The sequence below is a fragment of the Rothia santali genome (assembly GCF_024199905.1).
GTDB classification, from domain to species: domain Bacteria; phylum Actinomycetota; class Actinomycetes; order Actinomycetales; family Micrococcaceae; genus Rothia; species Rothia santali.
Map to the genome: position 1 here is coordinate 1 of NZ_JANAFB010000013.1, position 85,545 is coordinate 85,545.

General features: G+C 72.7%; 71 protein-coding genes, 7 tRNA genes, 4 pseudogenes and 1 riboswitch. Of the genes and pseudogenes, 57 read left to right on the top strand and 25 right to left on the bottom strand.

What is annotated here, in order from left to right; translation table 11 throughout:
- From NBM05_RS06790 to NBM05_RS06810, 5 genes are all read right to left on the bottom strand, one after another.
- The coding region (locus tag NBM05_RS06790; protein ID WP_254166072.1) for an enoyl-CoA hydratase/isomerase family protein at window positions 1-827 on the bottom strand (827 nt) is incomplete at its 3' end.
- 59 nt (window positions 828-886) lie between these two features.
- The gene (locus tag NBM05_RS06795; RefSeq protein ID WP_254166074.1) at window positions 887-2,203 is read right to left on the bottom strand and encodes an HRDC domain-containing protein; all 1,317 of its coding nucleotides are present in this window, start codon (window positions 2,201-2,203) and stop codon (window positions 887-889) included.
- 256 nt (window positions 2,204-2,459) lie between these two features.
- Complete coding sequence (locus tag NBM05_RS06800; RefSeq protein WP_254166075.1) at window positions 2,460-3,029, bottom strand: DUF3000 domain-containing protein; 570 nt, start codon at window positions 3,027-3,029, stop codon at window positions 2,460-2,462.
- 72 nt (window positions 3,030-3,101) lie between these two features.
- Entirely contained in the window at window positions 3,102-3,548 is a 447-nt protein-coding gene (gene msrB / locus NBM05_RS06805) for a peptide-methionine (R)-S-oxide reductase MsrB (protein WP_254166076.1), read from the bottom strand.
- Window positions 3,541-4,032 carry a hypothetical protein gene (locus NBM05_RS06810; protein ID WP_254166077.1) on the bottom strand — a complete coding sequence of 164 codons (492 nt, stop codon included), beginning with the start codon at window positions 4,030-4,032 and terminating at the stop codon, window positions 3,541-3,543. Before NBM05_RS06810 ends, msrB begins: the two co-directional genes overlap by 8 nt.
- Before the next feature lie 184 nt (window positions 4,033-4,216).
- Between NBM05_RS06810 and NBM05_RS06815 the strand changes: the two genes are divergently transcribed.
- The 3 genes from NBM05_RS06815 (at window position 4,217) to NBM05_RS06825 (ending at window position 7,361) form a co-directional block, all read left to right on the top strand.
- On the top strand, window positions 4,217-5,461 hold the full coding sequence (locus NBM05_RS06815) for an alpha/beta hydrolase family protein (RefSeq protein WP_254166078.1): 1,245 nt from the start codon (window positions 4,217-4,219) through the stop codon (window positions 5,459-5,461).
- Between the two features lie 80 nt (window positions 5,462-5,541).
- Window positions 5,542-6,618, top strand: a complete 1,077-nt coding sequence (zapE, locus tag NBM05_RS06820) for a cell division protein ZapE (RefSeq protein ID WP_254166079.1) — start codon at window positions 5,542-5,544, stop codon at window positions 6,616-6,618.
- A complete protein-coding gene (locus NBM05_RS06825) occupies window positions 6,618-7,361 on the top strand; it encodes a TSUP family transporter (protein WP_254166080.1) in 744 nt (247 codons plus the stop codon). Before zapE ends, NBM05_RS06825 begins: the two co-directional genes overlap by 1 nt.
- A gap of 84 nt (window positions 7,362-7,445) precedes the next feature.
- On the opposite strand, the gene NBM05_RS06830 is transcribed toward NBM05_RS06825, so the two are convergent.
- From NBM05_RS06830 to NBM05_RS06840, 3 genes are all read right to left on the bottom strand, one after another.
- Window positions 7,446-7,517, bottom strand: a tRNA-Val gene (locus NBM05_RS06830).
- Window positions 7,518-7,547: 30 nt separating this feature from the next.
- Window positions 7,548-7,618, bottom strand: a tRNA-Cys gene (locus tag NBM05_RS06835).
- Window positions 7,619-7,672: 54 nt separating this feature from the next.
- Window positions 7,673-7,745 (bottom strand) — tRNA-Gly (locus NBM05_RS06840).
- A gap of 277 nt (window positions 7,746-8,022) precedes the next feature.
- On the opposite strand from NBM05_RS06840, the gene NBM05_RS06845 reads away from it, so the two are divergent.
- From NBM05_RS06845 to NBM05_RS06865, 5 genes and pseudogenes are all read left to right on the top strand, one after another.
- Window positions 8,023-8,094: transfer RNA gene (locus NBM05_RS06845), tRNA-Val, on the top strand.
- A gap of 140 nt (window positions 8,095-8,234) precedes the next feature.
- Window positions 8,235-9,122: a PD-(D/E)XK nuclease family protein gene (locus tag NBM05_RS06850; RefSeq protein ID WP_254166082.1), complete on the top strand. Its 888-nt coding sequence runs from the start codon at window positions 8,235-8,237 to the stop codon at window positions 9,120-9,122.
- Window positions 9,123-9,144: 22 nt separating this feature from the next.
- Window positions 9,145-9,864: a peptide deformylase gene (gene def / locus NBM05_RS06855; protein WP_309248132.1), complete on the top strand. Its 720-nt coding sequence runs from the start codon at window positions 9,145-9,147 to the stop codon at window positions 9,862-9,864.
- A pseudogene (gene fmt / locus NBM05_RS06860) lies at window positions 9,864-10,796 on the top strand (methionyl-tRNA formyltransferase). Before def ends, fmt begins: the two are co-directional and overlap by 1 nt.
- A 157-nt stretch (window positions 10,797-10,953) precedes the next feature.
- Window positions 10,954-12,597, top strand: coding sequence for a transcription antitermination factor NusB (locus NBM05_RS06865; RefSeq protein WP_254166084.1), 1,644 nt, complete (start codon window positions 10,954-10,956; stop codon window positions 12,595-12,597).
- A 123-nt stretch (window positions 12,598-12,720) separates the two neighbouring features.
- Here the strand turns inward: NBM05_RS06865 and NBM05_RS06870 are convergent, their stop codons facing one another.
- From NBM05_RS06870 to NBM05_RS06885, 4 genes are all read right to left on the bottom strand, one after another.
- Window positions 12,721-13,479, bottom strand: a complete 759-nt coding sequence (locus NBM05_RS06870) for an iron ABC transporter ATP-binding protein (RefSeq protein WP_254166086.1) — start codon at window positions 13,477-13,479, stop codon at window positions 12,721-12,723.
- Window positions 13,476-14,516 carry an iron chelate uptake ABC transporter family permease subunit gene (locus tag NBM05_RS06875; protein ID WP_254166088.1) on the bottom strand — a complete coding sequence of 347 codons (1,041 nt, stop codon included), beginning with the start codon at window positions 14,514-14,516 and terminating at the stop codon, window positions 13,476-13,478. Before NBM05_RS06875 ends, NBM05_RS06870 begins: the two co-directional genes overlap by 4 nt.
- The gene (locus NBM05_RS06880; RefSeq protein ID WP_373689305.1) at window positions 14,509-15,534 is read right to left on the bottom strand and encodes an ABC transporter permease; all 1,026 of its coding nucleotides are present in this window, start codon (window positions 15,532-15,534) and stop codon (window positions 14,509-14,511) included. Before NBM05_RS06880 ends, NBM05_RS06875 begins: the two co-directional genes overlap by 8 nt.
- A 141-nt stretch (window positions 15,535-15,675) precedes the next feature.
- On the bottom strand, window positions 15,676-16,677 hold the full coding sequence (locus tag NBM05_RS06885) for a siderophore ABC transporter substrate-binding protein (protein ID WP_254166089.1): 1,002 nt from the start codon (window positions 16,675-16,677) through the stop codon (window positions 15,676-15,678).
- Window positions 16,678-16,996: 319 nt separating this feature from the next.
- Here NBM05_RS06885 and rpe point away from each other — a divergent pair, with 319 nt between their 5' ends.
- From rpe to hisF, 11 genes and pseudogenes are all read left to right on the top strand, one after another.
- A complete protein-coding gene (gene rpe, locus NBM05_RS06890; RefSeq protein WP_254166090.1) occupies window positions 16,997-17,677 on the top strand; it encodes a ribulose-phosphate 3-epimerase in 681 nt (226 codons plus the stop codon).
- 13 nt (window positions 17,678-17,690) lie between these two features.
- Window positions 17,691-18,350, top strand: a complete 660-nt coding sequence (locus NBM05_RS06895) for a DUF1697 domain-containing protein (RefSeq protein ID WP_254166091.1) — start codon at window positions 17,691-17,693, stop codon at window positions 18,348-18,350.
- A gap of 211 nt (window positions 18,351-18,561) precedes the next feature.
- A riboswitch (FMN riboswitch) is annotated at window positions 18,562-18,707 on the top strand.
- Window positions 18,708-18,823: 116 nt separating this feature from the next.
- Window positions 18,824-19,513, top strand: a pseudogene (pnuC, locus tag NBM05_RS06900) (nicotinamide riboside transporter PnuC); the annotation flags it as partial.
- A gap of 212 nt (window positions 19,514-19,725) precedes the next feature.
- Window positions 19,726-20,759, top strand: a pseudogene (ribD, locus tag NBM05_RS06905) (bifunctional diaminohydroxyphosphoribosylaminopyrimidine deaminase/5-amino-6-(5-phosphoribosylamino)uracil reductase RibD).
- A gap of 10 nt (window positions 20,760-20,769) precedes the next feature.
- Window positions 20,770-21,756, top strand: a complete 987-nt coding sequence (locus NBM05_RS15645; protein WP_254166092.1) for a riboflavin synthase — start codon at window positions 20,770-20,772, stop codon at window positions 21,754-21,756.
- Complete coding sequence (gene ribB, locus NBM05_RS06915) at window positions 21,675-22,265, top strand: 3,4-dihydroxy-2-butanone-4-phosphate synthase (protein ID WP_254166094.1); 591 nt, start codon at window positions 21,675-21,677, stop codon at window positions 22,263-22,265. The genes NBM05_RS15645 and ribB overlap by 82 nt, the downstream gene beginning before the upstream one ends.
- Window positions 22,262-22,960 (top strand): GTP cyclohydrolase II, encoded by a 699-nt coding sequence (locus tag NBM05_RS06920; RefSeq protein ID WP_254166096.1) that lies wholly within the window; start codon window positions 22,262-22,264, stop codon window positions 22,958-22,960. Before ribB ends, NBM05_RS06920 begins: the two co-directional genes overlap by 4 nt.
- Before the next feature lie 99 nt (window positions 22,961-23,059).
- Window positions 23,060-23,533: a 6,7-dimethyl-8-ribityllumazine synthase gene (gene ribH / locus NBM05_RS06925; protein WP_254166097.1), complete on the top strand. Its 474-nt coding sequence runs from the start codon at window positions 23,060-23,062 to the stop codon at window positions 23,531-23,533.
- A 10-nt stretch (window positions 23,534-23,543) separates the two neighbouring features.
- Complete coding sequence (locus tag NBM05_RS06930) at window positions 23,544-23,807, top strand: phosphoribosyl-ATP diphosphatase (protein WP_254166098.1); 264 nt, start codon at window positions 23,544-23,546, stop codon at window positions 23,805-23,807.
- Between the two features lie 47 nt (window positions 23,808-23,854).
- Window positions 23,855-24,700 carry an ATP phosphoribosyltransferase gene (gene hisG, locus NBM05_RS06935; protein WP_254166099.1) on the top strand — a complete coding sequence of 282 codons (846 nt, stop codon included), beginning with the start codon at window positions 23,855-23,857 and terminating at the stop codon, window positions 24,698-24,700.
- A gap of 22 nt (window positions 24,701-24,722) precedes the next feature.
- Entirely contained in the window at window positions 24,723-25,487 is a 765-nt protein-coding gene (hisF, locus tag NBM05_RS06940) for an imidazole glycerol phosphate synthase subunit HisF (RefSeq protein ID WP_254166100.1), read from the top strand.
- 40 nt (window positions 25,488-25,527) lie between these two features.
- Here hisF and NBM05_RS06945 read toward each other — a convergent pair whose 3' ends face one another.
- Window positions 25,528-26,208, bottom strand: coding sequence for a maleylpyruvate isomerase family mycothiol-dependent enzyme (locus tag NBM05_RS06945; RefSeq protein WP_254166101.1), 681 nt, complete (start codon window positions 26,206-26,208; stop codon window positions 25,528-25,530).
- 65 nt (window positions 26,209-26,273) lie between these two features.
- Here NBM05_RS06945 and hisI point away from each other — a divergent pair, with 65 nt between their 5' ends.
- From hisI to NBM05_RS06995, 10 genes are all read left to right on the top strand, one after another.
- Complete coding sequence (hisI, locus tag NBM05_RS06950; RefSeq protein ID WP_254166152.1) at window positions 26,274-26,681, top strand: phosphoribosyl-AMP cyclohydrolase; 408 nt, start codon at window positions 26,274-26,276, stop codon at window positions 26,679-26,681.
- Entirely contained in the window at window positions 26,678-28,252 is a 1,575-nt protein-coding gene (locus NBM05_RS06955) for an anthranilate synthase component I (RefSeq protein WP_254166102.1), read from the top strand. The genes hisI and NBM05_RS06955 overlap by 4 nt, the downstream gene beginning before the upstream one ends.
- Window positions 28,249-28,980, top strand: coding sequence for a Trp biosynthesis-associated membrane protein (locus NBM05_RS06960; protein ID WP_254166103.1), 732 nt, complete (start codon window positions 28,249-28,251; stop codon window positions 28,978-28,980). Before NBM05_RS06955 ends, NBM05_RS06960 begins: the two co-directional genes overlap by 4 nt.
- A gap of 119 nt (window positions 28,981-29,099) precedes the next feature.
- The gene (locus tag NBM05_RS06965) at window positions 29,100-29,354 is read left to right on the top strand and encodes an HGxxPAAW family protein (RefSeq protein ID WP_254166104.1); all 255 of its coding nucleotides are present in this window, start codon (window positions 29,100-29,102) and stop codon (window positions 29,352-29,354) included.
- Window positions 29,355-29,517: 163 nt separating this feature from the next.
- Complete coding sequence (gene trpC / locus NBM05_RS06970) at window positions 29,518-30,363, top strand: indole-3-glycerol phosphate synthase TrpC (protein ID WP_254166106.1); 846 nt, start codon at window positions 29,518-29,520, stop codon at window positions 30,361-30,363.
- A complete protein-coding gene (trpB, locus tag NBM05_RS06975) occupies window positions 30,353-31,762 on the top strand; it encodes a tryptophan synthase subunit beta (RefSeq protein ID WP_254166107.1) in 1,410 nt (469 codons plus the stop codon). The genes trpC and trpB overlap by 11 nt, the downstream gene beginning before the upstream one ends.
- Before the next feature lie 2 nt (window positions 31,763-31,764).
- Complete coding sequence (gene trpA / locus NBM05_RS06980) at window positions 31,765-32,592, top strand: tryptophan synthase subunit alpha (RefSeq protein WP_254166108.1); 828 nt, start codon at window positions 31,765-31,767, stop codon at window positions 32,590-32,592.
- Window positions 32,593-32,597: 5 nt separating this feature from the next.
- Complete coding sequence (lgt, locus tag NBM05_RS06985; protein WP_254166109.1) at window positions 32,598-33,497, top strand: prolipoprotein diacylglyceryl transferase; 900 nt, start codon at window positions 32,598-32,600, stop codon at window positions 33,495-33,497.
- Between the two features lie 425 nt (window positions 33,498-33,922).
- Complete coding sequence (gltB, locus tag NBM05_RS06990) at window positions 33,923-38,563, top strand: glutamate synthase large subunit (RefSeq protein WP_254166110.1); 4,641 nt, start codon at window positions 33,923-33,925, stop codon at window positions 38,561-38,563.
- Window positions 38,556-40,016, top strand: a complete 1,461-nt coding sequence (locus NBM05_RS06995; RefSeq protein ID WP_254166111.1) for a glutamate synthase subunit beta — start codon at window positions 38,556-38,558, stop codon at window positions 40,014-40,016. The genes gltB and NBM05_RS06995 overlap by 8 nt, the downstream gene beginning before the upstream one ends.
- A gap of 79 nt (window positions 40,017-40,095) precedes the next feature.
- Here the strand turns inward: NBM05_RS06995 and NBM05_RS07000 are convergent, their stop codons facing one another.
- Window positions 40,096-40,632 (bottom strand): flavodoxin domain-containing protein, encoded by a 537-nt coding sequence (locus tag NBM05_RS07000; RefSeq protein ID WP_254166112.1) that lies wholly within the window; start codon window positions 40,630-40,632, stop codon window positions 40,096-40,098.
- A 227-nt stretch (window positions 40,633-40,859) separates the two neighbouring features.
- On the opposite strand from NBM05_RS07000, the gene pyk reads away from it, so the two are divergent.
- Both pyk and NBM05_RS07010 read left to right on the top strand, forming a co-directional pair.
- Window positions 40,860-42,332, top strand: coding sequence for a pyruvate kinase (gene pyk, locus NBM05_RS07005; RefSeq protein WP_254166113.1), 1,473 nt, complete (start codon window positions 40,860-40,862; stop codon window positions 42,330-42,332).
- Between the two features lie 157 nt (window positions 42,333-42,489).
- Window positions 42,490-42,571: transfer RNA gene (locus NBM05_RS07010), tRNA-Leu, on the top strand.
- A 478-nt stretch (window positions 42,572-43,049) separates the two neighbouring features.
- On the opposite strand, the gene NBM05_RS15870 is transcribed toward NBM05_RS07010, so the two are convergent.
- Window positions 43,050-43,316, bottom strand: coding sequence for an SIP domain-containing protein (locus NBM05_RS15870; protein ID WP_373689306.1), 267 nt, complete (start codon window positions 43,314-43,316; stop codon window positions 43,050-43,052).
- A gap of 5 nt (window positions 43,317-43,321) precedes the next feature.
- Between NBM05_RS15870 and NBM05_RS07015 the strand changes: the two genes are divergently transcribed.
- Window positions 43,322-43,882, top strand: coding sequence for an LOG family protein (locus NBM05_RS07015; RefSeq protein ID WP_254166114.1), 561 nt, complete (start codon window positions 43,322-43,324; stop codon window positions 43,880-43,882).
- Between the two features lie 15 nt (window positions 43,883-43,897).
- On the opposite strand, the gene NBM05_RS07020 is transcribed toward NBM05_RS07015, so the two are convergent.
- The gene (locus tag NBM05_RS07020) at window positions 43,898-44,548 is read right to left on the bottom strand and encodes a mismatch-specific DNA-glycosylase (protein WP_254166115.1); all 651 of its coding nucleotides are present in this window, start codon (window positions 44,546-44,548) and stop codon (window positions 43,898-43,900) included.
- A gap of 230 nt (window positions 44,549-44,778) precedes the next feature.
- The gene (locus NBM05_RS07025; protein WP_373689308.1) at window positions 44,779-45,279 is read right to left on the bottom strand and encodes an aminoacyl-tRNA deacylase; all 501 of its coding nucleotides are present in this window, start codon (window positions 45,277-45,279) and stop codon (window positions 44,779-44,781) included.
- Window positions 45,280-45,345: 66 nt separating this feature from the next.
- Between NBM05_RS07025 and NBM05_RS07030 the strand changes: the two genes are divergently transcribed.
- Together NBM05_RS07030 and NBM05_RS07035 are read left to right on the top strand one after the other, a co-directional pair.
- Entirely contained in the window at window positions 45,346-45,978 is a 633-nt protein-coding gene (locus NBM05_RS07030) for a DinB family protein (protein WP_254166118.1), read from the top strand.
- Window positions 45,979-46,286: 308 nt separating this feature from the next.
- Entirely contained in the window at window positions 46,287-47,795 is a 1,509-nt protein-coding gene (locus NBM05_RS07035; RefSeq protein WP_254166119.1) for an SLC13 family permease, read from the top strand.
- A gap of 80 nt (window positions 47,796-47,875) precedes the next feature.
- Here NBM05_RS07035 and NBM05_RS07040 read toward each other — a convergent pair whose 3' ends face one another.
- Window positions 47,876-48,496 (bottom strand): TMEM175 family protein, encoded by a 621-nt coding sequence (locus tag NBM05_RS07040; RefSeq protein ID WP_254166120.1) that lies wholly within the window; start codon window positions 48,494-48,496, stop codon window positions 47,876-47,878.
- 137 nt (window positions 48,497-48,633) lie between these two features.
- Between NBM05_RS07040 and ettA the strand changes: the two genes are divergently transcribed.
- Window positions 48,634-50,316: an energy-dependent translational throttle protein EttA gene (gene ettA, locus NBM05_RS07045; RefSeq protein ID WP_254166121.1), complete on the top strand. Its 1,683-nt coding sequence runs from the start codon at window positions 48,634-48,636 to the stop codon at window positions 50,314-50,316.
- A 258-nt stretch (window positions 50,317-50,574) separates the two neighbouring features.
- Here ettA and NBM05_RS07050 read toward each other — a convergent pair whose 3' ends face one another.
- Window positions 50,575-51,447, bottom strand: coding sequence for an acyl-CoA thioesterase (locus NBM05_RS07050; RefSeq protein WP_254166153.1), 873 nt, complete (start codon window positions 51,445-51,447; stop codon window positions 50,575-50,577).
- Between the two features lie 195 nt (window positions 51,448-51,642).
- Here NBM05_RS07050 and NBM05_RS07055 point away from each other — a divergent pair, with 195 nt between their 5' ends.
- Window positions 51,643-52,293: a DUF8185 domain-containing protein gene (locus NBM05_RS07055; RefSeq protein ID WP_254166123.1), complete on the top strand. Its 651-nt coding sequence runs from the start codon at window positions 51,643-51,645 to the stop codon at window positions 52,291-52,293.
- Window positions 52,294-52,309: 16 nt separating this feature from the next.
- On the opposite strand, the gene NBM05_RS07060 is transcribed toward NBM05_RS07055, so the two are convergent.
- Window positions 52,310-52,699 carry a globin gene (locus NBM05_RS07060; RefSeq protein WP_254166125.1) on the bottom strand — a complete coding sequence of 130 codons (390 nt, stop codon included), beginning with the start codon at window positions 52,697-52,699 and terminating at the stop codon, window positions 52,310-52,312.
- Window positions 52,696-55,248: an aminopeptidase N gene (gene pepN / locus NBM05_RS07065; RefSeq protein ID WP_254166126.1), complete on the bottom strand. Its 2,553-nt coding sequence runs from the start codon at window positions 55,246-55,248 to the stop codon at window positions 52,696-52,698. The genes NBM05_RS07060 and pepN overlap by 4 nt, the downstream gene beginning before the upstream one ends.
- 151 nt (window positions 55,249-55,399) lie before the next feature.
- Here pepN and NBM05_RS07070 point away from each other — a divergent pair, with 151 nt between their 5' ends.
- Together NBM05_RS07070 and NBM05_RS07075 are read left to right on the top strand one after the other, a co-directional pair.
- The gene (locus NBM05_RS07070) at window positions 55,400-55,897 is read left to right on the top strand and encodes a ribose-5-phosphate isomerase (RefSeq protein WP_254166127.1); all 498 of its coding nucleotides are present in this window, start codon (window positions 55,400-55,402) and stop codon (window positions 55,895-55,897) included.
- A gap of 27 nt (window positions 55,898-55,924) precedes the next feature.
- Complete coding sequence (locus NBM05_RS07075; RefSeq protein WP_254166128.1) at window positions 55,925-56,842, top strand: Fpg/Nei family DNA glycosylase; 918 nt, start codon at window positions 55,925-55,927, stop codon at window positions 56,840-56,842.
- Window positions 56,843-56,988: 146 nt separating this feature from the next.
- Here the strand turns inward: NBM05_RS07075 and NBM05_RS07080 are convergent.
- Window positions 56,989-57,059, bottom strand: a tRNA-Gly gene (locus tag NBM05_RS07080).
- A gap of 139 nt (window positions 57,060-57,198) precedes the next feature.
- On the opposite strand from NBM05_RS07080, the gene NBM05_RS07085 reads away from it, so the two are divergent.
- The 6 genes from NBM05_RS07085 to NBM05_RS07110 all read left to right on the top strand — a co-directional run bounded on the left by NBM05_RS07085 (window position 57,199) and on the right by NBM05_RS07110 (window position 62,552).
- Window positions 57,199-57,271, top strand: a tRNA-Pro gene (locus NBM05_RS07085).
- A 139-nt stretch (window positions 57,272-57,410) separates the two neighbouring features.
- On the top strand, window positions 57,411-58,733 hold the full coding sequence (gene tig, locus NBM05_RS07090) for a trigger factor (RefSeq protein WP_254166129.1): 1,323 nt from the start codon (window positions 57,411-57,413) through the stop codon (window positions 58,731-58,733).
- A 331-nt stretch (window positions 58,734-59,064) separates the two neighbouring features.
- Entirely contained in the window at window positions 59,065-59,664 is a 600-nt protein-coding gene (locus NBM05_RS07095; protein WP_254166154.1) for an ATP-dependent Clp protease proteolytic subunit, read from the top strand.
- 45 nt (window positions 59,665-59,709) lie between these two features.
- A complete protein-coding gene (locus NBM05_RS07100) occupies window positions 59,710-60,393 on the top strand; it encodes an ATP-dependent Clp protease proteolytic subunit (RefSeq protein WP_254166130.1) in 684 nt (227 codons plus the stop codon).
- A gap of 220 nt (window positions 60,394-60,613) precedes the next feature.
- On the top strand, window positions 60,614-61,909 hold the full coding sequence (gene clpX, locus NBM05_RS07105) for an ATP-dependent Clp protease ATP-binding subunit ClpX (protein ID WP_254166131.1): 1,296 nt from the start codon (window positions 60,614-60,616) through the stop codon (window positions 61,907-61,909).
- 22 nt (window positions 61,910-61,931) lie between these two features.
- A complete protein-coding gene (locus tag NBM05_RS07110; RefSeq protein WP_254166132.1) occupies window positions 61,932-62,552 on the top strand; it encodes a mycothiol-dependent nitroreductase Rv2466c family protein in 621 nt (206 codons plus the stop codon).
- Here the strand turns inward: NBM05_RS07110 and NBM05_RS07115 are convergent.
- On the bottom strand, window positions 62,549-64,054 hold the full coding sequence (locus tag NBM05_RS07115; RefSeq protein ID WP_254166134.1) for an LssY C-terminal domain-containing protein: 1,506 nt from the start codon (window positions 64,052-64,054) through the stop codon (window positions 62,549-62,551). The genes NBM05_RS07110 and NBM05_RS07115 overlap by 4 nt on opposite strands.
- Before the next feature lie 75 nt (window positions 64,055-64,129).
- Complete coding sequence (gene valS, locus NBM05_RS07120; RefSeq protein WP_254166135.1) at window positions 64,130-66,748, bottom strand: valine--tRNA ligase; 2,619 nt, start codon at window positions 66,746-66,748, stop codon at window positions 64,130-64,132.
- Between the two features lie 185 nt (window positions 66,749-66,933).
- On the opposite strand from valS, the gene NBM05_RS07125 reads away from it, so the two are divergent.
- From NBM05_RS07125 to ndk, 12 genes and pseudogenes are all read left to right on the top strand, one after another.
- Window positions 66,934-67,695, top strand: coding sequence for a sirohydrochlorin chelatase (locus NBM05_RS07125; protein WP_254166136.1), 762 nt, complete (start codon window positions 66,934-66,936; stop codon window positions 67,693-67,695).
- 175 nt (window positions 67,696-67,870) lie between these two features.
- The gene (locus tag NBM05_RS07130; protein ID WP_254166137.1) at window positions 67,871-69,649 is read left to right on the top strand and encodes a nitrite/sulfite reductase; all 1,779 of its coding nucleotides are present in this window, start codon (window positions 67,871-67,873) and stop codon (window positions 69,647-69,649) included.
- Entirely contained in the window at window positions 69,646-70,353 is a 708-nt protein-coding gene (locus NBM05_RS07135) for a phosphoadenylyl-sulfate reductase (RefSeq protein WP_254166138.1), read from the top strand. The genes NBM05_RS07130 and NBM05_RS07135 overlap by 4 nt, the downstream gene beginning before the upstream one ends.
- A 70-nt stretch (window positions 70,354-70,423) precedes the next feature.
- Window positions 70,424-71,431: a sulfate adenylyltransferase subunit CysD gene (gene cysD, locus NBM05_RS07140; RefSeq protein ID WP_373689307.1), complete on the top strand. Its 1,008-nt coding sequence runs from the start codon at window positions 70,424-70,426 to the stop codon at window positions 71,429-71,431.
- A gap of 1 nt (window position 71,432) precedes the next feature.
- Entirely contained in the window at window positions 71,433-72,830 is a 1,398-nt protein-coding gene (locus NBM05_RS07145; RefSeq protein WP_254166139.1) for a sulfate adenylyltransferase subunit 1, read from the top strand.
- 82 nt (window positions 72,831-72,912) lie between these two features.
- Window positions 72,913-73,230 (top strand): annotated as a pseudogene (locus tag NBM05_RS07150) (precorrin-2 dehydrogenase/sirohydrochlorin ferrochelatase family protein); the annotation flags it as partial.
- 137 nt (window positions 73,231-73,367) lie between these two features.
- Entirely contained in the window at window positions 73,368-74,165 is a 798-nt protein-coding gene (gene cobA / locus NBM05_RS07155; protein ID WP_254166140.1) for a uroporphyrinogen-III C-methyltransferase, read from the top strand.
- A 548-nt stretch (window positions 74,166-74,713) separates the two neighbouring features.
- Complete coding sequence (ileS, locus tag NBM05_RS07160) at window positions 74,714-78,040, top strand: isoleucine--tRNA ligase (protein ID WP_254166141.1); 3,327 nt, start codon at window positions 74,714-74,716, stop codon at window positions 78,038-78,040.
- Window positions 78,041-78,240: 200 nt separating this feature from the next.
- Window positions 78,241-79,602: a bifunctional folylpolyglutamate synthase/dihydrofolate synthase gene (locus tag NBM05_RS07165; protein WP_254166156.1), complete on the top strand. Its 1,362-nt coding sequence runs from the start codon at window positions 78,241-78,243 to the stop codon at window positions 79,600-79,602.
- A 19-nt stretch (window positions 79,603-79,621) separates the two neighbouring features.
- Window positions 79,622-80,056, top strand: a complete 435-nt coding sequence (locus NBM05_RS07170) for a DUF4233 domain-containing protein (protein ID WP_309248133.1) — start codon at window positions 79,622-79,624, stop codon at window positions 80,054-80,056.
- A 136-nt stretch (window positions 80,057-80,192) separates the two neighbouring features.
- Window positions 80,193-81,413, top strand: a complete 1,221-nt coding sequence (locus NBM05_RS07175) for a folylpolyglutamate synthase/dihydrofolate synthase family protein (protein WP_254166145.1) — start codon at window positions 80,193-80,195, stop codon at window positions 81,411-81,413.
- 62 nt (window positions 81,414-81,475) lie between these two features.
- Window positions 81,476-81,889 (top strand): nucleoside-diphosphate kinase, encoded by a 414-nt coding sequence (gene ndk / locus NBM05_RS07180; RefSeq protein WP_254166147.1) that lies wholly within the window; start codon window positions 81,476-81,478, stop codon window positions 81,887-81,889.
- Window positions 81,890-81,988: 99 nt separating this feature from the next.
- Here the strand turns inward: ndk and NBM05_RS07185 are convergent, their stop codons facing one another.
- The gene (locus NBM05_RS07185; RefSeq protein WP_254166149.1) at window positions 81,989-82,633 is read right to left on the bottom strand and encodes a vitamin K epoxide reductase family protein; all 645 of its coding nucleotides are present in this window, start codon (window positions 82,631-82,633) and stop codon (window positions 81,989-81,991) included.
- A gap of 471 nt (window positions 82,634-83,104) precedes the next feature.
- Between NBM05_RS07185 and NBM05_RS07190 the strand changes: the two genes are divergently transcribed.
- A partial coding sequence (locus NBM05_RS07190; protein ID WP_254166150.1) for an Rne/Rng family ribonuclease occupies window positions 83,105-85,545 on the top strand: 2,441 nt, incomplete at its 3' end.

The window sequence follows — 85,545 nt, forward strand, 5'->3', positions numbered from 1 at the left end:
CCCTCGTTCCCCGCGAGCCCGGAGGCGCCCGAGCCCCCGGTGGCCTCGGCGCTCCAGAGCGGGGCGTCCGGGTCCAGCGCGCCGGAGCGGTCCACCGCGACCTCCCCGCCGACGACGCCGGCGAACCACCGGATCGCCTCGGCCCGCGCCTCCGCCGTCCCGGCGCCGGACTCCGTCAGCGCGTCGACGATCCCGAGCTCGGCCGCGCGCTCCGCGGTGAGGGTGCGCCCGCCGTTGAGCGGGTCCTCGAAGATGACGCCCGCGGCGCGCTCGGGGCCGATGAGCCGGGGCAGCGCGAAGATCCCTCCCCAGCCGGGGACGAGCCCGAGCCGGACCTCGGGCAGGCCCAGCGCGGCGACCCCCGGGTGGCTGACGCGGTAGTCGGCGGCCAGCGCGAGCTCCAGGCCGCCGCCGAGCGCCGTGCCATTGACGCGCGCGCAGGTCGGCACGGGCAGGGCGCGGACGGCCTCGACGACGTCGTGCCCCATCTCGCCCAGCATCTCCAGCGGCGCGCCGGCCTCCCGCAGCCCCGCGACCAGGGAGAGGTCCGCACCGGCCGCGAAGGTCGGGTCCGTGCCCTCCAGGAGCACCGCGACGGTCTCGCCCGCCTCGGCGCGGCGGCGGGCCCGCCCCAGCGCGTTCAGCAGCGCCTCGAGCGAGCGGGGGCCCAGCGTCTCGGGCCTCTTCCCGGCGTCGTTGTGGAGGGTCAGGATCTCGAGGCCGCCCCGGCCGCCGGGGAGCTCGACGACGTCGCTGGCGACGCGCGTCACGGTCTCCTCGGGGCAGAGGTCGGTCAGGGGCGCGTACGGCGTCGCGGAGTCGGTCACGATCGTCCTCTTCGCTCGGGGATGATTGCGACCAGCTTAGCTGTAGCCGGGATCACAAACTAGTCGGTACCCGCGGTATCGGACGACGTCCTGCCGGCCATCGCCGGGACCAGCAGCGGCACCGTGTTGCGGATCTGCCACTCCCGGGCGCCCAGCTCTCGCAGCGTCTCCTCGATCTCCTCCGCGCCCGCCCCGGCGTGCTCCCAGCACAGGCGGCGCAGGTGGTCCGGGGTCAGCAGATTCTCCTGCGGCACCTCGAGGCGCTCGGCGCGGACGAGGAGCTCCTCCCGGGCGGCGGCGAGGGCGCGGGCGGCGTCGGGGCGCTTGGCGGCCCACGCCTTGACCGGGGGCGGGCCGGTGCTGGGAAGGTGCACGGGCGCGGGATCGGGGTCCGCGAGGGCCTCCTGCACGGCGCGGGTCCAGCGGACCGACTCCCGCTTGATCAGCTTGGTGTGGAAGCCCGGGATGCGCTGGAGGGCCGGGACCGAGCGCGGGAGGGCGCGGGCCGCGGCGACGAGCGCGGCGTCGCCCAGCAGGCGCTTGGGCGCGATGTCCTTGGCCTGGGCCAGGTTGTCCCGCTCCCACCACAGGTTGCGCAGGGCCGTGAGCTGCTGGGGCGAGCGCAGCGCGCGCAGCCCCTTGGTCTTGCGCCAGCGCTCCGGGTCCTGGGCCGGGTCCGGCGCGGAGCAGAGGGCTTCGAACTCCTCCTCGGCCCACGCGAGCTTGCCCTGGCCCTCGAGCATCTCGGCGATCGCGTCGCGGAGGTCGCGCAGGAGCTCGACGTCGAGCGCCGCGTAGTTCAGCCACGGCCGCGGCAGGGGGCGCTGGGACCAGTCGGCGGCCGAGTGCTCCTTGGCCAGCCGGTAGCCGAGGATCTCCTCGGTCATGGCGCCGAGGCTGACCCGGGCGAGCCCGGCGAGGCGGCCGGCGAGCTCGGTGTCGAAGAGACTGCGCGGGCGCATGCCGGTCTGGCGCAGGCTCGGCAGGTCCTGCGTCGAGGCGTGGACGATCCATTCGGCGTCGGCCAGCGCGTCGTCCAGCGGCCCGAGGTCCTCGAAGGCCTCGGGGTCCACGAGCAGGATGGGGGAGTCGCCGCGCTTGATCTGGACCAGGAACGGGCGCTGGCCGTAGCGGATGCCCGAGGCGCGCTCGGTGTCGATCGCGGCGGGGCCCTCGTGCGAGCCCAGGATCTCCGCGGCGCGGTCCAGGCCGCGCGGGGTGTCGACGACCTCGGGGATTCCCGCGAAGGGGGCGTCGAGCCGGACGACCTCCGGGATGCTGAGATCCGGGTCGAGCCCGAGCTCCTCCGCGGAGGTCAGCGAGTTCTCGCCGTAGGCGAGGGGGTCCGCCGCCGCGAGCTGCCGGTCCTCGGTCATGACTGGATCACGGGCTGGTTTCCGTCCTTCGCTTCTCGCCGTCGTGCCGGCCGTGCGGGGACGGCCAGGATCAGTTTAGGCCATCGGGACGGCGAGGGGCGTCGGTGGCGCTCCCGTCCCTGACGTGCGGGCATGGGTTCCGCCCCCGGGCGTGGGCCGCGACCCCCGGGCATGCGGCCGGCTCCCCGACTCGGACCCCGGCCTCCGGCATGCGCCCGGCTTCAGGCAAGCGGGCCCGATCCCGGTGCCGCGGCGCTCAGCGGTCGTGAGCCGCGGCGAGGCCCGCGGGAGGCAGCCCCGCGCAGGCGCACACGACGTCGCCCCACGCCTCCAGGTGCCGGCGCATGTCCGGTCCCTGGGGCGTCCAGGAGGCGCGCAGCTCCAGCTCGGTGGTCTGCGCGTCGCGGGACAGGGAGCCGAAGCCCTGGGAGAAGGAGCGCGTGGCGGTGCCGCCGGCGCCGCTGTGCCGGGCACCGCGGGCCTCGAGCGACTCGAGCAGCCATTCCCAGGCGACGTGGGAGAACATCTCCTCGGCAGCGACGTCGGGCTCGACGCCGGCCCGGAGGTAGGTCACCACGCGGAAGTCCCCGCCCCACGGCTCCGGCCGCGCCGGGTCGTGCAGCAGGATGAAGCGGCCGATGGCCAGCGGCCGGTCGGGGGAGGCGGGGTCCCCCACGCCGGCGGCGAAGCTCACCTCGTGCGGGGCCAGGCGGGCCGGCGAGTCGTGCCGGGTGAGGTGCAGGCCCGGGCGGAGCCGCGCGCGGCGCACCTGGTCCAGCGCTTCGCTGAACCGGGGCGGGGTCGCACGGGCCGGGCTGATGTCCACGCCCTCAGGCTATGCTCGGGCCCGCGACCCGACCGGTTGCCACGCCGAGGCGCGGGGCCGGGCGGGCCGGGGTCAGCCCGCGGCGGCCTCGCCGTCGGGGCGGAACTCGAGGGAGACCGAGTTCATGCAGTAGCGCAGGTCAGTGGGCGTGCCGAAGCCCTCGCCCTCGAAGACGTGGCCCAGGTGCGAGCGGCACGCGGCGCACTGCACCTCGACGCGCTCCATGCCCAGGGTCGCGTCCCGCAGGTACACCACTCGGTCCTCGGCGAGCGGGGCGAAGAACGAGGGCCAGCCGCAGCTGGCGTCGAACTTGGCCTCGGCGCTGAAGAGCTCGGCGCCGCACGCGCGGCAGTAGTAGGTGCCGGGGGAGTACTCGTCCCAGTACTCGCCCGTGAACGGCCGCTCGGTCCCGGCCTGGCGCAACACGGCGAACTGCTCCGGGGAGAGGATCTCGCGCCACTGCGCCTCAGTCCGCTCCACCGGGGCCCTGTTCTCGAAGGGATTGCTGTTCTCAGTCATCGACGTAACCCGTACCCCAGTAGAGGTGCAGCACCGGCACCCCCAGGGTCCTCTCTGCCTTGTTGGACCAGTGGATGTTGAAGGTGTCCTCGACCGGGTGCGGATCGGTGATGATGAGCACCTGCTCCGCGCCGTCGGAGACCTCCTCCTGCATGGCGGCCAGCGGGTCGCCCACGGCCGTGCGGCCCCGCACGGAGTACCCCTGGGCCCGCAGCTCCTCCACGGATGCGTCGAGGATGGCACGGGCCTCGGACTCCAGGGTCTGCGGGCCCTTCTCGGCCGAGGTGACGACGTCGACCGCCTCTCTGAAGTCCAACAGCGCGAGCTGGTCCAGAAATTCCAGCCACAGGTTCTTCTTCATCGCGGCGGGGACCATGAGGCGGATCTCGGTGGTCTCGTCCTCCTCGCGCGGGGCGAAGGCGTCGATGTTCTCGATGTCGGTCGGGCCCAGGATGGCCTCGGTCACCACAAGTACTGTGCTCATGGCCTCACCCTACCGGGCCGTCCGCGCCCGTCGGCGCGTCGCGCGCGCAACGTTCGCCCGCGGCGTCCTCCGCGGGGGAAGATGGGGGCTCGGGGGCGGGTCCGGGCCGCTGCGGGCGCGACGCGGCCCCCGGCGCGCCTCCGGCCGCGCGGGCGGCCTCCCGAGGCGAGGAGGAGAGGACGAGATGAGCGAACAGACGATGACCCGCCCGTGGCTGTCCGGGCTCCGGACGGGGCTGCTGGCGGGCGCGGGGATCGCGGGCGTCGGCGTCGGGGTCGTGGCGTCCCTGGCCGGGTACTACGCCCGGTTCGTGGTGACCCCGCCCAAGATCGGCGGCAACGAGGACCTGCCGGTGCTCGGCGTCGGCTTCGACACCGCCGCCCCGGAGGAGGGCCAGGAGCCGACCACGATCACCCTGCCCGCCAACCCCCACACGCTGGACCCCGGACGCTACCTGCTGACCTTCGACGCCGACCGCGGCAGCGCCGAGCTGGGCGAGCTGCTCAGCTACTCGCCCCGGCTGCGGACCGTGACCCGCTCGGTCGAGCGCGTGCACAGCGGGGACCTCTCCGCGGCCGTGCGCGGCCGATGGTCCGGTGCGGTCTTCCTGGACCCGCGTCACGCCGGGTACCGCTACGAGGAGGTGCCGCTCGAGCTGCCCGTGGGCCGGGCGCCCGCGTGGGTGGTCCCGGCGCCGGCCGGGTCCGACTGCGGGACCTGGGCCGTCATGGTGCACGGCCGCGGCGCCTCCCGCCGGGAGACCCTCCGCGCGCTGGGCTCGACGCAGCGCCTCGGCATGGCCAGCATCCACCCCTCCTACCGCAACGACCGCGAGGCGCCGCCCTCTGAGGACGGCCGCTACGGGCTCGGGTTCACGGAGTGGGAGGACGTGGACGTGGCGATCGAGTACGCGCTGGCCCACGGGGCGCGCGACGTCGTGCTCTTCGGCTGGTCCATGGGCGGGGCGATCGCGCTCCAGGCCGCGGACAAGTCCCGCTTCGCCGACAGGATCAGGGCGCTGGTGCTGGACGGGCCCGTGGTCGACTGGTTCGAGCTCATCCGGTACCACACCGAGTCGATGCGCCTGCCCCTGCGGATGGGGCAGCTGGTGGCGGAGATCCTCGCCGCCCCGCGCACCAAGCTCATGACCGGGTTGGACAGCCCGATCCTGCTGACGGACCTCGACTGGCTCACGCGCAGCGCCGAGCTGACGACGCCGACGCTGATCATCCACTCCGTGCACGACGACTACGTCCCGGCCGAGGCATCGGCCGAGCTGGCCGCCCGCAACCCCCTGGTCCACTACGTGCCCTTCCACCAGGGACAGCACACCAAGGAGTGGAACGTGGACCCGGCGCGCTGGGACCGGACGGTGACCGAGTGGCTGCCGCAGCACCTCGGCCGGACCGGGGACGACGACGCGGCCTAGCTCGGCCGAGGGTCTAGACTCGCAGTGGGCCGCCCGGGGCGCGCCCGCCACGTCATCCCCCAGCAGCGTCAGTGAGGAACATGGTGTCCGACTCGCCCATCCACCTGGTAGACCGCAGCCCGCGCGTCTCCGCCGAGGAGCTCCTGGCCGGGTTCCGGCCCTCCGAGCGATTCGGCGAGGTCTCCTTCGACACCTACATCCCCGACCCTGGCCAGCCCTCCCAGGAGGAGGCCCGGGAGGCCCTGCGCGGGTTCGCCGCCTCGGTCGAGGCGCCCTCGGGCGGCGGGTTCCTCGGTCGGCTATTCGGCCGCCGGCCAGCGCGAGCGGCGAAGGCCGGGATCTACCTCGACGGCGGCTTCGGCGTCGGCAAGACCCACCTGCTGGCCTCGCTGTTCCACGCGGTCTCCGGGCCGAAGGCGTTCGGCACGTTCGTGGAGTACACCAACCTCGTCGGGGCCCTCAGCTTCCGCAAGACGGTCGAGGCCCTCAGCGGCTACCGGCTCGTGTGCATCGACGAGTTCGAGCTCGACGACCCGGGCGACACGGTCCTGATGTCGCGGCTCATGCGCGAGCTCTCCGACGCGGGGGTGCGCCTCGCCGCGACCTCCAACACCCTGCCGGGGTCCCTGGGCGAGGGGCGCTTCGCCGCGCAGGACTTCAAGCGCGAGATCCAGGTGCTCTCGGACCAGTTCGAGGTGCTGCGCATCGACGGCGAGGACTACCGCCACCGCGGCCTGCCCGAGGCCCCCGAGCCGCTCGCCGCAGACGACCTCGAGGCGTCCGTGGCCGCGGCCTTCCCGGACGCCTCCCGGGTGGCCGTGGACGACTTCCCGGCCCTCGTCGACCACCTCTCCCGCGTCCACCCGAGCCGCTACCGCCAGCTGATCGAGGGCCTGCAGGGCATCGTGTGGCGCGACGTCGAGACGATCACGGAGCAGGCCGTCGCGCTGCGCTTCGTGGTGCTCGCCGACCGCCTGTACGACAAGGACCTGCCGATCGTCTCGACCGGCGTGCCCTTCGACCGGGTCTTCACCGAGGAGATGATGACCGGCGGCTACCAGAAGAAGTACTACCGCGCCGTCTCGCGCCTGACGGCCATGGGCCGCGAGGGGCTGCAGCGGGCGGCGGGCCCGGACCGGGAGGCCACCGCCCGGTGATGCTCGCGGTGATCTTCCCGGCGGTGCTGGTGGGAACGGTGCTGCAGCGGATCTGCGGCACGGGCGTGGGGCTGATCGTGGCCCCGACCTTCGCGGTGCTGCTGGGCGGAAGCCACGGAGTGCTGGTCACCAACATGACGACCTTCGTCTCCGGACTCCTGCTGACCCTCGCGCTCTGGCGGGAGGCGAACTGGCGGCAGTGGCTGGGGCTGTGCGCCGCGGGGGCGCTGGGGACGATCCCCGGTGCCCTGGCCGTGCGGTACACGCCGGGTCCGGTGCTGCAGCTGGTGGTGGGCGGCGTCGTCCTGCTGGCGATGGCCGTGATCCTGACTGGCGTCCAGGGGCGGCGACGCAGCGGCCGCGGGGTGACCGCGCTGGCCGGCGGGGCCGGTGGCCTGCTCAACGTGACGGCGGGCGTGGCCGCTCCCGCGATGGTGGTGTACTCGCGGATCACCCGCTGGGACCAGCGCGAGTACGCTGCCACGATGCAGCCGGTGTTCATGACCCTGGCCGCCCTGTCCCTCGGGGCGAAGGCGCTGGTGGGCGGGGTCGACCCCGAGCCGGCCCCCGGCCCGTGGCTGTTCGCCGGCATCGCCGCGACGGTGCTGGCGGGGATCGCCGTCGGGACGCCGCTCGCGCGCCGCGTGCCGGCCGAGAGGGCCCGGACGCTGGCGCTGGTGCTGGCCGGGCTAGGGGCGGTCGTCGCCGTCGTGCGCGGCGTCCTGGGGCTGCTGGGCGGCTGACAGGGCCGCCGGGCGACGGGATCCGAGACGGCCCCGGGAATGCACGAAGCCCCGGCTCCCATCGGGGAGCCGGGGCTTCTCTCGTGCGCGATACTGGGATCGAACCAGTGACCTCTTCCGTGTCAGGGAAGCGCGCTACCGCTGCGCCAATCGCGCTCATCACACAAGCGTACCCGTGTGCGTGCGAGGTGAGGACGGGATTCGAACCCGCGTACACGGCTTTGCAGGCCGCTGCCTAACCGCTCGACCACCTCACCATGTCCTGGTCGTGGAACTCAGGGCCATGCCTCACTTGCGTGGGGCAATCTGCGAGCGGTTGACGGGATTCGAACCCGCGACATCCACCTTGGCAAGGTGGTGCTCTACCAGCTGAGCTACAACCGCATGTCAGTCGTCTGCTTCTCACCCGGAAGTGATCGGCTCGCCGTTCCTTTCGGTCCGTCGCGCTGACAGATGAATACTCTACACACCTTCCCCGGGGATGCAAAATCGGCGGTGCAGCGGGGCGAAAACCCCGGAATTCCGGGGCGAAAGGGGGTGCTGGAAGGGGTGAAATGCCTGGTCGGGCCGGAATTGGCCGATGTGTCGTGCGTCACCACCTCGGGGGTGCCTCTCGAATTGACTCGTGGGGGAGGGTCCTCTAATGTAGTTCGAGTGCTGAGCGCGATTGGCGCAGTGGTAGCGCGCTTCGTTCACACCGAAGAGGTCACTGGTTCGAACCCAGTATCGCGCACGTAACACAGCTGTTGGACAGCTCGAAGAGGCCCCCGCCGGAAGCATCCGGACGGGGGCCTTTTTCGCTGGATCCCCGGCAGCTTCAGTCAGACGGATCGAGATCGTGCGCGGGCGCGAGGAAGAACCGGGTGATGCACCATGACCCAACCCAGGCTGGCGAGCCAGACCGAGCACGGGCGCATGTACGCCCGGTCCGTCGGCGGCGAGCTCGAGGTCCCCTCCATCACCACCGTGATCGGCCAGCAGGCGCAGGACCTGGGCGGCTGGCACGGGTACATGGCCGCCAAGGCCGCCCTGGAGGACGACCGGTCGATCCGCGCGGGACGCTCGGCGGGCCTGCGCCACGCCGTCATCCGCGACGCCGCGGGCGCGGCGGAGCGCTACCGGGACCAGGCCGCCGCCCGCGGCGACCGCGTCCACGACTACTGCGAGAACGTCGCCCTGCGCGAGCTGGGCCGGGAGCACGACGTCGAGGGCTCCCGCGAGACCCTCGCCCTGCACGCCGAGTCCGCCTGGGCCGACCGCTTCGACGAGTGGTGGGAGCTCTACCGCCCGGAGCCGATCGCCGCCGAGCTGACCGTCTGGAACCAGACCGTCGGCTACGCCGGCACCCTGGACCTCGTGGCCAGGATCGGCGGGCGGGTCTGCCTCATCGACTACAAGACCAAGGGCACCGACCGGAAGGGCCGGGTCAAGTCGCTCGACGCCAAGGTCATCATGCAGCTCGTGGCCGGCGTCAAGGCCGAGGAGTCCCTCGTGGACGCCGAGGCCGGCGGCTGGGAGCCGTGGCCCTACGCCGACGCCCCGGTCCTGCTGGGCGTCGCCCTGGGCGAGACCGAGGTCCGCGCCCAGCAGGCCAATCCGCAGCTGCTGGAGGGCAACTGGTACAAGTTCTGCGCGCTGCGCAAGGTGTGGGGGCACCAGCGCGCGCTCGAGCTGCAGTGCCAGGACCCCGCCCAGCAGCCCCTCATGGCCGTCGTGCCGCCGCCGCTCGCGGTGGACCTGCCCCGGAAGAACGCCAGCTAGCGCCGGCCCGCGAAGGAGACCCGTGACCATCCTGCCCATCCGCACCGTCGGCGACCCCGTCCTGCGGACGCCGTGCGACCCCGTGACGGCGTTCGACGCCGAGCTGTCCCGCCTCATCGACGACATGGTCGAGACGATGTTCGACGTCGGCGGCGTCGGCCTCGCCGGTCCGCAGGTCGGGGTGCCGCTGCGGCTGTTCACCTACGGGATCGAGGGTCCCGGGGGTGAGGTCGGCCACGTGGTCAACCCCGTGCTCGAGCTCGGCGAGGAGCCCCAGGAGGGCGGCGAGGGCTGCCTCTCCGTGCCGGAGCTCTCCGCCGAGTCGGTCCCGCGCCGGCTCTGGGCCCGCGTGACGGGAGTCGACCGGGAGAACCGGCCGGTCGTCGTCGAGGGCGAGGGGCTGCTGGCCCGGTGCCTGCAGCACGAGACCGACCACCTGGACGGCACGCTCTACCTCGACCGCCTCGAGGGCGAGGAGCGCCGCCGCCTTCTCCGGGCCCTGCGCGCGGCCGACTACGAGTCGCTGTCCGAGGGGGTGCGGCGCGAGCGCGGCGGGCGGACCGGCAGCGGCTTCGGCCCCGGCTCGGCGTTCGGCGCGGGCTCCTCCTTCGGGGCGCCGGCCTCCGGGCGCGGCTCCTCGTTCGGGGCGCCGGCCTCCGGGCGCGGCTCCTCGTTCGGTGCGGGCTCCGGGCGCGGCTCCTCGTTCGGTGCGGGCTCCGGCGCCGCGGGAGGGGATCGCTGATGCGCGTCCTCTACGCGGGCACCCCCGAGATCGCCGTCGCACCGCTGGACGCCCTGCTGGCGGCCGGGCACGACGTCGTCGGCGTCCTGACCCGCCCCGACGCCCCGCTGGGCCGCAAGCGGGTCCTGACGCCCTCCCCGGTGGCCGCGCGCGCCGCGGAGCTGGGGCTGCCGGTTCTCAAGGCCCACCGGTACGACGACGCCGCCCACGCCGCGGTCCTCGAGCTCGCCCCCGACGTCGCGGCGGTCGTCGCCTACGGCGCGCTGCTGCCCCGCCGGGCGCTCGACGCCGTCCCGCACGGCTGGGTCAACCTCCACTTCTCGCACCTGCCGGCCTGGCGCGGCGCGGCGCCCGTGCAGCGGGCGCTGATGGCCGGGGAGACCGAGCTGGGCGCCTGCACCTTCCTCATCGAGGAGGGCATGGACACCGGGCCCGTCTTCGGGACCCTCAGCGAGCCCGTGGGGCCGGAGGACACCGCCGGGACCATGCTGCGGCGCCTCGCGGCGTCCGGCGGCCCGCTGCTGGCCGCGACCCTGGCGGGGATCGCGGACGGCAGCGCCGGCCGCAGCCGCAGCGCGGGAGCCGACGCACGCCGCCAAGCTCGCGCTCGAGGACGGGCGCGTGGACTGGAGCCGCCCGGCGGCCGCGATCGAGGCCCAGGCCCGGGGCGCGACCCCGGAGCCCGGACCGTGGGCCACGCTGGAGGGCCAGCGGGTCAAGCTGGCCGGGTTGCGGGCCTGTCCGGCCCCGCCCGGGTCGGCCGGGGCGGGAGCCCGGCGAGGCGCGCCTCGAGGGCCGGGAGGTGCTCGGCCGCGGGCGACGGCGACGTCGCGGTGGCCAGCGTGCAGCCGGCCGGCAAGAAGATGATGGCCGCGGCCGACTGGGCCCGCGGCGCAGGACGACTCCAGCAGGGAAGCGTGAGATTCGCATGAGCCAGCAGCCACCACGATCCGGCGGCCCCGCCGCGGCGGTCCCGACGAGCGGCGCGGACGCGGCGGGGAGACGGCGCTCGCCGCCGCGACGACCGCCCCGGCGACCGGGACGACAGGCGGCGCGGCCGGGGCCGGGACGGAGGCTCCGCACGCCCCGGTGACCGCGAAGACCGTCGGGGACGCCCGGCGACCGGGACGACCGGCGCCGCGGCCCCAGGACCGCGACGCCCGCGACGGCTCGCGGCGCAACGCCAAGGGCCGCGAGCGCAACCGCGGCGGGGACCGGGACCGGCAGTACTCGACGTCGGCCCCGAGCCAGCGCCGCCGCGTGGCCGACCCCTCCCGGCTGGTCGCCTTCGAGGTGCTCCAGGCGGTCGAGACCGAGGACTCCTACGCCAACCTCGTCCTGCCCCAGCGCATCCGCCACCACCGGCTGGATCGCCGCGACGCGGCCTTCGCGACCGAGCTGACCTACGGCACCCTGCGCGAGCGCGGGACCTACGACGCCGTGCTGGCCCGCTGCGTCGACCGCCCCCTGGATCAGATCGACCAGAAGATCCTCACGACCCTGCGCCTCGGCGCCCACCAGCTGCTCGGCATGCGCACCCCCGCGCACGCGGCGATCAACCAGACCGTGGGGCTCACGCGCGGCGTCGTCGGCGCGGGCCCCTCGACCATGGTCAACGCCGTGCTGCGCCGCGTCTCGGAGAAGGACCGGGACGCGTGGGTCGCCGAGCTGACCGAGGGCGTCTCCGACGACCTGAGGCGGCTCTCGATCGAGCGCTCGCACCCGGTGTGGATCGTGCGCGCGATGCGCCAGGCCCTCGCCGCCCACGGCCGGGTCCCCACCGAGATCGACGAGCTGCTGGCCGCCGACAACCTCAGCCCGCTGGTCCACCTGGTCGCCCTGCCGGGCATCGGGAGCCTGCGCGAGGCCGAGGAGAACGGCGCCGAGCGCGGCCGCCTGGTCGAGGGCTCGGCGACCTACCGCCACGGGGACCTCGGGCGCCTGGAGTCGGTGCGCGAGGGCCGCGTGCGGGCCCAGGACGCCGGCTCCCAGATCGTGGCGCGCGCGCTCGCCGCCGCGCCCCTGGAGGGCGCCGACGAGGCGTGGCTGGACCTGTGCGCCGGCCCCGGCGGCAAGGCGGCCCTGCTGGGCGCGCTGGCCGCCCGCCGGAAGGCGTCCCTGGTGGCCAACGAGGTCTCCGAGCACCGGTCCCGGCTGGTCCGGGAGTCCCTGCGCGTGCTGCCCGAGGCGTCCTACGGCGTGATCACCGGCGACGGCCGCGAGATCGCGACGACGCTCGAGGACGCCGCCCTGCCGGAGCCGGTGGAGCTGGCCGTGGAGGCCTTCGGCGGGACCGGGGAGATCTTCGACCGGGTCATGGTCGACGCGCCCTGTTCGGGCCTGGGCGCGCTGCGCCGCCGTCCCGAGGCGCGCTGGCGCAAGTCGCCCCGCGACATCGCGGACCTCGTGCCGCTGCAGACCGAGCTGCTCCGGGCCGCCGTCGGCGTGACCCGGCCGGGCGGGATCGTGGCGTACGTGACGTGCTCGCCGCACGCCGCGGAGACGCAGAACGTGCTGCTGGACGTCCTGGAGGGCGGCGGCGTCGAGCTGATCGACACCGCCGCGGTGGTCCGCTCCGTCATGCTCGAGGCCCCGGAGCGCCAGGAGCTGGCCGGGCTCGAGATGCCGGGGGCGACGCCGGCCGAGGGCTTCGAGCGCGCGACCACGGTCCAGCTGTGGCCGCACGTGCACGGCACCGACGCGATGTTCCTGGCGCTGCTGCGCCGGGTCTGACCGGTCGGGCGCGAGCCGCCTGGCGTTGCCGCGCCGGGCCTGACGGGCCCGGCCCGCCCCGTGCCGCGGGACGCCTCGCGGCAGGCCGGGCCCGGCCCGGGCCCGCACCGGGGGAGCCCCGCCCTAGAAGTACACGCAGACGGGCCGCCCCTGCGGCCCGTCCACCACCTCCACCGGGGTGTGGAAGATCCGGCTGAGGACCTCGCCGCGCACGATCTCCTCGGGAGGTCCCGTCTCGGTGAGCCGCCCGTCGTTCATCGCCACGATCCGGTCGGCGTAGTGCGCGGCGTAGTTGATGTCGTGCAGCACGATCACGATCGTGCGCCCCAGCTCGTCCGCGGCCCGGCGCAGCTGCTTCATCATCTGCACCGAGTGCTGCATGTCCAGGTTGTTCAGCGGCTCGTCGAGCAGCACGTAGTCGGTGTCCTGGGCCAGGACCATCGCCACGTAGGCGCGCTGGCGCTGCCCGCCGGAGAGCTGGTCCAGGAAGCGGTCCTGCAGCTCGGCCAGGTCCAGGAACTCGATCGCCCGGTCGATGTGCTGCTCGTCCTCGACCGTGAGCCGCCCCCGCGAGTGCGGGTACCGGCCGAAGCCGACCAGCTGCCGCACGGTCAGCCGCGTCACGAAGTGGTTCTCCTGCCGCAGGATCGACAGCACCTTGGCGATGGTCTTGGACGGGGTGCGGGCGACGTCGTGCCCGCCCACCCGGATGGTCCCGGCGTCGGGCTCCTGGAGGCGCCCGATCATGGTCAGCACGGTCGACTTGCCCGCGCCGTTGGGTCCCACCAGCGCGGTCACCCCGCCGCGGGGGATCTCGAGGCTGATGGGGCCGATGGCGACGTCGTCGCTGTACCTCTTGAAGACGTTCTCGAGCGAGATCACAGGCGCCCCTTTCGCAGGAGGACGATGAGGAAGACGAGCCCGCCCACGAGCTCGACGATGACGGTCACGGCCCCGCCCGCGTAGAAGACGTTGCGGAGCGTGAAGTAGGCCAGCGCGAGCACCGAGTACCCGGCCAGGAAGGCCACGGGCAGGATCAGCCGGTGGTCGTAGGTATCGGTCAGCGAGTAGGCGAGCGTCGCGACCAGGAAGCCGAGGAAGGTCATGGGCCCCACCAGGGAGGTGGTCATGGCCATCATGATCGAGACGAGCAGCAGCGTCGTCATCAGCTCCCGGCGGTGGTTCAGGCCCAGGTTGTTGGTCGCGTCCCGGCCCAGGGCCATGAGGTTCATGCGCCGGGAGCGCAGCCACAGCGCGACGCCGGCCGCGAGGCACACGGGGATCACGTACGGCAGGTTCTCGGTCGAGGCGTTGGAGATGCTGCCGAGCAGCCTGGCGCTGAGGATGTCGAACTCGTTGGGCTCGAGCAGGCGCTGCATGAAGGTCGAGAGCGAGCCGAGCCCGCCCCCGATCACGACGCCGACCAGCAGCATGATGTGCAGGTTCCCGAACCGGCCCGAGAGAAGCCACGAGTACAGCAGCACCGACATCAGGACCATGAGCCCCGCCTGCAGGAAGAACCGCGCCGGCCCGTCCAGCAGCGTGACCCCGGAGATGCCCAGGAAGAACACCGCGGCGGTCTGGATCGCGACGTACATCGACTCGAAGCCCATGATGGACGGCGTGAGGATCCGGTTCTGCGTCGCGGTCTGGAAGGACACGGTCGCGAAGGACTGGCAGAACGCCACCACGAGGATCACGACGACGCTCTCCACGCGCAGCCCCGCGATGGTCACCCACTGCCGGGACATGAACTCCGCCCGGTTGCCGTATCCGAGGATCCCGTAGGTCGCCAGGAGGGCGATCACGAGCAGCACGCCGACGACGATCAGGTAGCGCCGGCGCCGCGCGGGCGTGGGGAAGGGCCCGGTCCGCCGGCCGGTGCGCGCGGATGCGGTCGCCTGGAGGGACTCAGACATGGCGGCGCCTCCTGACCAGCAGGGTCACGAAGACGACCGCGCCCACCACGCCCAGGATCAGCGAGACCGGGACCTCGAAGGGCATGATGATGGTCCGGCCGATGATGTCGCACACGGTCACGACCCAGACGCCGGTCAGGCACACCCACGGCAGGTTGGTGCGCAGGTTGTCGCCGCGGATCAGGGACACGACGTTGGGCACGATCAGCCCCAGGAAGGGCAGCGCCCCGATCACCACCGTGGTCACGCCGGTGACCAGGGCGACCATGGTCACGCCCAGGAAGACGACCAGGTTGTAGTTGAGCCCCACGTTGGTCGCGACGTCGCGGCCGAGCCCGGCCACGGTGAACTGGTCGGCCACCACGAACACCAGGACCGCCACGACCAGCACGATCCACAGCAGCTCGTAGCGCCCGCGCACGACGCCGGTGAAGCTGCCCGCGAACCAGATGCCGAGGCTCTGCAGCAGGTCGTGCTGCAGCGCGATGAACGTGGAGATCGAGCTGACCACCGCGCCCAGCATGATGCCGATGATGGGCACGATCAGCGAGGAGCGCAGCGTGACCCGCCGCAGGAAGAGGAAGAACACCATGGTCCCGACGAAGGAGAACAGCACGGCCCCGACCATGCGCTCCATGATCCCGGGGGAGGGCAGCGCGATCATGGTCACCAGCAGCCCGAGCCCGGCCCACTCGGTGGTCCCGGTGGTGGTCGGCTCGACGAAGCGGTTCTGCGTCATCTGCTGCATGACCAGGCCGGCCATGGACATGGCCGCGCCCGCCAGTACGAGCGAGACGGTGCGGGGCACCCGGGTGATCCAGAACATCTCCCAACCGCCCTCGCCGCCGGAGATGTCGTAGACGCCGACGAAGAGGGACAGGACCATGAGCGCCAGCGTCGCCGCCAGCGCGAGGAGCAGGGGCCAGGCGAGGCGCCAGCGGGCGCGGCGCGGCGCGGTGCCAGGCCGCGCGGACGGGGCGTCGCGGGGTGCGTCGGGTGGGGTGGTCGTCAGGCTCACGTGCTTTGTCTCGTGGGGGTTCGGGGTGGGGGACCGGGGGTCCGACGCCGGGTCCGCGGCGCGGCGATCCCCCCGCCCGCCGCGTGGGGCGGGGGCGGGGGGATCGGGGAGGCGCCGGGGGTCCGTCGTCGGGCCTTCGGGCTACTTGGCCTGCTCGAAGGAGTCGGCCATCGAGTTCAGGAACTCGGTGTAGAGGACGATGTCCTCGTGGAGGTAGAAGCTCTCCGGCAGGTAGACGATGTGGTCCTGCTGCACGGCGGGGACGTTGGCCATCGCCTCGGAGTTCTTGATGAGGTCAGCGGCGGGGCTGAAGCCGGCCTCGGCGTCCGAGACCGCGGCGTCGCGGTCCATGACCAGCAGCCAGTCCGGGTTGGAGCCGGCGATGGCCTCGACCGAGATGTCGTCGCCCTGGTGGTTCTCGCTGCCCTCCTGCTCGAGCGAGGGGGTCAGGCTCAGCCAGTCGAAGACCGGGCCGATCGCGCGGCCCTCGCCCGGCGCGGCGTAGTTGATGTCGCCGCCGCTGGTGATGATGCCCATGACCGACTGCTCGCCGTCGTAGGACTCGCGGGCGCGCTCGGCGGCGGCGTCGAAGTCCTCCACGAGCTTCTCGGCGTCGTCCTGGTGGCCGAAGATCTCGCCCATGAGGGTCGTGGACTTCCGCAGGTACTCGTCCAGCGGCATGTCCTCCGGCTGGTCGAGGTCGATGAAGGCGGTGTCCTCGGGCAGCAGGTTCTTGATGTCCTCGGCGTGGCTGGAGAAGCGGTAGCCGTTGACGACGACGTCGGGGTCGGCGTTGACGATGGCCTCGAGGTCCGGCTCGCGGTGGTTGCCCAGGTTGGCGACCTCGGCGTTGCCCGGGTACGAGACGACGTCCTCGGACATCAGGTCCAGCGGGGCCGCGGAGAGCTGCACGCCCCAGTCGTCCAGGATCTGGAAGGCGTGGTTGTCGGTGGCCACCACGCTCTGCGGGTCGCTGGGGACCTCGACGACGTTGCCGGCCATGTCGGTGACCTCGACCCGGTCGCTGGACGGCGAGGACTCCGCGGCGGGCTCGGAGTCGCCGCCGGAGCAGGCCGCGAGGGTCAGCGTCACGGCCGAGGCCAGGGCGAGGATCCCCAGGCGGGGTCGGGTGAAGGTGCGCATGTCGGTGTCGTGCTCCTCGGGAGGTGATCGAGTGGGAGGGGGTCGAGCCCCGCGCCTCTTAGATTAGGTAAGGCGAAGCTAAGCGCCAAATTAACTTCGGTACCCTATCGAAAGGTGCCCTGTCGAAATTCTCCGCCGCTCACTGACAGGGATCGCGAGGGACCGGGTCGGCGCACGTCGGATGCCACTTCGGACCTTTAGGTCAGGGAAATCTGTCCTCTGGCACCCGGCCGCGCGAACCGGCCCGGGTAGCCTAGGGGGGTGAGGCCGGGCACCGCCCGGCCCGTCAGCATCCGTCCGAGGCGCCGGGAGGCAGCAGTTGAGCCACGTCCGCATCCATCCGTCCATCCTCTCCGCCGACTTCGCCCGCCTGGGGGAGGAGCTCGCGGCCATCGAGACCGCCGACGCCGCCCACGTCGACGTCATGGACAACCACTTCGTGCCCAACCTGACCTGGGGCCCGGCCGTGGTCGAGCGCCTGCGGGAGGTCTCCCCGGTGCCCTTCGACGTGCACCTCATGATCGAGGACGCGGACCGCTGGGCGCCGCGCTACGCCGAGATCGGCTGCGAGTCGGTGACCTTCCACGCCGAGGCCGCGACCGCCCCGATCAAGCTGGCCCGCGAGCTGCGGTCCCAGGGCGCCCGCGCGGGCATGGCCCTGCGGCCCGCGACGCCGGTGGAGCCGTACCTGGACCTGCTCCCCGAGCTGGACCTCCTGCTGGTCATGACCGTGGAGCCCGGGTTCGGGGGCCAGGCCTTCCTCGACGTGACCCTGCCCAAGCTGCGCCGGGCCGCCGAGGCGATCCGCGGCTCCTCGGCGCGGGTCGCGCTGCAGGTCGACGGCGGGATCTCCGAGGCGACCATCGAGCGGGCGGCCGAGGCCGGCGCCGACGTGTTCGTCGCGGGATCCTCCGTCTACGGCGCGGCGGACCGCGCCGGCGCCATCGAGGGGCTGCGGGGCCGCGCGGCGGCGGCCTGCGGCCTCGGGGCGACGCGGTAGCGGGGAGGCGGTCGTGGCGGGGTCGGTCGTCCTCATCCGGGGCATCAACGTCGGCGCCCACCACCGGGTGCGGATGGCCGAGCTCGTGGCCGCCTGCGAGGCGGCGTCGCTGGGGCGGCCCCGCGCCTACCTGCAGTCGGGGAACCTGGTGTTCGACGCCCCGGCGGCCGGCGTCCCCGCGCCCGGGGGCGCGGGTGCTGAGGACCCGGCGGCCGGGGGCGGGGGCTCCGGAGACGCGGCGGCGGTCGGGACTGACCGGGCCGACGCCGTGGCCGGCATCCTGGCCGCGCGGTTCGGCGTGACCGCCCGTTGCCTGACCGTGGGGGCGGGGCGCCTGGCCGCGGCGCTTCGCTCGGTCCCCGAGGACGCCGACCCGGACGAGAAGCTGACCCACCTCGTCTTCTGGGACCCGCCCGGCGGGGACGGCGACGTCGCGCGCTTCGCCGCGGGCCGGGAGGAGCTGCTCGCGGTGGCCGAGGAGGGCGCCTTCGGCGGCGACCGGCTGGTCCTCGAGCCGGACCACGCGGTCGTCCTGTACCGCGAGTCGTCGCGGAACTCGAAGCTGGGTCTGCCCCGCCTGGAGCGGGCGCTCGGCGTCGAGGGTACTGCGAGGAACCTGCGGACGACGCGGGTGCTCGCCGAGTGGTGCGGGGGACGCGCAGACGGTACCTGAGCGGAAGGACCCTGAGCGGGCGGGACCCGAGGGGGCGGGGCCTGAGCGGGCGGGCCCCGAGGAGGCGGGACCTGAGCGGGCGAGGTCTGAGGGGTCGGCCGCCGGGGAGCGCCCCCGGGCCGGGCGGCGTCGTTCTCTGGCCGAGAACGCCGCCCCGACCTGCGCGCCGGATCCGGAGGCGTGTGCCATAATCGTGATCACGCTTATACATTTCGTGCTCCGGGGGTCGGTGAAATTCCGAACCGGCGGTATAGTCCGCGACCCGCGCGATCCGAACGGCCAGCCCGTCTCGGAAGACCGCGGCCGAACCGGTGTGATTCCGGTACCGACAGTACAGTCTGGATGAAGGTGCACGAGCTCGGCGGGCCGCCCCACGGCTCCCGGGCCCGGCGGCGAGCGACCGCCCGGGTTCGGGCACCCGTGCCGGTCCGCTGAAGTTCTCCCCGGGGCCCCGCAGACCCGGAAGGAGCGGCATGGATCTTCTGCGGTGGCTCTTCGAGGCCCAGCTGCCCGTCGGCGGCGGCTTCGTCCTCTGGCGCGAGGTCCTGGGCAACGTCTTCGGCCTGGCCTGCGCCCTCGGCGGCATGCGGCGCAAGGTGTGGGCCTGGCCCGTCGGCATCCTCGGCAACCTCCTGCTGCTGACCGTCTTCCTCGGCGCCGTCTTCGGCTCCCCGAACCCCGTCAACCTGCTCGGCCAGGCCGGTCGCCAGGTCATGTTCATCGTCGTGTCGATCTACGGCTGGTACCGCTGGAAGCGCGCCCGGGACGGCGACTCCGCACCCGTGAGCCCCCGGTGGGCGAGCGGCCGGGAGCGGCTGCTGCTCGTCGTCGCGCTGGTGGGCGGCACCGCGGCCCTCACGCCCGTCTTCAGGGCCCTCGGCTCCTACGAGCCCGTGTGGTCCGACGCGTGGATCTTCGTCGGCTCCCTGCTGGCGACCTGGGGCATGGCTCGGGGCTGGGTCGAGTTCTGGCTGATCTGGGTCGCGGTCGACGTCGTCGGCGTGCCCCTGCTGTTCTCCGCCGGGTACTACGCCTCCGGGCTGATGTACCTGTTCTACGGCGGTTTCACGCTCGTCGGCTTCTTCGTCTGGTGGCGCACGCGCAACCGGGAGGAGCGGGTCAGCGTCGAGACCCGGTTCCCCGACCCCACGGTGGGTCTCGAGCCCGCGGGCGAGGCGGCCGGCCCCGACGCGGGCCGCCGCTCCGCGCGGTCCTCCCACCCCGCGCCGTACTCCCGGCACGCGGACACCGGCTCCGGCGCGCTCCACCACGCCTCCAGCACGGCTCCCCGCCACCGGTCGGGAGGCCTCCGATGACCCCGGCCGAGGCACGGGGCCCGCCCGGCGGGCCGTGGAGCGAGCGGGACCGCGCGGCCATGCGGGCGGCGCTCGACGCCGCCCGGCTCGGCAGCCGCGGCGGCAACCCGCTGGTCGGCGCCGTCCTCACCGACGCCTCCGGGGAGATCCTGCACGTGGGGCACCACCGGGGCGCCGGCACGGCCCACGCCGAGGTCGACGTCCTGGAGCGCGCCCGCGCGGCCGGCACGGATCTGGCCGCGACGCGCATGTACGTCACGCTCGAGCCCTGCAACCACACCGGGCGCACCGGCCCCTGCAGCGCCGCGATCCTGGCCGCCGGCGTCGGCTCCGTGGTCTACGCGGACTCGGACACCACGGCCTGGGCCAGCGGCGGGGCGCGCTTCCTGGCCGAGAACGGCGTCGAGGTCCGCGGCGGGCTCATGGCCGAGCGCTCGCGGCGGCTCAACCACCGCTGGTGGCGCACCCGCGAGGAGCACCGGCCCTTCGTGACCGCCAAGATCGCCGCCTCGATGGACGGCTGCGTGGCCGCGCCCGACGGCACGAGCCAGTGGATCACCGGCCCCGAGGCCCGCGCCCACGGCCATGAGCTGCGCGGGCGGGCCGACGCCGTCCTGGTCGGCACGGGCACCGCGCTCGCCGACGACCCCGGCTGACCCGCCGCGGGACCGACGGCGTCGAGACCCGCCGGCAGCCGCTCCGCGCGGTCATGGGCCTGCGCGGGCTGCCGCCGGGGGCCCGGCTCCACGAGGGTCCGGGGCACCTGCCGCTGCGCAGCCGCGTCCCCGCCGAGGCGCTCAAGTCCCTCAAGGCAGCCTCGGTCGAGCACGTGCTCATCGAGGGCGGGCCCGGGCTGATCACCGCGTTCCTCGCCGCGGACCTCGTGGACGAGATCTACTGGTACGCGGCCCCGACCCTGCTGGGGGCGGGCACCCGGGGGATCGGCGAGCTGGGGGTCGGGACCCTCGGCGCGGCCCTCCGCTGGGAGGTCGACCCGGCCGGCGAGGAGGCGGACGCGACCCGCGAGGGACTGGGCCGCCGCGGCCCCGACCTGATGACACACCTGCAACCACGCCCCGCGACGAAAGGCTAGAGGCCACCACATGTTCACCGGAATCATCGAAAGCCTGGGCACGGTCGAGGCCCTGGAGCGCCACGCCGACTCCGCCCGGCTGGTGCTGCGCGCCGAGGGCGTGGCCGAGGACCTACCCGAGGGCGGCTCGCTCGCGGTCAACGGCGTCTGCCTGACCGCGGTGCGGCCGGTCGGCGCGGAGGGGCGCTTCGTCGCCGACGTCATGGGCGAGACCCTGCACCGGACCGGCATCGGCGCGCTCGCCCCCGGCGCCCGCGTGAACCTGGAGCGGTGTCTGCCCGCCGGCGGGCGCTTCGACGGGCACATCGTCCAGGGGCACGTGGACGGCACCGGCGCCATCCTCGCCCTCGAGGAGCACGCCGACTGGACGACCGTGCGCGTCGGCATCCCGGCCGGGCTCGCGCCGCAGCTGGCCGAGAAGGGCTCGATCGCCCTGGACGGTATCTCCCTGACCGTGACCGCCGTCAGCCCGGCGGGGGACCCGCAGCCGTGGTTCGAGGTCGGGATCATCCCCGCCACCCTGCGCGCCACGACCCTGGGCGGGGCCCGCGTGGGCGACGCCGTGAACCTCGAGACCGACGCCGTGGCCAAGTACCTGCTGCGCGCCCGGCAGTTCGAGGGCCTCCCGGCGGATCCCGGGCTCCTCGCCGACGCCGTCCCCGGTGCGGAGGGCGTAGCCGACCCGGCCGCGGCCGGCTCCATCCCGTCCGCGAGCCTCTCCGCTTCCGCCGCGATCGCCGCCGGCGCCGACCCGGCCGCCGGCGCCGACCGGCCGCGACCGCGGGCGCCCCGATCCCGGCCGACGCCGTCGCGATCCTTCCCCCCGCGCCCGCCGTCCCGCCCGCGGACCCCGCCGGCGCCCTGGACCCCGTGCATGCGGCGCTCAGCGCGATCGCCGCCGGCGGGCTCGTCGTCGTGGTCGACGACGAGGACCGCGAGAACGAGGGCGACCTCGTCGGCGCGGCCGCCCTCGCCGACCCCGAGCGCCTGGGCATGATGATCCGCTACTCCTCCGGCGTCGTCTGCGCCCCCATGACCGGGCGGCGGGCCGACGCGCTCGCGCTGCCCCCGATGGTCGCGCGCAACGAGGACCCCAAGGGCACCGCCTACACGATCACCTGCGACGCGGCGGCCGGGGTCAGCACCGGGATCAGCGCGGCCGACCGGGCCCTGACGCTGAACCTGCTCGCCGACGCGCGCACCGCGCCCGCCGACCTCACCCGCCCCGGGCACATCCTGCCGCTGCGCGCCGTCGACGGCGGCGTCGCCGAGCGCCCGGGACACACCGAGGCCTCGGTCGAGCTCGCCCGGCTGGCCGGCCTCCCGGAGGTCGGCTACATCGCCGAGCTGGTCCACGACGACGGCTCGATGATGCGCTTCGACGCCCTGCGCCGCTTCGCCACGGAGCACGGCCTGCCCATGATCTCGATCGAGGCGCTCGCGGCCTACGCCGCCGAGGACGCCGAGACCACCCAGAACCCCACCGAGGAGGAGCTGCGAGCATGACCGACACGCGCCGAGCGGACCCCGAGGAGTTCTTCCCCGAACCGGGCCGCCTCGTCCCCCGCACGGACCCCGAGCTCCTCGCCGTGACCGACCCCGTGACCGTCCCCACCCAGCACGGCTCCTTCGCGGTCCGGGCCTGGGGGTTCGCGGACGGCTCCGAGCACCTGAGCGCGACGGCGCTGGGCCCGGACGGCACCCCCGTCCTCGGCTCCGACGAGGCGCCCTACGTGCGCCTGCACTCGGAGTGCCTGACCGGCGACGTCTTCGGCTCCCGGCGCTGCGACTGCGGCCCGCAGCTGCAGGAGGGGCTGCGCATCATCGCCCGCCACGGCGGGACGCTGGTGTACCTGCGGCAGCACGAGGGCCGCGGGATCGGCCTGGTCAACAAGCTGCGCGCCTACGCGCTGCAGGACGCGGGCCTGGACACCCTGGACGCGAACCTCGAGCTCGGCCTCCCCGCCGACGCGCGGGACTACCGCCAGGCCGCCCGCATCCTGGAGGGCCTGGGCATCACGACCCTGCACCTGGTGACCAACAACCCCGCCAAGGCCGAGGCGCTCGAACAGCAGGGGCTGACCGTCCGGACGCTCGAGCCGGACGTCATCGAGCCCGTGCCCGAGAACGCCCGCTACCTCGCGACCAAGCGGGACCGGATGCGCCACCGCATCCTCCTGCAGCCGCCCGCGGGGACCTGAGGACCCGGCCGCCGGCGCCCCCTCACACCGCCCCCCGTCCGAGAACCACCCACGACCCGCGCACCGCCCGGTGCGTCCCGACCCCGAGGAGAAGAACCCATGGCAGGAACCGGAGCCCACACCCCCCAGCTCGAGGAGCTCGACGGGAGCGGCCTGCGCGTCGCCGTCGTCGCCGCCTCGTGGCACACCGTCGTGATGGACGGGCTGGTCGCCGGCGCCCGGCGCGCCCTGGAGGAGGCCGGCGTCGACGACGTCACCCTGGTCCGCGTCCCCGGCTCCTTCGAGCTGCCGGTGGCCGCCGCCCGGCTGGCCGCGGACCACGACGCCGTCGTCGCGCTCGGCGTCGTCATCCGCGGCGGCACCCCGCACTTCGACTACGTCTGCCAGGCCGCGACCGACGGCCTCGGCCGGGTGGCCCTGGACTCCGGCAAGCCCGTCGGGTTCGGCCTGCTCACCTGCGACGACGAGCAGCAGGCCCTGGACCGCGCGGGCCTGGAGGGCTCGCACGAGGACAAGGGCTACGAGGCGGCCGCCGCGGCCGTCGAGACCGCCGATGCGCTGAGCGCGTTGTAGGGTGGTCAGCGTGAAAACCTTCGATAGCCTCTTCGCCGAACTGTCCGACAAAGCCCGGGACCGCCCCGAGGGCTCCCGCACCGTCGCCGAGCTCGACTCCGGGGTCCATGGGATCGGCAAGAAGGTCATCGAGGAGGCGGGCGAGGTCTGGATCGCTGCCGAGTACCAGTCCGACGAGGAGCTGTCCGAGGAGATCTCGCAGCTGCTCTACCATCTGCAGGTGCTCATGATCTCCCGCGGGCTCAGCCCGCAGGACGTCTACCGCCACCTCTAGACCCGACCCGGACACCCCGCCCCACCACCGAAGGACCCGAACCACCCATGCTGCGCATCGCCGTGCCCAACAAGGGCGCCCTCTCCCAGGCCTCCCAGACCATGCTCATCGAGGCCGGATACCTCCAGCGCCGCGACACCCGCGAGCTGGTGATCGCCGACGAGGAGAACAACGTCGAGTTCTTCTACCTCCGCCCGCGCGACATCGCCGTCTACGTCGGCTCCGGCATCCTCGACGTCGGGATCACCGGCCGTGACCTGCTCCTGGACTCCGAGGGCGCCGCCGAGGAGGCCCTCGCCCTGGGCTTCGCGAAGTCCACCTTCCGGTTCGCCGGTCCCGCCGGGGAGTTCTCCGACGTGCGCCAGCTGGCCGGCAAGCGCGTGGCCACCAGCTACGACAAGCTGCTCCGGCAGCACCTCGCGGACGCGGGGATCGACGCCGGCGTCGTGCGGCTGGACGGGGCGATCGAGTCCTCGATCCGGCTCGGCGTGGCCGACGCGATCGCCGACGTCGTCGAGACCGGCAACACCATGCGCGCCGCAGGCCTGGAGGTCTTCGGCGAGCCGATCATGCGCTCCGAGGCCCTGCTGATCCGCCAGCAGGACGTGCAGGACACCGACGCCGTGGACATCCTCTCCCGGCGCCTGCAGGGCGTCCTGGTGGCCCGGCAGTACGTGATGATGGACTACGACATCCGCGAGGACCTGCTCGAGGCGGCCACGGCCGTGACCCCGGGCCTGGAGGCGCCGACCGTCTCCGCGCTGTCCCGCGAGGGCTGGGTGGCCGTGCGCGCGATGGTCCCCAAGGGCGGCACCAACCAGACCATGGACCGCCTGTACGAGGTCGGGGCGCGGGCCATCCTCGTCTCGCCGATCGCGGCCGCGCGCCTCTAGGGCCGCGGGGAGGAGAACGCACATGGGTGTCGCCATCCGAGTCATCCCCTGCCTGGACGTCGACGCCGGGCGGGTCGTGAAGGGCGTGAACTTCGAGGGGCTCCGGGACGCCGGGGACCCGGTCGAGCTCGCCAAGCGCTACAACGAGGCCGGGGCCGACGAGCTCACGTTCCTCGACGTCACCGCCTCCTCCGGCGAGCGGGAGACCACCTTCGACATCGTGGCCCGCACGGCCGAGCAGGTCTTCATCCCGCTCACGGTGGGCGGCGGGGTCCGCGGGGTGGACGACGTCGACCGCCTCCTGCGCGCCGGCGCCGACAAGGCCTCGATCAACACCGCGGCCATCCGCGACCCGGACGTGATCGACGCGATCGCCCAGCGCTTCGGCAACCAGGTGCTCGTGCTGTCGGTGGACGCCAAGCGGACCGGGAACACGCCGTCGGGCTTCGAGATCACCACGCACGGCGGGCGACGGCTGACCGGGATCGACGCCGTGGAGTGGGCCCGGGAGGGCGCCCGGCGCGGGGCGGGGGAGATCCTGCTGAACTCGATGGACGCCGACGGCACGCGCGAGGGCTTCGACGTCGAGATGATCCGCGCCGTGCGCGCCGCGGTGGACGTGCCGCTGATCGCCTCGGGCGGGGCCGGCAAGCCCGCGGACTTCCCGCCGGCCATCGCCGCGGGGGCCGACGCCGTGCTGGCCGCCTCGGTCTTCCACTTCGGCCCTGACCACGCGATCGCCGAGGTCAAGGACGCGATCCGCGCGGCGGGGTACGAGGTCCGCTGAGGCCGCGGGCCCGCCCGGGGTGAGCCGCCGCGCGACGGGCTCAGCCCCTGCTCACCCGCGCCGCGCCCTGCCGCCCCGAGAGGTAGAGGAGCAGGTCCACCGGCTCGCCCTCCAGGACGGTGAACGTCCCTTCCGAGGGCGCGCGGACCACGCGCTGCACCAGGCCGCCGACGCGCGACTGCGCCGCGGGACGGCGGATCGTGCGCGAGCCCAGGGCCGGGCGGCCCTCGGAGTCGGTGCCCACCAGCTCGAGCCCGTCCGGGTAGTCCTTGGCGAACATCGCCAGCGGCGGGCGCAGCTGGTCCCAGACGCGCTGCCGCTCGTCGGGGGCGAAGGGGCCGACCCCGGCCGCCCGCCGCGTGGCCTCCGCCGAGCCGCGGCGGGCGTCCTCCCGGTGGATCACGTACTCCACGAAGTTCATCGCGGCGTCCACGCGCGCCGAGCGCCGGCTCAGCGGGCTCGCCTCCCGGAACTCCGCGACGCCGCGGGCGTAGCCCTCGGGATCGGCCATGGCCTCGGCCCGCTCCTGAAGCAGCCGCTCCGTGCGGTCCTTGAGCGGGGGCAGGAAGATGCCGGCCGCGGCGTCGGGCCGGGTCTCGCGGAGGAGCAGGTGGGCCAGGAGGTGCTGGGAGTCCCACCCCTCGCAGAGCGTGGGGCTGCCGGGGCCCACCGCCTCGAGGACGTCGGCCAGGTTCTCGCGCAGGTCTGTGATGACGGTCATGCTGTCCATCCTAGGGGCCGGGGGACCCGTCCGCCCGCCGCGCCAGGCGGTACAGTGGGCCCGTGATGAATCCCCACGACGAGACCCCGGACGCCGCCGCGTCCCTGGACCCCCAGGTCGCCGAGCGGCTCAAGAAGGACACCGCCGGCCTGGTCGCCGCCATCATCCAGCAGCACGACACCGGCGAGGTGCTGATGCTCGGCTGGATGGACGAGGAGGCGCTGCGCCGCACCCTGACGAGCGGGCGGGTGACCTTCTGGTCCCGCTCGCGCGGGGAGTACTGGCGCAAGGGGGACACCTCGGGCCACGTTCAGCGGGTCGTGTCCGCGGCGCTGGACTGCGACGGCGACGCCCTGCTGATCCGCGTGGACCAGGTCGGGGCCGCGTGCCACACCGGGACCCGGACCTGCTTCGAGGGACGCACGCTGCCCACGGTCGCGGGGACGGCCGCCGCCGAGAGGAGCGCACCGTGAACCGCACCGACGGCATCCGCCCCGGCCGCGAGGAGTTCCTCGAGCTGGCGGGCAGGCACCGCGTCATCCCCGTCAGCGTCACGGTGGTCGCCGACGCCCTGACGCCCATCGGCATCTACCGCTCGCTGGTCGCCCGCGACGGCGTCCCCGCGCCCGGCTCCTTCCTGCTCGAGTCCGCCAATGAGGGGGCCACGTGGTCCCGCTACTCCTTCATCGGCGTCGACTCGCCCTCCACGCTGACCGTCCGCGACGGCGAGGCGCACTGGCAGGGCACCGTCCCCGAGGGCGCGCCCACGGGCGGGGACCCGGTCGAGGCCATCCGCCAGACCCTGCGCATGCTGCACACCGAGTCCTTCGAGGACCTGCCGCCGCTGACCTCCGGCTTGGTGGGGTACCTCGGCTGGGACACCGTCCGGCACTGGGAGCGCCTGCCCAGCCCGCCCCCGGACGACCTCGGCCTGCCCGAGTTCGCCCTGAACCTCGTGGCGGACATGGCCATCCACGACCACCGGGACGGCACGGTCACCCTGGTCGCCAACGCGATCAACTGGGACGACAGCCCGGAGCGGGCGGACCGCGCGTACGACGACGCCGTCGGGCGCCTGCGCGAGATGCTCCGCCGCCTCGCCGAGCCGATCGGCACCACCACGGTCTCGCGGTTCGCCCCCGGGGACACGCTGCGCGAGCGGATGGAGCGCGACGTCGTCGAGAGCTGGGACCGCCAGCAGTTCCTCAACCGGATCGTGGAGGGCAAGCACGCCATCTACGACGGCGACATCTTCCAGGTGGTCATCTCCCGGCGCTTCGAGACCGAGTGCGGGGCCTCCCCGCTGGACGTCTACCGCGTGCTGCGCCAGACCAACCCCTCGCCGTACATGTACCTCTACACCTTCGCCGACGCCGAGCGGCCCGAGGAGAGCTTCAGCATCGTCGGCTCCTCCCCGGAGGCCCTGGTCACGGTCCACGGGGACCGGGCGCAGACGCACCCGATCGCCGGCTCCCGCCCCCGCGGCGAGACGCGGGCCGAGGACCTCGCGCTGGCCGAGGAGCTCCTGGCGGACGAGAAGGAGCGCTCGGAGCACCTCATGCTGGTGGACCTCGCGCGCAACGACCTGTCCAAGATCGCCGAGCCGGGGACCGTGGACGTCACCCAGTTCATGGAGATCGAGCGGTTCAGCCACATCATGCACATCTCCTCGACCGTGGAGGCGAGGCTGCGCGAGGGCGCCGAGGCCTACGACGTCCTGCGGGCCACGTTCCCGGCCGGGACGCTGTCCGGGGCGCCGAAGCCGCGGGCGATGCAGCTGCTCGACGAGTACGAGCCGCACCGGCGTGGCGTGTACGGCGGCGTCGTCGGCTACTTCGACTTCGCCGGGAACATGGACATGGCGATCGCGATCCGCACCGCCCTGCTGCGCGGCGGCCGGGCCTACGTGCAGGCCGGCGCCGGCATCGTGGCGGACTCTGTCCCGGAGACCGAGGCCGCCGAGACCGTCAGCAAGTCCGCCGCGCCGCTGCGCGCGGTGCTGCTGGCCGAGTCCCTGAGGAGCCTGGGGGAGGAGACCTCATGAGCACACCGACACCCGATCCCGCCGCCCAGGGCCGCGAGCCGGCCGGGCGGGAGCCCGCGACCGGTCCCGCGGGCCCGGTCCCCACGGAACCCGCGACCGGGCCCGGGGGCCGGGGGCCCGAGCCCACGGTCCAGGCCGCCGGGGACTCCCGCCCGCGCGGCGGGGGCGCCGGCCGGGCGACCCTGCTGGGCCTGCTCGTCCCGGGGCTCGCGTTCCTGACCAGCCTGCCCACCTGGATCCACGCCGAGGCCGCCAGCGTCCTGCAGGAGCAGCGGATCGACGTCACGGGGACCCAGGCCGCGCCGGCGGTCACCGCGCTCTCGCTCGCCGCGCTGGCCGCGGTGCTGGCGCTGCGCATCTCCGGCCGCGTCCTGCGCATGATCATCAGCGTCGTGATCGCCGCCGCGGGGCTGGGCACGGGCGCCGCCGTCGTGACCGTCCTGACGGACCCGGCGCTGGCCGCCCGGACCCAGGTGAGCGAGGCGACCAACGTCACCGGCGCCGACGGCTCCTACGTCCTCACCGTGTGGCCCTGGCTGTGCCTGGTGCTCGCCGCCGCGACCGTGGTGACCGCCGTCTGGCTGCTGCTGACCAGCCGCCACTGGCGCACCAACTCCCGCCGCTTCGAGCGCTCCCCGCAGCGGGCCGGCGCGCCCGGCGCGAGCGGGCACGCCGACGACATCGACGCCTGGGACTCCCTGTCCGAGGGGCGCGACCCGACCGACTGATCGGGGCGCCGCCCGCCCCGGCCACCGCGTGCCCGCTCGGCGGGCGCCCGCAAAGTGTTCTAGAATGTAGCCCGAAGCGCGACCGGTTCGCGCACCCGCATCGCCTAGGAGGACTCCCCGTGAGCAACGAAGACCGGACCGTCCTGGTCCCCGAGGTCGTGGACGGCCATGGAAGCACCGTCGCAGCTTGGACCCTGGTGATCGTCGTGACGCTCGGCCTGATCGTCGCGACCGTCGCCTTCGACACCTTCCACACCGTCGGGATGATCATCGGCGGCGTCATCATGGCGCTCGGCATCGTCGCGAGCCTGGTCCTGAAGGGCATGGGCTTCGGCAAGGGCGGGTCCCGCACCAAGAGCCACTCGAGCCACTGATCCGGCCGATCGAGCAGCGTCCCCTGATGAACCTGTCAGTGGGGCGCTGTTCGCTTAACCGCCCGGCGGGCGCCGCAGCCGCGGTCCCGGAGGGCGCCGGGCCGGGCAGCCGGCCGGGCCGGGTCCACACACACCACCAGCAGAATCGGGAACAGAACGCCACATGACAGTCTTGGACGACATCATCGCCGGAGTCCGCGAGGACCTGCACGCCCGCCAGCGCGAGGTATCCCTCGAGGAGCTCAAGGAGCGGGTGGCCTCCGTCTCGCCGGCCCGCGACGCGCTCTCGGCCCTGCGGGGCCCCGCGGCGAGCACGGTGGAGATCATCGCCGAGGTCAAGCGCGCCAGCCCCTCCAAGGGCGACCTCTCGGACATCCCCGAGCCGGCCGCCCTGGCCCACGAGTACGAGGCCGGGGGAGCCGCCGCGATCTCGGTGCTGACCGAGGGCCGCCGCTTCAAGGGCTCGCTCGCCGACCTCGACGCCGTCCGCTCGGCCGTGTCGATCCCGCTGCTGCGCAAGGACTTCACGATCGACCCCTACATGATCTGGGAGGCCCGCGCGCACGGCGCCGACCTGATCCTGCTGATCGTCGCCGCGCTCGACGACGAGCAGCTCCGGGAGTACCTCGAGCTCACCCACCGGCTGGGCATGAACGCGATCGTCGAGACCCACACCCCGGAGGAGATCCGGCGGGCCGCCGACCTCGGCGCGAAGATCATCGGCGTCAACGTCCGCAACCTCAAGACGCTGGAGACGGACAACACCCACTTCTCGAGCCTGGTCGAGCACCTGCCGGAGGGCCCGGTCATCGTGGCCGAGTCCGGCGTCGCCGGGCCCGAGGACGTCGCGGCGTACGCGAGCTCCGGCGCGCAGGTGGTGCTGGTGGGCGAGGCGCTCGTGCGCAACCGCGACCCCCGCGAGGCCGTGGGAGACTTCAAGAACAGCGGCCGCAAGGCCCGCACCGGCTATCTCGAGACCGCACAGAACGAGGACGAGCATGCAGAGTAACCCCGAGCAGCGGGCGGACCGCGACCTGGCCGAGGGCTTCCTCGGCGTCGCCGGCGCCAGCCTCAAGGAGGCGCCCGGCCCCTACTTCGGCGAGTACGGCGGGCGCTGGATGCCCGAGTCGCTGATCCGGGCCATGGACGAGCTCGAGGACACCTTCGAGAAGGCCAAGGCCGACCCGGAGTTCCTCGAGGAGTTCCAGCGCCTGTCCCGCGAGTACTCCAACCGGCCCTCGCTCCTCACCGAGGCCCAGCGCCTCTCGGAGCGCGCCGGGGCCCGGATCTTCCTCAAGCGCGAGGACCTGAACCACACCGGCTCGCACAAGATCAACAACGTCATGGGCCAGGCCCTGATCGCCCGCCGCATGGGCAAGACCCGCCTCATCGCGGAGACCGGGGCGGGCCAGCACGGCGTCGCGACCGCCACCGCGGCCGCGTACTTCGGCATGGAGTGCGTGGTCTACATGGGCGAGGAGGACACCAGCCGCCAGGCGCTCAACGTGGCCCGGATGCAGCTGCTCGGGGCCCGCGTGATCGCGGTCCAGACCGGCTCGCGCACGCTCAAGGACGCGATCAACGAGGCGCTGCGGGACTGGGTCGCAAACGTGGACACCACCCATTACCTGCTGGGCACCGCGGCCGGGGCGCATCCGTTCCCCGCCATGGTGCGCTACTTCCACGACGCGATCGGCACGGAGGCGCGGGAGCAGCTCCTGGAGGCCACCGGCCGGCTGCCCGACGCCGTCGCGGCCTGCGTGGGCGGCGGCTCCAACGCGATCGGGATGTTCCACGCCTTCCTGGACGACCCCGACGTCGCGCTCTACGGCTTCGAGGCCGGCGGCGACGGCGTCGACAGCGGCCGGCACGCGGCCACGATCAACCTGGGCCGCCCCGGTGTGCTGCACGGCGCCCGGACCTACCTCATGCAGGACGAGGACGGGCAGACGATCGAGTCCCACTCGATCTCCGCCGGCCTCGACTACCCCGGCGTGGGCCCCGAGCACGCGTACCTCTCCGACATCGGCCGGGTCTCCTACGAGGCCGTGACCGACACCGAGGCCATGGACGCGCTGCGCCTGCTGTGCGAGACCGAGGGCATCATCCCCGCGGTCGAGTCCGCGCACGCCCTGGCCGGGGCCCTGAAGGTCGCCCGCGCCTGGGCCGAGGAGGACCCCGAGGCTGCCCGCGAGCGGATCCTGGCCGTCTGCCTGTCCGGCCGCGGCGACAAGGACATGGACACCGCCGTGAAGTGGTTCGGCCTCGGCGACGCGATCCCCAGCTCCGAGCTGCAGGCCGCGGCCGTGAAGGAGCAGACGGGCACGGTCGAGGAGGCCGACCCCGAGGCCGTGGAGGACATGGGCACGGACCAGTACGACGACCCTCGGAAGGGGACCCAGCACTAGACATGAGCGCCACCAACCCCCTGACGCAGGACTTCCCCGCCACGGACCCCGACTCCCGGCTCGCCGCGCGGCTGCGCGCGTGCCGCGAGGAGGGCCGCCCCGCGCTGATCGGCTACCTCCCCGTGGGCTACCCCACCGTCGAGGACTCGATCCGGGCGGGGATCGAGATGGGCCGCAACGGCGCCGACGTGATCGAGCTCGGGGTGCCCTACTCCGACCCGGTCATGGACGGCCCCGTCATCCAGCAGGCCACCGCGATCGCGCTCGAGAACGGCTTCCGGGTGGACGACGTCTTCCGCGCGGTCCGCGAGATCACCGAGGCGACCGACGCGGTCGTCGTCGTGATGACCTACTGGAACCCGGTCCTGCGCACCGGCGTGGACGACTTCGCCCGGCGCCTGGCCGAGGCCGGGGGAGCGGGCATCATCACCCCGGACCTCGTGCCGGACGAGGCCGGCGACTGGTTCGCCGCCAGCGCCGCGCACGGCCTGGACCGGATCTTCCTGGCCGCGCCGTCCTCGACGCCGGAGCGGCTGGCGATGATCTCCCGCGCCTCGGCCGGCTTCGTCTACGCCGTGTCCGTGATGGGCGTGACCGGCGCCCGCTCCAGCGTCTCCGACCTCGCCGAGCGGCTCGTGGCCGACCTGCGCGAGGCCGGCGCCCCGGCGGTGTGCGTCGGGCTCGGCGTCTCCCGCCGGGAGCACGTCGAGGAGATCGGCGCCTACGCCGACGGCGTGATCGTCGGCACCGCGCTGGTGCGCGCCCTGGGCGAGGGCGGGCCCGACGCCGTCGGCCACCTGACCCGCGAGCTCGCCGGCCGGGCGGTCTGAGCGCCGTGCCCGTCCCCGCCGCGGCGATCGCCGCGATCCCCTCGCCCTCCTGGTCCGCGTTCCACCTCGGGCCGCTCACCGTCCACGCCTACGCCCTGTGCATCCTGCTCGGGATCGTGGTGTGCCTGTGGCTGACCCGGCGCCGCTGGGCCGCGGCCGGGGAGGACCCGGAGACCGTGTGGGACATCGCCCTGTGGGCGATCCCGCTGGGGATCGTCGGCGCGCGGCTCTACCACGTGCTGATCACCGCGCCCGAGGACTACTTCGGTCCCGGGGCCGATCCGGTCGACGCCCTGAAGATCTGGGAGGGCGGCATCGGCATCATGGGCGCCGTGACCTTCGGCGCGCTCGGCGCGTGGATCGCGTGCCGCCGGCTGGGCCTGTCCCTGGTCCGGTTCGCCGACGCCGCGGCGCCCGGGATCCTCATCGCCCAGGGCATCGGCCGCTGGGGCAACTGGTTCAACCAGGAGCTCTTCGGCCGGCCCACCGACCTGCCGTGGGGCCTGCGCATCGACCCGCTGAGCCACAACTTCCCCGCCGGCCTCCCGGCGGACACCCTGTTCCACCCGACCTTCCTGTACGAGTCGATCTGGAACGTCCTCGGCGCCCTGCTGCTCATCTGGCTGGGCCGGCGCGGCGTGCTCAAGACCGGCCAGGTCTTCTGGGGGTACGTGGCCTACTACGGGTTCGGCCGCATGATGATCGAGCTGTTCCTGCGGATCGACCCCTCCCAGGAGCTGCTCGGGGTGCGGATCCACGTGTGGACCTCCGGCGCGCTGGTGGTGCTCGGGCTGCTGATGCTCGCGTACTGGGGAGTCCGGGCGCGTCGCGAGCGGGCATCCGTGGAGGAGGACGACGTCGCGCGCCGCGGCCTGGGCGCGGGATCCGGGGGATCCTCGGCCTAGAACGCCCCCGCCTCCGCCCGCTGAGACGCTCATCACAGATCCCCGACGGAAAAATGATGAGTGTGCTGAGCTGTGGCCCGTGGTACCTTTTAGCTGAACAACGCACAGACAAGACGCGACGTCTCGCATCACACACACGCGCAAGACACCGCCGATCAGCCCTCTCACGGACGCCACCGCGTCCGGAGGCCATCTTCGTCTCGTGATCGCTGCAAAGAGGCGGCTTCCGTTGGTCCTGATGAGGCGCCCGGACGCATGCCGGCGGGCCGGACCCGCCGGCCGCTCCCGCGCATCCTCCCGGTCCTGCTCCTCCAGGCACCGACGGCAGTGCCCGTCACGGCTGCTTCCCGGCAGCCGTTCCACCGCGCCCCAGCCCCTGTTCGCACCTGACCAGCCTGGGCCGACATGAGGAGGTGCCTTCAAGCATGACTGCCTTCGAGACAACTCAGCACGCCCGCTCGCCGTTCGAGACGTTCGCCTCGATCCCCGGGCCCCAGGGTCTCTACCACCCCGAGCACGAGAAGGACGCGTGCGGCCTCGCCATGATCGCGACCCTGACGGGAGAGGCGACCCACGACGTCGTGGACAAGGCGCTGACCGCGCTGCGCAGCCTGGAGCACCGGGGCGCCGTCGGCGCCGACGAGGGCACCGGCGACGGCGCGGGCCTGCTGACCCAGATCCCGCATCGCTTCCTGAGCGAGGAGGTCGACTTCGACCTGCCCGCCGAGGGCAAGTACGCCGTCGGCACCGCCTACCTGCCGACCGACGGCGTCAACGCCGAGGAGCTGAAGGAGGCCCTGGCCCACGTCGCGCGCCGCGAGGGCCTGGCCGTGCTCGGCTGGCGCGAGGTGCCCGTGGACGACTCCGTGGTCGGCCGCTCCTCCCGCGCCGTCATGCCCTACTTCGTCCAGATGTTCGTGGCCGAGGGCGAGACCGCCGAGACCGAGGAGGCCTTCACCGGCCACATCCCGGTGATCGACCTCGACCCCGAGCAAGAGCGCCGCCAGCTGGACCAGAAGGCCTTCCGGGTCCGCAAGCGCTCCCAGCACAAGCTGGGCGTCTACTTCCCCTCCTTCTCCTCGCGCACCATCACCTACAAGGGGATGCTGACCACCGCGCAGCTCGAGCCGTTCTACCCGGACCTCTCCGACCCCCGGTTCGTGACCAAGCTGGCGATCGTGCACTCGCGCTTCTCCACCAACACCTTCCCCTCCTGGCCGCTGGCCCAGCCGTTCCGCTCGATCGCGCACAACGGCGAGATCAACACGGTCAAGGGCAACCGCAACTGGATGCGCGCCCGGCAGTCGGGGCTGAAGTCGCCGGTGCTCGGCCGCCGCCCCGAGGAGCTGTTCCCCATCTGCTCGGTGGGCGCCTCCGACTCGCAGTCCTTCGACGAGGTCGTGGAGCTGCTTATGCTCTCGGGCCGGTCGATGCCCGAGGCGATCATGATGATGATCCCGGAGGCGTGGGAGAACCACGAGACCATGGACGAGGACCGCCGGGCCTTCTACCGGTACCACGCGACCCTCATGGAGCCGTGGGACGGCCCCGCGGCCGTGACCTTCACCGACGGCCGGCTCGTGGGCTCGGTCCTGGACCGCAACGGCCTGCGCCCCGGGCGCTATTGGGAGACCGAGGACGGGCTGGTCATCTTCGCCTCCGAGGTGGGCGTCGTCGACATCGGCACCTCCCGGGTGGTCTCCAAGGGACGGGTCTCCCCGGGCAAGATGTTCCTGGTGGACACCGAGCAGGGCCGGATCGTGCCCGACGACGAGGTCAAGCGCCAGGTCGCCGAGCGGAACCCCTGGCGGGAGTGGGCCCGGGAGAACGTCATCTCCCTGACCGAGCTGCCCGAGCGCGAGCACATGCAGTCCTCGCCGCAGTCGATCAGCATCCGCCAGCAGACCTTCGGCTACACCCACGAGGAGCTCAAGAAGATCATCGGCCCCATGGCCGAGAAGGGCGCCGAGCCCATCTACGCGATGGGCACCGACACCCCGATCGCCGTGCTCGCCGAGCGCCCCCGGCTGCTGTTCGACTACTTCGTCCAGTCCTTCGCCCAGGTGACCAATCCGCCGCTGGACTCGATCCGCGAGGAGCTGGTGACCTCCCTGCGCAGCTCGATCGGCCCCAACGCCAACCTGCTGCGCAACGGCTACGCCCCGACCCGTCAGCTCGAGCTGCCCTTCCCCGTGCTGGACAACGACGAGCTGGACAAGGTCCTCCACCTGGACGACGAGGACAGCATGGCCATCGCCCTGAAGGTGCGCGGCCTCTACAACCCCGACGGCGGCGCGGCCTCCCTGCGCGCCCGCCTCACCGAGATCTGCGAGAAGGTCTCCGCGGCGATCAACCGCGGCGTGCAGTACATCGTGCTCTCGGACCGCAACTCCTCGCCCACCTGGGCGCCGATCCCCTCGATGCTGCTGACCGCCGCGGTGCACCACCACCTGCTGCGCTCCGCGACCCGCACCAAGGTCGGCCTGCTGGTCGAGGCCGGCGACGTCCGCGAGGTCCATCACGTCGCGGCCCTGATCGGCTACGGCGCCTCCGCGGTCAACCCGTACCTGGCGATGGAGTCCGCCGAGCACCTGGTGCGCACCGAGGAGATCTCCGGGGTCACCGAGACCCAGGCGGTGAAGAACCTCATCAAGGGCCTGGGCAAGGGCCTGCAGAAGATCATGTCCAAGATGGGCATCTCCACGGTGAGCTCCTACTGCGGCGCGCAGACCTTCGAGGCGCTGGGCCTGTCCCAGGGCTTCGTGGACGAGTACTTCACCGGCACGCACTCGCAGCTGGGCGGCGTCGGGCTCGACGTCATCGCCGCCGAGGTCAAGGCCCGGCACCGCCGCGCCTACCCCAGCGACGGCGTGACCGTGCCCTACCGCTCCCTGGAGACCGGCGGCGAGTACGACTGGCGGCGCGACGGCGCCCCGCACCTGTTCAGCCCGCAGACCGTGTTCAGGCTCCAGCACGCCACGAAGACCCGGCGCTACGACATCTTCAAGACGTACACCCAGGGCGTGGACGACCAGTCCGAGAACCTCATGACGCTGCGGGGCCTCCTGGACTTCAAGGAGCGCCAGCCGGTGCCGATCGAGGAGGTCGAGCCGGTCTCCTCGATCGTCAAGCGGTTCTCCACCGGCGCGATGTCCTACGGGTCCATCTCGCAGGAGGCACACGAGACGCTCGCGATCGCGATGAACCGGCTGGGCGCGAAGTCCAACACCGGCGAGGGCGGCGAGGACCTCGAGCGCCTGCTCGACCCCGAGCGCCGCTCCGCGATCAAGCAGGTGGCCTCGGGCCGCTTCGGCGTGACCAGCCTGTACCTGACCAACGCCGACGACATCCAGATCAAGATGGCCCAGGGCGCCAAGCCGGGGGAGGGCGGGCAGCTGATGTCCGCCAAGGTCTACCCGTGGGTGGCCCGCACGCGGCACTCCACGCCCGGCGTCTCGCTGATCTCGCCGCCGCCGCACCACGACATCTACTCGATCGAGGACCTGGCGCAGCTGATCTACGACCTCAAGCGCTCCAACCCCGAGGCGCGGGTGCACGTGAAGCTGGTCTCGGAGATCGGGATCGGCACCGTGGCCAGCGGCGTGACCAAGGCGAAGGCCGACGTCGTGCTCGTCTCCGGCCACGACGGCGGCACCGGCGCGGCGCCCCTGAACTCGCTCAAGCACGCGGGCGGCCCCTGGGAGCTCGGCCTGGCCGAGACCCAGCAGACGCTCATGCTCAACGGGCTGCGGGACCGCGTCGTCGTGCAGGCGGACGGGCAGATGAAGACCGGGCGGGACGTGATCATCGCGGCCCTGCTGGGCGCCGAGGAGTACGGCTTCGCGACCGCTCCGCTGGTCGTCGAGGGCTGCATCATGATGCGCAAGTGCCACCTGGACACCTGCCCGGTGGGCGTGGCGACGCAGAACCCGAAGCTGCGCGAGCGGTTCACGGGCAAGGCCGAGCACGTGGTGAACTTCTTCGAGTTCATCGCGGAGGAGGTGCGCGAGCACCTCGCCGCGCTGGGCTTCCGAAGCATCGAGGAGGCGATCGGCCACGCGGAGGTCCTGGACACGCGCAAGGCCGTGGCCCACTGGAAGGCCGCCGGCCTGGACCTGACCAACGTGCTGCGCTCGACCGCCGTCGAGTACGGCTCGAAGGGCATCCGCAACACCCGGAAGCAGGACCACGAGCTGGACCTGCACATCGACAACGAGTTGATCCGGCTCTCCGAGCCGGCCCTGACGGAGCGGACGCCGGTCTCGATCGAGCACGCGGTGATCAACACCGACCGGGCGATCGGGACGATGCTGGGCCACCGGGTCACCAAGACCTTCGGCCCGGACTTCCTGGACCACGACACGATCACGGTCAACCTGCACGGCCAGGCCGGGCAGTCGATGGGCGCGTTCCTGCCGCAGGGCATCACGCTGCGGCTGGTCGGCGACGCCAACGACTACACGGGCAAGGGCCTGTCCGGCGGCCGGATCGTCGTCCGCCCGGAGGCCGACGCCCTGTTCGAGGCGCAGGACAACGTGATCGCCGGCAACGTGATCGGCTACGGCGCCACGAGCGGGGAGATCTTCCTGCGCGGGCAGGTCGGCGAGCGGTTCCTGGTCCGCAACTCGGGCGCCACCGCGGTGGCCGAGGGCATCGGCGACCACGGCTGCGAGTACATGACCGGCGGCGTCGCGCTGGTCATCGGCGGGACCGGCCGCAATTTCGGCGCCGGCATGTCCGGCGGCGTCGCCTACGTCCTGGACCTGGACCTCGAGGACGTCAACAAGCTCGCCCGGGAGTCCGGGGAGCTGACGTTCAGCGGCCTGGACCCGCAGGACGAGGAGGTGGTCGCGGAGCTGCTGGAGCGGCACTACGCCGAGACCGACTCCGAGGTGGCCCGCACCATGCTGGCCGACCGGGCCGGCTCCTTCGCCCGCCTGACCCGGGTCATGCCGCGCGACTTCGCGGCCGTGACCGACATCCGCAACCGCGCGGAGACCCGGGGGGACAACCCCGACTCCGACGCCGTCTGGCAAGAGATTCTGGAGGTGACCGCACGTGGCTGACCCCCGTGGATTCCTGACCTACACCGAGCGCAGGGACCGTCCCAAGCGACCCGTCCCGGTCCGCATCCTCGACTGGAGGGAGGTCCAGGCCGAGCAGGACCAGGCCGTGCTCAAGCAGCAGGCCTCCCGCTGCATGGACTGCGGCGTGCCGTTCTGCCACCAGGGCTGCCCGCTCGGCAACCTCATCCCCGAGTGGAACGACCTCATGTGGCGCGACCGCACCCAGGAGGCCGTGGAGCGCATGCACGCGACCAACAACTTCCCGGAGTTCACCGGGCGCGTGTGCCCCGCCCCCTGCGAGGCCTCCTGCGTGCTGGGCATCAACCAGCCGCCGGTGACCATCAAGCAGATCGAGTTCGAGATCGGCGAACGGGGCTTCGACGAGGACCTCATCGAGCCGCACCTGCCCGAGCGGCTGGTCGACAAGACGGTGGCCGTGGTCGGCTCCGGCCCCGCGGGGCTCGCGGCCGCGCAGCAGCTGACCCAGGCCGGGTTCACGGTCGCGGTCTTCGAGCGCGACGACCGCATCGGCGGCCTGCTGCGCTACGGCATCCCGGACTTCAAGATGGAGAAGAGCGTCATCGACCGGCGCCTCGAGGTCATGGAGGCCGAGGGCACCCGGTTCCGCCCCGGCGTCGAGATCGGCAAGGACATCACCTGGGACCAGCTGCGGCGCCGGTACGACGCCGTCGTGGTCGCCACGGGCGCCCCGCAGGCGCGCGACCTGCCGATCCCGGGCCGGGAGCTCGACGGCGTGCACTACGCGATGGAGTACCTGGTCCAGTCCAACCGGGTCCAGGCCGGCGAGGAGGTGCCCGGGCAGATCGACGCCGAGGGCAAGCACGTGGTGATCCTCGGCGGCGGCGACACCGGTGCCGACTGCATCGGCACCGCCAACCGCCAGAGGGCCGCCTCGGTGACCACCCTGGCGATCGGCAAGCGGCCCCCCGAGGACCGCGCCGAGCACGAGCCGTGGCCCATGTTCCCCAACCTCTTCGAGGTCGCCAGCGCCCACGAGGAGGGTGGGGACCGGAACTACCTCGCCTCGACCGTGGAGTTCGTGGGCGAGGACGGCCGGCTCACCGGGATCAAGGTCGCCGAGACCGAGTACCTGGAGAACGGCCGGCGCGCGCCGAAGGAGGGGACCGAACGGGTCATCCCGGCGGACCTGGTCTTCCTGGCGCTGGGCTTCACCGGTCAGGACTCCCGCGAGATCGTGGAGCAGACCGACGCCGAGTTCGACGGCCGGACCAACGTGGCCCGCGACGAGCAGTACATGACGGCCGCAGAGGGCATCTTCTCCTGCGGCGACGCCGGGCGCGGCCAGTCCCTGGTCGTGTGGGCGATCGCCGAGGGGCGGGCCTGCGCGGCGGCGGTCGAGCGGCACCTCCTGGGCAGCACCGTGCTGCCGGAGCCGGTGGCGCCGAGCGATCGGCCGATCGACCTGCTCTGAGCCCCGGCGCCATGATGGCGGGCCCGCACCTCGGCTGAGGTGCGGGCCCGCCGTCGTGTGCGTCTGTCCGGGGGCGGGATCAGAGGCCGCGCACGCGCTCCACGAACGGGGCGATGCTGGCCCGGTCCGAGTAGTCGGCGCGGCCTCCGTAGCAGTCGAGCATCTGCTGGTCCGTCTCGGACTTCCCGCGCTTGGTCCGCAGGAACGCCCGGACGCCCATCATCGCGGTCTTGTGCGCTCGGGAGAGCCGCGCGTAGTCCATGCCGCCGCGGAAGTGGGCGGTGGGGGCGGCGGCGTCGAAGGCGGGGCCGAAGTTCTTGGCCAGCACGGCGTCGAGCTTCTCCCGGGGCACGGAGACGTCGCCGCTGAAGGAGACGGTGAAGAAGGCCCTCTTGCGGCCCTCCAGGGCGGCGGCCAGGCGCACGACGTCGTCGGCCTGGGTGAGGCTGCCCGCGTAGTCGCTCGCGCCGATCACCACGGTGTCCGCGGCCTCGAGGTCCGCCTCGGCGGCCTCGGCGAGCGGGAGCGCCCGGCCGCCGAGGTCCTCGGCGAGCCACTCGGCGTAGGCGCGGGCGTGGCCGTACTGCGATCCGTAGAGCACGAGGGTGGTGGGCATGGTCGCTCCTGGGTGAGGGGATGGGGGTGTCGCCGGCGGTGATCCTGCAGACCAGAGTAGTCAACGCGGCGGCGCGGGGGCGGGTGCTGTGACGGCGTCGGAAGGAATGTGGCGGAGATGACGGCGCGGCGCGGGTGACGACTCGTCGGGACCGACGACTCACGGCGGCTTCCGACACTTGGACGGCGCGGTGTCCCTGTGACGGCGAGCCCACTAGAGTTGAGGGCATGAGACGAGCAAAGATCGTATGCACCCTGGGTCCCGCACTGTCGAGCTATGAGAAGGTATCGGAGGCCATCTCTGCCGGCCTCAACGTCGCCCGCCTGAACATGAGCCACGGCGACCACACCGTCCACTCGGAGAACTACCGCAACGTCCGCCGCGCCTCCGAGGAGCTGGGCGCCAACGTCGCCATCCTCGCCGACATCCAGGGGCCGAAGATCCGCCTGGAGACCTTCGCCGAGGGCCGCGTCGTCCTGAACCCCGGTGCCACCTTCAAGATCACTTCCGAGGACGTGGAGGGCACCCAGGAGATCTGCGGGACCACCTACAAGGGCCTGCCGGGCGACGTCCGCCCGGGCGACTCGCTGCTGGTCGACGACGGCAAGATCCGCCTCGAGGCCACCGAGGTCTCCGAGACCGTGGTGACCACGCGCGTCGTCGTCGGCGGCCCGGTCTCCAACCACAAGGGCATCAACCTGCCCGGCGTCGCGGTCTCCGTGCCGGCGCTGACCGAGAAGGACGAGGTCGACCTGCGCTGGGCGCTCCAGACCGGCGTCGACATCGTCGCGCTGTCCTTCGTCCGCTCCGGCGAGGACATCGTCCGCGTGCACGAGATCATGGAGGAGGAGGGGCTGCACCTGCCCGTCATCGCCAAGATCGAGAAGCCGCAGGCCGTGGAGAACCTCCAGGACATCGTGGACAAGTTCGACGGCATCATGGTCGCCCGCGGCGACCTCGGCGTGGAGTACCCGCTGGAGGAGGTGCCGCTGGTCCAGAAGAAGGCCGTGGCTCTGGCCCGCCGCTGGGCCAAGCCGGTCATCGTCGCGACCCAGGTGCTGGAGTCGATGATCGAGAACCCGATGCCGACCCGCGCGGAGGCCTCCGACTGCGCCAACGCGATCCTCGACGGCGCCGACGCGGTCATGCTCTCGGGCGAGACCTCGGTGGGCAAGTACCCCATCATCACGATCCAGACCATGGCCCGGATCGTGGAGTCGACCGAGCGTCACGGCCTGGACCGGGTGCCCGCGCTGGGCTCGAGCCCCCGCACCCGCGGCGGCGCCGTGACCCTGGCCGCGGTGGCGATCGCCGCGCAGCTGAACGTGGACTTCATCTGCACCTTCACCCAGTCGGGCGACTCCGCGCGTCGCCTGTGCCGCCTGCGTCCGCCGCAGCCGGTGCTGGCCTTCACCCCGGACCCCAAGGTCAGGGCCTTCATGGCGCTGTTCTGGGGCGTCGAGGCGGTGCTGCAGCGCGAGTGCCACGACACCGACGACATGATCTCGGCCGCGGACAAGTACCTGCTGTCCCACGAGATGGCCCAGCCGGACGACATGGTGGTCATGACCGCCGGCTCGCCGATGGGCGTCGCGGGCTCCACCAACATGGTGCGCGCCCACCGCATCGGCGACCTCGACGACGCCGGGGCCCGCGTCCCGGAGGCGCGCGAGCAGCTCGGGCCGTACGACGAGGACTGATCCGCTTCCTCTGACGCCGGAGCCTCCCCCTGAGGGGAGGTCCCGGTGCGGGCCGGGTGAACCAGCGGTCGGTTGAGGCCGTCCGCCGGATTGCCCGGCCACCGGCTTCGTTGTGTACAGTGGAGTCGCCCGGGGAACCTGATGGGTCCCCGACCGCGCCCAAGTGGCGGAATCGGCAGACGCGCCGCACTCAAAATGCGGTATGGAAACATGTGTGGGTTCGAGTCCCACCTTGGGCACTGAAGAGCCGATGGCTCCCCGATGGCCGGGGCCGCATCTGTCCTGTGACGGGATGCGGGCCCGGCCTTTTCGCACTCAACTCGGAGATTGCCCTGCGGCCGACGAGGCACGAAGGGGCGCGGGCCCTCGACCGAGCGGCTCAGGGCCCTTTTCGTGGACCAGCCGACTTCCGCGACCGCCCCCGCCGCAGGCGCCCGATGACGAGGACGGCTCCGCCGAGCATGATCAGTTTGAGGGCGGCATAGCCCGGAGTGCCTCCCTCCGCGAGGGCCAGGCCGGCGGCCAGCACCCCGAGGGCCAGCAGGGCCCAGCCGAGTGCACGCAGCACCGGCCCGTCGAGTGAGGTCAGGCCGCGGCGTCGCATGGCACCAGTCTACGCGGCGTCGGGCGGCGGTCCCGGTGGAACCTCCGGGCCCTTCTCTCGCCCCCATCCTCTTCCGTAGGGGGCGTGGCGGTCGTTGGCGACGCCGTCCTCCGTCACGCGCTCTTCCTGGCCGTCCCCATGGCGCGCCCCTCGATCCAGTACGCCTGCACGTGCGCTGTCCGCCTGGAGGCGCCGAGACGATCGCGGAGGACCGGCCTGAGGCCCTTGAGCGAGCCGGTCTCTCCCGCGGCCCAGACCTGGAAGCCTCCGAGGTCCCCGCCCGCGACCTCGGCAGCGAGTGAGTCGGGGCCCGTCCTCGCCACCCAGCGCACCCCCGCCTCGAGGATGAGCCCGGGTCGCCGTCCACCCCGTGAGACCATCGACCATGCACATCGCGATCTACACCGGAGCGTCCCTCGGCCTCGACCCCGCCTGGACGGATGCCGCCCGCTCCCTCGCCGGCACGCTCGCCGAGGCCGGCCACACCATCGTCTACGGGGGAGGGGCCCGGGGCCTGATGGGCGTGGTGGCCGACGCCGCCCTCGAGGCGGGCGGACGGGTCCACGGCGTCATCCCCCAGAGCCTGGTCGACGCCGAGATCGGCCACCCGGGCCTGACCGAGCTCGAGGTGGTCTCCGGCATGGGCCCGCGCAAGGACCGGATGGCCGAGCTCGCCGACGCGATGGTCGCCCTGCCCGGCGGCGCGGGCACCCTCGAGGAGTTCTTCGAGGTGTGGACCGCGCAGATGCTGGGCCTGCACCGCAAGCCGGTCGCGCTCTACTCCCCGCACGGGTTCTGGGACGCGCTCGAGGAGCTGCTGGACGGCCTCCGCGACCAGGGGTTCCTGGGGGAGGCGGCGCGCGAGGGCCTCATCACCGCCCGCACCCCGGAGGGCCTGCTCGCCCGGCTCGCCGCCTGGGAGCCGCCCCGCCCGCGCTGGGGGTAGATGTGCGGCGGTCGCTCACGAGCTCTGATGCGCTCCGACGGCCCGCCACACCACGCGCCACTTCTCCGCGAGCGTCTCCACGTTCTCGTGGGCGTTCAACCCGCTCGGCTGCGGGACGACCCAGAGCTCGACGTCGTCGGGCCACCCCTCGATCGCGCTCGCGTCCTGCCGCCCCATGGCGGCCTTCGGAAGCCCGAACGCCGTCCTGAACGCGGTGATGCCGGCGACCGCGACGACGTCGGGCCGTCTGCTGCCGACCTCCGCCAGGATCCTCCGTGCGCCCTCCCGCAGCTCTTCGCGGGTGAGCTCGTCGGCGCGGACGGTGGCCCGGCCGACCAGGTTGGTCAGCCCGATGCCGCGGCCCGTCAGCTGCCCCTCGTCCTCGGCGCTCAGGCCGCGCGAGGCGTCCACCACGTGGTCGGTCAGGCCGGCCCGGTGCAGCGAGGGCCAGAAGCGGTTGCCCGGCCGGGCGAAGGGGGCGTTGACGGCCGCGGTCCACAGGCCGGGGTTCACCCCCACGATCAGCAGGTGCAGGGGCTCGCCCTCGGGCGGCATGAGGTCGTCCATCGCGTGGGGGTCGTCGGTGGCGAAGCGGGCCAGCTCGTCCTTACTCGGCCTGCGGCCGCCCAGGGGCGAGGGGGAGCGGGTGGTTCGGTGGGTGCTCATACCGGCACTGTATGCCCGACGGGGCGTGACGCGGGACGGGCTTCGCTCGGCGCGAGCGAGCAAGCTGCGAGGCCGTCACGCTCGGGTGGGCTCCACGTACCGGCCGTCAGGCCCGGATCGGCTCCACGTGCCGGCCGTCAGGCCCGGGTCAGCTCGGCGTACCGGCCGTCAGGCCCGGATCGGCTCCACGTGCCGGCCGTCAGGCCCGGATCGGCTCCACGTGCCGGCCGTCAGGCTCGGGTCAGCTCGGCGTACCGGCCGCCGGTCAGGTTCAGCAGGTCCGCGGGCGCCAGCTCGACCTCCAACCCCCTCCTGCCGCCGGAGACCATGATGCTCTCGAAGCGCCCCGCCGAGCCGTCGAGCAGGAGCGGCACGGGGGTCTTCTGCCCCAGCGGCGAGATCCCGCCGACCACGTAGCCGCTGCGCCGCTCCGCCAGCCGGGGATCGGCCAGGCGCGCCGACTTCCACCCGGCGGCCGCGGCGCCGCGCTTCAGGTCCAGGAGGTCCGGGACCGGGACGAGCGCGAGCGCGTAGGCGCCCTGCCCCGTGATCATGAGGGTCTTGAAGACGCGGCCGGGGTCGGCACCGAGCCGCTCGGCCGCCTCGGCGCCGAACTCCGCCCGGTCCTCGTGCTCGTAGGAGTGGAGGCGGTGCCACACGCCCTCGCGCCGCAGCAGGGCGAGGGCGGGCGTGGCCGCGCCGTGGTCGGGCGACTTCTTCTTCGACACGATGCCTCCGGGGTCACGGGAGTGGGGCTCGCCTCCACGGTAGCGCGCCCCGCGTGGCATGATCGGCCCATGAACGCCATCACGGCCCGCCCCACCGCCCAGGACGTCCAGTCGGCCCTCGACGCCGTGCGCGAGCGGTTCGCGCTCGTCCCCGACGCCGCCTGGGAGCTGCCCGCCGAGGGCCTCGACTGGACCTGCCGGGAGACCGTCATGCACATCCTCGACGACCTGGGCTCCTACGCCCTGCAGCTCTCGGGGCGCCACGGGCACGAGGGATACGCTCCCCTGCGGGAGTTCGGCGTCCGGCCCGGCCGCCCCGTGGGCCTCTTCTGGCCCGAGGAGGAGGGCGGCACGCGCGCCGTCCTCGACTGCCTCGACGCCGTCGGGGGACTGCTGGTCGCGGTCGTGGCCAGCGCGCCGCCGGATCGCATCGGCTGGCACCCGCACGGGCGGCCGGACCGCTCGGGGCTGGCGGCCATGGGCATCGTCGAGCTCGCGCTGCACGCCTCGGACATCCTGCGCGCCCAGGGGATCGCGTACCGGGCCGAGGACGACGTCGTCACCGCCTGCCTCGACCGGATCTTCCCCGCCGCGCCGCGCACGGGGGACCCCTGGCGGGACCTGCTCGCCGCGACCGGCCGCACCCCGGAGACCAAGGGGCGCCCGTGGCGCTGGGACTGCTCGATCCGGGGCGGGGGCTGAGGCCGTCCGGCGCTCGCCGTCGCCCCCCGCTTTGGTATCCTTCACCAGATCACCCGCACCCCTCGACGCCCGCGGATCGCGGAGGGCGGCACCGGCCGGCATCGACCGACCGGTCATGGCCGACCAGCCCCCTTGGCCGATCGGCCACGTCCGGCCGACAGTCGTCGACCGGCCGACAGCCGTCCACCGGCCAATTCCGGCCGGCGGCTTCCGACCGGTCGTCGCCAATCTGCCGTGGCCCTCCTGCCGCCCTCGGGACCCCGTCGGAGGCGTGCGCGTCCCCCGACCCCCGAGACAAGGAGCGGCGCATGCCCCCGGGCGCCACCACCACGACCACGACGACGTCCGCGGCATCACCCGGTGACCTCGCCCCCGCGTTCACACCCCGAACTCGCACCATCCGCTACGCGGGGCTGGTGCTCGGCGCCCTCGCGGCGTTCGCCGCCTTCGCCGCGATGCCGGCCGAGGTGCCGCACGAGGCGCGGGTCGTGGCCGGCGTCGTCGTCCTCATGGGGACCTGGTGGATCACCGAGGCGGCGCCCCTGCCCGTGACCGCCCTGATGCCGCTCGTGCTCCTGCCGGCCTTCGGCGTGACCACCATGGAGGAGCTGGCGCCCTCCTACGCCAGCCAGATCATCTTCCTGTTCCTGGGCGGCTTCCTCCTGGCGCTGGGCATCCAGCGGTGGGGCCTGCACCGGCGGATCGCGCTGCTGGTGGTGCTCGCCGTTGGGACCAAGCCGACGCGCATGGTGCTGGGCATGATGATCGCGACCGCGGTCCTCGGCATGTGGGTCTCCAACACCGCGACCGCGCTGATGATGATCCCGCTGGGACTGTCACTGGTGGGGCTGATCGAGGACCAGGACGGGGTCGCGCGGAAGTCCCGGTTCGGCGTCGGGCTGATGCTCGGGATCGCGTACTCGGCGACCATCTCGGCCTTCGGCACCATCATCGCCACGCCGGGCAACGTCTTCGTCGTCGGCTTCATCCGCGAGAACCTCGGCCACACCGTGACCTTCCTGCAGTGGATGGTCTTCGGCATCCCGCTGGTGGTCGTGTTCCTCGCCGCGGGATGGCTCGTGATCGCCCAGGTGCTCTGGCGCCCGGAGATCGACGAACTGCCCGGCGGCCGGCAGCTGTTCCTGCACGAGCTGTCCAAGCTCGGGCGCATGTCGGCCGGCGAGAAGCTGATCGCGCTCATCTGTTGCGGCGCCGCCCTGTCCTGGATCCTGGTGCCCCTGGTCTTCGAGGACCCCTGGGCCACCGACGCCGTCATCGCGATGATCGCGGGGCTGACCACGTTCCTCGTCCCGGCGCGCCCGGCGGCCGGCGTCATGGTCATGGACTGGGACGCCGCCCGCGAGATCCCGTGGGGCACGCTCATCCTCTTCGGCGGCGGGCTCGCGCTCTCGGGCCAGGTCACGGCCACGGGCCTCTCGGACTGGGTCGGGGACTCCTTCGCCGGGCTCGAGGGGCTGCCGTTCTGGCTCGTGCTCGCGGTCATCCTGGTCGCGGTGCTGGCGGTCACCGAGATCACCAGCTCGATGGCGACCATCGCGACCTTCGTGCCGATCGTCGCCGGCGTCGCGCTGGGTCTCGGCTTCGACCCGGTGCTCCTGGCCATCCTGGTGACCCAGGCGTGCCAGTGCGCCTTCATGCTGCCGGTCGCGACCGCGCCCAACGCGATCGCCTTCGGCTCGGGGGCCGTGAGCATCCGGCAGATGGTCCGGACCGGGCTGTGGATGAACGTCATCGGGTTCGGGCTGATCTTCGTCCTGGCGTTCACGCTGGTGCCCTGGGCGCTCTCCGCGGGGTAGGGGAGGGCGACGCCGCCCGGCCGGTCCGGCGTCGGGTCCCGGCCCTCGACTCCAGCCGGTCCGGCGTCGGACCCCGGCCCTCAGCCCCGGCCGGTCCGACGCACCGCGGCCAGCAGCGGCTCCTCCAGGAACAGCAGCAGCAGCCAGTAGGCGCCAATGCGCGGGAAGGCCACCGCCAGCACCAGCGCCGCGGCCAGCAGCCCCGCGCCGGCCCACAGCTCGGGCGCCGGAATGTGCGCCCCGTCCCGGATGTACCCGCCGCGCTCCAGCAGCAGCCGCTCGACCCGCAGCGTCACGGAGCCGACCAGCATGGTCCCGATGTAGACCCCCAGCGCGAGCGGGTCGCCCCCGTCCCCGGTGAAGTCGAGGACCGTGGCCACCGGGAGGAAGACGATGGAGGCGAGCCAGAGGGCCTCGAGGTGCAGGATCGCCGAGGAGTACCCCGTGGCGTCGGTGAACAGCCAGTGGTGGGCGCGCCAGAAGACCGCGATGACCACGAAGCTCAGCCCCGCCGAGGCGAGGCTCAGCCCGTTGGAGGAGAAGTAGTCGGCCGCGCTGGGGGCGTCGGTCGCGGCGTCGACGATGGGCAGCACGACCAGGGTGATCGCGATCGCCACCACCGCGTCCCCGAAGGCGACGACGCGGTCGACGTGGCGCTCCTCGCCCCGGCGGGTCCCCGGTCGGGGTGATCTGGCTCTCATGGGACCAGCGTAGCGTCGTGCTCCCCGCCCGCACGGCACGCCCTGCCGCGTCGTTCCCGCGGCGCCAGGGCCCGCCGCGCCGTGACCCCGCTCATCGCCGCCTGACCCACGGCGTCGCGCATAGTAGCCTGGAACGTATGGCTGAATTTATCTACACGATGTCTAAGGCTCGCAAGAAGGTGGGCGACAAGCTCATCCTCGACGACGTGACGATGTCGTTCTACCCCGGCGCCAAGATCGGCGTCGTCGGCCCCAACGGCGCCGGCAAGTCCACGATCCTGAAGATCATGGCCGGACTCGACACGCCCTCCAACGGCGAGGCGCGCCTGAGCCCCGGCTACTCGGTCGGCATCCTGCTCCAGGAGCCGCCGCTGAACGAGGACAAGACCGTCCTCGGCAACGTGGAGGAGGGCGTGGGCGAGATCAAGTCCAAGCTCGACCGCTACAACGAGATCTCGGCCGAGATGGCCGATCCCGACGCGGACTTCGACGCGCTGATGGAGGAGATGGGCACGCTCCAGACCGACATCGACGCCGCCAACGCCTGGGACCTGGACAGCCAGCTCGCCCAGGCGATGGACGCCCTGCGCTGCCCCCCGGGCGATGCCGACGTCAAGGTCCTCTCCGGCGGTGAGCGCCGCCGCGTCGCGCTGTGCAAGCTCCTGCTGCAGAAGCCCGATCTCCTGCTCCTCGACGAGCCCACCAACCACCTCGACGCCGAGTCCGTCCTCTGGCTCGAGCAGCACCTCGCCAGCTACCCCGGCGCCGTGCTCGCCGTGACCCACGACCGGTACTTCCTGGACCACGTCGCCCAGTGGATCTGCGAGGTCGAGCGCGGCCGGCTGCACGGCTACGAGGGCAACTACTCGACCTACCTGGAGACCAAGCAGAAGCGCATGGAGGTCCAGGGCAAGAAGGACGCCAAGCTCTCCAAGCGCCTCAAGGACGAGCTGGACTGGGTCCGCTCCAACTCCAAGGGCCGCCAGACCAAGTCCAAGGCCCGCCTGAACCGGTACGAGGAGATGGCGGCCGAGGCGGAGAAGACCCGCAAGCTCGACTTCGAGGAGATCCAGATCCCGCCGGGCCCGCGCCTGGGCCAGCAGGTCATCGAGGCCGACAACCTGGAGAAGGGCTTCGACGGCCGGATCCTCATCAACGGCCTGTCCTTCTCGCTGCCGCGCAACGGCATCGTCGGCGTGATCGGCCCCAACGGCGTCGGCAAGTCGACCCTGTTCAAGACCATCGTGGGTTTCGAGTCCCTCGACGGCGGCGAGCTGCGGATCGGCGACTCGGTGAAGATCTCCTACGTGGATCAGAACCGTTCCAACATCGACCCCGAGAAGTCGCTGTGGGAGGTCGTCTCCGACGGGCTGGACTTCATCCAGGTCGGCCAGGTCGAGATGCCCTCGCGCGCCTACGTCTCGGCGTTCGGCTTCAAGGGCCCGGACCAGCAGAAGAAGGCCGGGGTGCTCTCCGGCGGCGAGCGCAACCGCCTGAACCTCGCGCTGACCCTCAAGCAGGGCGGCAACCTGCTGCTGCTCGACGAGCCGACCAACGACCTCGACGTCGAGACCCTGAGCTCGCTCGAGAACGCGCTACTGGAGTTCCCCGGCTGCGCCGTGGTGGTCTCCCACGACCGGTGGTTCCTCGACCGGGTCGCGACCCACATCCTCGCCTGGGAGGGCACGGAGGAGAACCCGGACAACTGGTACTGGTTCGAGGGCAACTTCGAGTCGTACGAGGAGAACAAGGTCGAGCGCCTCGGCCCCGAGGCCGCGCGCCCGCACCGGTTCACCCACCGCCGCCTGACCCGCGACTAGTCGGTCCGGTGCCCCGCCGCGGGGCGCCCGGCCGACGGCCGAAGGCCCCCTGCTCTCTGTGGAGCAGGGGGCCTTCGCGCATTTTTTTGGGGGGGGGAAGGGGGAGGGAGGGGCGGATGGGCCGTCCCGCCTACGGAACCCCGGCATGGGCCCGAGCCCGGCGCCTCGGCCCAGCCCACCGGCCCAGCACCCCAGTCCGACACCCCGGTCCAGCACCCCGACCCAGCGTCCCGGCTCACCCCAGAGCGCGCACCCGGATCAGCCCTTCGCGCCCCCGGAGCCCGACGCCGACCGCTCCGGCAGCCGCACCAGCCCCTCCTGCGCGGTGCTCGCGATCAGCCGGCCCGCGGCGTCGAAGATCCGCCCGCACGCCAGCCCGCGGGTGTTCGAGGCGTTGGGCGAGGTCTGGACGTACAGCAGCCACTCGTCGGCGCGCGCCTCCCGGTGCCACCAGATCGCGTGGTCCAGGGAGGCCATGTTCATCCCGATGTCCGCCCACGAGCGGCCGTGGCGCCGCAGGATCGGGTCCATCGGCGTGTAGTCGGAGGCGTAGGCGATGGCGGCGCGGTGGATGCGCGGGTCGTCGGGCAGCGCCGAGTGGGTCTTGAACCAGACCGCGTTCTCGGCCGAGCGGTCCTCGGACGCCCGGAGGTAGATCGGCTCGGTCACGTAGCGCAGGTCGAAGGGGCGCCCGCGCACCACGCGCTGCGCGAGCGGCGAGTCGATGTGCCCCCACAGGTCCGCCGGGCTGGGCAGGCTCTCGGGGTCGGGGATGCCCTCCGGCATCGGCTCCTGGTGCTCGAGCCCCTCGTCCTCGGACTGGAACGAGGCGATGCACGAGAGGATCACCCGGCCCTCCTGGTAGGCGTGCACCCGGCGGGCCGAGAACGAGCCGCCGTCGCGCATGCGCTCGACGCCGAAGGTGATCGGGCGGGTCACGTCGCCCGGGCGCAGGAAGTAGCCGTGCAGCGAGTGGACGGCCCGGTCCTCGGCGACCGTGCGGGCCGCCGCGATGACCGACTGCCCCAGCACCTGCCCGCCGAAGACGCGGCGGGTCTCCGGGCCCACGGTGCGGCCCACGAAGATGTCCTCGGTGGTGCGCAGCGGCTCGGTGGGCTCCAGGTCCAGCATGCTCAGGAGGGCGCCGGTGGGGTCGAAGTCGCCGTCCGGCGTGCGGTGGTCGTCGAAAGTGCTCACGGTCACCACTGTAGCGAAGGCCGCACTCGGCCCACGTGTTCACGCCCCGCAATACGGGTGCGGCGGCCGCCGGCGTCGGGAGCATAATGGGGGAGTCTCCCGCCCCCGACCGCAGAAACGGTGCCCCACGTGTCCGACCCCTCCATCATGCTCGCCGACCCCGCCCAGTCGAAGGACCTGGCGACCCTGCTCTCCCGGGTCCGGTCCATCGACGACGCCGCCGCCGTCCGGCTCCAGGCGCGGGGCTCCGTCCTCGCCGCGTGGGTCCCGGTCATGAGCGGGGAGACCCTGCTCGAGCAGGTGCCCACGGTGCTGGGCATGCGGGCGCTACACCTCGCCGCCCCGGCCGACCTCGACCTCACCGTGCAGGCCTCGGCGATCCTGGACCGCCTCGCGCGGCAGGAGAAGGCCGGCGGGGTCTTGACGCTGCCGCCCGTCGAGGTCAGGGCGGCGTGGGCCGGCGTCGTCCCGCCCGCCGCGGGCTGGGAGCGCGCCGGCACGGTGAGCGCCGAGGAGATCGACACCGCCTCCCGCGAGGGGATGCGCGCGGTCGAGGCGGCGCTGCCCGCCAACCCCGGGGCCGCGGTGCTGAGCACGGTGCGCTCGCGCATCTGGGGCACGCAGGACGAGCGCGGCATCGTCACCGGCGCGGCCTTCGGCGCCACCGTGCTGGGGTTCAACGACGCCGCGGAGGCCTTCGAGCTGTTCACCAACGGGCCCTGGAGCCGGCTGAGCAACCGCGCCGGGCACATCCTGGCCCGGCGACCCGCCGCGCTCTGAGCCGCGGCGGGCGTCCCTAACCGGGCGTGTTGGTCATAGCGTGCGCCGCGCGCTCGAAGTAGTCCCACACCAGCCCGTCCAGCATCGGCGGCAGCTCCAGGACGTCGAGCGACTCGCGCATGCAGCGCAGCCACGTCCGGCGGGCCGCGGCGTCGATCCTGAACGGGGCGTGGCGCATCCGAAGCCGCGGGTGCCCGCGCAGCTCGCCGTAGGTGCCCGGCCCGCCGAAGTACTGCTCGAGGAACATCTCCAGGCGCACCCGCGCCGGCTCCAGGTCCGCCTCCGGGTACATCGCGGCGAAGCCCGGGTCGGCGGCCACGCGGGAGTAGAACTCCGTGGTGAGGCGCTGGAAGGCCGCGTGGCCGCCGATCTGCTCGTAGAGGCTCGGGGAGGGTTCCAGGCTCACGCCTCGTCGATCTCGTCGGCGGCCTGGACGCGCAGGGCCCGCTCGATGCCGTCGCGGCCCTCCATCACCTGCCGGCGCAGCGAGGCCTTGCCCTCGTCCAGCCCGGAGAGGAAGCGCTCCGAGGCCTCGAGCACGTCGCGGTCCACGACCTGCGGGAAGAGCCCGCCGATGATCTGCTGCGAGATCTCGTGCGACAGCCCGTCCCACACGCCCTCGATGGCCTCGAAGTAGCGGCCGATGAAGGGCCGCAGCAGCGAGGCGCGGCTGGTGTTGTTGAACCCCGCGATGGCTGAGCGCTGAATGACGTTGGGCAGCTCGTGGCGCTCCACGACCTGCCGCCACACCTCCTCCTTGGCCTCCGGGGTGGGGATCGAGGCGCGGGCCTGGGCGGCGCGCTGGGCGCCGGTCGAGGTATTGTCCCGGGCGGCCGCGGCGTCGACGTCCTCCGCGCCCCGGCGGCCGCCCGCCACCAGCGCGGTGAGCAGCTTCCACTCCAGGTCCTGGTCGATCTCCAGGCCCTCGAGCGCGGTCTCGCCGCCCATCAGCGACTCGACGGCGTCGAGGTGCGCCTCGGTGGAGGCGTGCTGGGCGAAGGCCTGGACGAACTGCAGCTGACGGTCGGACCCGGCGTCGGCCTCCCGGGCGATCTCCCAGAGCCGCCCGGCCGCCTTCTCCCGGGTGTCCTGCTGGGCGTCCGGGCGCACGTAGAGCCGGAGCGTGGTGGCCAGGTTGCGCAGCTGGGTCAGGATCGTGGTCGAGTCGGTCTCGGCGTCGATGTTGTTGAGCACCAGGTCCACGAAGTGGCGGGCGGGCACCTGGCCGTCGCGCGTGCTGTCCCACGCCGCCCCCCACACGACGGCGCGCGGGAGGGACTCCTGGAAGTCGCGCAGGTGCTCGACGGCGACGTCGAAGGAGCGCTCGTCGAGCCGCACCTTGGCGTAGGCGAGGTCCTCGTCGTTCAGGAGGATCAGGTCGGGGCGGGGACGGCCGGCGACGTCGGGGACCTCGGTCCGCTCGCCGTCGACGTCGAACTCCACGCCGTGCGTGCGCACCAGGGCCCCGTCCCGCAGGTCGTAGAAGCCGGCGGTCATGCGGTGCGGACGCAGCACCGGGTGGTCGTTGGGCGCGGTCTGGATGACCTCGATCCGCTGGATCGCGCCCTCCTCGTCGGTCTCGACGGAGGGCGTCAGCGTGTTGACCCCGGCGGTCTCGAGCCAGGCCTCGGACCAGGAGGACAGCTCCCGGCCGGAGGTCGCCTCGAGCTCGACCATGAGGTCCGCGAGCGTCGCGTTGCCCCACGAGTGCTTGCCGAAGTAGGCGGTGAGCGCCCGCATGAACTGCTCCTGGCCCACCCAGGCCACCAGCTGCCGCAGCACCGAGGCGCCCTTGGCGTAGGTGATGCCGTCGAAGTTGACCTGGACGTCGTGCAGGTCCCGGATCGGGGCCATGATCGGGTGGGTCGAGGGCAGCTGGTCCTGGCGGTAAGCCCAGGTCTTCTCCATCGCGGAGAACGTGGTCCAGGCGTTGTCGAACCGGGTGTTGGCGACGGCGGCCAGGTGGGACATGAACTCCGCGAAGGACTCGTTGAGCCACAGGTCGTTCCACCAGCGCATGGTGACCAGGTCGCCGAACCACATGTGCGCGAGCTCGTGCAGCACGGTGATGGCGCGCCGCTCGATCATCGCCTCGGTGGTCTTGGACCGGAAGATGTAGTCCTCGAGGATCGTCACGCAGCCGGCGTTCTCCATGGCGCCGGCGTTGAACTCCGGCACGAAGAGCTGGTCGTACTTCTCGAAGGGGTAGGGGACGCCGAACTGCTCCTCGTAGAAGGCCATGCCCTGCTTGGTCAGCTCGAAGATCTCGGCGTGGTCCAGGTGGCCCATGAGCGAGCGGCGGGCGTAGACGGCCATCGGCACCACGCGGCCGTCCGAGGAGGTCACCTCGTCGGTCACGGAGTCGTAGGGGCCGGCCACCAGGGCGGTGATGTAGGAGGAGATGCGCGGGGTGGGCTCGAAGGCCCAGACGGTGCCGGCCTCGGCCGCCTCGGTCGAGGCGACCGGCTGGTTGGAGACCACGGTCCAGCCCGCGGGCGCGGTCACGGAGAAGACGAACTCGGCCTTCAGGTCCGGCTGCTCGAAGACGGCGAACACCCGCCGGGAGTCCGGGACCTCGAACTGGGAGTAGAGGTAGACCTCGCCGTCCACCGGGTCGACGAAGCGGTGCAGGCCCTCGCCGGTGTTGGTGTACAGCGCGTCGGCCACGACCGTGAGCTCGTTGCGCTCGGCGAGGTCCGGCAGCTGGATGCGCACGCCGTCGGAGACCTCGGCCGGGTCCAGCTCGCGCCCGTTCAGGGTCACGCGGTGCACCCGGTCGGTGATCGCGTCGATGAAGGTCGAGGAACCGGCGACGGCGTCGAAGGCCACCGTGGTGGTCGAGGGGAAGACGGTCTCGGAGGCGGTCAGGTCCACCTCCACGCGGTACGAGTCCACGCGCGTGACGACGGCGGCCCGCTCCTCGGCCTCCTGGCGCGTCAGATTCAGTCCTGGCATGTCGACACCTTTCGAAGACGGGTTCAGATCACTGGTCCTCAGGTTATTACACGGAGCCGGTACTGTTGGGCCTGGGCGCCCGGTACCGCTGGCAGAGAACAGCGCGGGCCCCCGCTTGCCACCTGACCACTGACGACGAACGGGACGAAACGTGCGCATCCACATCGCGACGGACCACGCGGGGCTAGAGATCAGCAGGTACCTCATCGCATCGCTCACCGACGAGGGATTCGAGATGGTCGACCACGGCCCGCAGGACTACGACCCGCAGGACGACTACCCGAGCTTCTGCATCAACGCCGCGCTCGCGGTGCGCGCGGACCGGGAGGGCGGCCAGGACTCCCTGGGGATCGTGCTCGGCGGCTCCGGCAACGGCGAGCAGATGGCCGCCAACAAGGTCCACGGCATCCGCGCCGCGCTGGCCTGGAACGCCGAGACCGCCGCGCTCGCCCGCGAGCACAACAACGCGCAGGTCGTGGCCGTGGGCGGCCGCCAGCACACCCGCGAGGAGGCCCTGGAGATCATCCGGGTCTTCCTGACCACCGACTTCTCGGGGGAGGAGCGCCACGTCCGCCGCATCGGGCAGATGGAGGAGTTCGAGGCCACCGGCCGCATCCACGGCCACCGCCTGGGCGCCGAGGCCTCGTGATCCGCGGGCCGCGGGGGAGGCGCTGAGATGCCCGAGGGTCACTCGGTCCGCCGGGTCGCGATCAAGTTCGGCGACAACTTCGTGGGGGAGACCCTGGCCGTGAGCAGCCCCCAGGGCCGCTTCGGCCGGGGCGCCGCCCTGGTCGACGGGGAGCGGGCGGTGCGCTCCTACGCCCACGGCAAGCACTTCTTCCTCGAGTTCGAGAACAAGCTGACGATGAACGTGCACCTGGGCATGTACGGCTCCTGGACCTTCGGCGGCGACGAGCAGTTCATCCAGGCCTCCTCCATCGGCGCGCCCCGGCGCATCGGCGAGCAGGAGAGCGGGGACGGGGAGGACGACGCCGCGGGCTACCTCGAGCCGCCGGCCCCGCGGGCGACGACGCGCGTGCGGCTGGTCTCCCGGCACGGGTACGCGGACCTCGTCGGAGCGACGATCTGCCGCGTCCTGGAGCCGGCCGGCGTCGCCGCCCTGCGCTCGCAGCTCGGCCCGGACCCGCTGGACCCCGAGGCCGACCCGGAGCCGTTCTACGACGCCTGCGCGCGGACCTCGCGGCCGATCGGCGCGGTGCTCATGGACCAGAAGGCGATCGCCGGCATCGGGAACATCTTCCGGGCCGAGAGCCTGTTCCGCGCCGCGCAGAACCCCTACGCCCCGGCCCGGCACGTGCCGGCGGAGACGCTGCGGATGCTGTGGCGGGACAACGTCACGCTGATGAACATCGGCGTGGAGCTCGGCCGGATCGTCACCACCGCCCCCGAGCACCGCCCCGGCATCCCGGCGCAGCGGGCCTGGCGCGAGCACGCCAACTACGTCTACCTGCGCCACGGGCGGGACTGCCGGGTCTGCGGGAGGGACACGATCGTCGTCGAGGACCTCGGCGGGCGCAAGCTCTACTGGTGCACGGTGTGCCAGGCGGGGGACGACGCCGCCCGGGCCGCCTAGCGCGGGCGGCCGTCGCTCCACGCGAAGGGCGGGCCACGCGGAGCGGACGGGCGCCCGGCGGTCGAGCCCGCCGCGCCCGCCCCTCCCACGCGAAAGCGCCCGGGCCGGCCCCGCGAGGGGGAGGGCCCGGGCGCTTGCCGGTGCGGAGGGGATGACGGGAATCGAACCCGCGTAATCAGTTTGGAAGACTGAGGCTCTACCATTGAGCTACATCCCCGAGGAGACGCTCATCCCACGGAGGGACTCGCCCATATAACCCCACCCCGGCGCGCGCCGTCAAATCGATCCGACCCGTGTCAGGCGCCGCTCGGAGTTCGCAAAAGGAATGCGAGCCGCTAAACTGGCGTTTGCCTTCACGGGGCGTAGCGCAGTGGCTAGCGCGCCTGCTTTGGGAGCAGGAGATCGCAGGTTCGAGTCCTGTCGCCCCGACGTTCGAACGGCAAATCCCGCCGCACGAGGCGCGAGGTTGCACCGCGACGTCGTGCGCTGCGGCATTTGACCACTGAGAGCTGACCACGTGCCGTGCAACCGCGGGGCACCGAAACCGAGTCGTAGGAGATCCACGGAAGTGAAGACCGCCGTCGAGAAACTGAACCCCACCCTGGCCAAGATCCAGGTCGACGTCCCCTTCGCGGAGTTCAAGCCGCATCTCAACAAGACCTACAAGGACCTGGCGAACCAGATCCAGCTCCCCGGCTTCCGCAAGGGCAAGGTCCCCTCCTCGCTGATCGACCAGCGCGTCGGGTTCGACTTCGTCGTCGAGAACGCCCTGAACGACGGCCTCAACGGCTACTACCAGCAGGCGCTGACCGAGAACGAGCTGACCCCGCTGGCCCAGCCCGAGGTCGAGGTCCTGGCCAAGCCGGACTCCGAGAACCGCGAGGCGGACATCTCGGTCTCCATCCAGGTCACCATCCGCCCCGAGGTCGAGCTGCCCGACTACTCCGGCATCAAGGTCGAGATCGACGCCGCCGAGGTCACCGCCGAGGACGAGCAGAAGGCCCTCGACGACCTCCGCGGCCGCTTCGGCACCCTGAAGTCCGTGGACCGCCCCGCGGCCCAGGACGACTTCGTGACCCTGGACCTGCAGGCCCTGATCGAGGACGAGGAGGTCGACGCCGCGAACGACCTGTCCTACCAGGTCGGCGCCGGCACCATGCTCGAGGGCCTGGACGAGGCCATCACCGGCCTCTCCGCCGAGGAGGACGCGACCTTCGAGAGCACCCTCTCCGGCGGCGAGCACTCCGGCGAGAAGGCCACCGTCAAGGTCAAGGTCACCGCCGTGAAGGAGCGCGAGCTCCCCGAGGCCGACGACGACTTCGCCCAGCTGGCCTCCGAGTTCGACACGATCGAGGAGCTCAAGGAGGACCTGAAGAAGCAGGCCTCGCAGTCCAAGCTCGCCGAGCAGGGCAACGCCGCGCGCGACAAGGTGCTGGACCGCCTCGTCGAGCTGGTCGAGGTCCCCGTGCCCGAGCAGGTCGTCGAGGACCAGGTCAAGCAGCACTTCGAGAACCCCAACGCCGAGGCCGACCACGACTCCGAGGAGCACCGCTCCGAGGTCCGCGAGAACACCGCGCGCGCCTTCAAGAACGAGGTCATCCTCGACGCGATCGCCGAGAAGGAGGAGCTCGGCGTCGAGCAGTCCGAGCTCATCGAGTACATCATCTCGATGTCCTCGCAGTACGGCATGGACCCGAACCAGTTCGCGCAGATGCTCGACTCCTCGGGCCAGGCCGGCATGATGGTCGGCGAGGTCCGTCGCTCCAAGGCCCTGGCCAAGGTGCTCGAGCAGGCCGAGGTCGTCGACTCCAACGGCGCCGCCGTGGACCTGTCCTCCGTCATCAGCCCCGCCGGCGAGGAGCAGGCCGAGGCCGAGACCGAGCAGAAGTAGCCCGGCCGGCGCCCGGCCTCCCGGTCGCCCCACCACGACGCCGCGTCCCGCTCGTCCGTGCCCCGCGCACGGCCGAGCAGGGCGCGGCGTCGTCGTCTCCGGAGGACGTCCGGGTCCGTGCTCGCCCAGAGCGAGCACGGCACGCCATCAGCGAACTCCCCCTCGAGAGGCCGGACGCGCCCGCGGGCGCCTACTAGTCTCGTACACAGAGAACAGCGGTCCGCCGCCCCGCCCCTCCGGACGGCGAGGCGGGCCACCTGATGACAGTGAAAGAGGACATCACATGGCACCCCAGCTTCCCTACGGCGCAGGCAGTGCGAGCACCCCTGCGATGAGCCAGCCGTCCAACGGCCAGGACGACCACGTCTACAACCGCCTCCTCAAGGAGCGGATCATCTGGCTGGGCTCGGACGTCCGCGACGACAACGCCAACCTCATCTGCTCGCAGATGCTGCTGCTCTCCGCCGAGGACCCCAAGGCGGACATCTACCTCTACATCAACTCCCCGGGTGGCTCGATCACCGCGGGCATGGCCATCTACGACACGATGCAGCTGATCCCCAACGACGTCGTCACCATCGCCACCGGCATGGCGGCCTCGATGGGCCAGTTCCTGCTCTCCTCGGGCACCCCGGGCAAGCGCTACGCGACCCCCAACGCCCGGATCCTGATGCACCAGCCCTCGGGCGGCATCGGCGGCACGGCGTCGGACATCCGCACGCAGGCCGAGCTGATCCTGTCGATGAAGCGCCGCCTGTCCGAGCTGACCGCGGAGCAGACCGGCAAGAGCGTCGAGCAGATCCTCAAGGACAACGACCGCGACAACTGGTTCACCGCCGAGGAGGGCCTCGAGTACGGCTTCTTCGACCACGTCGCCCAGAGCGCCGGCTCCGTCTCCGGCGGCGGCGGAACCCTCAAGGACGAGGCCTAGCCCCACCGGCAGGCCACCGCTCGAACCAGACTTCCAGGAGAACCCATGAACCTCGCCATCCCGCAGACCACCTCCGGCCGGGCCGCCGCCCCGGCGATGCCGACCTCGCGCTACATCCTCCCCAACTTCGAGGAGCGCACCCCCTACGGCTACAAGCGCCAGGATCCCTACGCCAAGCTCTTCGAGGACCGCATCATCTTCCTCGGCGTGCAGGTCGACGACGCCTCGGCCGACGACATCATGGCCCAGCTGCTGGTCCTGGAGTCCCAGGACCCGGACCGGGACATCACGCTGTACATCAACTCGCCCGGCGGCTCCTTCACCGCGATGACGGCGATCTACGACACGATGCAGTACATCCGCCCCGAGATCCAGACCGTGTGCCTGGGCCAGGCGGCCTCGGCCGCGGCCGTGCTGCTCGCGGCCGGCACCCCCGGCAAGCGGCTCGCGCTGCCGAACGCCCGCGTGCTGATCCACCAGCCCGCGCTGGCCGGCCAGCAGGGCGGCCAGGCCTCGGACATCGAGATCCACGCCAACGAGGTCATGCGCATGCGGACCTGGCTCGAGGACACCCTCGCCCTGCACTCGGGCAAGACCAGCGAGGAGGTCAACAAGGACATCGAGCGCGACAAGATCCTGACCGCCGGGGAGTCGCTGAGCTACGGCCTCATCGACCAGGTCCTCGAGTCGCGCAAGATCAACAAGCCGGCGATCGTCACCCAGGACTAGTCCCGGGGTGCCGTCGGAGCCGGCCGGTCCGGGGTCCCCGGGCCGGCCGGCGGCGTCGTCCGGGCCCGCCGCACGGCGTCATCCGCGGCCGACGACGTCCGCGCAGGTCACAGATGGGGCCGTCCCGCCGAGTACGGGGTAGCCTGGAGACCGTGAGTCGAGAGGCGGCGCTGCCGCTCCACCACCCTGCCAGGGGCCTCTTCAGAAGCGAGGATCAGTCATGTCCAGAATCGGTGAAAGCGCCGACCTGCTCAAGTGCTCCTTCTGCGGCAAGACGCAGAAGCAGGTGCGCAAGCTCATCGCCGGCCCCGGCGTGTACATCTGCGACGAGTGCATCGAGCTGTGCAACGAGATCATCGAGGAGGAGCTGACCGAGGTCGCCGAGATCGCCTCGATGGAGCTGCCCCGCCCGCGCGAGATCTTCGACTTCCTCCAGGAGTACGTGATCGGCCAGGAGCCCGCCAAGCGGGCGCTCTCCGTGGCCGTGTACAACCACTACAAGCGCATCCAGGCCCGGGACTCGGGCCAGCCGACCAGCGGCCAGGCGCTGCTGGCGACCTCCGGGGAGGAGGTCGACCTCGCCAAGTCGAACATCCTCATGGTCGGCCCCACCGGATCCGGCAAGACCTACCTCGCCCAGACGCTGGCGAAGAAGCTCAACGTCCCCTTCGCGGTGGCCGACGCCACGAGCCTCACCGAGGCGGGCTACGTGGGCGAGGACGTGGAGAACATCCTCCTGAAGCTGATCCAGGCCGCCGACTACGACGTCAAGAAGGCCGAGACCGGCATCATCTACATCGACGAGATCGACAAGATCTCGCGCAAGTCCGAGAACCCCTCGATCACCCGCGACGTTTCCGGCGAGGGCGTCCAGCAGGCCCTGCTGAAGATCCTCGAGGGCACCGTGGCGGCCGTGCCGCCCCAGGGCGGGCGCAAGCACCCCCAGCAGGACTTCCTCCAGATCGACACCAGCAACGTCCTGTTCATCGTGGCCGGCGCCTTCGCCGGGCTCGAGGAGATCGTGGGCGCGCGCGTGGGCAAGAAGGGCATCGGCTTCGGCGCCCCCATCCAGGAGTCGGCCAAGGAGGTCGACATCCTGCAGAAGCTCCTCCCGGAGGACCTGCTGAAGTTCGGCCTGATCCCCGAGTTCATCGGGCGCCTTCCCGTGCTGACCAGCCTCAACGGCCTGGATACCGAGAACCTCGCCCGCGTGCTGACCGAGCCGCGCAACGCGCTGGTGAAGCAGTACAAGCGCATGTTCGCCCTCGACGAGGTGGAGCTGTCCTTCGAGGACGGCGCCGTCGAGGCCATCGCCGAGCTCGCCATCGCACGCGGCACCGGCGCCCGCGGCCTGCGCGCCATCATGGAGGAGCTGCTGCAGCCCATGATGTTCGAGATCCCCTCGCGCGACGACGTCGCCGAGGTCCTGATCACCGCGGCGGCGGTGCGGGGGACCGAGGAGCCCCGGCTCGTCACCCGCGACGAGCTGGACTCGGCCCGCAAGAACGCTTCCTGACCGACGAGCAAAGGAGAACGCGATGACCCAGCACGTTGACTACTGGTTCGACCCGACCTGCCCCTGGGCGTGGATGACCTCCCGCTGGATGACCGAGGTCGAGGGGATCCGCGACGTCGAGGTCACCTGGCACCCGTTCAGTCTCGGCGCCCTCAACGAGGGCCGGGACCTGGACCCCGACTACCGCCGGCACACCGACAACGGCTGGGGCCCGGCCCGGGTCGCCATGGCCGTGCGCGAGATGCACGGGAAGGACAAGGTCAAGCCCTACTACGACGCCGTGGGCACGGCCCTGCACCCCGAGCGCACCGACGAGGAGGACGACGTCGAGCGCTACCGCCAGGCGATCCTCCGCGGGCTGCGCGAGGCCGGCCTGCCCGAGGAGCTGGCGCAGTACGCCGAGACCGACGAGTTCGACGAGCGGCTGCGCGCCTCCAACCGGGAGGCGCTGGACCTGGTGGGCGACGACGTCGGGGTCCCGATCATCTCGATCGACGGCACCGCGTTCTTCGGCCCCGTGATGTCCCCGGCGCCCAAGGGCGAGGAGGCCGGCCGCGTCTGGGACGGCGCGCTGGCCCTGGCCTCGTACCCCGGGTTCTTCGAGCTCAAGCGCTCCCGGACCCAGGGGCCGCAGTTCGACTAGGGCCGCTCGGCCGGGACCTCCCGGTCCGCGGTCTCCGGCTCCGCGACGGCGGGGGTGCCACGGCGCCCCCGCCGTTCGAGTCGGCGCTCCCGCCGCCGGGTCCGCCGGGCCCGGGTGGTCGCCACGGTGTAGTTGACCGCCGAGTCGGAGGTGAAGGCCAGCATCGCCGCGACCTGGCTCCCCATCAGCACGTAGACCGCGTAGACCACCGAGCTGTCCACCGTCCCGGTCAGCACGCTGACCGCGTTGGCGACGAAGGTCAGGCACAGCAGCGCGAGCACGGCCTTGCGGGCGCGCTGGCGCCCGCGCACGGCGTTGACCGCCAGGTACACCTGGAACAGCGCCAGGATCACCAGGATCGCGGTCAGGATCCCCAGCGAGTAGCCCACGACCTCGGCCGTCAGCCCCGGCGTCCCGGCCGTGTCGGCGCCCTCCTCCGCGATGCGCTGCGCGTAGCCCGGCTCGAAGATCCGATAGAGGGTGCGTCCCATCTGCAGCAGCGCCACGAAGGAGACCAACGCGCCCGCGACCCAGAGGTTCAGCGGAGCCTTCTCGATCAGCTCGGCGGGGTGCCGGTGGTGGGAGTAGCGCGAGGACGGGTGATGGTCGGGGACCTCCTGCCGGGTCTCGACGACGTCGTCCAGGCCCAGGATCGGCAGGTCGCCGTCGGTCCGGATCGAGTCGCCCCCGCCGTTGCGGGAGTGGTAGCCGGTCGAGAAGTCCTCGATCATGCGCACGGTGGCCTCGGGGTTCCGGTGGGTCACCGTCTCCACGATGTAGTCCCGCTCGCGGTCGGTGTCCGCGTCGATCTTGTGGGTGACCTGCAGGGTGAACAGCGAGACGCCGACCGAGCGGTCGTAGGTCCCGGCGGCGACCCAGTCCACGGCGATGCCGCCCGGCAGCACCCACCCCTCGGGGGTCTTCCAGAAGCGCACGTGGTGCCGCTTGCCGGGGTTCCCGCCGACCTCCTGCTGGTAGGCGAAGTCCTGCTTGCGGCCGAACAGCAGCAGCGGGCTCACCGGGGCCTCGGGGTAGGAGGCGCGCCGCAGCGTCGAGTCGACGATCCGCCAGGAGCTCGCGAGCGTGACCTCCTCGGCCCGGGTCCAGCCGGCGCGGCGCATCGCGGTGTGGACGTCGCCCGACTCACCGCGCAGCGCGAGGTTGATCGGGTCCCCGAGCAGGCCGTCGCTGGTCTGGGTGCGGCCGATGAAGTAGTCGGGCACGTAGATCGCGGTGAGGATGCGGTGCAGCCGGGGCAGCGTGAGGTAGGCCAGCAGGCCCCAGAAGACCAGGATCAGCAGGGCCGACCACCAGCTGTGGGTCACGGCCTCCAGGAGCGCCACGACCGCGAGCCACACGGAGGCCAGCCCGGCGAAGAAGAAGTAGAACTTGTCCATGAAGCCGCTGAGGAGGCGGCGCGGGGCGTGCGCGCGCAGCACCGGCCGGGTGCCCGAGCTCTCCAGGTCGCCGCGGTAGACGGGGTAGTCGGGGTCGTCCTGCATCGTGCTCCTCCGCTCGGTCCGGGGCGAACGCCCCGGGGACCGCGCCGTTCGACGCGGTCCCCGGGGCTCGGGCGATCAGGCCTCGGTCGCGAGTGCGACGTCGGCCACCTGGATCTCCTCCCCGCCCTCGGCGAGGTCGAGGGAGCGGACGTTGCCGGCCGCCTTGAGGTCCTCCAGGCCGGCGCGGATCCGGCCCAGCACCTCGGAGGGTGCCGAGACCGTGCCGCTCAGGACCTCGGTGCGCTGCTTGACCTTCGCCTCCGACTTGGACTTGCGCAGGCCGGACAGGGCGCGGCCCACCACGGTGAGCACCTCGGCGTCGCCCGCCGCGGCGATCTCCGCGTAGCCCTCGGTGCTCGGCCACGCGGCGCGGTGCACCGTGCCCTCGCGCCACCAGGACCAGACCTCGTCGGTCGCGAAGGGCAGGAAGGGCGCGAAGAGCCGCAGCAGCGCGTCCAGGGTCGTGGCGAGCGCGGCGTGCACCGACGCCTGCTCCTCCGGACCCCGGGCGCCGTAGGCGCGGTCCTTGACCAGCTCCACGTAGTCGTCGGTGAAGGTCCAGAAGAACGACTCCGCGAGCTGCAGCGCGCGGGCGTACTCGTAGTTCTCGAAGGCCTCGGTGGCGGCGGCCACGACGGCGTCGAGCTGGGCGATCAGCGAGCGGTCCAGCCCGTTGGTCACCGTCGCGGCGGTCGCGCCCCGGCCGATCACGGCCGAGGAGTCAACGCCCTGCATCAGCACGAACTTCGAGGCGTTGAGCAGCTTGATGGCCAGGCGGCGGCCGATCTTCATCTGCCCCTCGTCGTAGGCCGTGTCCGCGCCCAGGCGGGCCGAGGCGGCCCAGTAGCGCACGGCGTCGGCCCCGTACTTCTCCAGCACGTCGTTCGGGACCACGACGTTGCCCTTGGACTTGGACATCTTCTTGCGGTCCGGGTCCAGGATCCAGCCCGAGAGGGCCGTGTGGGACCACGGGACCGAGCCGGCGAGGGTCTCGGCGCGCACCATCGTGGAGAACAGCCAGGTGCGGATGATGTCGTGGCCCTGGGGGCGCAGGTCCATCGGGAACGTCGCGGCGTGGAGCCGCTCGTCCTCGGCCCAGCCGGTCGCGATCTGCGGGGTGAGGGACGACGTCGCCCACGTGTCCAGCACGTCCGGGTCGGCCGCGAAGCCGCCCGGCTGGTCCCGCTGCTCGGGGGCGTAGCCCTCGGGGGCCTGGGAGGCCGGGTCCACCGGCAGCTGCGCCTCGGAGGGCAGCAGCGGGCGGGCGTAGTCGGGCTCGCCCTCCGCGTCCAGCGGGTACCAGACGGGGATCGGGACGCCGAAGAAGCGCTGGCGGGAGACGAGCCAGTCGCCGTTGAGCCCCTCGACCCAGTTCTCGTAGCGCGAGCGCATGAACCCGGGGTGCCAGGAGATCTCGCGGCCGCGCTCGAGCAGGGTCTCGCGGCGCTCGGCGTCGCGCCCGCCGTTGCGGATGTACCACTGGCGGGAGGTGACGATCTCGAGCGGCTTGTCGCCCTTCTCGTAGAACTTCACCGGGTGGGTGATCCGCTTCGGCTCGCCCTCCATCTCGCCGGTCTCGGCGAGCATCTCGACGACCGCCTTCTGGGCGGAGAACACGGTGGCGCCGGACAGGCGCTCGTAGCGCTCCCGGCCGGCGTCGTCGGTGATCCACTCGGGGGTCTCGCGGGCGAAGCGGCCGTCGCGGCCCACCAGCGCGCGGGTGGGCAGGTCCAGCTCGCGCCACCAGGTGACGTCGGTGGTGTCGCCGAAGGTGCAGATCATGGCGATGCCGGAGCCCTTGTCGGGCTGGGCCAGCTCGTGCGCCTTGACCTCGACCTCGACGCCGAACAGCGGGGAGGTCACGGTGGTGCCGAACAGCTCGCGGTAGCGCTCGTCCTCGGGGTGGGCCACCAGGGCCACGCACGAGGCCAGGAGCTCGGGGCGGGTGGTCTCGATCCAGACCTTCGCGCCGTCGTGGCCGTGGAAGGCGATGCGGTGGTACGCGCCCTCGCGCTCCTTGTCCTCCAGCTCGGCCTGGGCGACGGCGGTGCGGAAGGTGACGTCCCACATGGTCGGGGCCTCGGCCAGGTAGGCGTTGCCGCCCTCGAGGTCCTTGAGGAAGGCCAGCTGGGAGACCTTGCGGGAGCGGGCGTCGATGGTGCGGTAGGTGCGGTCCCAGTCGACGGACAGGCCGAGCGTCATGAACAGGTGCTCGAAGACCTTCTCGTCCTCGACCGCGAGCTCCTCGCACAGCTCGATGAAGTTCTCGCGGGAGACCACGTCCCAGTCGCGCTGGTTCTTGGCGGGCTTCTCCGGCGGGCGGTAGCCCTCGACGTAGGGCCGGGTGGGGTCGCAGCGCACCCCGTAGTAGTTCTGCACCCGGCGCTCGGTGGGCAGGCCGTTGTCGTCCCACCCGAGGGGGTAGAACACGTTCTTGCCGGTCATGCGCTGGTAGCGGGCGATGACGTCGGTCTGGGTGTAGGAGAACATGTGCCCGACGTGGAGCGAGCCCGAGGCCGTCGGAGGGGGCGTGTCGATCGAGTAGACGTCCGCGCGGACGGTGTCCTCGTCGAAGGAGTAGGTGCCGTTCTCGCGCCAGGCGGTCGAGTACTTCTCCTCGAGGCCCTCGAGCGCGGGCTTCTCGGGAATGGTCACGGTGGCGGGCGCGTCTGTGCCCGGGGTGTTTTCAGCCATGGACGGCATTCTCTCACGCCGCGGGCGGGGCGACGCCGCGGCGTGCCCGATGCGTGATGCCCTCCACACCGGGCCCTCGCCTCGCTAGGGTTGAGGTACGGGGTGCCGACGCCGCGGGGCAGCCCGGTGGCGCGGTAGGCCCCGCGCAAGTGACCGCGTCCGGAACACGCTACCGAAGGCAGGCCATGGACATCTCCGTACTGAACCACCTCCACCTCGTCGCCTGCGGGCACGGGACCCGCGATCCCCGGGGGCAGAGCGCCGTCGCGGCCCTGATCGAGGAGATCGGGCGGCACGTCGACTCGCCCGTGCACGGGTGCTCGGTCGACGTCCAGCAGCCGGAGGTGGGCGACGTCGTGGCCGCGCTGGACCCCGGCTCCTCCGGCGTCATCGTCCCCCTGCTGCTGTCCACCGGCTTCCACACGCGCGTGGACCTCAAGCGCGCCGCGCACCGCTTCCCGGTCGAGGACGAGGAGGACCCGGAGCACGAGGTCATGGTCGCGGACCCGCTGGGGCCCTCGGTCCGGCTCGCGCGCCTGCAGGCGCGGCGCCTGCGCGAGGCGGGCTGGGAGCCGGGGGAGCATGTGGTCATGGGCGTGGCGGGCTCGAGCGTGCTCTCGGGGCGCAGCGACGCCGAGACGCAGCGCGACTACCTCAGCCAGGTCCTCGAGGTCCCCGTGTCGCTGGGTTACGGCGCCGCGGTCCTGCCCGAGATCGGGGAGGCCGTGGCGGCCGCCCGGGCCGAGGGCGCGGCGTCGGTCGCGATCTCCTCCTACCTGCTGGCCCCGGGCACGTTCTACGACCGGCTGCTCGACGCCGGCGCCGACCGGGTCAGCCCCCCGCTGCTGGTGGAGGGCGACGCCGAGGGGATGGCCGTGGTGGCCGACCTCGCGGTCTCGCGGGCGGCCGAGTGCGCCCACCGCTTCTTCGAGGGCACCCACCGGTAGGCGACCTGCGGCGGGCGGCCGGCCCACGCGGGCGGGCGGCCGAATCCGCCCGCCCCGGACGGTGCCGGCGGCCCGGTCCCGCCCCGCGCGGAGTTTTGTGACCTCGCGAGACTCCGTGTTGTGTCACGTTGAGGCCCGCTTCCTCCGCCCGCCGGAACTTCCTATTGTTCTAGGCATGGCACGCAACACACAGGATCCCGTGGCAGACCAGCCGGGCGAGCAGCCCGCCGGCAAGCGGCTGACCCCGGCCGGCGAGGGGGCGCCCCGCGCCGCCCGCCCGCGCCGCGCGAGCAAGCCCAACGGCCAGTGGAAGGTGGACGGCACCGCCCCGCTGAACCACAACGAGGAGTTCAAGCAGGAGGACGGCGGGCTCAACGTCCGCGAGCGGATCGAGAACCGCTACGCCCGCGAGGGCTTCGACGCGATCAGCGACGACGACCTCCACGGCCGCTTCCGCTGGTGGGGCCTGTACACCCAGCGCAAGCCGGGGATCGACGGCGGCCGCACCGCGACGCTGGAGCCGCACGAGCTCGAGGACCGCTACTTCATGATGCGCGTCCGCATGGACGGCGGGCGCCTGAGCATCGAGCAGCTGCGCACCGTGGCCGGCATCTCCGAGGAGTTCGGCCGCGACACCGCGGACGTGACCGACCGCCAGAACATCCAGCTGCACTGGATCGACGTCCGCGACGTCCCGGAGATCTGGCGCCGGTTGGAGTCGGTGGGCCTGTCCACGACCGAGGCCTGCGGCGACGTCTCCCGCGTCATCCTCGGCTCGCCCCTGGCCGGCGTCGCCGAGGACGAGCTGCTGGACCCCACGCCGGTGATCGACGAGATCAAGGAGCGCTTCATCGGCGACCCCGAGCTCGACAACCTCCCGCGCAAGTTCAAGTCGGCGATCACCGGGCACCCCTCGCAGGACGTCGTCCACGAGATCAACGACATCTCCCTGGTCGGCGTCGAGCACCCCGAGCACGGGGTCGGCTTCGACCTGTGGGTCGGGGGCGGGCTGTCCACCAACCCGCGGCTGGCCGAACGGCTCGGCGCCTTCGTCCGCCCGGAGCAGGCGGCCGACGTCTGGCACGGCGTCATCCGGATCTTCCGCGACTACGGCTACCGCCGCCTGCGCAACCGCGCCCGGCTGAAGTTCCTCCTGGCCGACTGGGGCCCCGAGAAGTTCCGCCAGGTGCTCCAGGACGAGTACCTGGGCTACGAGCTGCCCGACGGCCCCCCGCCCGTCAAGCCCACCGTCACGGGGGACCACGTCGGGGTGCACCGGCAGAAGGACGGCCGGTTCTACGTCGGCCTCAGCCCCGTCGTCGGGCGGGTCAGCGGCTCGATGCTGCGCGAGTTGGCCGACCTCATGGAGGCCGCCGGCTCCGCCCGGGTGCGCACGACGCCGTACCAGAAGCTCGTCGTCCTGGACGTCGCTGAGGACCGCGTGGCGGACTTCGTGGCCGGCGCCGAGCGGCTCGGGCTCACCGCCCAGCCCTCGCTGTTCCGCAAGGACACCATGGCCTGCACCGGGATCGAGTTCTGCAAGCTCGCGATCGTCGAGACCAAGGCCACCGCGAAGGACACGGTCGAGGAGCTCGAGGAGCGGCTGGCCGACGTCGCGGACCGGCTGCCCGGGCAGCTCACGCTGAACATCAACGGCTGCCCCAACTCCTGCGCCCGCATCCAGACCGCGGACATAGGGCTCAAGGGCCAGATCATCCCCGACGGCCAGGGCGGGCAGACTCCCGGCTTCCAGGTGCACCTGGGCGGCGGGCTGGCGAACCACGCCAACGACGCCCAGGGCGAGCTCGGCCGGACCGTGCGCGGGCTCAAGGTGCCGGCGGACGGCATCGCCGAGTACGTCGAGCGGCTGGTGCGCACCTACCTGGAGCGCCGCGACGGCGAGGAGACCTTCGCCCACTGGGCGCAGAGCGCGGACGAGGAGGCGCTGGTATGACCGCGCCCGCCGGGACCGAGGAGCTGCGGGCGCTCGCCGAGGCGGGTGCGGAGGAGCTCGGCTGGGACGCCCCGGCCGAGGAGGTCGTGGCCTGGGTCGCGCGGAACTTCGCGGTGGGGGAGGTCGCGGTGGCCTGCTCGATGGCCGACGCCGTCCTGCCGGCCGTGGTCGCCGAGCGGCTGCCCGGCGTCGACGTCCTGTTCCTGGAGACCGGCTACCACTTCACCGAGACGCACGCGACCCGGGACGAGGTGCAGCGGGCGCTGGACGTCAACGTCGTCGACGTCCTGCCGGAGCTGACCGTGGCCGAGCAGGACGCGGAGCACGGCAAGGACCTCTTCGCGACCGACCCGGCCGCCTGCTGCCGGATGCGCAAGGTCGAGCCGCTGAAGCGGGCCCTGAGCGGCTACCGGCTCTGGTTCACCGGAGTGCGCCGCGAGGAGGCCCCCACCCGGACGCACACGCCGCTGGTGACCTGGGACGAGACCCACGGGCTGATCAAGGTCAACCCGCTCGCCCCGTGGACCTTCGACCAGCTGGTCGGCTACGCCAACGACCATCGGGTGCCGGTCAACCTGCTGATGTACGACGGCTACCCGTCCATCGGCTGCGCGCCCTGCACCCGCCGGGTCGCCGCGGGGGAGGACCCCCGCGCCGGCCGCTGGTCCGGCCAGGCCAAGACCGAGTGCGGCATCCACCTGTAGCCGCGATCCGACCTGTGGGCGCCGGCGGCCCGCTCCGCGCGAGCCGCCGGCCGCACCACCCGGCGTCCACATGCCGGGCGTCACCCCGAAACATCACCCCGAGGCATCACACCCGAGGAGCAGATCAGTGAGCACCACCACCGAGCGGACGCGGACCGGGTCGGTCGCGGACCGGGACGCGTTCCCCGTCCTGACCGACCTGGACCTGCTGGAGTCCGAGGCGATCCACATCATCCGGGAGGTCGTGGCCGAGTTCGAGCGGCCCGCGATGCTGTTCTCCGGCGGCAAGGACTCGGTCGTCATGGCCCACCTCGCGGCCAAGGCGTTCTTCCCCGGCACTATCCCGTTCCCGCTGGTGCACATCGACACCGGCCACAACTTCCCCGAGGTCCTGGACTTCCGCGACCGGGCGGTCGAGCGGCTGCGGACCCGGCTGGTCGTGGGATCGGTGCAGGACTACATCGACCGGGGCGAGCTCTCCGAGCGCCCGGACGGCAGCCGCAACCCGCTGCAGACCGTGCCGCTGCTGGACACCATCGCGAGCAACCGGTTCGACGCCGTGTTCGGCGGGGGCCGCCGCGACGAGGACAAGGCCCGGGCGAAGGAGCGCGTGATCAGCCTGCGCGACGAGTTCGGCCAGTGGAATCCCCGCCACCAGCGCCCCGAGCTGTGGAACTTGTACAACGGGCGGCACCGGGAGGGGCAGCACGTGCGCGCGTTCCCGCTGTCCAACTGGACCGAGCTGGACGTCTGGCGCTATATCGAGCGCGAGGGCGTCGAGCTGCCGGAGCTGTACTACGCCCACGAGCGGCCCACGTTCCTCCGGGACGGGATGATCCGCGCGGTGGGCGAGGTCTCGCGCCCCGAGCCGCACGAGGAGGTCGTGACCCGCACGGTGCGGTACCGCACGGTGGGGGACATGTCCTGCACCGGCGCGGTGGCCTCGGGCGCGCGCACGCCGGCCGAGGTCGTGGAGGAGGTCGCCGTGTCGACCCTGACCGAGCGCGGGGCCACCCGCGCGGACGACAGGATCTCCGAGGCGGCCATGGAGGATCGGAAGAAGGACGGGTACTTCTAGGATGAGCACCACCGACACGCGCGCGGCCTCGGCCGCCCCCACCGACACGCTCGCGGCGGCCGGCGCCGGCCCCCGCACCCTGCTGCGCTTCGCGACGGCCGGCTCCGTGGACGACGGCAAGTCGACCCTGGTCGGCCGGCTGCTCTTCGACGCGAAGGCCATCCTGGCCGACCAGCTCGACGCCGTGGCCCGCACCTCCGCCGAGCGCGGCTTCGGCGGCGGCGAGGGCGGGCTGGACCTCGCCCTGCTGACCGACGGCCTGCGCGCCGAGCGCGAGCAGGGCATCACCATCGACGTCGCCTACCGCTACTTCGCCACGGACCACCGCAACTTCGTCCTCGCCGACTGCCCCGGGCACGTCGAGTACACCAAGAACACCGTCACGGGGGCGTCCACGGCGGACGCCGTCGTCCTCCTGGTCGACGCCCGCCACGGCGTGCTCGAGCAGACCCGCCGGCACCTGGCCGTGGCCCGGCTGCTGCGCGTGCCGCACGTCGTCGTCGCCGTGAACAAGATCGACCTGGTCGACTACGACGCGGCCCGGTACGCCGAGATCGAGGAGGAGATCCGCGGGGTCGCCGAGGGCCTCGGCGTCGAGGAGCCGCACGTCGTCCCGGTCTCCGCGCTGCGCGGGGACAACGTGGTGCTGCCCTCCGAGCGGACCCCCTGGTACGAGGGGCCGACGCTGCTGCGCCTCCTCGAGACCCTGCCCGACCGTGACCGGGCCCTGCAGCTGGCCGAGCCCTTCCGCCTGGCCGTGCAGACCGTGATCCGCCCCCAGGGCGGGCTGGCCGAGGGGGCCGACGCCGAGCGGTTCCGCGACTTCCGCGGCTACGCCGGGCAGATCGCGGCCGGCGGCGTCCGGGTCGGGGACCGCGTCGCGGTCGCCGGGACGGGCGCGACGACCGAGGTGACCGGCCTGTGGGTCGGCTCCCGCGCCGTCGAGCAGGCCCGCTCGCCGCAGTCGGTGACCGTGGAGGTCGCGGACCAGCTCGACCTGACCCGCGGTTCCCTGCTGGCCGCGGCCGACTCGGTCCCCGCGGGCCACGCGGAGTTCCCGGCGAGCCTGGCCTGGCTCGACGTCCAGCCGCTGGCCCCCGGCGCCAAGGTGCTGGTCAAGCACGGCACCGCGACCGTCAAGGCGCTCGTGACCGAGGTCGGCTCGCGGCTGCGCCTGACCGACCTCTCCCACGAGCCCGCCGAGCGGCTGAACCTCAACGACATCGGGACCGTGCGCCTCCGCACCGCCGCGCCGCTGCCGGTGGAGGACTACGAGGCGCACCGGCAGACCGGCGCGTTCCTGGTCGTGGACCCCCGCTCCGGGGACACGCTGGCGGCCGGCATCGCCGCCCCGCAGGCCCCCGAGGCGGAGGGGGCCGGGGAGGACTGGCTGGCCTAGGCCGCCCTGGGCGACTCCCCGCCCCGCGACCCCGCACCTCCCGGCTCCGCCGGCCCCGCGTCCCTCCCACGGAAGGCAGATCATGACCTACCCCCTCGGCCTCGACCTCCGGGGCAAGCGCGTCCTCGTCGTCGGCGGGGGAGTCCTCGCCGCCCGCCGGGTGGACGGACTCCTCGCCGAGGAGGCGGACGTGACCCTGGTGGCCCCCGCAGCCCGCCCCGAGCTCGAGGCGCTCGCCGCCGCGGGCCGCCTGACCTGGCACCGCCGCGGCTTCGAGGAGGCGGACCTCGAGGGCGCCTGGCTCGCGCTCGCCCACACCGACCTCCCCGCGGTGCAGGACGCGGTCGCCGCGGCGGCCGAGGAGCGCCGGATCTTCTGCGTCAAGGGCGGCGACGCCGCGCGCGCCTCGGCCCACGTGCCCGCCCGGGCCTCCGCGCACGGGGTGGACGTGGCCGTCAACGCCGGCCGGGACCCCGCCGGGCGCGCGACGTCGCCGCCTGGGTCGCCGCCGCGCTGGAGAGCGGGCACGCCCCGGTCGTGCCGCAGCGCGACGACGCCGACGCGCCCGGTCGCCAGGCCCCGGGGACCGTGGCCCTGGTGGGCGGCGGCCCGGGGGACCCCGGGCTGCTCACCGTCCGGGGGCGCTTCCTGGTGGCCGGGGCCGACGTCGTCGTCGCGGACCGGCTCGGCCCGCGCGAGGTGCTCCGGCACCTGCGGGAGGGCGCGCGCGTCGTCGAGGTCGGCAAGACCGCCGGCTTCCACCCGGTGCCGCAGGAGCGGATCAACGAGATCCTGGTCGAGGAGGCCCACGCCGGCGCCCGGGTGGTCCGCCTCAAGGGCGGGGACCCGTACGTCCTGGGCCGGGGTGCCGAGGAGGAGCAGCACTGCCTCGAGCGCGGCGTCCCGGTCGAGGTGGTGCCCGGCGTGACCTCCGCGGTCTCCGTGCCGGCGGCCGCGGGCATCCCCGTCACGCATCGGGGGCTCGCGCACGGCTTCAGCGTCGTCACGGCCCACGACCAGATCGAGCAGGTGCCCTCGAGCGTCGAGCACACGCTGGTGCTGCTGATGGGCGTCAGCAGGCTCGAGCGGACCGCCGCGCGCCTCATGGACGCCGGCCGGGGCCCCGAGGTTCCCGTGGCGATCGTGGAGCGCGGCTGGACCCCGCAGCAGCGGGTCACCGTGGGGACGCTGGGCGACATCGCCCGCAAGGCCCGCGAGCGGGGCGTCGCGGCCCCGGCCGTGATCGTGGTGGGCGAGGTCGCACGCCTGGCCCGCACGGGCGAGGGGCCCGACGCCGCCCCCGCCGGAGTCCTCCCGGCCCTGTCGCTGCTCTGACGCCCTCCCGAGGGGGCGGACGCGCCCGCCCGGGGCCTCGAGGGTGCCGGTGAGTCGTTGGTCATCTTTCGACACGCACCCGGTCGCGCCGCGGGCCCCCCGGCGCCGCCCGCGCACTAAATGATGGGGTGCCCCGGGCGCACCGGCACCACCGCGGGCCCCCGGGGGCGCCCCGGAGCCGTCCCGCGGTCACCGACGCCGGGCGCGGGGGTTAGACAGGGTGCTGGGGACTGCCTAGACTGAGACACAGTGCGACGACCCGGCAATCACCGGCGAGCAATCCGGAAGAACAGGCAGTACCTGTGGTGTCCCACCGAAGCGCCGCGGCGCGGGACTCCCACGGAATAGATACAGCCCCAGTAGAACCGGACGGGCAGGCCCGAGACAGCCGTGAACGAAGCGGTCGAGGCCGTAGAGAATCTCCCGCGGTGGCCGGTCTCCGGCCCCGCGGGGTCTCTCGGCCCCGGCAAGTGAGGTGGTACCGCGCTCCCGCACGGGGGCGTCCTGACAGGCATCTGAACGCACCGCCGTCGAACCAGGATCCTCACGTGAGCACTCACTACCCCAAGGCCTCCGCCGCCCCCGGCGACTCCGTCCCGGCCTCGCCGTCCTTCCCCCGCCTCGAGGAGGCGGTCCTGGAGTACTGGAAGCGGGACGGCACCTTCCAGGCCAGCATCGACCAGCGCGACCACGGCGAGGGCCACACCGACGAGTTCGTCTTCTACGACGGCCCCCCGTTCGCCAACGGCCTGCCCCACTACGGCCACCTCCTGACCGGCTACGTCAAGGATCTGGTGGCCCGCTACCAGACCCAGCGCGGCCACAAGGTCGAGCGCCGCTTCGGCTGGGACACCCACGGCCTGCCCGCCGAGCTCGAGGCCATGAAGCAGCTCGGGATGACGGACAAGCAGCAGATCGAGGGCATGGGCATCGACCGGTTCAACGACGCCTGCCGCTCCTCGGTCCTGAAGTACACCGACGAGTGGGAGAAGTACGTCACCCGCCAGGCCCGCTGGGTGGACTTCGAGAACGACTACAAGACGCTCAACGTCGAGTACATGGAGTCGGTCATCTGGGCCTTCAAGCAGCTGCACGAGAAGGGCCTGACCTACCGCGGCTTCCGCGTCCTGCCGTACTGCTGGAAGGACGAGACGCCGCTGTCCAACCACGAGCTGCGGATGGACGACGACGTCTACAAGGACCGCCAGGACCCCACCGTGACGGTGGCCTTCGAGGTGCTCGACGACGCGGAGCGGGCCCAGCACCCGGCCGTCGCCCGCGAGCTGGCCGGCGCCCGCCTCCTGGCGTGGACCACCACGCCCTGGACCCTGCCCACCAACGAGGCGATCGCCGTCGGCCCCGAGATCGGCTACGTCGCCGTGGCCGGCGCGGGGGAGCACGCGGGCACCACGTTCGTGCTCGGCGAGGACCTTCTGGCCGACTACGCCAAGGACCTGGGCTACGGCGAGGCCGAGGACCCGGCCGCCGCGATCGCCGACGCCGTGACCGGCCGCTGGACCGGCGCACAGCTCGAGGGCCTGCGCTACCGCCCCCTGTGGGACTACTTCACCGACGCGGCCGTCTGGAACACCCAGGACGCGTGGCAGGTCGTGGTGGCCGACTACGTGACCACCACCGACGGCACCGGCCTGGTCCACCAGGCGCCGGCCTACGGCGAGGACGACCAGCGGGTCTGCGAGGAGTACGGCATCCCCGTGATCCTCTCGGTCGACGAGTCGGCGGCCTTCCTGCCCCTGTTCGCCGACGAGTCGCTCGCGGCCGGGGCGCCGCTCGCGGGCATCGCCGGGGTCCAGGCCTTCGAGGCCAACCGCACCATCATCAACGCGCTCAAGGACCAGGGCGTGCTGGTGCGCGAGAAGTCCTACGTGCACTCCTACCCGCACTGCTGGCGCTGCCGCACCCCGCTCATCTACCGCGCCATCACCTCCTGGTACGTCGCGGTCACCGAGTTCAAGGACCGCATGGTCGAGCTCAACGAGCGGATCAACTGGATCCCGGAGAACGTCAAGCACGGCCAGTTCGGCAAGTGGCTCGAGAACGCCCGCGACTGGTCGATCTCCCGCAACCGCTACTGGGGCTCCCCGATCCCGGTGTGGGTCTCCGACGACGAGGCCTACCCGCGCACCGACGTCTACGGCTCGCTCGCCGAGCTCGAGGCCGACTTCGGCCGCCTGCCGCTGAACGAGCGGGGGGAGCCGGACCTGCACCGCCCCTTCATCGACGAGCTGACCCGGCCCAACCCGGACGACCCCACCGGGAAGTCCACGATGCGCCGCGTGCCCGACGTCCTGGACGTCTGGTTCGACTCCGGCTCGATGCCCTACGCCCAGGTCCACTACCCGTTCGAGAACAAGGAGTGGTTCGAGGGCCACTACCCGGCGGACTTCATCGTGGAGTACATCGGCCAGACCCGCGGCTGGTTCTACACGCTGCACATCCTCGCCACCGCCCTGTTCGACCGGCCCGCGTACAAGAACGTCATCTCGCACGGGATCGTGCTGGGCTCGGACGGCCAGAAGATGTCCAAGTCGCTCCAGAACTACCCGGACGTCTCCGAGGTCCTGGACCGGGACGGCTCCGACGCGATGCGCTGGTTCCTCATGTCCTCGCCCATCCTGCGCGGCGGGAACCTCGTGGTCACCGAGCGCGGCATCCGCGAGGGCGTCCGCCAGGTCATGCTGCCGCTGTGGAGCGTGTACAACTTCTTCACCCTCTACACCAACGCCTCCTTCGACGGCCGGGGGTACGAGGCTCGCACCACGCACGTGTCCGAGCACGTCATGGACCGCTTCATCCTCGCCAAGACCCGGCAGCTGATCCGTGACATGACGGTCTCCTTCGACGACTACGACGTGTGGGCCGCCTCCGAGCACCTGCGCACCTACGTGGACGCGCTGACCAACTGGTACGTGCGCCGCTCCCGCGAGCGGTTCTTCGCCGAGGACATCGACGCCTTCGACGTGCTCTACACCTGCCTCGAGACCGTGTGCCGCGTGGCCGCCCCGCTGCTGCCGCTGACCACCGAGGAGATGTGGCGCGGGCTGACCGGCGGGCGCTCGGTGCACCTGACCGAGTGGCCGGCGTCGGGCGCCTTCGCCGAGGAGGACGACCTCATCGAGCTCATGGAGATCACCCGCTCCATCTGCTCGGCCGGCTCCGCGCTGCGCAAGGCGCAGAACCTCCGCGTCCGGCAGCCGCTGGCCTCGCTGACCGTCGCGGCCCCCCGCGGCGGGGACCTCACCGCGACCTTCGCCGAGATCGTCGCCAGCGAGCTGAACATCAAGAGCGTCACGATCCTCGACGCCGCCGAGGCCAGCGCCGAGGACTACGGCATCTCCCGCCGGCTCAAGGTCAACGCCCGCGCCGCGGGCCCGCGCCTGGGCAAGCAGGTCCAGGTCGCGATCAAGGCCGCGAAGTCCGGCGACTGGACGGTCCGCGACGGCGAGGTCGTGGTGGGCCACGACGTCGTCGAGGGCGGCCTGGCCCTGGAGCAGGGCGAGTACGAGCTCGAGACCGTGGTCGCGGAGGGCTCCGAGACGGAGAACGCCGTGGCCGTGATCGACGGCGGCTTCCTCGTCCTGGACACCCGGCTCACGCCCGAGCTCGAGGCCGAGGGCGTGGCCCGCGACGTCGTGCGCGCGATTCAGCAGGCCCGCAAGGAGGCCGGGCTGGACGTCTCGGACCGCGTCCGCACCCGCGTCGCGGCCGACGCCGCGACCCGCGAGGCCGTGGCGCTCAACGCCGAGCTGGTGCGCCGCGAGACGCTGAGCGAGGAGCTCGAGCTCGCCGAGGGCTCCGCGCTCTCGGTCGAGGTCCACCACACCGCACCGGAGAACAGCGAGGACCAGGCATGAGCGAGCAGCCCTTCCGCGAGGACGACGAGCCGCGCCGGCCGGACCTGCCCGAGGAGCTCTCGCCCCTCGGCGCCGACCCGGAGCGCGACGACGACCCGGCCGGCGGGCCCACCGAGGACGAGCTCATCGCCGACGAGCTGACGCAGCTCGACGAGGCCGAGGAGCTCGCCGGCGGCCCCGCCCCCGAGCCGGCCGACCCGATGGACGCCCAGTTCTCCGCCGAGTCCGTCTACGCCGAGCTGCGCGGGCGCGCCCCGGAGTCGCAGATGGCCCCGCGCCTGGACGCGATGCGCCTGGCCATGGACTTCCTCGGCGACCCGGCCCACGCCGCGCCGGTGATCCACCTGACCGGCACCAACGGCAAGACCTCCACGGCCCGCATGGTCGAGCGCCTGCTCATGGCCCACGACCTGCGCCCGGGCCGCTACACCTCCCCGCACCTGTCCCGGGTCACCGAGCGGATCAGCGTGGACGGCGAGCCGGTGGACGCCGAGACCTTCGTCCGCACCTGGGACGAGATCCGGCCGTTCGTCCTCATGGTCGACGAGCGCCTCGAGGCCGCCGGCGAGGTCCCGCTGACCGAGTTCGAGGCGATGACCGCGCTCGCGTTCGCCGTGTTCGCCAACGCCCCGGTCGACGTCGTGGTCCTCGAGGTGGGCCTCGGCGGCACCTGGGACGCGACCAACGTGGCCGACGCCGCGGTCTCCGTGGTGACCCCGATCGACCTGGACCACACCGGGATGCTCGGCGAGACGGTCGAGGAGATCGCGACCGAGAAGGCCGGGATCATCAAGGACGGCGGCTTCCTCGTCTCGGCCGTCCAGCAGCCCGGCGTCGCCGAGATCCTGCTCGACGCCGCCCGCGCCCACGACGCGCCGTTCAGGTTCGAGGGCGTCGAGTTCGGCGTGACCGACCGCGTGCCCGGCGTCGGCGGCCAGGTCATCGCGGTCCAGGGGATCGCGGGGACCTACCGGGACCTCGCCCTGCCGCTGTTCGGCGCGCACCAGGCCGAGAACGCCTCGCTGGCCATCGCCGCCGTCGAGGCCTTCCTCGGCGGGGGAGAGCGGCCGCTGTCCGAGGAGCTGGTCCGGGCCGGCCTGGAGGAGGTCACCTCGCCCGGCCGCCTGGAGGTGGCCGGCACCGACCCCACCGTGGTGCTCGACGCCGCCCACAACGTCCACGGCATCACCGCCTCGGCCGCCGCGGTCCTGGAGAGCTTCCAGGCCAAGCGGCTGGACCTGGTGGTCGGGATCCTGGACGACAAGGACGCGCTCAGCATGTTCGAGGTCATGCGGGAGCGGTACGCTGAGTCCACGGAGTTCGACGCGCGGCTGTACGTGACCGCCTCGACCTCCCCGCGCGCGATCCCGGCCGAGCGGCTCGCCGAGCTGGCGCTGGCCGCCGGGTTCGACGAGGACGACGTCGAGGTCCACGAGCGCCTCGACGACGCGCTGTCCGCGGCCGTCCAGGACGCCGCGAGCGGGGACGACCTCGACGGCGCGGTGCTGGTGACCGGTTCGATCACGGTGGTGGGCGAGGCCCGCACGCTGCTGGGCCTGTAGGAGGGGCACGATGGGACGCATGACGAGGGCGCAGCGCGAATGGCGCCCGGGACAGGTCAAGAAGCCCGCCTCCGTGCGGATGATGTTCGCCTCGACGGTGCTGCTGCTGGAGGCCTTCGTGGTCTTCTTCGCCACCCTCGCCTTCTTCGGGCTCGAGGTGCTGCAGGCGAGCCTCGCGGTGCGGGTCTGGACCATGATCGGCGGGCTGGTGCTCGCGGCGGCCTTCGTGGTCCTGTGCGCGTTCCTGCGGAAGCCGGGCGGCTACGCCGTCGGCTGGGTGCTGCAGATCCTCCTGGTGGCCACCGGGTTCCTGGTGCCGGCGATGTTCGTGATCGGCCTGTGCTTCCTGGCCGCCTGGTGGTACTCCATGGTCACGGGCGTGCGCCTGGACCGCGAGAAGGCCGAGCGCTTCGCGGCCGAGCAGGAGTGGGAGCGCCGCCACGGCACCGCGTGAGGGGCTGACGGGTGCGGGTCCGGCAGCCGTCCGCCCGGACGCCCGGATCGACCGCGCGCTGGAGTCCCGCGCCGTCTTCGGCTCCTGGGCCGCCAAGACGGCCGACGCGACGCGCAGCCTCGAGGCCGCGCGCGCGGTGCTGGGGGAGCTGCTGCGCGCCGCGGGGCTTCCGCCCGGGGGCGTGCCCGCGGTGGTCGTCACCGGCTCCAAGGGCAAGGGCCAGGCCGCGACGACGGCGGCCGCCCACCTGACCGCCGCCGGCCTGCGCACCGGCCTGGTCACCTCTCCCGGCATCCTGAGCAACCTCGACCGCTTCGCCCTCGACGGGCGCGTGGTCCCCGCCGGGACCTACCACCGGTGGCTGGGCCTCCTCGAGCGCGCCGTGGCCACCGCGCCGCCGCCCGCCGGGACCTACCTCGCCCCCACCGGCCTGTTCACCGTGCTGGGGCACGCCATGCTGGCGGCGGAGGGGGCCGACGTCGTCGTCCACGAGGCCGGGCTCGGCGGCGCGCGGGACGAGGTCTCGCTCTTCGACCCCCTGGCCGTGGGGCTCACGAGCGTGCTCCGGGAGCACCTGGACGTCTTCGGGCCCACGCTGGAGCACGTCGCGCGCGAGAAGTTCGGGCTGGTCCACGGGCCGGCGCCCGTGGTCAGCGTGCCGCAGGCCCCGGGGATCGCGCCGCTGCTGGAGCGGGTGTGCGCCGGGCACGGGGCGCCCCTGCGGATCGCGCCGGCGGGGGAGTTCTCGGAGCAGAACGCGGCTGTGGGGCGCCTGCTGGCCGCGGCGGCGGCGGAACGCTGGGGCACCGCGGGGACCGGGCACCCGGGCGCCGTCTCGGGGAGGCACCCGGGCGCCGCGGCGTTGGGGCGCCCGCGCGCCGCCTCCGGGAGCCGCCCGGGCGCCGCGGCGGGGGAGGCCGACGTCGTGGTCGAGCGTCCGGGCCGCGGCCAGGTGTACCGGACCGCCGCCGGGGCGCGGGTCATGGTGGACGCGTGCATCGACGTGACCGGCTGGGAGGTCGCGCTGCGGCGCGCCCGGGAGGCCTTCGGCGCCGACCCCGCGGTGTACTGGTCCCTGCCCCTGACCAAGCCGGTCGAGGAGCTGGCCGACTGGCTCGACGCCCGCGGCCTCGAGCACCGCTTCGTGACCCTGGACAGCGGCCACCTGGACTACCGGCTCCCGGAGCGCCTGACGGAGCGGCTGCGGCCGCTGGGCCTGCCCGAGGCCCTGGGGCGCCTCGCGGGGCGGGGCGGGGAGCACGACGCCGTGCTGGCCGCCGGCACGATCTCCTTCGGCACAGCGGTGCTGGTCAGCCTCGGCGTCACGCTCGAGCGCCTCTACCGGACCGGGCCGTGATCCCCGCGCGGGGATGTTAAGGTGGGGCCTGAGCCGACCCCGACCCCAGGAGAAGAATCCCCATGACCGAACGCTCGCTCGTCCTCATCAAGCCGGACGGCGTCGAGAGGAGCCTGATCGGTGAGATCCTCTCCCGCTTCGAGACCAAGGGCTACCGGATCGCCGACCTGACCATGCTCACCCCGGAGCGCGCCCTCCTGGAGAGGCACTACGAGGAGCACCAGGGCAAGCCGTTCTTCGAGCCGCTCGTGGAGTTCATGATGTCCGGCCCCGTCGTCGCCGCCGTGATCGAGGGTAACCGCGTGATCGAGGGCGTGCGGACCCTGCTCGGCCCGTCCGAGCCCACCACGGCCCCCGGCGGCACCATCCGCGGGGACCTCGGCCGCGACTGGGGCGCCAAGGTCCAGAAGAACCTCGTGCACGGCTCGGACTCCCCGGAGTCGGCCGAGCGCGAGATCGGCATCTGGTTCGCCTGACCCGCCGGCCCGGCGCCGACGCCGCACGGCATGACGAAGGCCCCGCCCGGACCCGTGGTCCGGACGGGGCCTTCCGCCGTCCCGGGGCCTCGCCCCGCCCTAGAACATCCCCATGATCACCGTGAAAAAGCGGATGAAGATGATCCCGAAGAGGACGAGCAGCACGATCAGGGTCAGGAACCACGACCAGCCCTTGAGCACCTCGGCGATCCGCTCCGGCACGGGGATGACCCCGGCCCTCATGTTGCGCATGGTCACGTGCACGAACAGCGTCGACTGCGCGATCCACACGATCATGCAGTACATGCACAGCGCGTCGATCTGGAAGGTGGTCTGGTACCAGAGCCAGCAGATGAACACGAAGCCCAGCGTGACCCCCACCTGCACGCACCACCAGTACCAGCGGGCGAACCGCGCACCGGACAGCAGCGCCGCGGCCACCGCGAGCACGATCGCGTAGGCCACGATGCCGATGAGCGGGTTGGGGAAGCCGAAGGCCTCCGCCTGGTTGGTCCGCATGACCGTCCCGCAGTTGAGCAGCGCGTTGATGTCGCAGCTGGAGGTGTGGCCGGCGTCGAGGTAGACCTGGAGCCGCTCGAAGACCAGCATGGCGGCCGCGCCGAAGCCGACGACGCCGGTGACGAGCATGAGCAGCCCGGTGCGGCGGTCACGCGCCCTCGCGACGTCCGAGCCGGGGTCCCGCTCGCCCTCCTGCTCGACGCTCGTGGTGGTGTGTGTGCTCACGCGCTCGTCCTCCCGCCTGTTCCCGCTCCTCGGGTGCCTGTTCGTCTCGTTTCATCCTAACGATCCCGCCTGGCAGGCCGCCGGGAGGAGCCGCCGCGTCCTGGGAACGAGCTGGGAGTGCGTTGAGTTTCGCCATAATCGGCGCGAATCGGGGCAGCTGTGCGATACTGGGGGAGGAGCCGGACCGTGCCGCACACGGCTTGGCCCCCGATGTGCCACCGACAGGCGTAGTACCCCGTCAGACCCTCGTGGATGACGAAGACCGCCTTGCACAAGACTCCAGCGCGACGCGGAGCTCGGTGGACCCATTGGCTCGGACGCCGCCCTCGCGGGGACGCCTCGCGAGGCCCGAGAGCCGCCCGAGTAAGAAGATGACTTCCGGTCGCCCCGACGCACGGGGTGAGACCGATATACCGGCCGGGTCCCGGGGTGCGGGTCGGAACCGGCCTCCATAGGAGTGCACGAACGCAGATGAACCACGAAACAGAGGGAAGCACCGAGAGCACGACGACGGATCCCGTCGAGACCACGCCCGGCACCGGAGCCTCGCAGTCCGCCGAGCCGCGGGAGGAGGCGACCGCCGGATCCCCGCTGGCCCCCTCGGTCCTGTTCCAGGCCCCGGACCTCGAGCAGATCAAGGCCGTGTCCCCGCCCAAGCGGCAGGAGCGCGAGCCGGCCGAGGAGGAGGCCGGGGACGAGGTCGTGAGCAAGCGGCGTCGCAAGCGGCGCCGCGGCACCGACGACGTCGAGGTCAGCGGCGGGGAGGAGGGCGACCCGCCCAACACCGTGACCAAGGTCCGCGCGCCGCGTACTACCGAGGCCCCGCCGTCGGACAAGGTCGCCTCGGTCAAGGGCTCGACCCGCCTGGAGGCCAAGCGGCAACGTCGTCGCGAGTCCCGCGCGTCCGGCCGGCGTCGTCACGTCATCACCGAGGCCGAGTTCCTGGCCCGCCGCGAGTCCGTGGAGCGCCAGATGATGGTGCGGCAGAAGGACGAGCGCATCCAGATCGGCGTCCTGGAGGACGGCGTGCTGGCGGAGCACTTCGTCTCCGAGACGCAGCAGGACTCGCTGATCGGCAACGTCTACCTCGGCAAGGTGCAGAACGTGCTGCCCTCGATGGAGGCCGCCTTCGTCGACATCGGGCGCGGCCGCAACGCCGTGCTCTACGCCGGCGAGGTCAACTGGGACGCCTCCGGCCTGGACGGGCAGCCCCGCAAGATCGAGAACGCGCTGAAGTCCGGCGACTCCGTCCTGGTCCAGGTGACCAAGGACCCGGTCGGCCACAAGGGCGCGCGCCTGACCAGCCAGGTCTCCCTGCCCGGGCGCTTCCTCGTCTACGTCCCCGGCGGCTCCATGACCGGCATCTCCCGGAAGCTGCCGGACACCGAGCGGAACCGGCTGAAGAAGATCCTCAAGGACAAGCTGCCCGACGGCGCCGGCGTCATCGTGCGCACGGCCGCCGAGGGCGCGGCCGAGGAGGAGCTGGCGCACGACGTCAACCGCCTGCGCGCCCAGTGGGAGGAGATCGAGTCGCGGTCGAGCTCCAGCAAGGTCCTCGCGCCCGAGCTGCTGTACCAGGAGCCCGACCTGACCATCAAGACCGTCCGCGACGTCTTCAACGAGGACTTCTCCTCGATGGTGGTCCAGGGCGAGGAGGCGTGGGACTCGATCGAGGCCTACGTGACCTACGTGGCCCCGGACCTCGTCGGCCGCCTGGAGAAGTGGGAGGACGAGGAGGACCTCTTCGACCACTACCGGATCGAGGAGGGGCTGGCCAAGGCGCTCGAGCGCAAGGTCTTCCTGCCCTCGGGCGGCTCGCTCGTGATCGACCGCACCGAGGCGATGACCGTCATCGACGTCAACACGGGCAAGTTCACCGGCTCCGGGGGCAACCTCGAGGAGACCGTGACCAAGAACAACCTGGAGGCGGCCGAGGAGATCGTGCGGCAGCTGCGCCTGCGGGACATCGGCGGCATCATCGTCATCGACTTCATCGACATGGTCCTGGAGTCCAACCGGGACCTCGTGCTGCGCCGCCTGGTCGAGTGCCTCGGCCGGGACCGCACCAAGCACCAGGTCGCCGAGGTCACCTCGCTCGGCTTGGTCCAGATGACGCGCAAGCGGATGGGCACGGGGCTCCTGGAGGTCTTCTCCGAGCCCTGCGAGCACTGCGCCGGGCGCGGCATCGTCGTCCAGGACCAGCCCATCAAGGGCCGGACCGGGGGCTTCGCCGTCGAGCACTCCCCGCGCGGCGAGCGGAACGACCGCAAGCGCGGCCGCGGCAACCGCGGCCAGCAGGCCAAGGGCGGCGGCGAGCAGCGCCCCCAGCAGGACGACGCCCGCGCCGAGGCCACCCGCAACGCCGTGGCCACGATCGCGGCGGCGTCCAAGCACGCGGACGAGGCCGAGGACGCCCCGGGCGAGCAGACCGGCGGCCAGCACCCCGAGGCCCACCGGCCGGAGGACGGCGAGTCGAGGTCCGCGAAGAAGCGCAAGCGGCGCAAGCGGAACAAGGGACGCCAGGAGGGCTTCCAGGAGGAGGCCCGCGGCCCCGAGTCCGAGCGTTCGGAGCGCGGCGGCCCCGACCTCGTGCTGAACCTGCACGGCGAGGTCATCAGCCTGCCCCAGGGGCACGCCGAGGACGAGGAGGAGCCGGAGGGCGAGCAGGGCGCGTTCACGCTCGAGTCCCTCAGCGAGGCCTTCGAGCGGCGTGGCGGCGACTCCGGCCGCCGCACCCAGGAGCCGGTGGCCGCGGAGACCGAGGCCGAGCAGGGCGAGGGCCGTGAGGCCGAGCAGGGCCAGGACCGCGGGTCCGGCCAGGGCGAGGATCGCGAGTCCGGGCGGCGCGACCGCTCCGACGGCGGGTCCGAGGCGTCCTCCGGGGCGCCGGCCCGGGACGCGGGGCGTGCGGG

Excerpts from the sequence above, each read along its gene's own strand:
- NBM05_RS06795 (WP_254166074.1), bottom strand. The coding sequence starts at position 2,203 with ATGACCGAGGACCGGCAGCTCGCGGCGGCGGACCCCCTCGCCTACGGC.
- msrB (WP_254166076.1), bottom strand. The coding sequence starts at position 3,548 with ATGACTGAGAACAGCAATCCCTTCGAGAACAGGGCCCCGGTGGAGCGG.
- NBM05_RS06810 (WP_254166077.1), bottom strand. The coding sequence starts at position 4,032 with ATGAGCACAGTACTTGTGGTGACCGAGGCCATCCTGGGCCCGACCGAC.
- NBM05_RS06815 (WP_254166078.1), top strand. The coding sequence starts at position 4,217 with ATGAGCGAACAGACGATGACCCGCCCGTGGCTGTCCGGGCTCCGGACG.
- zapE (WP_254166079.1), top strand. The coding sequence starts at position 5,542 with ATGGTGTCCGACTCGCCCATCCACCTGGTAGACCGCAGCCCGCGCGTC.
- NBM05_RS06825 (WP_254166080.1), top strand. The coding sequence starts at position 6,618 with ATGCTCGCGGTGATCTTCCCGGCGGTGCTGGTGGGAACGGTGCTGCAG.
- NBM05_RS06850 (WP_254166082.1), top strand. The coding sequence starts at position 8,235 with ATGACCCAACCCAGGCTGGCGAGCCAGACCGAGCACGGGCGCATGTAC.
- NBM05_RS06875 (WP_254166088.1), bottom strand. The coding sequence starts at position 14,516 with ATGTCTGAGTCCCTCCAGGCGACCGCATCCGCGCGCACCGGCCGGCGG.
- NBM05_RS06885 (WP_254166089.1), bottom strand. The coding sequence starts at position 16,677 with ATGCGCACCTTCACCCGACCCCGCCTGGGGATCCTCGCCCTGGCCTCG.
- NBM05_RS15645 (WP_254166092.1), top strand. The coding sequence starts at position 20,770 with ATGTTCACCGGAATCATCGAAAGCCTGGGCACGGTCGAGGCCCTGGAG.
- NBM05_RS06920 (WP_254166096.1), top strand. The coding sequence starts at position 22,262 with ATGACCGACACGCGCCGAGCGGACCCCGAGGAGTTCTTCCCCGAACCG.
- ribH (WP_254166097.1), top strand. The coding sequence starts at position 23,060 with ATGGCAGGAACCGGAGCCCACACCCCCCAGCTCGAGGAGCTCGACGGG.
- hisG (WP_254166099.1), top strand. The coding sequence starts at position 23,855 with ATGCTGCGCATCGCCGTGCCCAACAAGGGCGCCCTCTCCCAGGCCTCC.
- hisF (WP_254166100.1), top strand. The coding sequence starts at position 24,723 with ATGGGTGTCGCCATCCGAGTCATCCCCTGCCTGGACGTCGACGCCGGG.
- NBM05_RS06945 (WP_254166101.1), bottom strand. The coding sequence starts at position 26,208 with ATGACCGTCATCACAGACCTGCGCGAGAACCTGGCCGACGTCCTCGAG.
- hisI (WP_254166152.1), top strand. The coding sequence starts at position 26,274 with ATGAATCCCCACGACGAGACCCCGGACGCCGCCGCGTCCCTGGACCCC.
- NBM05_RS06960 (WP_254166103.1), top strand. The coding sequence starts at position 28,249 with ATGAGCACACCGACACCCGATCCCGCCGCCCAGGGCCGCGAGCCGGCC.
- trpC (WP_254166106.1), top strand. The coding sequence starts at position 29,518 with ATGACAGTCTTGGACGACATCATCGCCGGAGTCCGCGAGGACCTGCAC.
- trpB (WP_254166107.1), top strand. The coding sequence starts at position 30,353 with ATGCAGAGTAACCCCGAGCAGCGGGCGGACCGCGACCTGGCCGAGGGC.
- trpA (WP_254166108.1), top strand. The coding sequence starts at position 31,765 with ATGAGCGCCACCAACCCCCTGACGCAGGACTTCCCCGCCACGGACCCC.
- gltB (WP_254166110.1), top strand. The coding sequence starts at position 33,923 with ATGACTGCCTTCGAGACAACTCAGCACGCCCGCTCGCCGTTCGAGACG.
- NBM05_RS07000 (WP_254166112.1), bottom strand. The coding sequence starts at position 40,632 with ATGCCCACCACCCTCGTGCTCTACGGATCGCAGTACGGCCACGCCCGC.
- pyk (WP_254166113.1), top strand. The coding sequence starts at position 40,860 with ATGAGACGAGCAAAGATCGTATGCACCCTGGGTCCCGCACTGTCGAGC.
- NBM05_RS15870 (WP_373689306.1), bottom strand. The coding sequence starts at position 43,316 with ATGGTCTCACGGGGTGGACGGCGACCCGGGCTCATCCTCGAGGCGGGG.
- NBM05_RS07015 (WP_254166114.1), top strand. The coding sequence starts at position 43,322 with ATGCACATCGCGATCTACACCGGAGCGTCCCTCGGCCTCGACCCCGCC.
- NBM05_RS07020 (WP_254166115.1), bottom strand. The coding sequence starts at position 44,548 with ATGAGCACCCACCGAACCACCCGCTCCCCCTCGCCCCTGGGCGGCCGC.
- NBM05_RS07030 (WP_254166118.1), top strand. The coding sequence starts at position 45,346 with ATGAACGCCATCACGGCCCGCCCCACCGCCCAGGACGTCCAGTCGGCC.
- NBM05_RS07035 (WP_254166119.1), top strand. The coding sequence starts at position 46,287 with ATGCCCCCGGGCGCCACCACCACGACCACGACGACGTCCGCGGCATCA.
- NBM05_RS07040 (WP_254166120.1), bottom strand. The coding sequence starts at position 48,496 with ATGAGAGCCAGATCACCCCGACCGGGGACCCGCCGGGGCGAGGAGCGC.
- ettA (WP_254166121.1), top strand. The coding sequence starts at position 48,634 with ATGGCTGAATTTATCTACACGATGTCTAAGGCTCGCAAGAAGGTGGGC.
- NBM05_RS07050 (WP_254166153.1), bottom strand. The coding sequence starts at position 51,447 with ATGCTGGACCTGGAGCCCACCGAGCCGCTGCGCACCACCGAGGACATC.
- pepN (WP_254166126.1), bottom strand. The coding sequence starts at position 55,248 with ATGCCAGGACTGAATCTGACGCGCCAGGAGGCCGAGGAGCGGGCCGCC.
- NBM05_RS07075 (WP_254166128.1), top strand. The coding sequence starts at position 55,925 with ATGCCCGAGGGTCACTCGGTCCGCCGGGTCGCGATCAAGTTCGGCGAC.
- NBM05_RS07095 (WP_254166154.1), top strand. The coding sequence starts at position 59,065 with ATGAGCCAGCCGTCCAACGGCCAGGACGACCACGTCTACAACCGCCTC.
- NBM05_RS07100 (WP_254166130.1), top strand. The coding sequence starts at position 59,710 with ATGAACCTCGCCATCCCGCAGACCACCTCCGGCCGGGCCGCCGCCCCG.
- clpX (WP_254166131.1), top strand. The coding sequence starts at position 60,614 with ATGTCCAGAATCGGTGAAAGCGCCGACCTGCTCAAGTGCTCCTTCTGC.
- NBM05_RS07110 (WP_254166132.1), top strand. The coding sequence starts at position 61,932 with ATGACCCAGCACGTTGACTACTGGTTCGACCCGACCTGCCCCTGGGCG.
- NBM05_RS07115 (WP_254166134.1), bottom strand. The coding sequence starts at position 64,054 with ATGCAGGACGACCCCGACTACCCCGTCTACCGCGGCGACCTGGAGAGC.
- valS (WP_254166135.1), bottom strand. The coding sequence starts at position 66,748 with ATGGCTGAAAACACCCCGGGCACAGACGCGCCCGCCACCGTGACCATT.
- NBM05_RS07125 (WP_254166136.1), top strand. The coding sequence starts at position 66,934 with ATGGACATCTCCGTACTGAACCACCTCCACCTCGTCGCCTGCGGGCAC.
- NBM05_RS07130 (WP_254166137.1), top strand. The coding sequence starts at position 67,871 with ATGGCACGCAACACACAGGATCCCGTGGCAGACCAGCCGGGCGAGCAG.
- NBM05_RS07135 (WP_254166138.1), top strand. The coding sequence starts at position 69,646 with ATGACCGCGCCCGCCGGGACCGAGGAGCTGCGGGCGCTCGCCGAGGCG.
- cysD (WP_373689307.1), top strand. The coding sequence starts at position 70,424 with ATGCCGGGCGTCACCCCGAAACATCACCCCGAGGCATCACACCCGAGG.
- NBM05_RS07145 (WP_254166139.1), top strand. The coding sequence starts at position 71,433 with ATGAGCACCACCGACACGCGCGCGGCCTCGGCCGCCCCCACCGACACG.
- NBM05_RS07165 (WP_254166156.1), top strand. The coding sequence starts at position 78,241 with ATGGACGCCCAGTTCTCCGCCGAGTCCGTCTACGCCGAGCTGCGCGGG.
- NBM05_RS07170 (WP_309248133.1), top strand. The coding sequence starts at position 79,622 with ATGACGAGGGCGCAGCGCGAATGGCGCCCGGGACAGGTCAAGAAGCCC.
- ndk (WP_254166147.1), top strand. The coding sequence starts at position 81,476 with ATGACCGAACGCTCGCTCGTCCTCATCAAGCCGGACGGCGTCGAGAGG.